Here is an 88,038-nt window from a genome sequence, read left to right on the forward strand (position 1 = left end):
CGGCGTTTGGCAGATGGCTGGTGACGCTTTCGGCGTTGAGGCGTTTGGCCTCCTCGGCATACCATTCGACAAAAGAGGCGGCGTAGTCGATCTCGCCGCGCGATTCCTTCAGCGGCTTGCCTTGTTCTAGCGTCATCAGCAGGGCCAGGTCATTTTTGGCGGCGACGATCAGATCGAACCATTTTCGCAAGATTTTCGACCGTTCCTGCGGCAGCAATGCGCGCCAGGCAGGAAAGGCGCGCGATGCCGCATCGATCGCCAATGTGGTCTGCCGGGCATCGAGCGCGGCAACGAAAGCGACGGTGGATCCGGTGGCCGGATCGGTCACCTCGAAACTCTCCGCGGTCTCGCTCGCCGTCCAGTGGCCAGCGACATAGGCGAGTTCGCGCAGCAGCCGCCGGTCGGCAAGGCGATCAAGCGCTTCATGGCGGTGCGAGCGGGCAAAATGTGCGGACATCATCGGGCTCCCGGTTCGGGTGATGCCGCAAGACTATCTCTGCCGCGCAAACAGAGAGGCTGTTTGCGTGCCTGCACGTAGAGAGATTGTCTCTATTGCACCGAGCGGGCAGACGATCTCTCCGGCCGTACGTCAGACTGTAGCAAACCGTGGAGAGATTGGCTGCACCTCCTCAGCCTCGTCATCCCTGGGCGAAGCAGGAGCGAAGCTCCGTCGCGGAGACCCTGGGATCCATTCCGTGACCTTCGCAGAGGGAATGCAGCGGAGCAGAATTCTGCGCCGTGGCGGCGCCCTGATGTCACGGAATGGATCCTGGGGTCTGCGCCGCGTCACTTCGCTCCTTGCTTCGCCCCAGGATGACGAAGCAACAAATGTCTCGACCAATCTCCTAGACGTGTGGTCCGGCAGATCGACCTCACGACTGCGCCGGCAACAGGTCCGCCACCGGCAGCACACTCTCCTCCTTCACCGTCTTGGTGACGATATAGGTGAAATAGCGGTCGATGCCGATCTCGCGCTCGAGCAGAGTGTCGACCAGCCGCTGATAGGCGTCGATGTCGCGCGCCATCACCTTCAGCAGGTAATCGACGCCGCCGCCGACAGACCAGCAGGCGACGATCTCGGGGATGTCGCGGATGACGCGCTCGAAACGGTCGAAGTCGGCCTGGCGGTGGCTAGCCAGCGTCACCTCCATCAGCACGGTAGCGACCGGCGCGATGGCGCGCATGGCGATCCTGGCATGGTAGCCCGAGACGATGCCGGCCTTTTCCAGCTTGCGCAGCCGCATCCAGCACGGCGTCGGCGACAGGCCGACTTTCTCGGCCAGCGCCAGCTTGGTGATGCGCCCGTCGCGCTGGATGGCGTCGAGGATTTTCATATCGATCGGATCGAGTTTCGCTGCAGCCATGATCGCCCACTTCCAGTGCCGGACACCATGACGGCGCATTATTTCGATTGTCAATTGCACTGATTTCGATCTCTAATAAGTCATGACATTTTGGCGACCAGATCCCGCTCTTATCCGGCGGCCGGCCTATCAATCGCTCGCCGACCAGTTCGCGCGGGCCATCCATGACGGGCGCCTGGCCAACGGTGCGCGATTGCCGACGCACCGGCAGTTGGCTGACGATCTGCAACTTTCCGTGCAGACGGTCAGCCGCGCCTATGAGGAGCTGATCCGCCGCGGGCTGGTGTCCGGCGAGGTCGGCCGCGGCAGCTTCGTGCAGACACAGCGCCGCGAGCCGGAGCCCCCCTATCTGCCGGAGCGGCTGGGCGAGGTCATCGATCTCTCCATCCTGAAGCCGGTCTGCGAACCGATGCATCTGGAGCGGCTGAGGCAGGCGCTGGGCTGGCTCGCCGAAAACCTGCCGTCGAGCTCGGCACTGTCGTTCAGGCCGAACATGGTGTTCCCGCGCCACCGCGCGGTGGGTGTCGAGTGGCTACGCCTCTGTGGCCTCGACGCGTCGCCGCAGAACATCAGCCTGACCAACGGCGCCACCGCAGGGATGACAGTGGCGCTGATGAGCGTGGCGCCGCCCGGCTCGACCGTCGCCACCGAGGCGATCGGTCACCACACGCTGATCCCGCTGGCGCGTTATCTCGGCTTCAATCTCGAGGGTTTGCCGATCGACGACAATGGGCTGATCCCGGAAGCGCTGGACGAGGCCTGCCGGCTGTCGGACATCCGCGCCGTGTTCGTGCAGCCGTCGGTGATCAACCCTACGGCCACCCTGATGGATGCCGGCCGGCGCGAGCAGATCGCGGCGGTGGCGCGCAGGCACGACATCGCCATCATCGAGAACGACGTGCTCGGCCCGCTGGTCGAGGATCGGCCGCCGCCCGTCGCGGCGTTTGCCCCCGAGCGCACGCTGTATGTCACCTCCTTCACTAAAATCGTGGTGCCGGGCCTGCGCATCGGCTATCTCGCGGCGCCCGATCGTTATGTCGCCGCGGTTGCCAACCGCCACCTGGTCTCGAACTGGATGGCGACTCCGATGGTGGCCGAGATCGCCAGCAAATGGGTGACCGACGGCACCGCGATGGAACTCGTTCGATGGCAGCGTATGGCTTTGCGGCGGCGTCTGGACATCGCCGCCGAGGTGCTCGCCGGAGTGGACTATCGGGCTCATCGCGACGGGCTGCATATCTGGCTGCAACTGCCCGATGACCGCGGTGAGGAAAGCTTTGTTTCCCAGGCCCGCCTGCAGGGCGTGGCGATCGCGCCCGGCACGTCGTTTCGCATTTCGCAGATGCCTTGGCATCCAGCCGTACGGATTTCGCTGGGCTCGACCACGGAGGGGGAACTGCGTGCCGGTCTCGGCGTTGTCACCAAGCTTCTGCTCGGCGATCCCGAGCATCTCCTGCTTGCGATCTAGGCGACAAATGGCGCGAAATTGTGCGGAATCCGAAATATTGTCATGATATTATTTTCTTGATTGACATGATTTGCCGCGATCCGCATCGTTAAAGGCAAGCTTCTCCAGCACGGGAAATTCATTGTCGGCTCCCATCATCAAGATCGACGGCATTTCAAAAAGCTTCGGCACCTTCAGGGTGCTGGACGGCCTCTCGATGCAAGTCATGCCCGGCGAGAAGCTGGCACTGATCGGTCCATCGGGTTCGGGCAAGACGACGATCCTGCGCATCCTGATGACGCTAGAGCGTATCGACAGCGGCCACATCCAGGTCGACGGCGAACAGTTGTACCACATGGAGCGTAACGGCCGGCTGCTGACGGCCGATGAACGGCATTTGGCAAAGATGCGCCAGAAGATCGGCATGGTCTTCCAACTGTTCAATCTGTTTCCGCACAAATGCGTCATCGACAATGTGACGCTGGCACCGATGCTGACCAAAGGCGTGCCGCGGGCCGCCGCCGAAAAGCGGGCGATGGAACTGCTCGACATGGTCGGCATGGTCGACAAGGCCAAGGCGATGCCGGCGCAGCTTTCAGGCGGCCAGAAGCAGCGCGTCGCGATTGCGCGGGCGCTGGCGCTGTCGCCGAAAATCATGCTGTTCGACGAGGTCACCTCGGCGCTCGACCCTGAGCTCGTCGACGAGGTGCTCAACGTCATGCGCAAGCTCGCCGCCGAGACCGACATGACCATGCTGCTGGTCACCCACGAGATGGGTTTCGCCCATGACTTCGCCGACCGGGTGCTGTTCTTCGATCGCGGCAGAATAGTCGAGGAGGGCAAGCCCGACGAGATTTTCCGCCATCCCAAACAGGAGCGTACGCAAGGTTTCCTGAAGAAGATCATTGCGGCCGGACATCGGGTCTGACTGCCATGCGAGGCGGCGACGCCTCAAGCAAGCCAAGAAGACAGACAAACAAGGAGTTGGGAACAATGAAGAAATTTGCCATTTTGGCCGGCGTCGCCGGTATTGCGCTGACGGCGGTGCTGGCCGCCTCGACGGCCGGCTCGGCCGACGACAGCAAGCTCGAAGAGCTCAAGGCGCAAGGCTTTGCCCGCGTCGCCATCGCCAACGAGCCGCCCTATACGGCGGTCGCTGCCGACGGCAAGGTTTCGGGTGCGGCGCCTGACGTTGCCCGTGAAATCTTCAAGCGCCTTGGCGTCAACGATATCGTCGCCTCGATCTCGGAATATGGCGCCATGATTCCCGGCCTGCAGGCCGGCCGTTTCGACGTCGTCACTGCCGGCCTGTTCATGAAGCCGGAACGTTGTGCTGCGGTCGCCTATTCGGAACCGGTGCTGTGCGACGCCGAGGCGATGCTGGTGAAGAAGGGCAACCCGAAGGGTTTCAAGAGCTACGAGGACGTCGCGAAGGACGCGAGCGCCACGATCGGCGCGCCGGGTGGCGGCACTGAAGAGAAGCTGGCGCTCACCGCAGGTGTGCCGCGCGAGCGCGTCATCGTCGTGCCGGACGGCCAGAGCGGCCTGAAGATGCTGCAGGACGGCCGCATCGATGCTTATTCGCTGCCCGTGCTGTCGATCAACGACCTGGTCAAGAAAGCCAATGATCCGAACCTCGAAGTCATCGCGCCGGTGGTCGGTGCGCCGGTCTATTGCGACGGCGCGGCCTTCAAGAAGGGCGACGAAGCGCTGCGCGACGCCTATGATGTCGAGCTGGCGAAACTGAAGAAGTCCGGCGAGTTCGCCAAGATCATCGAGCCTTACGGCTTCTCGGCGGCGGCGGCAATGTCGACGAGCCGCGACAAGCTCTGCTCGGCGAAGTAAAAAGTGCCGCTCACCCTAGCCTCTCCCCGTCAAAAACGGGGAGAGGGGGGCGTCAACGCTGGAGCTTCACCCTTCTCCCCGTCCCTATAACGGGGAGAAGGTGCCGGCAGGCGGATGAGGGGCGGCGCCGGCGTTCTGCAATGATCACCAAGCGAGGAAACGCTTAGCCCCAATGACCCAATGGTCCGGCTATTTCGGCCTGATATTGCAAGGAGCGCTTGTCACCATCGAGCTGACGCTGATGGGGTCGGTGCTGGCCTTGGTCATGGCCTTTCTTGCCGGGCTGGGGCGGCTGTCGCGGTTTTTCGTGCTACGCGCGCTGGCCACCGCCTATATCGAGTTCTTCCGCGGCACCTCGATTTTCGTGCAGCTGTTCTGGGCTTATTTCGTGCTGCCTTTTGCCGGCATTTCGTTGACGCCGCTGCAGGCCGGGGTGCTGGCGCTGGGCCTCAATGTCGGCGCCTATGCGGCGGAAGTGGTGCGTGGCGCCATCAAGTCTATCGGCCGCGAACAATATGAGGCCTGCACCGCCCTCAATCTCGGCCGCTGGCAAGCCATGCGCCATATCATCCTGCCGCAGGCGCTTCTGGTGATGCTGCCAACCTTCGGCAACAACGCCATTGAATTGCTCAAGGCCACCGCCGTCGTTTCGCTAATCTCGCTCGCCGACCTGACCTTCCAGGCGCAGGTGGTGCGCTCGCAGACCGGCAATACTCTGGTGCCGTTCAGCACCATCCTCGTCATCTATTTCGTGCTGGCGCTGCTCATCTCCTGGGGCGTGCGGTCGCTGGAACGCCGCATGGCTCGTGGCCTCGACGGGGTGCGCGTATGATGGATCGGGCCTGCTAATGGAATGGGATTGGGATTTTGTCCGGCAGATCCTGCCGACGCTGATCGAGGGGGTGAAGATCACCATCCTGGCGACGCTGCTCGGCTCGGTGCTGGCGGCCATCGTTGGGCTGGGCATCGCGTTGGCGCGCCGGTCGCCGAACAGGGCTCTGTCGCGCACCGTCGGTTTCCTTGCCGAGTTCATCCGTGGCACGCCGCTGTTGGTGCAGCTCTATTTCATCTTCTACGTGCTGCCGGATTTCGGCATCCTGTTGCCGCCGCTGGTGGCGGGCGTCATCGGTCTCGGGCTGCATTACGGAACTTACACGGCCGAGGTCTACCGCGCCGGCATAGACAATGTGCCCCGCGGCCAGTGGGAAGCGGCCAAGGCCTGCAATCTAAACGCCACCCAGACCTGGACGCACATCATCATTCCGCAGGCGATCCCCCCGATGATCCCGGCGCTTGCCAATTATTTCATCGCCATGTTCAAAGAGACGCCGCTGCTGTCGGCGATCACCGTGCTGGAACTGATGAACCAGGCCAAGAGCGTCGCCAATACCTATTATCGGTATATCGAACCGATCACCTTGGTCGGCGCCTTCTTCCTCGCCATCAGCCTGTTCTCGGTGGTGCTGCTGCGCTGGCTGGAACACCGTTATGGGCGGATCGAACGATGAGCGCTGCACCCGATATCCGCCTGCACTCGGCCCGGCCGCCGCTCGATGCGCGTCCGCTGGAAAAGCGGGTCGGCCTGATCATCCTTGCCACCGACCATACGAGCGAACCGGATTTTCACCGCATGGTGGCAAGCGACCGCATCGGCATCTATGTCGCGCGCATCCCCTACGCCAACCCGACGACGCCGGACAATTTGCGCAAGATGCAGCCGTCACTGACGGCGGCCGCGGCCCTGATCCTGCCCGACGAGCCGCTCGATGCGATCTGCTATTCCTGCACCTCAGCTTCCGTCGTGATCGGCGATGCCGAAATCGAGGCGGCGGTGCAGGCCGCGAAACCCGGCGCGCCGGTGGTTACGCCGCCGATGGCCGGCGTGCGCGGCCTGAAGGCGCTGGGCGCCAGGACGATCAGCATTCTTACCCCTTATACGGTCGAGACCAGCCGGCCGATGGCGACCTATTTCAGCGAGCATGGATTCGAGATCGCCAGCTTCACTTGCCTCGGCTTCGAGGACGACCGCGAGATGGCGCGGATTGCGCCGAAATCCTTGGTCGATCTGGCTCGCGAGGCGACGGCCGAACACTCGGACGCGCTGTTTGTCTCCTGCACGGCACTGCGGTCCGCGGCGGCAGTTGTGGGTATGGAAGAGGCCATCGGCCGCCCTGTCGTCACCAGCAACCAGGCGACGGCCTGGAATTGCCTGCGGCTTTGCGGAGATAAGATGTCGCGTCCTGAATTCGGCCGTCTGATGACGCTGCCGCTGAACTGATTGCAGAGCCATGACCACGTCCAGGATAAGCCTCTCCGATATCCGCGCCGCGCGCGAGCGCATCGCAGGCAAGATCGAGCGTACGCCGACCGTTCCTTCCCGGAGTCTTTCCCAGCACTTGGGCGCTCCTGTTTATCTCAAGCTCGAACATCGGCAGACCACCGGCGCCTTCAAGCTGCGCGGTGCCTCGAACGCTATCGCTTCGCTGACAGACGAGGAGAGGGCGCGTGGCGTCGTCGCTGCCTCGACCGGCAACCACGGCCGGGCGCTTGCCTATGCTGCTCGACTGCAAGGCATCCACGCGACGATCTGCATGTCGCGGCTGGTGCCGCAGAACAAGCTGGACGAGATCCGTCGGCTCGGCGCCGAGATCCGCATCGTCGGCAACAGCCAGGACGATGCGCAGCGGGAGGTCGAACGGCTGGTCGCGGAAGAGGGGCTGATCATGCTGCCGCCCTTCGACCATCCTGCCATTGTCGCCGGGCAAGGCACGCTCGGGCTGGAGATCATCGAACAGGTTCCGGACGCCGCCTTGGTGCTGGTGCCGCTTTCCGGCGGTGGGCTGGCGGCTGGCGTCGCTGCTGCCGTGAAGGGCGTCAGCCCGGCGACGAAGGTGATGGGCGTTTCAATGGCGCGCGGTGCGGCGATGAAGGCGAGCCTCGACGCCGGACATTCGGTTTTGGTCGAGGAACTGCCGACGCTGGCCGATTCCCTCGGCGGCGGCATAGGCCTCGACAACCGGCTGACCTTTTCCATGTGCCGCGACCTGCTCGACGATGTGATCCTGCTCAGCGAGGACGAGATCGCCACCGGCATCCGCCATGCCTATGAACAGGAGCGCGAGATCGTCGAAGGCGCCGGCGCGGTCGGCATCGCAGCCGTGCTTGCCGGCAAGGTCAGGGCGAGCGGCCCGACGGTGCTCGTGCTGTCCGGCCGCAACATCGATATGACACTGCACCGCAAGATCATCTGCGGCGAAGCAATTGCGGAGAGCGCAGCATGAGCCGGATGACGATCCTCACCGAAGCTGAATTGCGCAAGATCGTGAAGCTCGATCTTGATGCCATCGCCTGCGTCGAGAACGCGTTCCGGGCGCTCGCCACCTTGCCGGTGGCGATGCCGCCGATCCTGCGGCTGGACATTCCAGAGCATCGCGGCGAGGTCGACGTCAAGACCGCCTATGTACCGGGTATCGACGGTTTTGCGATCAAGATCAGCCCCGGCTTTTTCGATAATCCCAAGCTCGGCCTGCCCAGCGTCAACGGCATGATGGTGCTGCTGTCGGCGAAAACCGGATTGGTCGAGGCGCTGCTGCTCGACAATGGCTATCTCACCGACATCCGCACGGCGGCGGCCGGCGCGGTTGCCGCCAAGCATCTGTCGCGGCCGGGTTCCTCCGTTGCCGCGATCTTCGGCGCCGGTGTTCAGGCCGGACTGCAGCTCGAAGCGCTGATGCTGGTGCGGCCGATCACCGAGGCTCGCATCTGGGCAAGGGATGCCGCCAAGGCCGAGGCCGCGGCCGACGCATTGTCCGAAAGACTGGGCATCGCCGTTCACGCCGAGCCCGACGCGGCAAACGCTGCGGCCGATGCCGACATCATCGTCACCACGACGCCGTCGACCGAGCCGCTGATCAAGGCCGGCTTCGTTTCCGCCGGCCAGCATATCACTGCCATGGGCTCGGATGCCGAGCACAAGAACGAGATCGCGCCGGCGATCCTGCGCATGGCCGATCTCTACGTCGCCGATAGCGCCAAACAGACGCGCCGGCTGGGCGAACTGCACCATGCTATCGCGGCGGGCGTGATGGCGTCCGATGCCGAAATCACCGAGCTTGGCCACATCATCGCCGGCGAAAGGCATGGCCGGCGCTCGGACAGCGACATCACCATTGCCGACCTGACCGGCACCGGCGTGCAGGACACGGCGATCGCCACGCTCGCCCGCGACCGTGCGCGTGCAGCCAAGACCGGTACGATTTTCGAAAGCTGATGCTGGCCGCAAGGCCCAACAAACGAGGACCAAGAACAATGCAGCCCAATTTGAAATTCTCGCGCGGCGAATATGCGGAGCGCCTCGCCAAGACGCGGAAGGTCATGCAGGCCAAGGGCGTCGATCTATTGATCGTCAGCGATCCGTCCAACATGGCCTGGCTGACCGGCTACGACGGCTGGTCGTTCTACGTGCACCAGGCTGTCATCGTGCCGCCGTCGGGCGAGCCGGTGTGGTACGGGCGCGGCCAGGACGCCAACGGCGCCAAGCGCACCGCCTATCTCGCGCACGACAACATCGTCGGCTATGCCGACCACTATGTGCAGTCGACCGAGCGCCATCCGATGGATTTTCTGTCCAGCGTGCTCTCCGATCGCGGCTGGGGCAAGCTCAGCATCGGCGTCGAGATGGACAATTACTGGTTCTCGGCCGCTGCCTTCGCAGCGCTGCAGAGACATCTGCCCAATGCCCGCTTCGTCGACGCCACGGCACTCGTCAACTGGCAGCGCGCAGTGAAGAGCCCGACCGAAATCGACTACATGCGCAAAGCCGCCCGCATCGTCGAGGCAATGCACGAGCGCATTGTCGACAAGATCGAGGTCGGCATGCGCAAATGCGACCTGGTCGCCGAGATCTATGATGCCGGCACGCGCGGCGTCGATGGCATTGGCGGCGACTATCCGGCGATCGTGCCGCTGCTGCCGTCAGGCACTGACGCATCGGCGCCGCATCTGACCTGGGACGACAGGCCGATGAAGTCGGGCGAGGGCACTTTTTTCGAGATTGCCGGCTGCTACAACCGCTACCATTGTCCGCTTTCCCGGACCGTGTTCCTTGGTAAACCGACGCCGGAATTCCTCGATGCAGAAAAGGCGACGCTGGAAGGCATGGAGGCGGGACTTGCCGCCGCCAAGCCCGGCAACACATGCGAGGACATCGCCAACGCCTTCTTCGCGGTGCTGAAGCGGTACGGCATCGTCAAGGACAACCGCACCGGGTACCCGATCGGGCTTTCCTATCCGCCTGACTGGGGCGAGCGCACGATGAGCCTGCGTCCAGGCGACCGCACCGAGTTGAAGCCCGGTATGACCTTCCATTTCATGACCGGCTTGTGGCTTGAGACGATGGGGCTGGAAATCACCGAATCCATCCTGATCACCGAGACGGGCGTCGAGTGCCTGGCGAATGTGCCGCGCAAACTGGTGGTGAAGAATTGAGTCCGATGTCCAGCCTTCGCCCGTCACCGATCACGCCGACCGTCGATTTCGAGCGCGACGGCGTGCAGCACGGTTTCCTGCGCCTGCCTTACAGCCGCGACGATTCCGCCTGGGGGTCGGTGATGATCCCGATCTGCGTCATCCGCAACGGCAAGGGGCCGAGCGCATTGCTCACCGGCGGCAATCATGGCGACGAGTACGAGGGGCCGCTGGCGCTCTATGACCTCGCCCGTACGCTCGACCCGAAGCAAGTCAGCGGCACGATCATCATCGTGCCGGCGATGAACTATCCGGCGTTCCGCGCCGGCACGCGCACCTCGCCGATCGACAAGGGCAATCTCAACCGCAGCTTTCCCGGCCGGCCCGACGGCACGGTGACCGAGAAGATCGCTGATTATTTCCAGCGCGAGCTTCTGCCCCGTACAGACATCGCGCTCGACTTCCACTCCGGCGGCAAGACGCTCGACTTCGTGCCGTTCTGCGCCGCCCACATCCGGCCCGACAAGGTGCTGGAAGCGAAGGGTTTCGCTGCGGTTGAAGCCTTCTCCGCACCATGGTCGATGAAAATGCTGGAGATCGACGCGGTCGGCATGTTCGACACTGCCGCCGAAGAGATGGGCAAGCTGTTCATCACCACAGAGCTTGGCGGCGGCGGGACTTCGCGCGCGGAAACGGTGCGGATCGCACGTCGCGGCGTGCTCAATGTGCTGCGCCATGCCGGCATCGTCGCCGGCGCGGTCGAGATGCAGCCAACCCGCTGGCTCGACATGCCGTCCGGCGATTGCTTCTCGTTCGCCGAGGACGACGGGATGATCGAAACCATGATCGATCTCGGCGAGCCGGTGGCAGAGAACCAGGTGCTGGCACGTATCCATTCCATAGGCCGCACCGGCGGCGCTCCGCAGGAGATCCGGGCCAAAATGTCCGGTCTGTTGGCGGCGCGGCATTTTCCGGGGCTGGTCAAGGCCGGCGACTGCGCTGCCGTGGTCGCCGTGCTGTTCGATTGACGGTTAGGAAGCCGATGTCGGGAACGGCTCGGTCCTGCCTTTGGGGCGATCGCCGATCGCAAAGACGGCGCTCGCCTCGCTGACGATCGAGACATGATCCTTGGCGGCTGTTCCGGCCGCCGCACTGTCGCCGCGCATGATTGCGGTGACGATGGCGTCATGTTCTTGCCAGGACTGGGCCAGCCGCCCGGGCAGCATGAATTGCGCGCGCCGGAACGGCGCCAGGCGGCCGCGGGTCATGACGGTCAGTTCATAAATGTGCTTGCTGTGGGCGCCGCGATAGAGCCGGGTGTGGAATTCGGTGTTGAAAAGCTCATACTCTTCTTCGGCACCGAGCTGCACGAAGCGCGCCGAGGCCTGGTGTTCGGCCTCCAGCGTGCGGCGCTCGCCAGCGGTCATGCGCTCGGCCGAGAACCGCGCGCAGATCGCTTCAAGCTCGGCCATGCTTTCGAACATCGAGGCGAGGTGCTCCTGCGTCACCACGGCGACGGTGGCGCCGCGGTTCGGCCGCCTTTCGACCAGCCCCATGGCGCTGAGCCGGCTGAGCGCTTCCCTGATCGGCGTGCGTGAGACGTCGAAGCGGGCGGCGAGCGAGGCCTCGTCGAGCTTTTCGCCCGGGCGCAGGAAACCGGTGACGATCCGGTCGCTGATCGCCCTCACCATCTGATCGACGGTCGTGCCCGACCTGATCAAATTGCGCTTTCCCGACACGTCTCCTCCGTCCAGTCTTTTCGCTAGAGCCGTAAGCCACTCACCGGCTTCGATTCCTCCGCATCTCTGTATGCCTATGTTTTAGCCTTCATGTCAAATTGGCGATTTTGGAGGCAAAAAGTGTATGCAATTGCTCCGGCTTTGTGCAGTCCACATCGGAACACTCATTGATATTACTGAATAAATCTCATTTCTGAAACTGGCATGCTGATTGCATACACTTCTTTCATTGAGATGTTAACCGGCCCCAAAGGCCCCACAGAGGGAGCATTCAATGTCCAAGAGATTCATGCTTAGCCGCCGCGACCTGCTCAAAACCTCCGCCGCCGGAGCGGCGCTCGGCCTTGCGTCCGCATCGTTTCCGATCAGCAGGGCCTTCGCCGCGACGGCCACCGTCGGCTTCATCTATGTCGGGCCAAAGGACGACTACGGCTACAACCAGGCGCATGCCGAAGGGGCCGCCACGCTGAAGGGGATCGAAGGAATTTCCGTCGTCGAGGAGGAGAACGTGCCGGAGACGGTCGACGTTCAGAAGACGATGGAATCGATGATCAATCTCGACGGTGCGTCGCTGATCTTCCCGACCTCGTTCGGCTATTTCGATCCGCACATGCTCGCCATGTGCGCGAAATTCCCCGACGTGCAGTTCCGCCATTGTGGTGGCATGTGGAACAAGGACAAGCATCCGATGAATGCCGGTTCCTATTTCGGCTATATCGGCATGGGCCAGTATCTGAACGGCGTCGTCGCCGGTCACACCAGCAAAACCAAGAAGCTCGGCTTCGTCGCGGCAAAGCCGATCCCGCAGGTGCTGCTCAACATCAATTCCTTCCTGCTCGGCGCGCGCTCGGTCGACCCGACCATCACCTGCCAGGTGATCTTCACCGGCGAGTGGTCGCTAGCGGTCAAGGAGGCCGAGGCCACCAATGCGCTGGTCGACCAGGGTGCCGACGTCATCACCTGCCATGTCGATAGCCCCAAGGTGGTGGTCGAGACGGCGGCCGGGCGTGGCGCCTTCGTCTGCGGCTATCATGCCAACCAGAGCCCGCTGGCGCCGGAAAAATACCTGACCGGCGCGGAATGGAACTGGGCCAAGGTCTACAAGATGTTCGTCGACGATCTGGTGGCCGGCACGCCGCTGCCCAATTTCACGCGCGGTGGCCTGGCCGACGGCTTCGTCAAGATGAGGCCGCTCGGCCCCGCTGTCGGCGAGGCCGCCCGCAAGCAGTTCGACGGCACGCTGGCCGAAATGATGAAAGGCGGCTTTTCCGTCATCAAGGGTCCGCTGAAGAGCAACAAGGGCGTCGTCGTCGCGACCGAAGGCCAGGCCTTCGCCGAGACCGCGCTCGAACTCGAAAGCATGGACTACCTGGTCGAGGGCGTCGTCGGTTCGACCGCCTGAACCGGATCGGAGACGGGGCCATGGCAGACACTGTCAGCACTGCGGGCGCACCGGCGCTGTTTGGCGCCAGGAATTATCCGGCGGCGCTCGAATGGGCGGCGCGGCAGGCGGAAGCCTTCGTCATACCGCTCGCGGCGCTGATCGTCGGCATGGCGCTGTTCAGCGTGTTCATCGCGCTGGTCGGCAAATCGCCGGTGCAACTCTACGAGACGATGTGGCGCGGCGGCTTCGGCTCGTGGTTCTCGATCCAGAACTCGCTGTCGCGGGCAGCACCGCTTTTATTGGCAGCGCTCTGCGTGGCGCTGCCGGCCCGGCTCGGCCTCGTCGTCATCGGCGGCGAAGGCGCGATCGTGCTGGGCGGCGTTGCCGCCGCCGCCATCGGCGTCGCGGCGAATGGCGCGCCGGCTTTTCTGGTCATCCTGCTGATGGGCGTGGCGGGCGCGGTCGCCGGCGGCATCTGGATCGGTGCCGTCGGCGCACTCCGCCACTACCGCGCCGTCAACGAAACCATCTCCAGCCTGCTGATGGCCTATATCGCCATCGCGCTGATGAACCATCTGGTCGAAGGGCCGCTGCGCGATCCGGCTTCGCTCAACAAACCCTCGACCGAGCCGCTGGCGGATGCCTACCGCATCGGCAACATTCCAGGCATGGACGTGCACTGGGGCCTGGTCGTCGGCATTCTCGCCTGCGTCCTGTCCTGGCTGTTGATCGAAAAGACGCGCTGGGGGTTTGCCGCCCGCATCGCCGGCGGCAATGTCAGGGCAGCTCAGGTGCAAGGGCTTGCCGTCGGGCCGCTGATCGTCGGCTTCACCGGGCTCGCCGGCGGCTTTGCCGGGCTGGCCGGCATGCTGGAGGTCGGCGCCGTGCAAGGCAGCGCCAACGCCTCGCTCGCCGCCGGCTATGGCTATACCGGCATCCTCGTCGCCTTCCTCGCCCGCCACAATCCGCTCGCCATCATCCCGGTCGCTTTCCTGCTCGGCGGTATCGGCGCTTCCGGCGGGCTGATCCAGCGCCGCATGGACCTTCCCGACGCCACCGTGCTGGTGCTGCAAGGCATGCTCTTCGTCGTCATCCTGTTCAGCGAAACCTTTTACGGCCGCTTCAAGGTCTTCAATCCCGATCTGTGGAAGAGGGGCTCCTGATGGACGCGACCGAGATCGGCCTGTGGGGCGTGCCGCTCGCCATTCTCGGCGGCGCCATCCGCGTTTCGACGCCCTTCATCTTCGTCTCGCTCGGCGAAGCCATTACCGAGCGCTCCGGCCGCATCAATCTTGGCCTCGAAGGCACGCTGGTCTTCGGTGCGATGACTGCCTACGCCGTCGCGGTGATGACCGGCTCGCCATGGCTCGGCCTGCTGGCTGCCGCAGGTGCCGGTCTTTGCTTCGGGCTGTTCCACGGCTGGATCTGCAAATTCCGCGGGGTGAACGACATCGCCATCGGCATCGCGCTTATGCTGTTCGGCTCCGGTCTCGCCTTCTTCTTCGGCAAGCCATTCATCCAGCCCTCGGCACCAGACCTGCCGGCCCTCGCCTTCGGTGGCTGGTCGGATATCCCGCAGGTGCAGGCGGCGCTCAACGTCAACGTGCTGTTCCTGATCGGGGCCGCACTTGCGCTGTTCCTGTGGTGGGCCTTCCGCAACACCCGCGCCGGCCTGGTCGTGCGCGTCGTCGGCGACAGCTCCGATGCGGCGCGCGCCATGGGCCTCAATCCGAACACCGTGCGCCTGCTTGCGACAGGCGTCGGCGGTGCGCTCGCCGGCATCGGCGGCGCCTATCTGTCGCTTTATTACCCCGGCAGCTGGACCGAACGCATCTCGTCGGGGCAGGGGCTGATGGCGGTGGCGCTGGTCATCTTCGCGCGCTGGAACCCGCTTGGCTGCTTTGCCGCGGCACTGTTGTTCGGCGGCGCCGGCGCGCTGGGCCCGGCGTTGCAATCGGTCGGGGTGACGCAGGGCTACTATCTCTTCTACGCCGCACCTTACATCCTCACGCTCATTATCATGATCGCCACATCGTCGCCGAACCGCTCGCTTGCCGGCGCGCCGGGCGAGTTGTCGATCACCAAATGACTGGAGTTTTTTCCGATGAACGCCAGAGCCGAGATCACCCAGCGCTACATCGATGCCGACCCCTATCCATGGCCCTATAATGGCGAGCTGCGGCCGGACAATACGGCATTGATCATCATCGACATGCAGACCGATTTCTGCGGGCCGGGCGGCTATGTCGATCATATGGGCTACGATCTTTCGCTAGTGCGGGCGCCGATCGAGCCGATCAAGTCGGTGCTCGCAGCCATGCGGGCCAAGGGCTACACCATCATCCACACGCGCGAGGGCCATCGGCCCGATCTCGCCGACCTGCCGGCCAACAAGCGCTGGCGCTCGCGCCGCATCAATGCCGGCATCGGCGACCCCGGGCCTTGCGGGCGCATCCTGGTGCGCGGCGAACCCGGCTGGGACATCATCCCCGACCTCTATCCGGCGGCTGGCGAGCCGATCATCGACAAGCCGGGCAAGGGCTCGTTCTGCGCCACCGACCTGGAGCTGATCCTGCACCAGCGCGGCATCGAAAACATCGTGCTGACCGGCATCACCACCGATGTCTGCGTCCACACGACGATGCGCGAGGCCAATGATCGCGGCTTTGAATGCGTCATGCTGGAGGATTGCTGCGGCGCGACCGATTACGGCAACCATCTCGCCGCGATCAAGATGATCAAGATGCAGGGCGGCGTGTTCGGCGCGGTGTCGAATTCGGTATCCTTCGTCGCGCAGCTGCCGTGAGGACACGATCTTGAGCGGAAGCATCGGCAAGAAAGCCGTCGGCGTCGAGACCATCGGCATGACCATGCGCTTCGGCGCCTTCACCGCGCTGGACGATGTCTCGATCAAGGTGCCGGCGGGATCGTTCCATGCGCTGCTCGGCGAAAACGGCGCCGGCAAGTCGACGCTGGTCAAATGCATGATGGGTTTTTACCATCCGACCGCCGGCGACATGCTGGTCGATGGCCGCGAGGTCGCGATCGCCAGTCCGAAGGATGCCTCGGCATTGGGGCTCGGCATGGTCTACCAGCATTTCACGCTCGTCCCGTCGCTGACCGGCGCGGAGAACCTGGTCATTTCGCGCGAGAAGGTGCCCGGCGTCATCGACTGGCGCAAGGAGCGCGCCGCACTTGCGCAATTCATGCAGCGGATGCCGTTCAAGCTGCCGCTCGACGTCAAGGTGGCGGAACTTGCGGCCGGCGAGAAGCAGAAGCTCGAAATCATCAAGCAGCTCTATCTCGGCCGCAGTTTCCTGGTGCTCGACGAGCCGACTTCGGTGCTCACTCCCGGCGAGGCACACGAAGTGCTTGGCCTGGTGCGCGACATGACCAGGACCGGCGACCTCACCGTGCTGATGATCTCGCATAAATTCCACGAGGTGACGGCCTTTGCCGACGATATCACCGTGCTGCGCAAGGGCAGGCTGACCGGAACCGGAAAGGTCTCCGAACTTTCCCACAAGCAGATGGCGGCGATGATGATCGGCGACCAACCGATCGCCGCACTCGACAGCCGCGCCCCGGTGCCGGCCGGCGCCAGACAGGTGCTGACGGTAAAGTCGCTGAAGGCGCCCGACCGCACCGGTTTGAAAACCATCGACATCGGCGAACTCGATGTGAAGTCGGGTGAGATCGTCGGCATTGCCGGCATCTCCGGCAACGGCCAGAAGGAGTTTCTCGAAGTCCTTGCCGGACAACGGGCGCGCAATGGCGGCGACGTTCTGGTGAAAGGCTCGCCCTATGGCGCCAGCCGCAGCGAGGCGCGCACGCTCAATGTCCGCTTCATTCCGGAGGAGCCGTTGCGCAATGCCTGCGCACCGAAGATGACGGTGGCGGAAAACATGGCCTTCCGGACCTTCGACCTCAACGAGGCCGGCAAGCCGGTCAACTGGATCAGGATGAGTGCGATCAGGGACTACGCGGCCCGTCTGGTCCAACAGTTCAAGGTCAAGACGGCATCGCTTGCTTCGCCGATTTCGTCGCTCTCGGGCGGCAATGTGCAGCGCGCGGTGCTGGCGCGGGAACTGACCGGCGAGGTCGATTTGCTCATCGTGTCGAACCCCTGCTTCGGCCTCGACTTCTCCGCCGTCGCCGAAATACGCGCCCGCATCATGAAGGCGCGCAATGCCGGCGCCGCGGTGCTCCTTATGTCGGAGGACCTTGATGAGCTGCTCGAGCTCTCGGACCGCATCTTCGTCATGTCGGACGGCGCGCTGGTCTACGAGACGCCGATCGCGCAGGCGAGCGTGCAGACGATCGGCGAGCACATGGCGGGACATCACTGATGGCGGAGATCGAGGCGCTGCCGTTTCCGTTCGCCTTCAAGCCTGAGGCGATGGCGCTGGTCGTCATCGACATGCAGCGCGATTTCGCTGAACCCGGCGGCTTCGGCGCCAGCCTCGGCAACGACGTCAGCCGGGTGGTGGCGATTGTGCCGACGGTGAAGAGATTGATCGAGGGGTTCCGCACCGCCGGCCTGCCGGTGATCCACACGATGGAGTGCCACAAGGCAGACCTTTCGGATCTGCCGCCGGCCAAGCGCAATCGCGGCAATCCGTCGATCCGGATCGGCGATGTCGGGCCGATGGGTCGCGTGCTGATCGTCGGCGAGCCGGGAACGGCGATCCTCGATGAACTTGCGCCACTGCTTGGCGAGATCGTCATCGAAAAGCCGGGCAAGGGCGCGTTCTATGCCACCAGCTTCGGCGATGACCTGAAGCGGCTCGGCGCACAGCAACTGGTCTTTGCCGGAGTGACGACGGAGGTCTGCGTGCAGACGACGATGCGCGAGGCCAACGACCGCGGCTATGAATGCCTGCTGGCCGAGGATGCTACCGAGAGTTATTTTGCCGAGTTCAAGGCGGCCGCCCTGGCGATGATCAGGGCACAGGGCGCCATCGTCGGCTGGACGGCGACGACAGACCAGGTGCTCGAGGGGATTGCCAATGCCTAATCTTGCCTTTGCCGGCCTCTTCAATGGTGGCTGGCGCGATCTGCCGTTCGAGCCTTTCCGCGATGGCATTACGGCGCATTGGCTGCTCAAGGGCGGACCGACGGAACCGTCGGTCGCGATCCTGAACTATCGGCCCGGCGCCGGCGTGCCGCGCCATCGCCATGCCGGGCTGGAAACGATCATCGTGCTGGAAGGCACGCAGAGCGACGAGAACGGCGATCATGCCGCGGGCAGCGTGATCCTGAACCTGGTCGGAACCGAGCATTCGGTGTGGACGAAGGATGGCTGCGTCGTACTCATCCAGTGGAACCTGCCGGTAGTCATTCTGGACGAGGCCAAATGAGCGACATCCGCTTCGATATAGCGAGCTTGCACGCCGCCTATCAGGCCGGCGTCGGCATCTGCGAGGTGATCGATACGATCAATGCGCGGCTCGCGACAGCCGACGATCCGGGCATCTTCATCCATCTGGCGAGCAGGGCGGAGATGTTGGTCGAGGCGGAAAAGCTCGGCCCGTTCGATCCAGCGGCAAAGCCGCTGTGGGGCGTACCGTTCGCGGTCAAGGACAACATCGATGTTGCCGGCATGCCGACCACGGCGGCTTGTGCGGAATATGCCTACTTGCCGGCGAAAGACGCCACCGTCGTCGCGCGGCTCAAGGCCGCCGGCGCGCTGGTCGTCGGCAAGACCAACCTCGACCAGTTCGCCACCGGCCTGGTCGGTGTGCGCACGCCCTATCCGATCCCGAGGAATGCGATCGACCCGAAACTGGTGCCTGGCGGCTCCTCATGCGGCTCGGCCGTGGCGACGGCGCGCGGCATCGTCTCCTTCGCGCTCGGCACCGACACCGCCGGTTCGGGGCGCATACCCGCCGGCCTCAACAACATCGTCGGGCTGAAGCCGAGCGTCGGCGCGCTGTCAGCCGCCGGCGTCGTGCCGGCCTGCCGGACGCTCGACTGCGTCTCGGTTTTCGCGCTCACCGTCGATGACGCCTATCACGTGTTCGAGGCGGCGGCGGCAAAGGACGACGCCGATCCCTATTCGCGTGACCTCTGCATTCAGGCTCTTGCCGCGCGCCCGCCGGTGCTGACGGTTGGCGTGCCGGCCAGGGCGGACTGGACCTTCTTCGGCGACCAGGCGATGCAGGCGTGTTTCGAGGCCGCTCTTGCCTCTCTGGAGACGCTGGGCTGCCGGCTGGTCGAAATCCCGTTCGGTGATTTCTACGCCACCGCCAACCTGCTCTACGAAGGCGCCTGGGTGGCCGAGCGTTATGCCGCGATCAGGGACTTCATGGATGCCAACGAGGCCGCCATGCATCCGGTGACGCGGCAGATCATCGGCGGCGCACGAACACTTTCAGCCGCGGACGCTTTCAACGGGCTCTATGCCTTGCAAGGCTACAACGCCAGACTGGCGCCGGTCATCGCCTCGGTCGACCTATTCTGTGTGCCGACCGCGCCGACGCATTATACGGTTGAAGCGGTGTTGGCAGACCCCATCGTCACCAACAGCCGGCTCGGCACCTACACCAATTTCGTCAATCTGCTCGACATGTGCGGCATTTCGGTACCGAGCGGAACTCGTAGCGACGGTTTGCCGATGAGCGTCACCTTGCTTGCCGCGGCTGGCAAGGACCACCTGACGGCATCGCTCGCCCGCGACATCCATGCGGCAAGCGGCCTTTCGCTTGGTGCTACCGGCTGGCCGCAGCCGCAGCGCGGCGATGTTCAGGCGGGCGTGGATGAAGGCACGATCGAGCTGGCCGTGGTCGGCGCGCATCTGTCGGGGATGGCGCTGAACGGCCAGCTGCAGCAGCTCGGCGCGATGTTCGCCCGGGCTGCAAGAACGGCGCCGCTCTACCGGCTTTACGCGCTTGCCGGCCAGTCGGTGCCGAGACCGGGGCTCGAACGGATCTGCAACGGCAAGGGGACAGCGATCGAGGTTGAAGTCTGGCGGCTCTCGCCGCAAGCCTTCGGCCGTTTTGTTGCCGCGATCCCGCCGCCGCTCGGCATCGGCACGCTACTGCTCGATGACGGAACTTCGCCGAAAGGCTTCCTCGTCGAAAGTGCCGGCCTCACCGATGCAAAGGAGATTTCGCATTTCGGCGGCTGGCGCAATTTCATGGCGGGTCAGCTGCAGCGAAGCTGACGCTATCACTCGACCTTTTGCCTGAACTTCGAATGGCAGCTCGAGCAATCCTGCAAGATGAGATGCAGGAGGTGCTCCGCCGGCAATTTAGTGGGATCGGCTTCCGCGAGTGATGGTCGCTTGCCAAGCAGGCTGCCACCGCCCATTGCCAGGCCGGAACCCATTCTCATGTCGTCGGTGATGCGCGGCGGCGCCCGCTCGGCGTCGGAGGCCAGGGCGCTGGCCAGCGTTCCGATGTGGCGAGCCAGCGCTTCGAACTCCGCGCGGGCGGGGTCGATATCCGGCTTGGCGCCTGAAGGCGCACCCAATGTCGCGCCGGGGAATCCGGCAATCAGGGCAGGGCCGGTGCGGGCGCGGATGGTCTCGGCCGCCGCCTTGAAGGCTGCGGCGTCGTACGCCTGCTTGCCGTCGAACATCCCAGCGATCGCCTTTGCCGCCGCGGCCATTTCCTTCATCGAGGCCTGGCGAGCCTCGATGATCGCATCACGGCTCGAATGGGCGGCGGCGAGCACGACAGAGGCGCAGGCAAGCGACAGCACCGTTACAGCGGCTGCGAGCCTCACTGGGCGACGCCTTGTCCTGCCAGCTCGTCGATGATCGGGCAATCCGGCCGCTCGTCGCCGTGGCAGTGACTGACCAGATGGTGGAGCAAGCCGCGCAATCCGACCAGTTCGGCGATCTTCCTGTCGATCTCCACCAGCTTGGCGCTCGCGATGGCCTTCACGTCGGCGCTATCACGTTCCCTGTCTTGATACAGCGAGAGCAACTGGCGGCATTCGTCGACCGAAAACCCCAGGCTTCGCGAGCGCTGCAGGAAGCGCAGCCGGTGAATATCGGCCGTCGAGTAATCGCGATAGCCATTGTCTGTCCGAGCCGGATGCAAGAGCCCGATATCCTCGTAGTAACGGATCGTCTTGGCCGGCAGGCCGGATTTTTCGGATGCGATACCGATGTTCATGGTGGAAATCTCCTTTGTCGGAGGAAATAGACCTTCCAGTAGATGGAAGGTCAACATGATGTGGCGATTTTGGATGCCCGACGCAACCGCCCGCCCGCTCCAACCGTTTGCCTGCCAACAGCGCAGACTAAACCTTCGGGAAGAAATCAGTTTTCGGAAACGTTTATCGAACAGCGCTCAAAACCCGGTGTTCGACACCGGGTGCCGATGAGCAAGGACCCTCCGGCGGCACGTTACACCGTGCACACGCCGAGGAGACAGAATATGCCCGTCAACGCCTATATCAACCGGATCGCGACGGCGGTGCCGGAGCACGAGGTTCATCAATTCTACCTGCGTTTCGCGGCCTCCATGCTCGCAGCCGATCGCCGGAGGATCTTCGAACGCATGGCCGATCTTGCCGGCATCGAGCACCGCTATTCCTGCTTTGCGCCGGCGTCCGACCCCGAAGGACAAACTGCCGACCTGGCCGGGACCTTCATCCGGGGCGCGTTTCCCGGAACGGCCATGAGAATGGCGATGTTCGACGATGCCGCACCTGTTCTGGCGCAAAAGGGCATCGACGGATTGCAGCTTGGCGACGACGCTTCCCGCATCACCCATTTGATCGTCACCACCTGCACCGGCTTTTCGGCGCCGGGCATCGATCTGGAGCTGATTGCGCGTTGCGGGCTGCCCGATAGTGTCGAACGCACGATGATCGGGTTCATGGGGTGCTACGCGGCGATCAACGGCCTCAAGCTGGCCCGTCACATCGTCCGCTCGGACCCGCAGGCCAAGATCCTGCTGGTCAATATCGAGCTCTGCACGATGCATCTGCGCGAAACCACCGAACTGGAAAAACTGCTGTCGTTCTGCCTCTGGGGCGACGGCTGCGCGGCCACGCTCATTACCGCCGAGCCGGCCGGCATCGAGCTCGATAGCTTTCACTGTCTGGTGGCGAGGGAGCGGCGGGATCTGATGCGCTGGAATATTCGCGACCACGGCTTCGAAATGGTTCTTTCCGGCCAGGTGCCGGCAGCGATTCATGAGGCGTTGCGGAACAGCCAGGCCGCCATGCTCGGCGGCCGGCCGACCGAGGCAATCGACCTTTGGGCCGTGCATCCGGGTGGACGTTCGGTGCTCGACGCCGTCGAAAGGGCCCTGGAACTGGAGCCCACCGCGCTGGAACCATCGCGCGAGGTGTTGCGCCAGTATGGGAACATGTCGTCGGCGACCGTCATGTTCGTGATGAAGGAGATGTTGAAGGCGCCACCCGGCCTGCTCGGCTGCGGCATGTCGTTCGGACCCGGGCTGACGGCCGAAACCATGCTCTTTCGAACGGTGTCATGAGCGGCCTGGAGCACCGGCAGCTCGCGCCGGAAATCCTCGACGGACTTGCGGCCGAAGATCCGCGAGCGCTGGCCGCGCGCCGCGACCTTCGGCGCATCAATATGCTGATGTTTCAGGTGCCGATCATGACGTCGTTGCTCAGGAGGTTCGTGCCAACGCCGCCACGCCGCATCCTGGAGATCGGCGCCGGCGACGGCTCCTTCATGCTGGCGGTGGCGCGGCGCATGGCCACGCATTGGCCCGGGGTCGAACTGGTAATGCTCGACCGCGTCGGCCTCGTCACCGCGCAATTGCGCGGTGATTTTGACAGGCTGGGATGGAAGGCCGAAGGCGTCACCGCCGATGTCTTCGACTGGGCAGGAAAGATCGAGGGTGCGCCGTTCGACGCCGTCACCGTCAATCTGTTCCTGCATCACCTCGACAATGCGCAGCTCGTGCGTCTGTTTTCGCTGATCAGGCCGAAAGCCCCGTTGCTCATCGCGACAGAGCCGCTGCGGGCGAAACTGCCGCTGGCCGCGACCCGTCTTCTGCCGGCAATCGGCGCCAACGACGTCACACGAAACGACGCGGCGCAAAGCGTGCGTGCCGGCTTTCGCGGCAGCGAGCTTTCCCGTCTCTGGCTTGCGGCCAACGGCAAACCGGTCGAGGAGCGGCGCGCCGGCCTGTTTTCCCACATCTTCGTCGGCGCCAGTGCCAGTGTCGAGTCATGACGCGATTGTCGAGTCATGACGCGATTGTCATTGGTGCCGGCCCGGCGGGCACCTCCGTCGCGCTCACGCTGGCCCGGCGCGGATGGGCCGTGGCAATTGTGGAAAAAAGCGCATTTCCGCGCCGCAAGGTCTGCGGCGAATACATCTCGGCAAGCAATCTTGCGCTTCTCGACCGGCTCGAGATCGGCGATGCCTGGCGTACCAATGCCGGCCCCGAAATCCGCCGCGTCGGCTTGTTTTCCGGCGAGACCTGCGTCGAGGCGGCAATGCCACGTGCAGGAGCTGGGCCTCGTGGGAAAGACAGCTTCGGCCGGGCGCTCGGCCGGGACATTCTCGACTCTCTGCTTTTGCAAGCGGCGCGATCGGCGGGTGTCGAAATCTTTCAACCCTGCCGCGCCGTCGCCATCGAGCCGGACGGTGAGATGCAAAGGGTGCGAATTCAGGCCGGGGATGAAGCGGCGATGTTGCGTGCGCCGGTGATTGTCGCCGCTCACGGCTCCTGGGAACCGGGACCATTGCCCAGCCAGCTCGGAAAGGCCAATCGCCCGTCGGACCTGCTCGGCTTCAAGGCGCATTTCACCGGGTCGTCCCTGGCGCCGGATTTGATGCCTCTGCTGGCCTTCCCCGGCGGCTATGGCGGCATGGTTTCGGCGGATCATGGCCGGTTGTCGATCTCGTGCTGCATCCGGCGCGATATGCTCGCGCGGCTGCGTAAACAATATGGCCCCAAACAACGGAGCCACGTGTCGGCCGCCGATGCGGTCTCCCGGCATCTCCTGAATTCATGCCGGGGCGTGCGGGACGCCCTGGAACCGGCTCTCCTCGACGGTCCGTGGCTTGCCGCAGGTCCGATCCGGCCGGGAATTCGCTCGTGCTACGAAGGGGACATCTTCCGCGTCGGCAATGCAGCCGGAGAGTCTCATCCTGTCATCGCCGAGGGCATCTCGATGGCGCTTCAGTCCGGCTGGCTGCTGGCTTGCGAACTCGAATGCGCGCCAAGTGGCCGAGCAGGGCGCGAGGCTGCCGCCAGACGCTACGAGGCGGCCTGGAAAAGACTGTTTTCGACCCGGGTCTACGCCGCCGCGGCCGTTGCCGGAATTGCCCTTCGCCCCGGCAGCGCCACCTTGATGGCGGCGATCGTCCGGAATTTCCCGCAGGCACTGACGCTGGGCGCGCAACTGAGCGGCAAGACCAAGCCGGTTCCAGGCTTCGTCTAGGCGACATAGCGGTCCCATGAGCCGTAGTGCTCCTTGCTTCGGAGCCCCCGAGGCAGGCTGAGGCCGATCACAACTAGCCCTGCAACGGCATTGTTCAATGTCGAACCTCTGGTCGCGCCGTCGAGCAGCCAGGGCGCTGCGATCAGCCATAACCCGAACGGCAGGTTGAGGAAACGCAACGGCCGTGCCACCTCGGCCATGGCGCAGACCGCGATCGTGATGATCATGGCGCCCGAGAGGTGATCACTGTTTGCAATGGCGCCGGCTGTGCCGAAGACCAGCCGCGAGACCATCAGCCAACCGCCGACGATACAGCATGCGACCAGCGTCCATGGAAACGTGACACCGCGAATGGCTGCGGCGGACTGTGCGGCAAGCGCGGCGGAAAAGCCGGGATCGTTCTTGTCCGCCTCGCCGTTCGGCTCCGGCCCGCCTTGGAAAAAGGTGCGCCAGAACGGACGGTCTGCCCGCACGCTGCGCAGCATGTACTGGCCCATGGCGACCACCTCGTCCAGCGTCAGCGGGATCATGACCAGCATGGCCGCCGCCGCGATGAGGCACAGTGTGCAATAGGTGCCGATCATGATCGGCTGGATGATGATGAAGAAGATCGAGACGCCGCCGAGCGGCACCACCAGGATGAAGAAGAAGGTCACCATCCAGGGCATGGTGCGCCAGCGGGTCGCCGTGCCCATCGCGCCCATCAGGGTTTCGATCATATAGGCCACGGCGCCAAGCCTGGCATCAGCGACTGGCCAGGCTTGAGAAACGTCGGATGTGATGATGAATTCCGTGCCGTTCCTGCCGTCTCCGCCGGAGAAGAACGGCTCCCAGACAGCACCCACATGGCCGAGCTGGTAGGCAGTGAGATAGCGGGCGATGAGGAAACCGAAGAAACCGAGCGCGATGATCGGCAGGCGCTGCAGCCAGGATGACGGCGAGTAGGTCCAGCCAGGCGGAACGGTGCTCTCGTCGATCATCCCTTCGTGGCTCATGCCCGGCATCATCGGGACGAGCACCGAGAAAGCGATGGCCAGCGCGCCGACGATCGTGTCGTTCATGGTGGCGGCGGCGCTCGGCGTCCAGAAGAACAGCGGCGCGAACAGCAGCCACAGGCCGGCGATCGTCGTGCCCCATTGCGCCCAGGAAAAACGCGGCGACAGTGCGAGCCCGCCAAACAGCATCAGCAGCAAGCCCGAGACAATGTCGCTCCAGCCGGTGAGCGCGTTGCGCAGCACCGGTTCCCACAGTCCACGCTCTTGCGTGACGTCACGCACAGTGCCGGCCGCCGCCGGATCGAACAGCGCGAACTGAAGCGGGCTGGTGAGGAGCCACACGCCAAGCGTGATGACTAGGAAATGAGCCCAGAGCATCTGCTTGCCCATCCCCGCCATCTCGGCCATGTGTCCGGGTTTCATCTTGTCGTGTTTGGCCTCGAACGCCTTGTCTTTCTCTCGCGCTTTTGTTCCGCTGCCGGCCACCTTGGCGGCGTTGAGCTTGTTGGCCCGATACCAGCCGGCGGGATCTGCCTTGAGCGCGTCGACGATCCGCGGCAACGTCTCGCGCAGGGAATGCCGGGGCTGCCAGCCGAGGACATTGCGGGCACGGCTGATATCGATCGCGTAGTGGTCGTCGGCGATATCGACCATCCAGGGACGAACGAATGATTCTTCGCCCAGCACGTCCTGTTGGACCCAGGCACCCGCCTTGGCGAGCGCCTTCGGCACCTCCCGTGTCTCCCAGTTCTCGCCACGGATCAACCGACCAATCTCGGCTTGAAGTTCGCCGTAGCCCATGACCTCAGGCTCGCCGAGAAGCAGCGCCAGCTCCGTGGGAAGTTTCTTCCGCCGATCTATAAGGCGCGCCACCGCATCGGTGAGGTCTTCCAGATGCAGAAACGACTGCCCTGTGCGCAGGTCACCCGGATATACATGCCCGGTCGGATCCTCTTCGTAGATACGCGCAATCTGATTGGCGAGGAATGCGTTACGGCCGAGATCATCATAGACGCCGGCCGGCCTGGCATAGACGACAGGGATCGCCCCGTGCTGCTCATGGATCAGGCGCTCGGTCTCGATCTTCGAGGTGCGGTAGGGTAGGTTCGATTCGAGCGGCCAATCCTCATCGATGATGTCGCCCGGTCGGCCACCCTTGTGCGCCAGCATCGAACTCATGAAGACAAACTGCTCGACCTCAAATTGTTTCAGGGCGCGCAGGAGCTTCTCGGTGCCGCCAACCGTAATCTCTTCGTAGAGCGGGTTCCGTTCGCCTGTGAGATCGAAATAGGCCGCAAGATGGATCACCGAGGCGAGGCGGGCGCCATAGGCCGTCCGCACGCGCGCCAAACCGGCTGCCACGGCGTCCTCCGATGTCAGGTCGATGCAGACGCACTCCGCGGCCGGCGGCGGCTGACGCGTCGCCGCCCGGTCGAGGCCGACGAGAGCAAACCGGTCGGCGAAGCTGTTGACCAGAGCCGAGCCGATGAAGCCGGTGCTGCCGGTAACAATAACCGTGTCTTTGCGCTTCGCCATCCAGACCTCATAGCCGGCGATTTGCCACTCCTGAGAGGGCCGAAGGCGACAGACGTTAAGAGCCGAGGGGCCGGACCAGTTCCGACGCCGACCCGATGACGCTGCTGCTTCCGATGACGACTACAACTTTCCGCCCTTTTTGCTCTTTTGACCCCGACTGCCTATGCCGTCAGGTTCGCAAATATTTGACCAGCGCCGCGATCGCGAGCACGAGGGTGACAAGCACCAGGACCCAAATGAGCGCCATGCCGCCCATCATCCACATTGAACCGTCCATCATCATCACAATCATCCCTCCCGCCGCCGCTGCCACCGGCGATTGCGAGGGGAACTAGTTCGCCATGTACGCCCGTCAAGGCGAACTCGATCAGCCCACGAAGGCAGTGGCTTGCCGGTCAATCAAGGCACGTTCAACGCTATCGACGAACGAGTTCATAATAGGCTTCTGTCAGAACATGCTGACCGCGCGGTAACTCCGAAAGGGCAAGGCTTTAATCCAGCGCCTCCAGTGCCCGCAGCAAGTGTTCCGCGACATCTGATCTGCCTTGCCGATATGCCTCTCTAACAGGGCCAGTAGCTGCCTTTCGAAATTCATGGTTCGGTCCGCAATTGGACGACCTCCGGAAGTTAGCAATGAGCCTAACGGTTCCAGCCACCGGGAGGTCAAGCGCTCCTTTCAAGAAGGTAGAACAGGTTGAGAGCGCTTGTTGAACCGCAGCCGAGTTGTCGCCGGCTCTACTCTCCTCCGCCGCAACCGTCTGAGAGATCCCAGACGTCGACGACCTGCTTGCCGGTGAAACCGTGCTCGCGGATCAGGAACTTCGCCAGCCCGCCATACACTTTCCAGCGCCAGCATTGGCAGCAGCATGGGCCTTTCTCGTTGGAATTGGCCATCGCATAGTCGTAGGCCTGCTGCTCTTCGCCGGAGAGTTTCACATCGTAGTAGGGCATCATCTTCTGTGCGATGCCGGCCGGAATATCGTACGGATCGCTTGGGATCATCGCGATCTCGCGGTACCTGGCCAGGCCGCTCACCTGCTCGGCATAGCGCTTCGTCTCCATTGGGCTGCAGCACGAGCCCGTGATCCGCGACATCGCCGGCATGGTCGCGATCGATTCCGTGAACTTGGTCGAACACGTGCTGTTGCCGTTCTGGCTGAGATATCTGAAACGGCGTGCCAGATCGGGATCCTCAGCGGCGATCGCCAAATCCGGCCCCTTGAGCAGGCTCACGACCGCAGCGGCGCCAAAGGCGCTCCCCAGAACAACCGTCCGTCGGTTTGGGCAAAATATTCGGCTCATTTGCTGGTCCTCGCCTGCTCGATCAGTTTCTTCATCGTTGCGAGGTCGGTCGCGCCGGGGAAAATCTGCTCGCCAACGACGAAGCTTGGCGTTCCGCTGATCTTCAGCGCCTGGGCCAGTTGCGTATTCCGGTCGATCGACGCCTGGATATCGGGCTGCTGCATGTCGGTCTTCAGTTTAGCCACATCGAGACCGACGTCGGCAGCCACCTTCAGTACGACCGCTTCGGTCACCCGCGTCTTCACCGCATACAAGGCCTTGTGGAACGCCATGTATTTGCCCTGGCGCACGGCGGCGAGAGCCGCCTTGGAAGCAAATACGGAATCCGTGCTGAGGATCGGGAATTCCTTGTAGACGATCTTGAGCTGCGGATCGTCGGCCATTGCTTGCGCCATGATCGGCGCAACCTGCCGGCAATAGGGGCAGTTGTAGTCGAAGAACTCGACCATGGTGACGTCGCCTTCGGCGTTGCCGCCGACCGGGCTCGCCGGGTCCCGGAAAATCTCGTCCGCCTTGTCCGTCAAAGCGGCTTTCGCCTCTTTTGCGGCAGCCTCGCGCTGGCGGGCGTCGAGGCTCTGCAGCGACTGCACGAGCACCTCGGGATGCGCAAGAATGTAGTCGTGAATGCGCTGGTCGAACTGGTCCTGGGACATCTCGCCCGCGGCGATCGCCTGATTGTGGAGACCGAGCGCGAGCCAGATCGTCGCGCCGGCCAGCATGACGGCACGGGCCATTTTGCCGACGGCTCCGCTCAATGGATTGGACTTGTGGGTCACAGGGTTCTCCTTCCCTCTGTTTCGCCGGACCGCCGGCACGTGCAAATGATGCCTCAGAACATGCCCTTGATTTTCGCCCACCATCCCGTTTCCTGCTCATGGTGCGGGCGCTCGACATTGTTGGTAAGCGCATTGACGAATGTGACGAGATTGACCGATGCGAAATCCAGGCCATGGAAATTCGCCCGCCAGCCGCCCTCCTTGTCGATCACATGGGTGATGGTGCCGTGCATCTGATAACCATCATCCGTCAGCGTGAACTTGTGGCCGAAGGCCTCCGCCAGTCTGCGGGTCGCATCCTCCGGCTGATCCTCCATCGTGGTCAGGAACAGCCAATTGACGGGATCGAGCCCGTGCGCCGGCCCGTATTTGCTGAGCACGTCCGGCGTGTCCCTGGTCGGGTCGGTGGTGATGGTCACAAAGCTGACCCGGTCCTTCATCGGCGTGCCGTTCACCATTTTCTGGATCTCGGCGATCTTCTCGGCATGAAGAGGGCACACATCCGGGCACGACGTGTAGATGAAGTGGAGGACGACCACCTTGCCGCGCAGATCGGCCGTCCGCACGACACGCCCGTCGGCGGTGCGCAGCGTGAAATCAGGCGCCGGCTTGTCGATCGGCTGGAAATATTTCTCGTCGGCCTCAAGCGTGGCGTCGATTTCGTCGAGCGAGTGGGCTTGCGCCTGATACGAAAAGCCCGCGGTCAGCGCCGCAATGGCAATTACGTTTAGCAGCAAGCACCTCCATTCGTTCAAAGCCGATGCAACGCAGCGAGCCTTTAGCCCGAACATATCTGTCCCTTTCTCACTTGGCGGCGATGCGGCTGCGGATGAAGTCGACCATGTCGGGGACGTCCCATTCGGCCGGCCCAATCAGCCGGCCGATCTCCTTGCCGTCGCGGTCGACCAGCAGGGTTGCCGGAAGGCCGACGGTGCCGATGGCGAACATGGCCCTGCCCGAGACGTCGATGTTGAGGGCGAGGTGCTTGATGCCGATGTCGGCGAAGAACTTCTTCACAATCTCAGGACCGGCGCGGTCCATGGACAACGCGACGACCTCGAAATCCGGACCGCCGAGTTTGGCCTGTAGGCGATCGAGCGTCGGCATCTCCTTGCGGCAGGGCGCGCACCATGTCGCCCAGACGTTAAGCAGCACGACCTTGCCGTGGAAATCCGCAAGCATTTTCGGCTTGCCATTGCCATCCTCGAAGCTGATTTCCGGCACGGGGACGGGCGCCTCGTGAACGGCAAAGTTCTGCGGCGGCTCAGCGGCTGATACCGGCCACGAAAACGCCAGCAGCATGCCAACCAGGACCATAGCTAGTTTGCTCACAATGTCCTCACTCGGTCGCGTAGACGGTGGGCGCCTTGCCGTCCTTGGTGAAGGCGTAGACGACGAAGGGGCCTTGCTTCTCGCCACCCATGCCTGGGGCGCCGGCCGGCATGCCGGCGAGCGTTATGCCGGTGATGGCAGGGCGCTCGGTCAAAAGCTTCTTGACGATCTCGACCGGCACCAGGCCATCGACGATATAGCCGTCGACCATCAGCGTGTGGCAGCCTTCGAGGTCGGCCGGCACACCGGCATCGCTGCTGATCTGGGAGAGATTGTTGACCGGCTTTATGTCGACCTTGAAGCCGTTGTGCTCGAGATAGTTGGCGTAGGACTCGCAGCAGCTGCATTGCGGGTTCTTGTACATGACGGCGTTGATCGTTGCGGCGAAGGCGGGCAGCGGCGTTGCGATCAGCAGGGACAGTGCGGCAAGGCGGTGGGTCAGTTTCATTGCAGTTCTCCTTGGTTGGATAAAACGTTTCAGGTCACGCGGAACGCCGTCATCAGGCCGGCCATCTGGTGATCGGCGACATGGCAGTGCAGCATCCAGTCGCCCGGATTGTCGGCGACGAAGGCGCATTCGATCGTATCCTTGGGGGCGAGCAGCACCGTGTCCTGCCATTGCCGGTGCGGCACCGGCGAGCCGTTGCGCGAGATGACCGACAGGCTGAAGCCGTGGACATGCATCGGGTGCCACCAGGCGGTTTCGTTGCGCATGGTGAGATGGCAGGTCACACCGCGTTTCAGCGTGAACTGCGGCGCCATGCCGGCATGGCCGTCGCCGGTCATCGACATGCCGTTGATCGCCCAGGCCGCACCGCCGTTCATGCCCATCATCCCCATGCCCATCATGCCGCCGACGCCCTTGAGCTTGCCGCCGCCCATCATGCCGCCCTGCAGGACGATCTCCTGGCGCTCGGCGCCAGCGAGGTCGGGCTGGGGCAAGGGGTTGCGCGGCAGGCCGACAGGCGTGTCGAGCGGATGGGTTCTCAGCGGCGGCGCTGCGTCATAGGCCAGCGTGGTCAGCGTATAGGCGAGGCCGTCGTAGAAATCGTCGATCACCGCGTGGCGGCTGCCGGGGTGGCCCTGCATGTCGAGCACGATGTCGATGCGCATGGCGGGCGCCAGCACCAGGCGACCGCCCTCCGGTTCATGCGGATCGCAGGGCTGGCCGTCGATGGCGACGACGACCGGACGGTGGCCTTCGAAGCGCAGCGCCATCATGCGGGCAAGCGAGGCATTGGCGAGCCGCAGCCTGACGCGCTCGCCGGCCTGCACGCTCCGATCGCCTGGCCCCGTGCCGTTGACGGTGACGACATTGCCGACGCGGCCCGACATCGACGCATCCATGGCACTGCCGAAGCCGCCGGCGATCTGCCCATCGGCCGCAAGCCGCCAGTCCTGCAGCAGCCACAGAATGTCACGGTCGACGGCGACCGGCTCGACCTCCTCGACGACCAGTGCGCCGGCAAGGCCACGGCCGAGCTGGACCAGGCTGTTGGCGTGCGGGTGATACCAGAAGGTGCCGGCATCGGGCGGGGTGAATTCATAGATGAAATTTTCACCTGGCCTGATCGGCTTCTGCGTCAGGCCGGGCACGCCATCCATGGCGTTCGGCAGCCGGATGCCATGCCAGTGAACCGTGGTGTCTTCGTCCAGTCCGTTCTCGACGATGATCCGAGCGGGCTGCCCCTGGCGCAAGCGCAGTGTCGGGCCGGGGATCGTGCCATCATAGGCCCATACCGGAGTGCGCGGACCATCAGGGCCGGCGAACCGTGCCTGGCTCGGCGCCACCCTGATCCGGTATTCGCCCGTGGCCATCGCCAGCGTAGGGCGGATCGGCGCGGCGGCAATGCTTGCTGCCGCAAGCAGGAATTTGCGGCGCGTTATGAACGGATTTGAAACGGAATTCACTTTTGTGACCCTTGCGGTAACCGACGGCGAACGTCGCGACGTCGATTGAATTGCTACCGCGCCCGCTGCGCAGTACGCGCAACCGGGCGATCAAACGCCGCTAATCAGCCGTGGAACGGCAGAAACGGCGTCAGACGAGAGCGCTGGGTCTTGGAGGGAATGGCTCGGGCAGCAGACTTCGCCCGTGCAGGAACGGGGCGGGACGCGCCGACGGCAGCTCGGGCTGCGGCAGTCCCGTCACGGGGAGAGCCTCCGGCAGCACCGCCAGAACCGGTGCGACACAGGTCGGCGCACATTGCATCGGTTTGTCATTGCCGGCCGAGCCCTTGAGGCAAGCGTTGCAGTCACCGTCCCTGGCATCGGCCATCTTGGCCATGTCGGCGTCGGTGGTGCCGGTATCTGCGGCCATGGTCATGCGGCCGTCGACTCCCATCCTGGCCGACATCACAGCAGCCTGAGCGGCGGACAGGCTGAACCCGGCGGTCACGATGACCGCGAGAAGCATGACCAGAAGGTGTTTTGGTGACAGGCGTGCCATCATCCGCTCAGGTTGACCGTAAAATGCGGCTTTTGCAAGCTCCGGATGCCGCGACATCGGGGCTGACGCGAGCTCTGCTCTGGCAAATCAATGGTGAGGATGCTCGCATTTATCGTGATCCGCCAGCACTTCGATGACACGGCATTCGCAGACTTTTCCGTGCCGGCAGCCTTCGACCATATGCTCCAGCTCGGCTTTCAACGCTGTAAGGCTGCGTATCCGCTGAACCACGTCGGCCAGACGCGCCTGGGCAATGGCGTCGGCGGTCGCACAAGGCTGGCTGGGATTATCCTGCAGCGTCAGCAGCGCCCTGATGGCTTCGATCCCGAACCCCAACTCGCGCGCGTGCCTGATGAAGGCGAGCCGGCGCAAGTCTGCCGCTTCATACTGCCGGCGATTGGCTTCGCTGCGGGCAGCGGCAGGAAGCAACTCTATCTGCTCATAGTAGCGGATGGTTGGAACCTTCACGCCGCTGTGTCGGGCCGCTTCACCGATGGTCACACCTGCTGGCATTTCGCTTGCTCCTCTAGTCGCTAGAGGATGTAGCGTCGCGCTCGAAGATACAAGAGGTTCACCATGGCTGCGACCAAACAACAGACCCGCTACCGCGTGGAAGGCATGGATTGCGCCGGTTGCGCCAGCAAAATCGGTACGGCCGTGCGGCGGATGCCTGGTGTTCAGGACATCAACGTATCCGTTTCGGCGGGCACTCTGACGGTCACTCATACTCCCGAAAGCAATCTCGGCGCGATCGAGAGGAAGGTCACCGGCCTCGGCTACGCCGTCGCTCCGCTGACCTCCAAGCCTGGGACGCCGGCGTCCGATCAATCCGACAACCATGCCGACGGAAGGCGCAATCACGACGAGAACGTAGCGGGGTTACATGATAACGATGATGCGCCGGCGTCGGAGCTATGGTGGGACAGCGCCAAGGGCCGCCTGGCCATCGCCAGCGGGGTCGCCTTGGCCGTGGCTTTCGCGATTGATTACGCCTGGCCTGCGACCGGCCCGTGGGCCTTCATCGCCGCAATGCTGCTCGGCCTGGCTCCGATCGCGCGCCGAGCGGCCATGGCCGCAGCGGCAGGCATTCCGTTCACAATCGAAATGCTGATGACTGTGGCGGCGGCCGGGGCCGTCATCATCGGTGCCGGCGAGGAAGCGGCGACGGTGGTCTTCTTGTTCCTGATCGGCGAGTTGCTCGAAGGGGTTGCGGCCGGCAAGGCACGGTCCAGTATTCAAGCGCTCACGACCCTCGTTCCCAAAACCGCGTTCGTCGAGAAAGACGGCCAGACCCGCGAGGTGCCGGCCGAAAGCCTGGCTGTGGGCGCCATCATCCTCGTGCGGCCGGGCGACCGGATTCCGGCTGACGGCGAGATCACCGAAGGCGGGAGCGCCATCGATGAATCACCCGTCTCCGGTGAAAGCGTGCCGGTGCGCAAGGACGTCGGCGACACGGTCTTTGCCGGCACTATCAACGGCGACGGCGTGCTGCGCGTCAAGGTGACGGCGACCGCCGCAGACAACACGATTGCACGCGTGATCAAGCTGGTCGAGGAGGCGCAGGAAAACAAGGCGCCGACCGAGCGCTTCATCGATCGCTTTTCGCGCTGGTACATGCCCGGCGTTGTCGCCGTCGCGGCGCTCGTGGCCGCCACACCGCCGCTGCTCTTGGGCGGCGATTGGAACGAATGGATATACAAGGGGCTGGCGCTGCTGCTCATCGGCTGCCCGTGCGCGCTGGTCATTTCAGTTCCGGCGGCGATCGCGGCGTCGCTTTCGGCCGGAGCCCGGCGCGGCCTGCTGATGAAAGGTGGGGCGGTGCTGGAAGGGCTCGCGACCATCACCGCCGTGGCGCTCGACAAGACCGGCACGCTGACGCTCGGCAAGCCGCAGGTCACCGATGTCGTTACGGTGGGTGCCAGTGAACGCGACATCCTTTCGCTCGCGGCAGCGCTTGAGATCGGCTCGAGCCATCCCCTCGCTTTGGCCATCCTCCAAAGGGCCAAAGCCGGCAACATTCCCGTGCCGCCTGCCGCCGAAGCCAAAGCGATCGGCGGTAAAGGGGTTATCGGTCGTGTCGGCGGCAAGAACCTGTTTCTGGGATCGCCAGTCGCGGCGGGCGAGATAAACCCGCTGCCAGCAAACCAGGCGGCGCGCATCGTGGCATTGAACGATGAAGGCAAGTCAGTGGCGGTGCTGCTTGTAGACAACGCGCTGGCCGGCTTCATTGCCATGCGCGACGAACCCCGGCCGGATGCTTTCGCCGGGCTAAAGGCGCTGACCAATGCAGGCATCAGGACAGTCATGCTAACCGGCGACAATAAGCGCACGGCGGCTGCCATCGGCAAACAGCTCGGCATCGAGGTGCGCGCCGAACTGCTCCCGGAGGACAAGCAGGGCATCCTCGGCGAGTTGAAGGGGCAGGGGCTTAGGGTAGCCAAGGTCGGCGATGGCATCAACGATGCGCCGGCACTTGCCGCGGCCGATGTCGGCATTGCCATGGGCGGCGGCACCGATGTGGCCCTTGAAACGGCTGACGCAGCGGTGCTGCATGGACGCGTCGGCGACGTTGCGGCCATGATCAGGCTGTCCCACGCAACCATGGCCAACATCAAGCAGAACGTCACCATTGCGTTGGGCCTGAAGGCAGTGTTCCTGGTGACGACGATCGCCGGCATCACCGGCCTCTGGCCCGCCATTCTCGCGGACACCGGGGCGACGGTGCTGGTGACGGCCAATTCCATGCGGCTGTTGCGTTGGAAAAGCAGCTGGTAAGAGCGACAACGGCATCATGCCAAGGGCAGACCATGCAGCAAGCCATCACGTCGGACGGCCTTCGCCGGGTGGTGCTTGTCGTCGCACTGCTGAACCTGGGTTATTTCGGCATTGAATTCGCCGTCGCGCTGGCGATCGGCTCGGTGTCGCTGTTCGCCGACAGCGTCGATTTTCTGGAAGATGCCTCGGTCAATCTCCTCATACTGCTCGCCATGGGATGGTCGCTGCGTGCCCGCTCGCGGGTCGGCATGGCGCTGGCGCTTATCCTGCTGGTGCCGGGCCTGGCGACGCTGTGGACCGCGTGGGAAAAGTTCAACATGCCGGTGCCGCCGCAGCCAACGGCTCTGACGCTGGCGGGGTTGGGCGCTCTCGCGGTCAATCTGTCATGCGCCTACATGTTGGCGCGCTACCGCCATCACAGCGGCAGTCTTACCAGGGCGGCATTCCTCTCGGCCCGCAACGATGCGGTCGCCAATGTTGCGATCATACTGGCCGGATTGGTGACGGCCTTCCTGTGGCGCTCGGCGTGGCCGGATCTGATCGTCGGCCTGGGAATCGCGGCACTGAATGCAGACGCGGCGCGCGAGGTCTGGGAGGCAGCTCGGGAAGAGCACCGGGCCATTTCGTGAACTCCAAAACGCTCAGCGCGCTGCCGATTGCCACTCCGCCAATGCAGCAGTCAGCCGGAAACCTGCGCGATCTCTAATATAATCGCACCCTTTCAAAGCGGGCGGAGGGAGAACCGCTCATAAGTAAAAATCGGAGGAAAACCATGAACAGCATGAGCCTCACCACATTTGGACGAAGTCGACCGGGTCGAAGCGGTGAAACGATGAACCGCTCAAGGCCACGCACGTCATCAAAAGGCCCGCGTCCCTGATGGAGGACGCGGGCCCGATTTTCGGCGGCATGCCCTAGGCAGGTATCAAGACGGCGATGCGGTGGATGCCGACCACCTTGCTGGTGTTGGCTGCCTCGTCGGTCTTGCCCTTGGAGCAGGTGTACACGTCACCTTCCTTGAGCTTGAATTCCTTGTCCGCCTTCTTGATCGTGAATTCACCGGCAGCAATGGTGCAGACCATGTCGTTGTCCATCACCATTTGAGGGGCGGCTGCTCCGGGCTGAAAGACTATATCGACAATTGAGATGCTCTTGTAAGCGGGGATATCGGAATTGCCGGTGCCGACCTCGACCAATCTGACGCCGGGGGCTATCTCCTTGCCTTCCTTCGGGCCGTATTTCTTGACCTTTGCAGCAGCCGCCAGCGTGAACAAAGGCGTTACCGCTGCCGCCGTCACGCCAAGCGCGATTGCAGACCTGCGATTTATGGTTTTCATCGCATCCTCCCATTTTATGTTTGGCCACGCACCAATGCGCATGACCACAATATATTAACACATATGCAGATAATTGCAGCACGGCGTTTCGGAGCTTCCGGGAGCGAACCGCCTCCCGGTCGAATGCGACCGAATAGCAAACAATTCCATGCTATGCTGACGAGCCATCAAACGGACGGCGGGGGATAGCAATGTTGGAAACGGACAAGGTATTCGCCGGCTCAATTCCGGAAAACTACGACCGCTATATGGTGCCGTTGATTTTCGAGCCGTTCGCCGCAGATCTTGCACGACGGGCAGCGTCCTTGTCGCCAAGCGCCGTTTTGGAAACCGCCGCGGGCACCGGGGTTGTCACCCGCGCATTGGCGCCAAAACTGTCGCCCGGTGCAAGCTATGTCGTAACCGACCTCAACCAGCCGATGCTCGACTACGCCGCTTCGCGGCAAGCTCCCGACGATCGCATCAAATGGCGTCAGGCGGATGCTCTGGCGCTACCGTTTGAAAATGCGGCCTTCGATCTCGTTTGTTGTCAGTTCGGCGCGATGTTCTTTCCCAACCGCTCATCTGCCTATCGCGAAGCCCGGCGAGTCCTGAAGCCCGGAGGACATTTTCTATTCAGCGTATGGGATCGCATCGAAGAGAATGTATTTGCGGACGATGTGACGAATGCCCTGGCGAGGATTTTTCCGAACGATCCGCCGCGCTTTCTGGCACGCACGCCGCATGGCTACCACGATACGGCACTGATCCGTAGCGAGCTGGAGGACGCAGGTTTTTCCGGTGCGGTGATCGAGACGAGAGCCGAACAAAGCCGTGCCTCCTCGCCGCGCCTTCCGGCCGTTGCTTATTGCCAGGGCACTCTCCTTCGCAATGAAATCGAGGCCAGAGAGGCGGGAAAACTGGACGCTGCAACCGACTATGCCGCAGCCGCCATTGCAGACAGGCATGGCAGCGGCAAGGTTGCCGCCAAAATCCAGGCTCACATAGTGGTGGCTGTGGCCTAGGTGTTGGATATCCCGCTCCGGCACTTGGCGACATTCAGCTGCTGCGCGGCAAACATCTTGCCGCTGTCCCGAATTCTCAGACGTTAATCGTTCATTCGCCGAGTGGCAGGTCGACAAGTGCCCGCTCGATAATCGCCGGTCTGATCGATCGCCGGGGCTTGATGGCGGCGGCTGCCGGCCGCAAGATTCTGGTCGGCCCGGCTTCACTTTCGCAGCCATGGCCGACTCCGCCCAGCAAGGTCTAGTCATTTCGCTTTCTTGACTCGGCCGACAAAAACGGGCAGCAAAGTCATCATTGGAGGGCAGTTTTGCCAACTATGCAGGTTTTGGAGGGCGTTTTTCGGTGTGACCGTCGCCCAATCGGCGGTCGGTAGAGGGATTGGTTAACCAACTTTGTCCATCTTTTGAATCAATCGGCAACAGACGCAAAGCGTGCTGGGGGCACCAGGCGAACTGTGAATGTCACGGCTGCGAAATCCGCTAGCCGGCATCGGCCGATTGAGAGTGGTTGAATGACGTTTGTAAGTGCGAAAACCCGGGGTGACAGTCCTGCAACTGGATTGACTTCGATGAGGCCCGGCCTACGCTGGGTCGCGGTTCCGGCCGTCGGCGCAGCCATTGCTTTATGGTCGGTGGCGACTTTGGCCGGCCTTTATTCAGTGGGAACCTCGCTCAGCGCCGCTTCCAACGGTCTCCCGCAAAGCCTGCTCGCGCCGCGCACCATCGCGCTTGCCGATCCTCGCCGCAGCCTTGCAAAGGCGCAGGCCCCGACATGGGCCGCGGCCAACGCGGCGCTGTCGGCCAAGCTGCTGCAGCACGGGTGCGATGCCAACTGCCTGCGGTCGGCGTCGAACTTCGTCCACCAGGGAAAATCGGCCCGCCTCAAGCGCAACACCGTGCCGCTTGTCGCCGATGCGTCGCGGCAATCGAGCTTCGACGACGTGGTGGCCAAAGCAGGGCTGTCGCCGCAAAAGCTTGCCGCCGCCTTTGCCCGTGCCGGCTCACCCGTCATGCTCGCAAGCCTGCCGGCCGACGCCCGGTTCGCCGAGCCGGTACGCATACCCGACCCGAACGGCCCGGCGTCGGTGCGCTTCGGGCCGGCGGTGGCGGAGATCGAACGCTCGTCGCGCCTGGCGCTGGCGCTGGCGAATACATTGCCGGAGCAGATGATCGATGTGCTCCCGGCCGCCATCGCGGCAAGCGAGCCCGCAGCCTCACAAGAGCTGCAAGAACCTGAGGTCCAGCTAGCCTCGCTGCCGCCGCAGGACGACATGTCCGACAGCATTCCGCTGCCGACGCTGCGTCCGCGGGCGGACATCGATAAGCCGGCCGAGGCGCCGCGGGCTCAAGCGTCAAGAGATCAGGCGCCAAAAGACCAGGCGCCAAAGGCCCAGGCGCAAAAGGATCAGGCATTGAAAACGGAGCCGCCCAAGGCGCAGGCCTCCAGGACCGCCAAGGCGAGCAAGGTGCAGACGGCCGACGCCCCGCCGGTCGAGACGCCCGGCAGCCTGTCGCCTCGCAATTCGTCACAAGCGGCAGTGCCGGCCGTGTCGGGCAAGCCGGGCAAACGGTCGAAGACGCAGGGCGGCGATATGCTGGCCTATGCCAAGCCCGACATGTCTTCCGGCGGTCTCGGCGGAGCCTTCAGGAACCTGTTCACCACGCCTAACCTGGGCAGCGGCGTCGCCGTCTACGACATCTCGGCCAAGACCGTCTACATGCCCGACGGCTCGCGGCTGGAGGCACATTCGGGACTGGGCGCGATGGTCGACCAGCCACGCTACGTCCACAAGAAGAATGTCGGCCCGACGCCGCCGGACACCTACAATCTGACGATGCGCGAATCGCGCTTCCACGGTGTCGAGGCGATCCGTCTGACGCCGGCCAGCGGCAGCAACAAATATGGCCGCGACGGCCTGCTCGCCCACACCTACATGCTGCGCGGCGGCCGCGCCGAATCGAATGGCTGCGTCGTCTTCAAGGACTATGCCCGCTTCCTCGCCGCCTACAAGAAAGGCAAGATCAAGCGCCTTGTCGTCGTGCCGCGCCTGTCGAAGCCGCTGACACGCGTCGCCCAAGAGGGGCGAGGGGCGTAGATTGCTCGCGGCAGCCCTTCATGGCTTCGTCATCCCAGGGCGGAGCGAACGCGAAGCGGAGCGCAGACCCTGGGATCCATGCCGTTACGTCAGCCGAAGAATGCAACGACGCAGATTGAAAGCCGTTCTGTAGCGATCCCTTTCACCTCCTGTCCTTCCCGCATCAAAAAGTCCCGCCCGTTGCAGCGCGGAGAGGTCACGGCATGGATCCCAGGGTCTTCGCGACGTCGCTTCGCGCCTGCTCCGCCCTGGGATGACGAAGCTGGGGAGGTTTGGCCAATCTCGAAGGTTTTCATTCCCGGCCGAGGATATTATGACTGACCCGTAAGGGCGGCTCCAGCTTCAAACAATCGCGAGGACATCATGACAATACACGCTGTCGTCTGGGGCGAGAATATTCATGAGCGGACCAACGAGGTGGTCGCGGGCATCTATCCCGAGGGCATGCATGCGACGATCGCCAATGCACTGAAGCTCGACCCGGAGATTTCGGTGTCGTGGGCGACGCTGGAGCAGAAGGAGCATGGGCTGCCGGCCGACCGTCTGGCCGAGACCGATGTCTTGCTGTGGTGGGGGCACAAGGACCATGGCGCCGTCGCCGACGAAGTGGTCGAGCGCGTGGCGCGCCGCGTCTGGGAAGGCATGGGGCTGATCGTTCTCCATTCCGGCCATTTCTCGAAAATCTTCAAGAAGCTGATGGGCACGCCCTGCACGCTGAAATGGCGCGAGGCGGGCGAGCGCGAACGGCTTTGGGTGACCAGCCCCAACCACCCTATTGCTGCCGGGATCGGCGAGTATTTCGAGCTCGAGAACGAGGAGATGTATGGCGAGCAGTTCGCCGTGCCGGAGCCGCTGGAGACCGTCTTCATCTCGTGGTTCCAGGGCGGCGAAGTGTTCCGGTCGGGGCTGACCTATCGCCGCGGCGCCGGTAACATCTTCTATTTCAGGCCCGGCCACGAGACCTATCCGACCTATCACGACGCCAACGTCCACAAGGTGCTGCGCAATGCGGTGAGATGGGCGCACAACCCGCAAGGCTCCAATCCGGCCATCCTCGATGCGCCGAACGTGCCGGTGGAAAAGGCGCTCGAGCCGATCGTCGAGCGCGGCGGAAAACTTCATTCCGCGGGCGAAGCCGGCTTTCGCTAGACCAAATCCATGATCGAACAAGAAGATAAAGCCCTGTCCTAAGGATAAGAATCATGCGCCTCTTGATACTCGGCACCGGTTGGATGGCGGAGGAGCACGCCAGGCAGTTCGGCAAGATCGAGGGCGTCGAACTGATCGGCGCCGTCGATCTCGACCGTACGCGTGTCGACAAATTTTCGGACATCTACGGTATCCCCAACCGGTTCGCGTCGCTGGACGAGGCGCTGGCGTGGGGCAAGTTCGACGCGGTGGCGAACGTGACGCCCGATCGCATCCACCATCCGACCACCATGATGCTGATCGCGGCGGGCAAGCCGGTGCTGTGCGAGAAACCGCTGGCCGAAAACTTCGAGAAGGCCAGTGAGATGGCCGATGCCGCCGAGCGGGCCGGCATCATCAACATGGTCAACCTGACCTATCGCAACGTCGCGCCGCTGCAGAGGGCGCGCGCCATGGTGCTGGCCGGCGAGATCGGCACGGTCAGGCATGTCGAGGCGTCCTATCTGCAGAGCTGGCTGATATCCAAATTCTGGGGCGACTGGCGCACCGATCCGAAATGGCTGTGGCGGCTGTCGCGCGGCCACGGCTCAAATGGCGTGCTGGGCGACGTCGGCATCCACATTCTCGATTTCGCCAGCTATGGCGCGGCGCTCGACATCGACCATGTGTTCTGCCGCCTGAGATCCTTCGACAAGGCGCCCGGCAACCGGATCGGCGAATACGAGCTCGACGCCAACGACAGTTTCACCATGGCGCTCGATTTCAGCAATGGCGCCTTCGGCGTCGTCCATGCCAGCCGCTGGGCAACCGGCCATCTGAACGAACTCCGCCTGCGCATCTACGGCGACAAGGGCGGCATCGAAGTCGTGCACAATCTGACCGGCTCGGAGCTGAAGGCCTGCATCGGCGAGGATGTCGAGAACGCCAAATGGCAAGTTCTGGACGCCGGAACGGTACCGACCAACTACCAGCGCTTCGTCGATGCGGTCCGCAACGGCGTCCAGGCCGAACCGTCATTCCGCCATGCGGCCGAATTGCAGAAGGTGCTCGACCTCGCAGTCGTGTCGGATGAGAAGCGGGCCGAATTGAGCACCGATACGCAGTGATATCGTTCAGGGAATCGTGAGAGGAGCCAGCCATGATCACGCGGCGCGCCGAATGTTCCTGCGGTCAGCTGTCAGCCACCTGCTCGGGCGAGCCGGTACGCGTCTCGCTCTGCCATTGCTTGGCCTGCAAGCGACGCACCGGCAGCGCGTTCAGCTTCAACGCGCGGTTTTTGGACGGTGACGTTTCTGTCCAGGGCCGCTCTGCGGAGTTCACGCGCATTGGCGACGAGGGCGGCCGCGTCATCTACAGCTTCTGCCCGATTGCGGCACCACCGTCCATTACCGGATCGACACTCAGCCCGGTCTGACCGCCATCCCGGTGGGCGCTTTCGCGGACCCTGCGTTCCCGCCGCCCTTCCTGTCCTTCTACCACGAGAACCGGCGCTGCCAGTGGGTCGAGGTCCGAACCGAACCTTTGGCGACGTTCGGCTGAAGCCGCCGGCCACAGCCGGCTGACGTTTTAGGTCAAAACCCAATCATTCTGAACGACCGAGTTCGACCCGGTCCGACCGTACAAGGCATTTCAGGCGACGAAGTCGATCCATCACCGTGCGTGGCTCGATCGCGCCAAAACAAGGCATTGTGCGTCGGCTGAGCACGCTCCATCACACTTGCGCTCAACGGGGCACGACAAGTGCCGACGGTCCAATTGATCGCTGATAGTTAATACGTGCTGGCCATGCTAGAATTTAGCGTCCCCGACGCGGTTAAAATCGGGGAATTGCGACCGGTTGACGGCGCGGGAGGTCGACGGACAAACCACGAACAGACCACAGGGAGGAAGCAATGTTTCGGACACCAGTTCATCTTGCATTCTTGACAGCGTCGATTGTTGCCCTGCCATCTTACGCGGCCATGGCCGATGACACACAGATCGCACGCGGCGAATATCTGGTTACGATTGCCGGCTGCAGCGACTGTCACACATCCGGTTACTTCTTCGGGAAGCCCGACATGTCGCACTTCCTTGGCGGTTCAGATGTGGGCTTCGAGATTCCTGGCCTTGGTGTCTTTGTCGGCCGTAATATCACGCCTGACAAGGAGACCGGTATCGGAAGCTGGACCCCGGAGCAGATCGTCACCGCGATCCAGACCGGCGAACGGCCGGACGGCCGCATCCTGGCGCCGATCATGCCTTGGCGCGATTTTGCGCATCTCACCGCGGATGACGCCATGGCGATCGCGGCATTCCTCCAAAGTGTGAAGCCGGTCAGCCACCAGGTTCCCGGCCCGTTCAAACCCGGGGAAGCGGTGTCGACCTTCATGATGCGGATTATGCCGCCGGGGGAAACCGCAGCCGCTGCAACGAAGTAGGGCGGCTTTGATCGGAATGAGATTTTTCGCCGAATAATGGGTGAATGTCCGCCTTGGAGATGGTGAGGCCGATGCTGGAACGGCAGAAATGGGTCGATCGAGCCGTTGCGCGAGGGGAGCTTTGAGAAGCGCCATGAATGTCGCGATATTGGCGCTACCTACTCGTTCCCGTCGACGAGACGAATGGCAGCATTCCACCCTTCCCGGTCCTCGGCGGCGGACGCGATGAACGGCTCGATTGAGCCCGAAACCAACTTCTGTCACATCGGTAATCTGGCGCCACCTCCTCGGCAAGATATGTGCTATTCTGAGACTATGCCCGCGCCCTCCGACCGATCACCCGACAAGTTGCCGGAAGACGGTGCAGTTGCATCGGATCCGTATGCGGAGCTAGCCAATCGCGGCGATTGGTCCAGGCTTCACCGCGAACTGTCAGACAGAGACCGCTGCAGTGAACTTGACGGCGCCGAGCTCCAGCGCCTCGGGGAAGCCGCCTACATGCTTGGGCGCGAGGAGGAATTCGTTCGGGACTACGAGAGGGCCTTCGAAGAGCATCTCCGGAACGGACGCGAACGATCCGCAGCGCGTTGCGGCTTCTGGATCGGGCTCACCCTGATGTTTCGCGGTGAATTCGCCCAAGGCAGCGGATGGCTGACCCGCGCCAACCGGCTGGTCGAGGACCATACGCAGGAATGTGCAGAACACGGTTACCTTCAGCTCCCAATGGTCGAACAACGCCTCGCCGCCGACAGTCCGGACGAAGCATTCGCGCACGCAACACGTGCCGCGGAGATCGGACAGCGCTGCGAAGATCCGGACCTCTTGGCTATCGCGCGCCATCTTCAGGGCCGGATATTGATCCTGCGCGGCGACTATGTGCGCGGCTTCGAACTGCTGGACGAGGCGATGGTTTCGGTCACCTCGGGCCGGCTCTCACCGATCGTTACCGGGCTGGTCTACTGTAGCGTGATCGAGATCTGTCAGAAATTTCATGCCACGGGTCGTGCGAGGGAATGGACATCGGCGCTGGTCGGATGGTGCGCGGGACAGCCCGACATCGTTGCCTTCACCGGCAGATGCCTGATCCACCGAGCCGAAATCCTGATCCTCGACGGCCACTGGGACGAGGCCGGCCGCGAGGCCGGTGTCGCCAGCATCCGCCTTCAGCAGGGGCCCTCGAAGCACCACGCGGGTCCGGCATTCTACCAGAAGGGCGAGGTATTTCGCCTCCGCGGCCAATGGGACGAGGCCGATGCCGCCTATCGCGCAGCGAGCAGGCTCGGGTTCGATCCGCAGCCGGGGCTGGCGCTTATGCGATTGCAGCAGGGGCACGAGCAGCCGGCCCTTTCGGCGATCCGCCGCGCACTGCAGTCCGTCGACGACATGCCGGGCAAACTCCGCCTCTTGCCGGCTGCGGTGGAAATCACTCTCGCTGTCGGTTCGGCCGATGACGCTTGGGAGCTGTGCGAAACACTGCACGACTGCGCGCGCCAATATTCCGCGGATGCAGTCCGCGCCGCAGCCGCCGAGGCTACCGCGCGGGTGCTGATCCATGCTGGTCGAGCCGCGGAGGCATTGGCCCATATCCGGCGCGCGGTAGCGATCCTCTGGGAGCTTCGGGCGCCCTATCATCTTGCCCGGATGCGAGTGCTGACAGCGCGGGCCTGTCTCGCAACCGGCGATACTGAAGCGGCGCGGACCGAACTGGACGAAGCGATAAGACTTTTCCGCGAGCTCGGCGCGCGCCCCGACGAGGCCGTTGCCGGCAAGCTGCGGGTCACCATGACGGCGATAGGCAGCGAAGTTCTCACCCCCAGACAGACGCAGGTTCTGCGCCTGATCGCGTCAGGCCTGACCAACCCGGAAGTTGCCGGCGAGCTCGGTCTGAGCCAGCGGACGGTAGACCGTCACGTTAGCGATATCCTGACGCGGCTGAACGTGCGCACGCGCGCGGCAGCCACGGCCTATGCGGTCGAGCACGCCCTGATCGGCATGGACGTGTTTGGGTAATCCTACCCAAGCCAAAATTTCTCGTTGCGTGGGTACTTACGCCGAAGCGGGCAACCGTGGCGCGGGTCTAAACCTCATGGCGTGGTAAAGGCCGCAGGAGGTTTTCCCGATGCAAACGAATAATAACAACATGAGCGGGCCGGGCGGTGTCTGGCTCGCCACCGGAACGCTGCTGCTGGCGGCTGCGCTCGTCTTTCACGGGCCACCGGACGCGGATTTGTCTGTTCAGATGCAGAATATCGCCGAGGGCCATGGGCGATGGGCTACGGTCCATTGGACGGCGGCAGCGGCGCTGTTCCTGATCGCCGGCGCTTCGTTCCTGAACCTGGCGCTCAACCCCCGGGTCCGGCATTCGCCGATGCTGAGTTCTGCCTGGATGGTGATGGCTCTCGGCGCCCTGACCACGTTCTCCACCGCAGTCGCCGAGGCATCGGTGGTCGCGGTCGCGGCGGACCGGGGTGACACCAGCGCCTTCATGACCTGGTGGGCGTTTTCCGGCGGCATGGGTAACGGATTCTGGGCGCTCGCCCTGGCGACAGCGCTTGTCGCGTATCACGACGCCCGCGATGACGTCGGGATACTGCCCCGATGGGCCGCGATCGTCGGCTCGGCGTTCGGTATCCTTTCGGCAACCGGGTGGACACTCGGTGAGCAGCTCGGGATCGGCATCGGAGGTCCGATCTGGCTGATTTCCTCGCTTCTCATGTGCCTGTGGCTCGCGTGGTACGGGCTGTCCTCAAGGAGCCTCCGGTCGGGCAAGCCACAGCGCAAAGCGCCTGATCCAGCATCATCGTAAGACAGGAGGAAAAAATGTCCCTTCAAACGAAGGAAATCGAAGCGACGATCCACGACGTCCACGAATTCTTCACCGACTGGGTGACGGGCCGATGCCGTGGCGACGGTGCGACGTTCAAGAAGAACGCGCTCGACCGGATCAGCGAAGATCTGGTCGCCATCATGCCAGGCGGCAGGGCGTTCGGGAAAAAAGACTTCGCAGGTTACATGAAGAGCATCTACGGATCGAATCCGGCCTTCCGTATCAAGATACGCGACATCCGGATCAGCCATCAAAGCGCCGACCTGGCGGTCGTGAACTACCACGAATGGCAACGCGACGCGAAGGACTCCGATCAACCGAACAATGGCCGGGTCACGACGATGGTGGTCCGCGATCGCGGCTACAGCCGGGGGCCCGAGATCTTGCAAGTTCATGAAACTTGGCTCCCAGCCGATGTCGTTCAGTCCGCGGATTTCGCGTTCTGAGAAGCGTCGGTCCGAAACGGGCAGAGAAAGGAATTGCGCTGGCGGGACCATCGGCTCTGCCGGCGCCATCGAGCCGGAACTGTGCTTCTTTCAGCCCGTCGGCTGGGTCGAGATCAGCGCCGACCCTCTGGCGACGTTTGGCTGAAGACGCCGGCCACGGCCGGCTGACGTTTTAGGTCAAAACCCAATCATTCTGAACGACCGAGTTGAACCCTCTGCAGACCTCTCGGCATGCTGTGTAAACCACGTCCGTTAGTTGATATTGAGGGCCAGGGACTCGGCCGCTATATTGAAAGCGTGATGCGCTTTCTCTAATTCGCAAGTTGCTTCTTCCGCCTGCCTGCTCGCTATTAACAATATTCTTGTCCGATTTTTTCGTTTGGGAGGCCGGCATGTCAGGATTGTAATCAATCAATTAGAGCGCCTAAAGACGGCGAAAGGGGAAGAGCTTTTGACTGCGGATCGGTTAGAGGATGGAAAGATTGCTAACGTAGCTCCACCGCCTATCCCGAGTGACAAGCGCATTAAGATTGAGCGTGGCGACAGAGCTGTGACCAAGGTCACGGTGCGCGAGTCCTAAGGTCGATTTCCACTCATCTCGGTCGCAGCCGGCAGTCAGCTAATTGAGTTGTTAGCCCTAATGCCGCAGGATCTTGCTCAGGAAGGCGCGGCTGCGGTCGGTCTTCGGGTTGGAGAAGAACTCGTCCGGGGTGCCGCTCTCGACAATGGCGCCGGCGTCCATGAACACAACGCGCTGGGCGACCTTGCGGGCAAAGCCCATTTCGTGCGTCACCACCATCATGGTCATGCCTTCCTCGGCCACCGCGACCATGACGTCGAGCACTTCGGAGATCATCTCGGGATCGAGGGCCGAGGTCGGCTCGTCGAACAGCATGATCTTGGGGCGCATGCCGAGGCAGCGGGCGATCGCCACGCGCTGCTGCTGGCCACCAGACAGCTGCGCCGGATAGGCGTTCACCTTGTCGGCGAGGCCGACCTTGGCGAGCAATTCGCGCCCGGCCTTCTCGGCTTCAGCGCGCGGGATCTTGCGGACATGGATCGGCGCCAGGGTGACGTTCTCGAGCGCCGTCTTGTGCGGGTAGAGGTTGAACGACTGGAAGACGAAGCCGATCTCGGTGCGCAGCCGCGTCATGTTGGTGGCGGGGTCGCCGAGGCGCTGGCCGTCGACCGTCAGGTCGCCGTCGCGGATCGTCTCCAGCCCATTGATGCAGCGGATCAAGGTGCTCTTGCCCGAGCCGCTCGGGCCGCAGACGACGACCACTTCGCGAGGCTCGACGCTCAGCGTGATATCCCTGAGCACGTTGAGCTGGCCGAACCATTTGTTGACGCCGCGAAATTCGATCATGCCGGTGCCATTTTTGCTGGGGTTCGACATCACAATTGCACCTCGCCATGCGCCGCGCCGATACGTTGCTCCAGCCGGCGGGCCAGCATGATCAGGGGGTAGCAGACGATGAAGTAACCGAGCCCGACGAGGAAGAAGACCAGCAGCCCATTGGGTACACGCTGCACCACCAGCCAGCCGACGCGGGTGAGGTCGGTGAGGCCGATGGCCGAGACGACCGAGGAATCCTTGATCAGCAGCACACATTGCCCGACCAGCGGCGGCAGCACGATGCGCATCGCCTGCGGCAGCACCACCTGGCGCATGCGCTGCCAGCGCGACAGGCCGGACGCAAGTGCTGCCTCGACCTGGCCGGTCGGCACCGAGCGGATGCCGGCGACGACGATCTCGCAGATGAAGCAGGCGGCCAGGTTGGTCAGCGCGATGATGCCGGCGGTGAAGGCGTCGAGCTCGATGCCGAGTTCCGGCAGGATGAAGAAGATCAGGAAGATCTGCACCAGGAACGGCGTGCCGCGGATCAGGTCGACCCAGGCACCGATCGCGCCGCTGATCAGCCGGTTGCCGCCGGTGCGCAGGATGCCGAGGCCGAAGCCGAGCAGCGTGCCCAGCACCAGGCTGATCAGCGACAGCACCACGGTCATGCCGAGGCCGCGCAGCGCCAGGGGATAGCTGCCGGCGACGCTTTGCAGCTGCTGCCAGATCATGTCCGTGCCCCCGCCAGGCCGAGCCAGCGCCCGGAGAGCGCCGCCAGACCCTTCAGCCCGTAATAGAGCAGCAGGTAGAAGGCGGCGATGGTGATGAAACCCTCGGCCGGCATGAAGCGGTCGGAGGCGAGCAATTGTCCGGCGCGCGTCAATTCGGCGACCGAGATCAGCGACAGTAGGGCGGAATCCTTGACCAGCACGATCGCCTGGCCGAGCAGCGGCGGGATCGTCACCTTGAACGCCTGCGGCAGGATGACGAGGCGCATGCGCTGGACATAGGTCATGCCCGAAGCGACGCCGGCCTCCACCTGGCCGCGCGGGATCGACAGGATGCCGGCGCGGATGATCTCGGCGACGTAGGCGCCGCTGTTCAGCGACAGGGCTAAGATGCCGACGACGAGCTCGGGCAGGACGAAGCCGAGCCGCGGCAGGCCGAAATAGAGGAAATAAAGCTGCGCCAGCAGCGGCGTGGCGCGCACCGCGTCGATATAGGCCTTGGCCGGGACGCGGAACAGCCGGCCGCGCTGCAGGTTCATGGCGGCGAGCACGATGCCGACGGCGAGCGCGCCGGCAAAGGAGAGGACAGACAGCCACACGGTCGTGACGAGGCCCTGCCCGAACAGGGGCAGATATTCGACGATGGTGCGGAAGCTGAAGTTTTCGAGCATGGTGGGGCGGTGAATGTGAATAGTGAATGGTGAATAGTGAATAGTGAATAGTGAGTAGTGAGTAGTGAGTAGTGAGTAGTGAGTAAGGCGTACGCGAGTAGCGAGTAGCGAGTAGCGAGTAGCGAGTAGCTCTTCTCTGCTCCCTATTCCCTACTCACTATTCACCATTCACCATTCACCATTCACTCTACTCAGTGATCCTTCTTCCAGGCGTCGGAATTCACCCAGTAATCGAGGTTCTTCTGCAGGCGGCCGTCGAGGCTGACCTGGTCGAGGAACAGGTTCATCCAGACCAGCAGGTCCTGCTCGTCATAGCGCGTGGCGAAGGCCAGCGGCTCCTTCGACAGCATGTCCGGCATGATGATGAAGCTGCCGGCCGGGTAAGCGGTTGACTGGCCCTTGACCGCCGAGACGTCGTTGACGCCGCAATCGGCCTGGCCGTTGTTGACGGCGTCGAGCAGCAGCGGGCCGCCGCCCTTGTAGCTCTTGATATCGGCATCGGGGAAGGCGGCCTTGGCTTCCTTCTCGCCGGTGGCGCCGAGTAGCACCGCGATCTTGGTGCCCTTGGCCTTGCAGTCCTCGGTGGACTTGAAGGCGGTCCCAGCCTTGGTGAAGACTGTGCTGCCCGTGTACATGTAAGGCTTGGTGAAGGCGACCTTCATTCCACGCGCCAGTGTCGGGGTCATGTCGGCGACCAGAAGATCGGCCTTGCCCGACAGCAGCGCCGGGATCAGGCCGTCCCAGTCGAAGTCGAGGAAGGTGATCTTGACGCCCATTTCCTTGGCCATCAGTTCGGCGAGTTCGACCGAACTGCCGGTGCGTTCGCCGGCGGCACCCACCAGCGAGAAGGGCGGGCCTTGCGTCTGCACCGCAACGCGCAACTCACCGCGCTTGGTAATCTCGTCGAGCGTTCCCGCACTGGCGGCAGCGGTAAGGCCGGCGAGCGCAAGTCCGGCGATGAAAAGCTTGGCAATGTTCATTTGGGCATTCCTCCTTGTTGTCGTTTGTTGTTCCACTTGTCGTTTCACCCCCTTGGGGTGCCTTTTGAGCGGCGGCGCCGTTGCCGGCGGCAACCACCGTTCGAAAATCTTCAATCCCAGCTCACCGTTTCGGCGACATTGATGCCGCGCTTGGCCAGCTCATCGAGGAAGCGGCCATCCGGCACATGCAGCAGCGGGTTGAGCAGGCCGGGCGCGGCGATCTCGCGCCGTGCCAGCATCTGCGCCACGATGCTGGCGGGATAGCCGACGCCAAGGCTCATGCCGAACAGGCCGGAGGCGAGGTCGCGCTCGATGACCAGCTCTGAGGTCACCGTCTTGCGGCGGCCGCCTTCGCTGCCGACAAAGACGTTGCGCATGACGCAAAGGTCCTTTTCGTCCGCGCCATATTGCAGTTGCGGGCCAAGCAGCCGGCCGAGGAATTCGCGTGGGCTGACGCCGGTGCCGGGCACCTTGTCCTCGGACAGGAAGCCGAGCTGCTTCAGCGGCGCCCAGAACGCCGACCAGCCGGGCCAGCGCAGCGAATAGCGGCCGGAGCGCTGCAGTCCCTTGGCGGCGGCGAGCATGCCGGCATAATGCGGCGCGTCGCCATTGGGGAAGGCTTCCAGCCTGCCCAGCCCCGCCACCTCGATCTCGTGGATGAAACGATTGTCGTGCTGGCGGGCGGCCGGCACATCGACCCGCTTGCCGTCCTCGACCAGCACGCTGTCGCGATTCTGGCTGGCCAGAACCATGTCGAAATTCCAGCTCACCTTGTAGCGCAGCGGCTCGACCACCGCTTTCGGCTCGGGAATGCCGCCGCAGTAGGAATCGATCGCGGTGATGGTGTCGAACTGGCTTGCGGCGCGCGCGTAGAGCACAAGGTCGATGCCGGGGTCGAGCCCGCATTCGGTCACGATCGAAACGCCGGCCTTTTCGGCCTCGGGCGCGAGGTCGCCGATGGCCTTGCCGTAATTGGTGGTGACCAGCGGCGTGCGCGTGGCGATCGCCGCCTGCACCGCCTCGCGCATCAGCGGTTGCGGCAACAGGTCGATGACCGCGTCGACGTCCTTCATCACATCGGCCAATGCTGGGCCGATCGCGCCCTCCGGCACGACGAAACGCACCCGGGCAAGGTCGGTCAGGCCGCCAAGTCGCGCAGCGCCGTCGGTTGCGGTGTCGAGGCAGACCACTTGCTCGACGCCGTCGCTGGCAACGAGGTCGGCGATCGCCGCCCGGCCTTGCAGGCCGAGGCCGCCGAGAACCGCGATCTTCATGCCATTTCCTTCCGCGTCTCGTCCGACCAGCAGCCTTCCGGCAGGCTGACCCATTTGTTGCAGGACGCCATGACGACGAAGGTTTCGCTGCGCACGACCTCGCCCGGCTCGCCGGCGCCGGGGATCAACTCGCTGGTGACGCGGTAGAGATCGGCGACATCGCCGGCCACGGTCACGTCGACGATGATGTCGAAGCGCCCGGTGACGACGGCGGCCGAGTTCACGAAAGGCAGTTCGGAGATGCGCTGCGCCAGTTCTCGTGCCCGGCCGCGCCCTTGCGCATTGATGCCGACGATCGCCGAGATCAGTTCGGGGCGTTCGGTCAGGTTGAGCAGCCCGACGATCTTGAGCAGGTTGCGGTCGAGCAGGTTGCGCAGCCGCATGCGCACCGTCGGCACCGAGATCGCCATCTTCTCGGCGAGGCGGTTGACGCCAAGCTGCGCATCTTGCGACAGCAGCTTGACCAGTCGCCGGTCGGTCTGATCGAGATGTTCCCGCAAACGCTCAGGCTTTCATAAATGGAAAGAAACGATCGTATTTTCTTTCTTATATGAAAATACCTTATGAGAGATTTTTAACAACGGCAAGAGCCATGTCATCCGCCGTGCCGCTGTGCCTATCGGCAGTTTCGTCGATGTCGCCACATTTTGTTCTTGCTTTGTGCCGGCAGCTATGCTACTAATTTGGGTATGGTGCTGATTCACACCGACGACCCGCCCGCCGAGGCGGTTTTTTTGTGTTCAGGATACCTTTGGAGGTTCAGCGCCGCCGGTTTGAGGCTGGCGGGACAGCGCCGTTCGGGACGCGCTGTATTCGAGGGTGCGCAAGAGGTGCAACGCACCTCCATAGCACGCCGACCAAGTTGGTGGGGGCGCAGCCGCAACTCATTGTGCCTTCACCTGATGGGCGGAACGGCTCATCCGCAATATGGCCAAAAGCGGCTTTTCAATAAAACTGTAGCTGGCCAGGCAGACGGCAATGCAGGCGGTGACAATAACCGCGCCTGCAAGCCATGGTGACAGATTGGCGCTTGCAACGACAGGAGCGGTCGCAAGCAGCACGATAGGATGCGTCAGATAGAGAGAGTAGGAGGCATCGCCCAACCTTGCCAGCAGGCGAGGAGCAAAAAGCCGGAAGTAGCTTTCCAGGCTGATGCAACCGGCGACAAGGATCAAGGCCGGGATTCCCTGAGCAAGGGTTCGCGGCAAGTTGAAGCCAAGTACCATCACCAGCATGGACACGATGGCGAACACGAGCGCCGAGACACCCAGGACGGTAGGCAAACGCGCCAGTCTGCCGACCAGGTGGCCGAGCGCCATGCCGGCAAGGAACTCAAACAGGATTGGCGTGGTATAGAAAAACAGCACAGTGTCGGCGGCGGGTTTGAAGACGATGCGCGCCGCTACGGCGGTTGCAAAGACAACGCCGACCATGGCCATTTGCGTCAGCGTGCCGAAACGCATAGTCGCCGCGAACAGAATGTAAAACAGGATTTCCAGATTGAGCGTCCAACCCACGCCAAGCACCGGTTGGACATAGCCTGTGACCGTATCGAGATAGGCTATGAAAAGCAGGCTATTGGTTATCTGCTCAAGAAACACTGCACGACCGGCAAACAACCAAAGTGCGGCGACCATAAGGAAGGTCATAACCCAATAGAACGGAACGACGCGCGTGAAGCGCTGCATCAAAAAAGCACGGTGGTCGGCGCGTCTGTTCTCTGTCGAGAGAACCATTACAAAACCACTAATGACGAAAAACAGGTCGACGCCGCTGTTTAGAACGGGAATACGCAGATCGAGCATGCCCAGCGCGGCCGGAAGATGATAGATAACAACCATGAGAGCTGCCAGCCCCCGCAGTACCTGTATCGATGTATACTGTTGAATCCGACGCGGCGCAGCGTGATCATTCTGTGGAATGATGTTCATCAAAAAATGGTCCCCGGTGCAGGAGAGCATTAACATACGTGATCGTTGATGTGCCGATTAATTGTTGGTTTAATTAACACGTAAAGTTTTAGATAAGTTTTATTGATATAGCGTGCCGCCACACTTATGCTCGGCCGACTTTGGCCTGCCTCGTTGCCAAACTTGGCATCTCCCCAGTGAAGAGGAGATTGGCCGTTCCCGCGCTAACGGCTGGACTCGAAGATAGCGACGGCTGCCGCTGTCAGCGCAGCGTTACTAGATGCTACTGTTCCATCAGGGAGCTCCTTGCCGTCTTCCAGTCCGACGCGCGTCGACCAACGGCGTTCCGCCGCCCGGTGCACGAAAGGCCAGACCGTGGCGTCGGCGCCGTGCAGCAGGATTGCCCGGCGCATTCCGGCGCCGTCGAGCACGGCAGCGATATCGTCGCTGATCTCCAGCGCAGCGTCCGGCTCCTGCTCGGAGATTTCGATCAGGATCCGCAGCACGCGTTTGCCATGGTCGAGGCTCACCAGGCGTTCGGCGTCGGCGACGGAGGCAAGCCCCGCCTCGATGCCAATGCCGCGCTGGCGCAGACGCTCCATGATAGCGGGCGCGGCGTCTTCGCTGAGATTGACCGAGGCATAGTCGGGCAGTTCGCTCCAAGCGGCGATCGCGGCCAGCGTGCGCGCATCGTCATTCTCGATCCAGGCCCCTGTCGACACGCCGATCAGCGTTCCAGGGCAGGCGCGGCGGAGCGCCAGCACCGTCCGATCCATCGCCGCCGGAGCCAGGCTTTCGCGACCGTCCAGCCCGCGGGCATGAACATGCAGTTCGGCGGCACCGGCGGCGACGCAGGTGGCACCGTCGCGCGCCATGGCTTCGGGATCAAGCGGCAGTCGCGGGTGGAAATCGGCGCTGCGCGCGCCATTGATGCAGGTCTGGACGATCATGCCGGGGGCAGTCCGGTTACGGTTGCTGCCAGTCTAGCGCGGGCCAGTGAAAACCGGAATCGCGCTGGCGAAGGCTCCTGACATATGGACGCCGGCCGGCTTGGATCAGTCTGGCAGAATGCACCTCTATCGTGTTCGGATCAGTCTTCTTAGCAAACGAACATCCGTCGGGCAGAGTTACGGCGAAACACCCAACTCGCGTAACGCAGCGTTGGCGGCACGGTATTCGATAAAATTCTTTGGACAATGGCTGATGGTATGCCTGTAAAGCCATAGGGCCTGATCGCGTTGCCCTTTGAGCCGGCTGAGTTCCGCGCCGTAGAAACCGATCTCGCAAAACTTGCCGTGTTTCTTGGCTGGGTCCGGGTCATCGGCGTCGTTCAATGTCGCGGTGGGCGTCTTTTCGCCAAGCAGCATTCGAACCACAGGCGCTGGCCACTTCGTCATGTCGAGCTTGGAAGCTGCCTCCCGCAAATGGCTCGCCGCGCCGTTGCGTCGCTCAACAATATCCAGCCACATGGCAAAATAGGCGTAGTCGGGCTCGAGAGCGGCCGCCTTTTCAAAGTCAGCCTGCGCCTTGGCCAGCGAGCCGGAATAGAAATAAAGAACACCCCTGTTTGAGTAGCTGTACGGATAATTCGGATCGAGCAGGATCGCCTGATCGAAGTCAGCAATGGCGCGACCATCGCCGGCCTTTCCCATCCAGGCAATGCCACGGTTGTGGTAAATTCTTGCATTTTTCGGATCGAGACCAATCGCCCGGTCGTATTCGGCGATGGCCCGATCGTACTCACCTCGCTTGTTCCAGAGAAAGCCTCGGTTGCTGTAGGCGATGGCAAGTGTTGGGTCGATATCGATTGCGCGACTGTAGTCCGCGAAGGCGCGAATATCGTTCCCCTTTGCCACCCAGGCCAAGCCCCGATTATTATATGCGAGGGCTTGTTTCGGGTCGAGCTTGATTACCTGGTCGTAGTCGGCGATGGCGCGATCATTGTCTCCCTTGCTAGCCCAGGCGATACCTCGATTGAAGTACGCTTTGGGGTCTTTCGGATCGAGGCTGATCGCTTTGTCGTAGTCGGCGATGGCGTGGTCATTGTCGCTCTTGCCTGACCAGGCCACCCCTCTGTTGAACCAGATGCTCTCATCGTTCGGATCGAGGCTGATGACTTGGTTGTAGTCGGCGATGGCGCCGTCAAAATCGCCGGCCATCAGCCGGGCGTTGCCGCGCCGGTAGTAGGCATGCGCGTTTTTCGGATCGAGGCTGATCACCTTGTCATAGTCGGCCAGCGCGCGCTCCTCTTCGCCCCTGCCGGTCAACGCATCGGCTCGGCCATTCAGGGAACCGGCGTCGTTCGGGTTGAGCCTGATGGCCCGATCGAAGTCGGCTATCGCGCGGTCGTCGTCGCCTTTGCGTGACCAGATCAGCCCGCGATTGTGGTAATTTCTGCCGTCTCCCGGATTGAGGCTGATTGCCCTGTCATAGTCGGCCAAAGCCCGGTCGTCCTCGCCCTTGAAGGTCCACGCGACGCCGCGGTTGTAGTAGGCATCGCCATATTTCGGGTCCAGGCTGATCGCCTTGTCCAGATCGGCGATGCCCTTGTCGTAGCCGCCCTTGAAGACCCAGCTGATGCCCCGGTTGTAGTAGCCGCTGGCGACGGTCGGTGCGATGCCGATGAACGCGCTGTAGTCGGCGATCGCGCGGTCATAGTCGCCTCGTTCCGTCAGGGCATTGCCGCGCTTAAAATAGGCAATACCGCGGTTTTCGACGGGCTCTGTCGCATCCTCGATCATGCGCGTGCAGGCGGGAATCCGCACCGCCGGATCGACCTCATCGTCGCTGACGCAGTCGCTGCTGGCGGACAAGGCCGGGAGCGCCGAGACCAGCATGACGACGAGGCAAACGAGGAATTGCCGGACTGCCCCGTCCCTTTGTCGAACCCGTCCGATCAAATCACCCCCCATCGCGGCAAGCCCCGCTGCATTGTATTCAACGAAATCCCCGAGACAATCGCTAACGAGTTCACCCGGCAAGAAACGGGTGGTCCGCGCGCGCCGTTTCACCCATCTCAATGACAGAGAAGCCACAGGAGGCGAAGCCATGACCATCCATTCGATAGGCGCGAAAGCGGCGGTGAAATCGGCGGAGGTGCGCGTTGCCGGATATGACTGGCGGAAGCTGGCCGATGAGCTGAGCGGCTATGGCTGCGCGGTGATGGAAAAGCTGCTGACGCCGCAGGAGTGCCGGCAGATTGCCGAACTTTATTCGGACGAGAGCCATTTCCGCAGCCATGTCCATATGGCGCGGCATGGCTTCGGCAAAGGCGAGTACCGCTATTTCCGCTATCCCTTGCCCGACTTGATCGGCGGCTTGCGCACCGCGCTCTATCCGCGCCTGGCCGCGGTCGCCAACGACTGGAACGAGCGCATGGGTATTGCGCAGCGCTATCCCGACGAACACGCCGCGTTCCTCGAGCAATGCCACGAGCAGGGCCAGACGCGGCCGACGCCGCTCCTGCTGCAATATGTTCCCGGCGACTTCAACTGCCTGCACCAGGATCTCTACGGCGATCTTGCCTTCCCGCTGCAGGTGGCGATCCTGTTGTCGGAACCAGGTAAGGATTTCACCGGCGGCGAGTTCGTGCTGACCGAGCAGCGTCCGCGCATGCAGAGCCGCGCCGAGGTGGTGCCGCTGCGCCAGGGCGATGCGGTCGCTTTCGCGGTCCACAATCGACCGGTCCAGGGCAGCAAGGGCAATTACCGCGTCAATCTCAGGCACGGCGTCAGCCGGCTTCGCTCCGGCATGCGCCACACTGTCGGCATCATCTTCCACGACGCCAAATAGCCGAGCCGCTCGGTCGAGGCCCGGCGGCGATTACCGGGAAAAATCGCTGCGCACGATGCCGTGGCGCTGGAGCTTGTCGTAGAAGGTCTTGCGCGGAATCCCCAACGCTTCGATCGTGCGCCTGACGTCGCCGTCGTTGCTGCCAAGCGTCTCGCGGATGATGTCGGCCTCGTAGCGCTCCAGCCGCTCCGGCAGCTTCATGGCGGCGTTCGATTCGGTCAGGGCAGGGGGTTGTGCTTCGGCGCCTTCCTCCAACCCAAGCACGAACCGCTCGGCGAAATGCGCCAGTTCGCGCACATTGCCCGGCCAGTCATGGTCGCTCAGATGGCGATGCACCGAAGCCGGCACTGCCGGCACCTGGCGGTGGAAACGGGCGGCGGCGCGCTCGGCGAAGTAGAAGAACAGCAGGGCGACGTCGTCGCGGCGTTCGCGCAGTGGCGGGATCGAGATCGTCACCACGTTGAGCCGGTAGTAGAGGTCCTCGCGGAAGGCGCCGCGCTGGCGCGGATCGCCGAGATCGACCTTGGCGGCGGCGACGACGCGCAGATCCACCGGCCGCACCTCGTTGGTGCCGAGCGGGGTGACCTCGCGCATCTCCAGCACGCGCAGCATCTGCACCTGTGTCGAGACCGGCATGCTTTCGATCTCGTCGAGGAACAGTGTGCCGCCGCTGGCGTGCTCGATGCGGCCGATCCGTTTCTTCTGCGCGCCGGTGAAGGCGCCGGCCTCATGGCCGAACAACTCGCTCTCGATGACGGTCTCCGGCAGCGTGCCGCAATTCAGCGCGACGAAATTGCCCTTCGCGCGGCGGCTCCAGCGATGCAGAAGGCTTGCCACCACCTCCTTGCCAGAGCCGGTCTCGCCGGTCACCAGCACATCGACGTCGGTGTCGGCGATCTGGCGTAGTGTGCGGCGCAGCCTGTCCATCGCCGGCGTCTGGCCGATCAGCGGCAGGCCGTCCTGCGCCTCTCCGGCCGCCTCGCGCAAGGCGCGGTTCTCCATCACCAGGCGGCGCTTTTCCGCTGCGCGGCGCACGCTCTGTACCAGCCGGTCGGCGGCGAAGGGCTTTGTGATGAAGTCGTAGGCGCCGTCCTTGATCGCCTTGACGGCCATGGCGATGTCGCCGTGGCCGGTGACGAGGATGACGGGAATGTCGGCATCCAGCCGCAGGATGCGATTGAAAAGCTGCAAGCCGTCGATCTGAGGCATGCGGATATCCGACACCACGACGCCGGTAAAACCGGCGTCGAGCCCGGCCAGCGCCTCGGCCGCCACCGCAAAGGCGGAGACCGAGAAGCCGGCAAGCTCCAGCGTCTGCACGGTGGCCTTGAGGAGATCGCGGTCGTCGTCGATCAGGATCACCGGCGCGGCATTATCGTTCGTCATGATGGCTTACGCTGCTGTCTGGAGATGAATGGTGAAGCGGGTGCCGCTGTCGTCGCTTGAGACCTCGATGCGGCCGCCATAATCGGCGACGATGTCCTTCGAGATGACGAGGCCAAGGCCAAGGCCTTTTTCCTTGGAGGTGTTGAATGGCGTGAACAGCGATTTGAGGATCGCGGGTGGAATGCCGGGTCCGTTATCGGACACGCCGACCGTCACGCCGTCCGCGGTCTCCTCGACCGACACCTGCACATGAGCGTCGTCGCGGCCGTCGAGTGCTTCGAGCGCGTTCTGGAAGAGGTTGATCAGCACCTGTTCTAGCCGCACCCGATTGCCCATGACCTTGAGGCTCGGCGGCGGCAGGTCGATGGCCAATGCGTCGAGCCGGCCGGCAAAGCGGCTTCTCAACAGCATGACGGCGCCCTCGACGACGCCGCGCAATTCGACAGGCTCGGCGGCGGTGCGGCCCTTGCGGGCAAATGCCTTCAACTCCTCGGTGATTGAGCCGATGCGTTCGGTAAGGGCTGCGATAGCGCCGAGGTTTTCCTCGGCCGGCCCGGTCTGCTTGCGGTCGAGGAAGGTGCGGGCATTGTCGGCATAGGCGCGTATGGTGGCGACCGGCTGGTTGATCTCATGGGCGACACCGGCCGCGACCTGGCCGAGGATGGCGAGGCGGTTGGCCTGGACCAGATCCTGCTGCACCACCTGGAGTTTTGCCTCCGTGTTGCGGTGGCCGGTGATCTCGGCCTGCAACCGGTCGCGGGCTTGGCTTAGATCCTCGGTGCGTTCGACGACGCGGCGTTCGAGTTCGGTGCGGGCCGCCTGTTCAGCGGCAATCCGCATCTGCGCCGACTGCCGGCGCCACAACAGATACGCGGCAAGGCCGAGCAGCGGGACGACGACGCCGAGCGCAAGAAGCCGCATTTCGCGGACGGCGGCGGCGATCGGCGCTTCGACCGGGACAAGATAGTCGAGCCGCCAGGGGGTCGAAGGAACCGTCGTGGAAAGGCTGAGATACTCCGCGTCGCTGCCGCCGGGTGTCACCGCGTGGACGATCGACACATCCGGGCTGAGCGCCCGCGGGTGCTTGATCGGCAACGGCACAAGCGGCGCGTCGCCGAACTGTTGGCTGTCGCGGATCGCGGCTTGCTTAGGTGCGGCCAGCGGTGCGGTTGTCATGAAACGCCAGGACGGCACGCTGGTGATCAGCACGACGCCATTCTCGTCGCTGACATAGGCCGGGCGGTTTGCCTCGCGCCAGTCGGCTTCGAGCTGGTCGAACTCCATCTTGACGACGACGACGCCGAGCGGTGCGTCTGTGTCGCCGACGCGCCGCGAAATGTAGAGGCCAGGGCGCTTGCTGACATTGCCGAGCGCAAAATACTCGGCGGTTCCAGCCTGCATCGCGCCGGAGAAATAATCGCGGAAACGGTAGTCATTGCCGACGAAGCTGATCGGCTCGCGCCAGTTGCTGGAGGCGATCGCCAGTCCATCGGTGCCGACGACATAGAGTACCGACGCCTTGGTGCCGGAGACCAGCCCCTCGAGCTTGCGGTTCAGCACATCGATTGCCGCGGCATTTTTCTGCGTCAGCGCGTCACGCACTTGCTGGTCTGCGGACAATAGCAGGGGCAGGGCACGCGGGCTTTCGAGCACGGCGCGCAGCAGCGCGACCTTCAGATTGGCGTCGGTACGCCCCTGCGCCGCCAGGGTCTCGACCTCGGCGGTGCGGCCGTAGAGGCCGGCGCCGTAGAGCGCTGCGGTGACGATCAGCAGGGCGACGGCCGCAAACAGCAGCCAGGCTCGGCGCGCCCGCCTGGCGAGTTGCTCGGGCGTCGAAGACAAGGCACCGGCGGGGCGTTGCAGCATCGCCCATTTGTGCATGAACTCGCACAAAACACAATTCGACCTATGCGGAGAGTCGCACTTGACCATGCGTCCGGCAGTGCGGACGTTTGCGAATGCTCAATAAAATCAATGCTGAAGCACTCTTCTGCGTATCTGGCACGGCTGTTGCAAACACGAATTCAGCAGTCGCGAGGCTGCTGGTCTCAAAACAACTGCCCCGGGGAGTCGAGCTTTCGATCGGGGCGCCATGGAGGACGTCATGCAGACAGCAATCGCTGCCGCCGAGCCGCGCGGCAAACTTCCCTTATACCGGCATCTTTATGTGCAGGTGCTCGCGGCGATCGCCGCCGGCGTGCTGCTCGGCCATTTCTATCCCGAAACCGGCGAGGCGATGAAGCCGTTCGGCGACGCCTTCATCAAGCTGGTGAAGATGGTGATCGCGCCGGTGATCTTCCTGACCGTGGCGACCGGCATCGCCGGTGTTTCCGACCTGCAGAAGGTCGGCCGCGTCGCCGGCAAGGCGATGATCTATTTCCTGGTGTTCTCGACGCTGGCGCTGGTCGTCGGCCTGGTCGTCTCCAATGTCGTCCAGCCCGGCGCCGGCATGCACATCAATCCAGCGACGCTCGATACCGCCAAGGTGGCGGCGTATGCCGAGAAGGCGCACGACACAACCATCGTCGGGTTCCTGATGAACATCATCCCTGACACCATCACCGGCGCCTTCGCGCAGGGCGACATTTTGCAGGTGCTGTTCTTCTCGGTGCTGTTCGGCGTCGCCCTGGCGTTGGTCGGCGATCGCGGCCGTCCGGTTGTCGATTTCCTGCAGGCGCTGACCACGCCGATCTTCCGCCTCGTCGCCATCCTGATGAAGGCCGCACCGATCGGCGCGTTTGGCGCCATGGCCTTCACGATCGGCAAATACGGCATCGGCTCGATCGCCAATCTCGCCATGCTGATCGGCACGTTCTACTTGACCGCGCTGCTGTTCGTGCTGGTGGTGCTCGGCGCGGTTGCCCGCTACAACGGCTTCTCGATCCTGGCGCTGATCCGCTACATCAAGGAAGAGCTGCTGCTGGTGCTTGGCACCTCGTCCTCGGAAGCGGCATTGCCGGGCCTCATGGCCAAGATGGAGCGCGCCGGCTGCAACCGCTCGGTGGTCGGCCTGGTCATCCCGACCGGCTATTCCTTCAATCTGGACGGCACCAACATCTATATGACGCTGGCGGCGCTGTTCATCGCGCAGGCGACCGACACGCCGCTCACCTACGGCGACCAGATCCTGCTGCTCGCCGTCGCCATGCTGAGCTCCAAGGGGGCCGCCGGCATCACCGGCGCCGGCTTCATCACCCTGGCGGCGACGCTTTCGGTCGTCCCCACCGTGCCGGTCGCCGGCATGGCGCTGATCCTCGGCGTCGACCGCTTCATGTCGGAATGCCGGGCGCTGACCAACTTCATCGGCAATGCGGTGGCGACAGTGGTGGTGGCACGCTGGGAGGGAGAACTCGACCAGACGAAGTTTGCCGCCGCCATGGCCGGCGACTTGCCGGAGGAAGTCGACCTGTCGCTGCCGGGTTTGCAGGCCGCCTGACCGTCTAGGCCACATGACCACAAGGCCCCGGAGGCGGTTCGCCGGCTTCGGGGCAACAGCGGCGGCGGTCGCGGCATGCCGCCTGAAACGCAACCTGAAGTGGCGCTATTTTCGATGCGGGGCTTGTTCCAGCCGCATTTGCAGGCCAGTATCCGCCGTGCCTTCATGGCACCGTCCGCTTCGCTCCCGACCTGATCGCGAGGCGAGACATTTCCGTCGGGCTCGGTTTGCAACATCATCCTTGCCGAACCGTCGGAGCTTTTGCTGCCGACCGCGTTCTGACTATGGCGGCAGCCCTCGAAGGCAATGGCGGCCTCACTGCGAAGTCGCAAGCGAAACGTGACCCGTCTCCTGGTGGAAAGCGCAAGCTTTTCTGAGGGGAACTCGTCGCGCCTGAAGAGGGGCACTTGAAGAGGGGCAGGCCCATGAGGGCCTTTGCCGAACCAAAGCAAGATGCGAGGTCAAACGCGATGCAGCCTGTCATTCCGGTATCCATCATCATCCCGAACTACAACTATGCGCGGTTCCTCAAACGCAGCATCGACAGCGCCCTCGAGCAGGACTACGCGGATGTCGAAGTCGTCGTCGTCGACGATGCATCGCAGGACAATTCCACGACAATCATGGAATCCTATCGCGACGAGATCCTCGCATGCCCGCGGGCGCAAAATGGCGGACACGCGGCGGCGTTCAACACCGGCTTCGCGGCGAGCTCGGGCAAGATCGTCCTGTTCCTCGACGCCGACGATTATCTTTATCCAACCGCCGTCTCCACCATTGTCGAAACCTGGGACGAGGCAACCGCTCAGGTCCAGTCCAGACTGCATATCGTCGACGAGGGGCAACGCATCAAGGATGTCTTTCCGCCGCCCGAATTGCCTTTCGACAGCGGTGACGTCATGCCGAAACTCCTGCACAAGGGCCGCTATCAGACGACAGTGACCAGCGGGCTGGCCTTTGACCGCGCAACGCTCGAATCGATCATGCCGATACCGGAGCCGGAATTCCGCCAGGGCGCCGACGGCTATCTGGCAACGCTGGCGCCGATGTACGGGCATGTCCAATCGATCGACGAATGCCTCGGCGCCTACCGGATCCACGGCGCCAACCATTCAGTCTTCGGTGAAAAGCTCGCCGAGCGGGCACGCTGGCGGGTAACCCACGATTTCCGCCGCATGCAGGCGCTGTCGGACCAGGCCTCGGGGATCGGCCTGACCATCGTGCCGTCGGATGCTGTCCGCCACGATCCGGTCCACCTGGAAGAGCGGCTGGCGTCGCTCTGCGCCGACAGCGGCCGACACCCCGTGGCCGATGATTCCCGGCTGGCGCTCGGGGCGGCCGGCGCCGTCGCCAGCCTCGAAATGACCGCATCCTTGCGGCGGCGCGCCATCCTTGCCGCCTGGTTCCTGTCGGTCGGGCTGTTGCCGCGGAAAATGGCGACGGCAGTGCTGTCGTGGAAGCTCGACGCATCGTCGAGGCCGGCATTTTTGAGCCGCCTGTCCAAGACTATTCGCCACGCCATGGGATAGCGGATAATGCCGTGACATAGGTCCGCCAGGTATTCGGCTGGCCCGGCTCAGCATCCAGCGGGCGTAGCTATTGCCTCCGATTGGCTGGACCATTCTGTAAATCATTTGCTTACACCTGCTTGACCCGCGTCAGCAATATGCTTACATGTTGCATGATCAAGTCGTTCAAGCACAAGGCGCTGGCGGACCTCTTTCAAACCGGAAAGACCGGAAAGATAGACGCCAAGATGCATAAGCGCATCCTTGTCCGTCTTGACCGCTTGGAAGTCTCGGAAAGGCCTGATGACATGGACCTGCCCGGCTTCGACTTCCACGCTTTGGAGGGCTTTAACCCGACCCGCTACACGGTGCATGTCAACGGGCCGTGGTGCATCACATTCGAATTCGACGCCAATGATGCTGCCCGCGTCGATTTCGAACAGTACCATTGAGACGGCTTAGATTGGAGAATCGATTATGAGCGTGTATGAGCCGATGCGTCCGATGGAGCGCTGCCCATCCCACCCTGGGGCGCTACTCGACGACATTATCCCGGCAACCGGAAAGACCAAGGTGGAAATCGCCAATCTGCTCGGAATCTCGCGCCAGCAGCTTTATGACATCATCCGCGAAAAGAAGCCGGTGTCGCCGGCTGTCGCTGCCCGTCTTGGAAAGATGTTCGGCGACGGCGCCGCGATCTGGCTCAGGATGCAGGCTGCCTATGATGCCTGGCATGCGGAGCGCGAGGTCGACGTCAGCGCCGTTCCAAGGTTGCATGCTGCCTGAGATGCAATAAATCCGCCGAACCACCGAGCTCTCAAAAATCGATCACGGTCCTGCCTGCCTGGACCGGTTCTCCGGTTCGACGGCGCGCTCGACCAGGACATGCGCCTCCCGCGCGGCCTCGACGAATGCGTTCCTGGCGGCTTCGGTCCAGCGGTCGTCGCTCATGGCGCGGCGGCATGTGCGCAGTGCCACCCCGTGTTTGGCGCTGCCGGTGTCACGCCAGTGGGCTTCCAGCAACGCGACAGCCTGCCGTGCGTTGGAAATGTTGCGGATATCTCCCACGATGCCGACCGCAACCGCAACCGGCTTGGCAAACCATCCTTGGTTCATGGCGGGGCCTTCGACCTGTTGAACCATCTATAACGAAAATCGTAGCCCAAGGTTTCATTCGCGCCAGTCACCACGGCGTGAGGCGGCGTCTACTGCGCCGCGCGCAGCCTGACCACGACGCTTCGCGCCACAAGCACCAGCACGGTGATGACGATCAGGATCACCGAGAGCGCTGCGATCGCCGGGTCGATGTTGTCGCGCAGGCCCATCCACATTAGCCGCGGCAGCGTGATGGCGTTGACCGAGGTGATGAACAGGGTGACGCCGATCTCTTCCCAGGACAGCACGAAGGACAGCAGTGCTGCGGTGACGATGCCGAACTTGATGTTGGGCATGATGATGCGGGTGGCGCGCTCCCACACGGTCGCGCCGAGGCCGCGGGCTGCGAGGTCGATGCGGCGGTCGAGCTGGCTAAGCGACACCAGGATCAGCACCGTGGCGAAGGGCACCGTCATCACCGCATGCGCCATGGCGACACCCAGCCAGGTGTCATAGCCGAAGAACGACGAGAACCCCGAGATCGAGGTCAGCAGGAAATAGAGCGTGATTGCCGAGACCACCGGCGGCACCACCATTGGCAGCAGCACGAAGCCGACGAGAGCGGCGGTGAAGCGCGGCTGGAACATCCAGACGCCGAGGCTGAAGCACAGTGCCAGCACCGTGGAAAAGGCGCTGCTGACTATGCCGATCCTGATCGAGAGCAGGATCGAATTGATCCAGCGCGGATCCTCGATCAGCGCCTGGTAATGGCGCAGCGACAGTTCGCCCGACGGCATCGCCAGCATGCGGCTCGGCGTCAGCGATACCGGGATGACGGCGAGCAGCGGCAACAGCAGGAATAGCGCGACCAGGGCGGCGAGGATCAGCGAGACGGGACCGGGGCGGTAGGTCGGCATCGCGCTACACCAACTGCTTCGGCCTGATATAGCGGAAAAGCAGCGCCATCAGCGCGCCGACGAATAACACCAGCACCACGCTGATCGCCGCGCCCAGGCCCCAGTCTGGGCTCTGGAAGATGCGGAGATAGATCAGCTCGGCGATCATCACGCTGCGGCCGCCGCCGAGAATCGCCGGCGTGACGAAGAAGCCGAGCGAAAAGACGAAGACGATCAGCGCCGAGCCGATGATGCCGGAGCGGGTCATCGGCACGAATACCGACCAGAAGGTGCGCATGCGGCTGGAGCCGAGGCCGCGCGCCGCCAGCAGCACACGGTCGTCGAGGCTTCGCATCGAAGAGGCCAGTGGAAACACCGCGAAGGGGATGAGGAAATGCGTCATGCCGACGATAACGCCGAACTCGTTGCGCACCAGCGCCAGCGGCTCCGAGATGAAGCCGACCGCCTGCAGCCAGGTGTTGATCAGGCCGCGATTGGACAAAAGCGCCACCCAGCCGAAGGCGCGCGTCAGCACCGAGATCCAGAACGGCACCAGGATGCAGAACTCGGCCACGACGCGCTGCACCGGCGTGCCGCGTACCCAGACAACGGTGATGGCGTAGGCGGCGGCAACCGAAACGATCGTCACGATCGCGGCGATACGCAGCGTGCGGATGAAGACCGACTGCACCAACTGATCCGTGAGCAGCGCATTGTACTGCCCCAGCCCCGGCGTGGGCAGGGTGAAGCTCCATTTAACCACGCCAAGGAATGGCCAGGCGTAAGCCAGCACAAGAAAGAGGAGCAGCGGCGCCATCAACAGCGCCGCGCCCATCCTGTCGGAGAGGTATGCTCTCATCCGGTTATCCCGGCTTGTCAGGCGGAGATGATCTTCGTGTATTCGTCGAGTGCCGCCCCGTAGTTCTTGGCGTACCAATCCATGTCGAGCGGAATCTGCTTCTTCATGTTCTCGGGATCGACCGGATTGATACGCCTCTTGTCGGCGGGGATCAGCGCATCGGTGGCCGGGTTGGCCGGACCCTGGCCGAGCTTGTCGAACATGATGAGTTCCTTCTCCGGGTCCTGGGTGCTGGCGATGAACTTCATCGCCGCGTCCTTGCCGCCGGGATTGCCCTTGAGCACGGCGAGCGCGCCGGGCGAGATCAGGCCCTGGTCCCAGATGAACTTGATCTTGCCGCCGGAATCCTGCTCGATGAGCGAAGCCCGCGTCGACCAGACGATCGCCATCGAGGCCTCGCCATTGAGCAGCACGCTCTGGCTTTCGGCGCCGCCACCCCAATAGGCGACGACGTTTTCCTTGAAGGCGGCGATCTTGTCATGCGCGCGCTTGAGGTCGAGCGGGTAGAGCGAGGCCGGCGCGATGCCGTCGGCGAGCAGTGCCGCTTCCCAGCTCGACACGCCCCATTTGTAGAGCGAGCGCTTGCCGGGGAATTTTGCCACGTCAAAGAAGTCGGCCATGCCGGTCGGTGCCTGGCTGCCGTATTTCTCGGCATCGTAGGCGATGACGTAGGAGAAGAAATAGGTCGAGGCAGCGTACTCCCAGCCGAATCCCGGCCGCATCTTCTTCTTGTCGACGACCGCATAGTCGATCGGCTCCAGCATGCCTTGGGCGCCGAGCGTGATGGCCGAGAACGGATCGACGTCGACCAGATCCCAGGTCGGCGCGCCGCTCTTGAACTGCGCCGCGATCGCGCCTTCGGTCGGGCCGGAGCCGTCCATCTTGACGGTGATGCCGGTCTCCTTGGTGAAGGCCTGGCCATAAGCCGCATCGTAGGCGGTGATGGCGTCGCCGCCCCAGTTGACCAGCACCAGTTCCTTCGCCGCGGCAACGGCGCCGGTCGAGCGCAGCAGCATCGGCGTGCCGGCCAGCACCAATGCGGCCAGCTGCGTGAACTGCCGGCGCGAGATCTCGCCGCGCACTGCCCTGGCGGATAGCGCCTCGATGGAATTTTTCTTGGTTTGGTTTGTCATGTCAGTTCCCCTTTTGTCGTTGGTATTTCCTGAATGTCAGCTTGGCGAATTCGCCACGCCGATCGTCATTGCTCTCCATCCGGAAGGAGGAAGCCTTTCTCCGCGGGCCAGGTCAGCCAGACGGAATTGCCCTTGCTGAGGGCAGAGGCGGCGACCTCGTTCGGCACCGAGACCGTCACCTTGGCGCCTTGCCGCGTCGTCAGATCGAGCCGCGTCGCAGCGCCGAGATAGGTCGAGGCGACGGCAGTCGCGGCAATGCCGTTCTCGCCTGCCGCGGCTTCGCGGGCGATCGACATGTATTCCGGCCGGATCGCCAGGATGGCATCGCCACGGACCTTCTCGGCCCTGCAGCGCATGCTGATCGCGCGGTCTTCGCAGAGGCCCGTCGAGCCATTGTCGGCCGGGCGCACGCCCTTCAGCGGCAGCATGTTGATCTCGCCCAGGAACTCGGCGACGAAGCGGTTGTCCGGCCGGTCGTAGACCTCGTCCGGCGCGCCGACCTGCAGCAATTTGCCATGGTTGAAGATGGCGACGCGAGATGACAACGCCAACGCCTCGCTCTGGTCATGGGTGACGAAGACGAAGGTGGTGCCAGTCTCCTGGTGCAACCGCTTCATCTCGGCCTGCATCTGGCCGCGCAGGCCCTTGTCGAGTGCCGAAAACGGCTCATCGAGCAAAAGTACGCCCGGCTCGAACACCAGCGCCCGCGCCAGCGCCACGCGTTGCTGCTGGCCGCCGGACAATTGCGACGGCAGTTTCTTCTCGTGGCCCTTGAGCCCGACGCGCTCGATCATTTCGCCGACGCGGCGTTTGATCTCGGCCGCCGGTTTCTTGCGCACCTTGAGCGGGAAGGCGATGTTGGCCTCGACGCTCATATGCGGGAACAGCGCATAGCCCTGGAACACCATGCCGGCGGCACGCTGCTCGGCCGGCCGCTCGGTGATGTCGACGCCGTCGCTGTAAAGGCGACCGTCGGTCGGCTGAATGAAGCCGGCAAGGATCATCAGGAAGGTGGTCTTGCCGGAACCGGAGGGGCCGAGCAAGGTGAGGAATTCGCCACGGCCGATATCGAGCGTCAGATCGTCCAGCGCACGGAACGAGCCGAAGCTCTTGCCGATCCCGATTGCCTTGATCTCTGCGGCCCGGCCGGGTTGCTGCATCCTGCCCTTTCCTTAGCGTAGGCGAAATCGTAGGCAGGGCGGCGGCTCACCGCAACCGAATAGTTTTCGCCTGATCGGCAAATTTGATTCATCTATGCGCCAATCTCCCCCCTCGAGGGGGAAATGTCGCCGAAGGCGACAGAGGGGGTCGCTTCGCTTGAAGTGCCAACCTCCTCTGCAGCAGCAGGCCGAGCCCAGTTGGACCGACCCCCTCTGGCCGCTTCGCGGCCATCTCCCCCTCGAGGGGGGAGATTAACGCTGGTTCTCCGACAGCTTCGATCTCAGCCACCGCCCAAACGCCTCCAGCACCGGATGCGCCGCCTTGGCGTGCTCGGAAACCAGAAAATACGAGCGCGGTGAATTGATCGCTATGTCGAAGGGGCGGACCAGCCGGCCTTCGCTCAGTGCCCGGCCGCTGGTCAGCTCGTCGCCCATGGCGATGCCCTGGCCGGCGATCGCCGCCGAAAAGACCAGGTTCATGTCGGAAAAGAAGATGCCGCCTTCCGGGTCGGGGTTCTCGACCTTGGACAGCGCCAGCCAGCGCGCCCAGTCCTCGGTATCGCCGAGATGCAGGAGATTGGCGCGCAGCACGTCGGCCGGCTTGGAGAAGCCGCCGATCTTGTTGAGCAGCGTCGGGCTGCACAGCGGCGTAAAGGAGATCCCGCACAACAGCTCGACCGCGCGGTTCGGCCAATTGCCGACGCCGAAGGCGATGAAGGCATCGGCCTCGGCATTGCTCACGTCGTCGAGACGGCGCGGCGTCAGGATGCGCAGCGCGACATCGGGGTACATCTGCCGGAACTCGCCGATATGGGTGCACAGGAACAGGGAGGCGAAACCCGGCGTACAACTGACACTGAATGAGCCGCCGATGCCGGTGCCGGCATGGCGTGTCACCGCGTCGCCCAGCACCGTCAGCGCCTTGCGCACGTCGCTGGCATAGCGTTGGCCGCGTGGCGTCAGCGCCACGCCCTTGCCGATGCGTTCGAGCAGATCGAAGCCGAGATCGCGTTCGAGCAGGCGCAACTGATGACTGACGGCACTGCGGGTCAGATGCAGTTCGTCAGCGGCGCGCCAGACGCTGCCGTGGCGGGCAAAACTGTCGAGGGCGCGCAGCGCCTGCGTCGAGGGAATTCTCAAGAGGTGAACCGAATTTGCATGAGCCGGGAAAACATATCACTTTTTGGCGGGGCGCTTCACTGCTTTCTTTCCGCCATGGAGAAACCGGTGACCTCGGCGCAAGCGACCGCGCTTGCCTGTCTGGACGACATCCAGCCGTCGCTGTCGGCGTGGACGCGGACCATCTTCGATTTCGGCGAGACCGCCTGGCGCGAATACCAGTCGGCGGCCTGGTATGTGGAGCAGTTGAAGCACGAAGGGTTTTCGGTCGAGGAAGGATCGGGCGGCATGCCGACCGCCTTCTGCGCCCACTGGACCAACGGGACCGGCCCGACGATCGGCATGTATGCCGAGTACGACGCGGTACCTGGCAATTGCCAGGATGCGGCGACGGTGAAGCGACCGCGCCCGGGGCTGGGCGAACAGGCCGGCGGCCACACCGATCCGCATTCCGGCCTCGGCATTGCCAGCCTCGGCGGGCTGCTGGCGACCAAGGCTGCGATGCAGCGCCACGGCATATCAGGCACGCTGCGCTTCACCGGCGAGCCGGCGGAGAAGGTGAGGGGATCGAAGCCGATCCATGCCGCGAAGGGCTATTACGATGGGCTGGCGGGCATGATCTCCTTCCATCCTTTTTACATGCTGCCGCTGTGCAACACGGCGCGCTGGGACACGCATTGCGGTGCGGCCTATGCGATGATCTACCGCTTTGTGTGCGACGAACCCGAAAATTGGGTTCGCGCAAGCGATGCAGCACCCATCCCGCAGGCGCATTCGGCAGTCAGGGCGCCCGGCGCCAACGACGCGCTCATGATGATGTATATGGCGTCCAAGGCGCTGCGCGATTCCATGCTGCCGCACCAGGGCGGCTGGTCGATCAGCGAGGCGATCCTGACGGCGGGCCAGGCGACCGCCGACAATCTGCCGGCCGGGCTGGCTGAGATCCAGTACATGATCCGCGTGCCGACGCTTGCCATGGCGGAGCAGGTCACCGCCATGCTCGACCGCAATGCGGAAGCCGCAGCCAGGATGAGCGGCTGCCGCTATGAGCGGCACTGGGTGTCGAAGTCGCGGCCGGGGCTTGCCAACCACGCAATGGCCGGCATTGCCTTCGACGGGCTGGCGGCGGTCGGGCCGCCGTGCTGGGACGAGACGGCCAAGGCGATCGCCCGCGAAATCCAGGTCAATGCCGGGGGCGAGGCGACCGAGGAACCATTCATCGACGAACTGGAGCGGCTGATTGCACCACAGGCGGCCGAGACGCTACTGCGCCACGACCTGCCGCCTTGGCAGCTCAATTCCACCTCCGACGATTACACCGACATGTCGTGGCATACACCGACGGCACGATTCTACGTCGCCCGGCCGGCGCTGCGATCCGAGAACGGCCACGCGTTTCCGTCCTGGGCGATGAATGCGCTGGGCGGCATTTCTGCCACCATCGACCCGATGGTCATCTGCGCCGCAAAGACGGTCGCGCTGGCAGCACTTCGCCTGTTGGAAGACGAGGCTGCGCGCGACGCGGCGATGGATGAATTCGTCACCCGCACCGGCGGCGGCATCGGCGGCTCGAACTGGATCGCGCCGCTCTGCGACTACGATCCGCCGATTGGATTTCGCTGGCCGGAATACATCACCACCCCGCGCGGGCGGGATTGGTGGATACCAAGCAACCAAGCCGCATGATCAACCAAGCCGCCCTTCACGAGGAGAAACCCCATGACCGTCCATGACCGCATCGTCACCGAGCCGTTTTCGCTGCAGCGCCGCAACCCGGCCGGCGGCACCAAGCCGCTGACCGCCTGGGGTTTCGCCAACGAAACCGATGTTCTGACCGACGTGCTGCTCGGCTCGCCGAATTTCCTGCGCCATCTCTCGACCAGCTCGCTGTCGCGCAAGCATCTGCGCGAAGCGCCATGCAACGTCCAGATCGCGCAAGCGCAGCACAAGGATCTGGTCGCCGCCTATGAGCATTTCGGTGTCAACATCCACTGGCACGAGCCGACGCCGGAACTGCCGATGCAGGTCTACTCGCGCGATTCCAGCGTCATGACGCCGTATGGCGCCATCATCACCGCCATGGCCCAGTGGTGGCGGCGCGGCGAGAACTACGCGGCGATCCGCACCTATGAGAAGCTCGGCATCCCGATCTACGACATGGTCACCGCGGGCACGTTCGAGGGCGGCGACTTCAACGTCATCGAGGACGGCGTCGTGCTGATCGGCTGCGGTGGCGCCCGCACGCAGGAGGAGGGCGCGCGCCAAGTGCAGGCCTGGTTCGACAAGGATGGCTGGGAGACCCGCATCGCCTTCATCGACGAATATTATGTCCATATCGACCTGATGGTGGTGCCGATCGCTGAAAAACTGACCGCCGTCTGCCTCGCCTGCACGGAGCCGGGCATCGTCGATTGGCTGAAGGGCAAGGGCCACGAAATCATCGACGTGCCGTTCCAGGATACCATGGCGCTCGGCTGCAACTTCATGTCGCTGGGCAAGGATCGGGTAATCGCGCCGACCTCGAGCCAGACGCTGATCGGTCAGCTCAAGGCGCGCGGCTTCGAGGTGGCGGCCATCGACATGAGCGAGATCTCGAAGACCGGCGGCGGCATTCACTGCATGGCGCAGGCGCTGAAGCGCGAGCCGGCCTGAGGGGCCGGCCTTTAGCCCGGCCGCTTGCGCGAAAGCGCCATTGTCAGCACCGTCGATCCCGCATGGCGCGCGGTACGCGCCTACAGCACGATGAGCTTTCCCTTGCGCAAACGCCGGGCGCAACGATAGACGAGGTCGGCGGCGACCATGTCTTCCATCGCAATGCCCATCGCCTTGTAGGTGGTGATCTGTTGATCCGAAACGCGGCCCGGCGCGCGGTCGAGCAGCATGGCGCCAAGCTCGGTGCCGAAATCCGGGTCGAAGCCGGCAAGCTCGCAAGATCCGACCGGGGTCGGTTTGAATGCATCCTTGGTTTCGACAAAAAGACTGGATCTGCCGATGAGCTCGATCGGCATTTCACCGCCGGGCGGCGCCACCCCGACCGAGGAGACATGCGTGCCCGGCTGGACCCAGCCTGCGTCGATCACCGGCTGGTAGGAGTGGGTCGCCAGGCACACCACGTCGGAACTGCGCACTGCCGTCTCGAGGTCGGCGACCGCCACCACCGACGGATGCAGCCGGGCAAGTGCTGCCGCATCGTCGAAGCTCTTCGAAGCGACACGGATTTCGGCAAAATCGCGCACCAGCGGCAACAGATGCAGGTGCTGGTTGGCCTGCACGCCGGCGCCGACCACTGTCGCTATCCTGGCATCCCGGCGCGCAAGCGCGCGCACCGACAGCACGGCGGAGCCGGAGGTTCGCACCGCGGTTATGAAGGTGCCGTCCATGATGCAGACCGGCAGGCCGGACAGCGGATCGAACAGGCTGATGGTGGCGAGGTGGCTGGGCAGGCCGATTGCCAGGTTGCCTTCGAAGACATTGACGATCTTGACGGTCAGGTTCATGCCCTCCATCCAGGCCGGCATGGCGAGGCTGTAGCCGGCCCCGGGGATGTCGAGTTGTGGTCGGGGTGGATTGACGACCTTGCCTTGTGACAGCGCCTTGAAGCCGTCTTCCAGAACATCGAGAAGCTGGCTGAGGTCGATGCATGCCATCACGTCGGCTTCGCTCAGCACCAGGATCTCGGTCGTTCCCTTGCTGATTTCCGCCGCACTCCTGCCGGCTGGGCTGAACGCTTGTTTGGTCATCCTGCACTCCTGTGGTCGTCGAAATCGGCTCACCGCGTTTGCTTAGGTGAGAGAGGGAAGCGCAGGTTATTGCGACGTTTTATGTGATGAAATACGTTGTTTTTGGCATCTCTGCGTGAAATAAGCACAAAAATCTCTGAGATAGCGTGGATTGTGGAATGGAGGATCTCGACCAGATAGACCGCAGCCTGCTCAGGCTGCTCCAGGAAGACGGCCGTCGGACGACGCTTGATCTTGCCGGGCGCGTCGGGTTGTCGCCGACCGGAACCAGCCAGCGGGTGAAGCGCCTGTTCCGCGACGGGTTCATCACCGCGGTCAGGGCCATGCTCGATCCGCGCAAGGTCGGCCGGGGAACGCTGGTGTTCATCGAGGTCCGGCTTGACCACACGGCGCCTCATGTCTTTGACCGCTTCGCCGAAGCCGTGGCGAAAGCTCCGGAGGTTCTGGAGTGCCACATGGTGGTTGGCGGTTTCGATTATCTGGTCAAGGCGCGGATCGCCGATATGGCGGTGTTCCAGGATTTCCTGCAGCGGGTCATCCTGCCACTGCCCGGCGTGCGCGAAACGCACACTTTCGCCTCCATCGCCGATGTCAAGCCGAACGCCCTGTTGCCGGTGTGATCAGGTGGAGGGGAGGACGCTGCTCAGGGCGACCTGTATCGCGACGTCGCGATTATCGCTCCCCTGGCGCGCCTTCCGGTGCAGAGACGCCGGAGACCCGGCTTTAGCTTTGCTGGGTCAGCAGGTTTGCGTCGCGCGCGAGCCGCCACTCACCATCCGCCTCCTTGCGCAGGAGCGTCAGCGCATATCCCGATCGATGGACCGGCTCGCCATTCGGCGGGGTCGCGGTCATATCGATGCGGCTGCGGATGAAGGCCCAATTGCCGAGAAGCTGTAGTTCCACGATATCGCTCGTGCCGTCGATATGAACGCCGGCCGTCTCCCGCGCGGCTGCCGCGAAGATCTCCTTGTCGAAGGGTTCCCGGCCGGGAACCATGAAGATCGCGTCGTCCGTCATCAAGCTGAGGACGGTCGCGATGTCTCCACGCTTGCTCGCATCCATCCACGTCTCGACCAGCTTTCGGATTGCTTTTTCGTCGCCCGTCATCCGTTACCTCCCTGGCATCTCGCCGTCATCGATGGCGCACGGCGCTCCTCCCTCGCTACTACATAGGGCTTAGATCGCTCTCGTCATCGATTGCAGTGCGTCGCGCCGCGGGTAGCACGGTCCGCGAGCCGGCAGGTTCGCGCCCTCCATGCCTATCGCCAGCCACCGGAGGCGGTGATGCGCTCGCCGGTCAGCCATGACGCTTCGTCGGAGGCGAGGAACACCGCGACGCGGGCGACGTCGTCGGGCAGGCCGAAGCGACCGAGCGGCGTCATGGCTATAATCTGCTTCTCGAATTCGCTGCCGACGATGCCGATGCGCGCGAGGCCCTCGGTATCGATGCCGCCGGGCGCGATGGCGTTGACGCGGATGTTGCGTGCGCCGAGCTCCCGCGACATCGACAGCGTGATCGTGTCCACCGCACCTTTGGTCGCGGCATAGACGAGCGAGTTCGGCTGCGGATTGCGGCTGGCGACCGAGCTTATGTTGATGATGCTGCCGCCGCCCGCGCCAAAATGGTTCACTGCTGCTTGCGTGGTCAGAATGATGCCCAACACATTGGTGTCGAACTCGCGGTGAAACTCGGCCTCGGTAACCGCTTCCAGCGGCTCGAATGCGAAGACTCCGGCATTGTTGACCAGTATGTCGAGCCCGCCAAACTCCAATTTCGCCGCCTCGAACAGGCGGCGCACATCAGCCGCTTGCGACACGTCGCCCTGGACGGCGACGGCGCGGCCGCCACGGTCCTCGATCTCGGCGACGACGCGGTCGGCGCCTTCCCGTGACGAGGCGTAGTTGACGACCACCGCGGCGCCGGCCGTGGCAAGACTCTTGGCGATGGCGGCGCCGATACCCTTGGAGGCGCCGGTGACGATGGCGACCTTGCCGTTCAGCTTGCTCATCAAATCTCTCCTTTGTTGACGATGAGCGGTATTTAATCATGATCGAAACGCGTATTAGGATCATCATGATCCATTCTTTCATGCCTGGAATTCCGGAATGACCACCATCCTCGAAAAGACCGCCGGTCTCGTCGCCTTCGTCCGAACCGTCGATGCCGGCTCTTTCCATGCCGCCAGCCGGCTGGTCGGCTCCAGCCCGTCGGCGGTGTCGAAAAGCGTGGCGCGGCTCGAGCGCCGGCTCGGCGTCAGGCTGATCCAGCGCTCGACGCGTCGGCTCGGGCTCACCAGCGAAGGCCTCGCCTACTACGAGCGCGTGGCGCCACTGCTAAGGGCGCTGGACGATGCCGAAGACATCGTCCAGATGGCCGATACGGCGCGCGGCCTGCTGCGCGTTACAGCGCCGGTCGAAATCGGTCGCGGCCTGATCGCGGCATGGGCGCAAGCGTTCCTTGCGCAGCATGGCGAAGTGAAGGTCGAGCTCAGCGTCACCGACCGTCACGCCGATCTGATCCGCGAAGGCTATGATGTTGCCGTGCGCATGGGGGCGCTGTCGGACACGGGGCTGGTTGCCCGCAAGATCGCCAATCTGCCGATCGTGCTGGTGGCCTCACCGGCCTATGTCGAGCGGCGCGGCCGTCCGGCATCGGTCGAGGATTTACGGGATCATGAATTCGTCCGCCACCAGATGGCTGGCCGGCCTTATCCGGTCACGTTTGCCGACGGTACGATGATCGTGCCGGATGGGCGGCTCGATACCGATGACGGCGGCGCCATCCGCAATGCAGCACTTGCCGGCGCCGGCATCGCGCATCTGATGCGGTTTGCCGTGCAGAACGATCTCGACACGGGTCGCCTGGTCCGCATCCTGCCCGAGGTGGCGATGCCAACCATGCCGGTGCACATCGTCCATGCGTACGGGCGACAGCTGCCGGTCCGGGCGCGGCTGTTCGTCGATTTCCTTGCAGGCCAAATGGCTGCGCTGACGCGATAGGGCAGACGCATGGTCTATGACGCAAACACCCAGCTTTTGCCGGAGACCAACCGTGCCGGCCGTTTGCGCAAGCGAATCACCCTTACCCGAAGCTAGAACGTGATCTTCACTGAATCGGCGCTGCGGTTGGCCGCGCCGTGGTGGACGGCCTCGATGTTGTTGCCGTCGGGGTCGAGCAGGAAGGCGGCGTAATAGCCGGGATGGTAGGATCGTTCGCCGGGCGCGCCATTGTCGGTGCCGCCGCCGTCGAGGCCGGCCCTGTAGAATGCGTCGACCATGGCGCGGTCCTTTGCCTGGAAGGCCAGGTGGTGGCGCCCGGTCAGCTTTCCCAGGGCCGCCGGGCTGTCGGGGCTGGAAATGAACAGCTCGTCGGCCCAGAAATAATCATTGCCGGCGCCACCGATCGGTATGCCGAGCACGTTGAGAACCGCCTCGTAGAAACGACGGCTGGCCTTGAGATCCCTGACCACCAACTGGAGGTGGTCGATGAGACGGCCGCGATGAAGTTCCTGATTTGCCATGCTTGACAGCTCCTGATCGCCGGTTGGAAATCTAGCTTCGAATGGTGCGCGGTCAATCCAGAAAGCCGTGGAATGGCGCCATCACGCCGACTGGATAAAAAATGCAACCGGATTGTCGGATTCAAGACATGTCCAACGTCCTTCGTACGCAAGCGGCTCGGCGGAGCTCGAAAAAGGTCGTGCCGTATCAACGCTTCCGGCATGGGAGAAAAGTGAAATGAGCCTTCCCTATCGTTGGGTTATCGTCGCGGCTGGCGCGCTGATGACCTGTGTCGCCCTCGGGGCGATGTTCTCGCTGGCGATCTTCCTCGAACCGATGGCGCTCGACACACAATGGTCGCGCGCCGGCATATCGAGCGCGATGACGCTGAACTTCCTGGTAATGGGTCTCGGCGGCTTCGCCTGGGGCGCCATTTACGACCGCTTCGGCGCCCGCATCGTCGTCATGACCGGCGCCGTGCTGCTCGGCCTGGCGCTGGTCCTCGCCAGCCGCACCGGTTCGCTGCTCGTTTTCCAGTTGGCCTACGGCGTGCTCGTCGGCCTCGCGGCAAGTGCCTTCTTCGCGCCGATGATCGCGCTGACCTCCGCCTGGTTCGATACGAACCGCAGCCTTGCCGTCTCGCTGGTCTCGGCCGGCATGGGCGTGGCGCCAATGACCATCTCGCCGTTCGCCCGCTGGCTGATTTCGGCCTACGACTGGCGCACCGCGATGTTCGACATCGGCATAACCGCGTGGGTGCTGCTACTGCCGGCCGCGCTTCTGGTGCGCCAGCCGCCCCAACCCGCTGCCGACAGCGCTACCCCAAGCGTTGCCGCCGAGGGTGCCGGCATGACGGTTCCGCAGGCGCTGCGCTCGCCGCAATTCATCGTGTTGGGACTGACCTTCTTTGCCTGCTGCGCGGCGCATTCCGGGCCGATCTTCCACATGGTGAGCTATGCGATGCTGTGCGGCATAGCGCCGATGGCGGCGGTCAGCATCTACAGCATCGAGGGCCTGGCAGGGCTGGGTGGCCGGCTGCTTTACGGCGTGCTTGCCGATCGGCTGGGCGTCAAGCCGGTGCTGATCACCGGGCTGGCCATACAGGCCGTGGTCATCGCAGCCTATCTTGCGGTCAGCGAGCTTGGTCAATTCTACACGCTCGCCGTCATCTTCGGCGCCACCTATGGCGGCGTCATGCCGCTCTATGCGGTGCTGGCGCGGGAATATTTCGGCCAGCGCATCCTCGGTACGGTGTTCGGTGCAGTAACCATGCTGTCCAGCCTCGGCATGGCTTTCGGCCCGCTCGCCGGCGGCATGGTGTTCGATGCCTATGCCAGCTATTCCTGGCTGTTCATCGGCTCGGCCCTTGTCGGGCTTGGCGCGATGGCGATTGCGATCGCCTTCCCGCCGCTGCCGCGCAGGGAGTTGCAACCGGCTTAAAGCAGGATCGGCGGAAAAGGGCGGCCGCTTGGATGGCAAGCGGCCGCGATCCAAAAATAGCTGGCAGTGTTTGTTCGGCATTATGAAACGCGAATTGCTATGCCCGCAGAGGCACCACCTCGGCGCCGTCAAGCGTGTAGCGCGCATAGCGGAAATCGCGAATTCTCGCCAATCTGTCGCCGGCCCATTCCAGCAGGATAAAGTATTTTAGCCCTCCGGCCGAGTCGTCCGGATCGATCACAAGAATGGCTGGCTGCCGATCCACCAGGCCTGGAAGCAGCCGCCAATCGTGGATACCCGCGTAATTATGGAAGTACCGGCCCACTTTCGTGCGGCCGCTCGCCCGGAGCCGGTTGACGAGGTCAAGCCGGACGTCCTCGGCCAGCATGTCGCGGATCGCATCGAAGTCGCGGGCGTTGAACCGCTCCACGTAGGCTGCCAGACGCGCCCGCTCGGGCTCGGCCAACACCGGCACAGGCCGATCGTCAGGCTCGCCGGAGACTTCGCGCAGGCGCAAACGGCCGCGATGCAGTGCGGCTTTCACCGCCGGAACGCTGCTGTCGATAATGTTGCCGATCTCTTCGATCGTATAGCCGAGCACATCCATGAGGATGACGCTGCTACGCTGCGCCGCGGGCAGGCGCATGAAAGTCTGCAGGCTTGCGGCTGCAGTGTGTCGACCCTCGGCCGACATACCGGGGTCAGGGATCATATCGATATCCTCAACGACATGCGCGGCATCCAACCTGGCACGACGGCGTAGGTGGTCGAGCGCGGCATTGTGCGCGATGCGAAACAGCCAGCCCTCGACATTGGCTATCGGCCCGGTCCCGGGGAACGCCTCGAGCGCCTTGACCGTAGCTTCCTGGACGACATCCTCGGCATCGATCACCGAACCGGTCATGCGGGCACAATAGCGGTGCAGTTTCGGCCGCAATTCGCCGAGCAGCCGGTCAAATGGCTCCCGTCCTTCTGGGGTGCCGGTTGCGGATCCGGTCATCGCACAAGGATCAATTTCATGCGTATCTCCCAGGCAGGGCGCCCGTCATCAGGCGCAGCGTCTTATAGACGCTCGACGATGGCAAAAGGATTCGGTCGAAAAAACTTTCTCTAGCTGGAATCCTTTGATGGTTCCTACGCGTCTCTGGATCACGGGCCCGTAACCTGGCGGGCCCTTTGTTCAAGCCGGAGGCGCCATAGTCATGAGCAAGCAAAGTGCGGGATCAACGAAGGTCTGGGTTCTCGCCCTCACGTCGATAGGCTCCTTGATGGTCGTTCTCGATGCGATGGTTGTGGCGACGGCATTGAGCACGATGCGGGTCGAGCTCGATGCCTCGCTGGAGACGCTGCAATGGACGATGAACGCCTATAATTTGAGTTTTGCCGTCCTGCTCATGACCGGGGCTGCGCTCGGTGACCGGTTCGGCCGCCGCCGTACGCTCGTTGCCGGATTGGCGTTGTTCGTCGCAGCGTCGGTTGCCTGCGCGCTCGCCGGCAATGCCGGATTGCTGATTGCGGCCCGTGCGATCCAGGGCGCAGGTGCCGCAATGGTCATGCCGCTGGCCATGGCGCTGCTGAGCGTCGCTTTTCCCCCGGAGGAGCGAGGCAAGGCGCTGGGTATCTTCAGCAGCATCACCGGCCTGGCCCTGATCATCGGCCCGATGGCGGGCGGTGCGATTTCCGAAGGGCTCTCCTGGCACTGGATCTTCTGGCTCAATGTCCCGGTCGGTATCGTTCTCATTCCGCTGGTGCTGCGTCGGATTCCGGAGAGTCACGGGCCGGGCACGGCAATCGATGTCCTCGGCGTCGTCCTGGTAACCGCGGCGGCATTTGGAGTGGTCTGGGGTCTGATGCGCGGCAACATTGTGGGCTGGAGCAGCTCTGAAGTGCTGACGGCGCTGACGGCCGGGCTGCTTTTCGCCATCGCGTTCGTCCTTTGGCAGCTGCGTACCCGTGAGCCCATGCTGCCTTTGCGGTTCTTTCGGGCGCGCGTATTCTCCTCGGGCGTAGGGGCGAACTTCCTGCTTTGCGCCGCCATGTATGGCCTCGTGTTCCTGTTGCCGCAGTTTCTGCAGTTTGCCCAGAGCCGTGAGCCGCTCGGCGCCGGCATGGGATTGCTGCCTTGGACCGCGACGCTTTTCGTGGTCGCACCGATCTCCGGCAGCCTGATCAACCGCGTCGGCGAGCGCTGGCTTGTCGTGGCCGGACTGATCCTGCAAGCGGCTGGAATGGCCTGGCTGGCGCAGATCGCCGCACCTGATCTGCCCTACGTCCAGCTAGTCGCCCCACTGATCATTACCGGTGCCGGCGTGTCGATGGCAATGCCTGCCGCGCAGAACGCGGTTCTCAATGCGGTCGCCCTGCCGGAGGTCGGCAAGGCTGCCGGCACGTTCAACACATTCCGCTTCCTCGGCGGCGTATCCGGGATCGCGATCGCCGGTGCGGTGTTCGCCGGCACTGGAAGCTTCTCGTCCACCGACGCGTTCAGCGATGGCTTCACCTCGGCAATCGACGTCTCCGCTCTGCTCTCGCTCGCCGGCGCGCTCGTCGGATTGGGGCTCCCGGAGCGTCGCGCAGTGGTGCTCGCGAATGCCAGCAAGGAGGCGTAACTCGGAGGCGGGAAGCTTGCGCTTGCTCCCACTGTTGTCGCGTTAACAGCAGCCGCGCCAGCGCAGCAAAAAGGTCGCCGAGCGTCGGTTGCCGGCCGGTCCTGTGGGGGGCATCTGTGTCCAGATCCAGATCTTGCGCGCCCGTGATGGCGGCGAACATGCTGCATCGCAGCACCCTGCCGCCGATATCGGCGGGCCAAGGGAGTGCGAGAAAATCGTCAAGAATGGATAATTCAGGCTGTTTCCTGCGGTTTTTTGGCTTTTATTAGCCGCGCCTCACGTTCCTGTTTCAAATGTGTCAACTTTTTGTGTTGCGTTGCACAATGATGGCCCTATTCTGCGCAAGGGGGGCGCTTCCGATTGGAAATGCGCCGTGAACGACGCCGCCATGTTGACCGATTGGCAGTTTCGCCGTCCCGCCGGCGTACGCCGCTAATGGGAAATGCGCGCGACACCCAATTGGACGCGCTGAGGGCCATCGCCGTGACGATGGTGCTGTACTCCCATTTCTTCGCGGCTGGAGGGTCCTCGTTCTGGGGCCATATCGGCGTGCGTCTGTTCTTCGTGCTGAGCGGCTTTCTGATCACCCGCCTGCTCCTCGAAGCCCGCTCGACCGCCGAATTCGAAACCGGACCGGCGCTGAGATCCTTCTATATCAGGCGGGCGCTGCGGATATTCCCGCCCTATTTCGCCGTGCTGGGTTTCGTCTGGCTGGTGGACCTGGAGCAGTCTAGAGGATCACTGGTCTGGCATGCGTTCTATCTGTCGAATTTCTGGTACGCGGCGCAGAATGAATGGACGCCCTGGCTGCTCTGCCATTTCTGGAGCCTGAGCATCGAGGAGCAGTTCTATATCGTCTGGCCGCTGATCGTCCTGCTGGCGCCGCGCCGGCGCCTGGAATCGATCTGCATCGGCGTTATCGTGCTGTCGCTGGCCTATCGGTTTTATTGGCCGATCGCTGGAACGCCGGGTTTGGCACGCGACCTGCTGCCGCCGGCGTCGATGGACGCATTGGCGTCAGGCGCGCTGCTTGCCGCCTACCGGTCAAGAACAGCCGGCTTGCCGCAATGGCTTCGAAATGGCTGGCCGGGGCTCGCTGTGGCGTTTTTCGTTCTGCAGTGGTTTGCGCCGGCGCCGGCAAATCCGGTGCAGGAATGGGGCCTCTGGCTGCTGTTGCAGATACTGCCTCTCGTACCGCTGGTGGTCATCGTTGCAAGCTGTTCGACAGGGGTTGGCGGCTATATCGGAAAACTTCTCGAACTGCCGCCGCTGCTTGGCCTTGGCCGCATCAGCTACGGCGTCTATCTCTACCATCCGATAGTGCTGGCGCTGGTCGTCAAATCGCAGCCGTGGATCCCGCTCAACGTCTCGGAACAAGGGCCGGGACGGTTCCTGGTCGCGGGAACTGCGACGCTCATGCTGGCCTCGGTCTCGTGGCTGCTTTTCGAGAAGCCGCTCAACAGCCTCAAACGCCACTTCCCCTATGTTGCTCGAAAGGGCCGCGGCGCCATCCCGGCAGGCATCGACGTGGGCAATGCCGGATGGCTCGCGGCGGGAGCATATCCGGGCAGGCCGCTCGATGGCGCATCACGCTTCCCCCGCAAGCTGCAGCGAACCGATCGGAGCTGATCATGGCTGCTCCCTTGGTGTCCGTCGTGCTGCCGATCTACAATGCCGGACCTTATCTCGCCGCTGCGCTGGGCAGCATCCTGCGGCAGGATTACGAGCGTCTGGAGGTCATCGCCATCGATGACGGCTCGACCGACAACTCGCTGCAGATCCTGCAGAAATACCGCCAGGCCGACAGCCGCATCTCGATCATCTCACGCGAAAACCGCGGCCTGATCGCAACTTTGAACGAAGGCCTGGCCGTGGCGCGCGGCGATCTGGTCGCCAGGATGGACGCCGACGACATCGCCTATCCCCAGCGCCTGTCGCGGCAGGTCGCGCTGTTCAACCAGCAGCCTGACCTCGCTCTATGCGGCGCGGGTTTCGATACCTTGCTCGGCAACCGCGTCGTCAGGGGTTCGCCCGATCCGATATTCCAGGACAATCCGCTGCGTATATTGTCGATGTTCTTCACGATCTTCATGCATTCCACCGTGGTATACAACAGGAATGTCATAGAAGAAGATGTTCTATATTACGATACCAGCTACAAGCATGCCGAGGATTTCGACCTGTTCAGGCGGCTGACCGACCGCTACCCGGCGGCCATGAGCCCCGAAAGCCTGATCGCCTATCGTATCCATGACGACAGCGTGACCAACAGGCACAAGCGCGAAATGCGCAGGACGCATTTGAAGATCGTCGCCGAGAACCTTGAGCGCGAAGGGCTCGTACAAGAGACGCAGGACCTCCGCGGCATCGGTGAAGTCCTGTCGATGGACACGGTTCGCCGTGCCGCCGAATGGATCCTTTCGCTTGAAGAAAGGATTGCCGCGCTGCCGGCCGAGACGAGGCCGAGCTACCAGGCTGGCACGCTGAACCTGTTCTATTTCCTCTATCAGCTGATATCGGGGGAAAGACAGCCGCTGCTGATGCACGAATTCCTGACGCGGACGGCGAAATGGAAACTCATCCGGCGGCGCGAGCAGTACGTGTTTCGCACCGGTGCCTTCGCGCCGCGTTTCAGTCTCGCCTCGATGTCGGTCACCAGGCAGGTGGATGCCCTGTCGCGGTATCTGCAATCCGTGCCGGCCGCGGCGGTTTTGCCTTCGAACCAGTTGAGCTAGCAGCGCATGTTCGTCAAATCCCATCAGCTCCAGCAGCGCGGCCGCTCGACGGTGCCGGCGGCCATGTCGCCCCGGCCGCAGCACGGGCCGGCACCGGAGGTCAGCTTCATTGTCTGCACACGCGACCGCGTCAACGTGCTCGAGCCTTGCATAAAGTCGATCCAGGCCGCGTGCCGCGCCTACGCTGCCTTCTCTGCCGAACTGGTGGTTGTCGACAACGGTTCCACCGACTGCACAGCAGAGCGGCTGGCCAGCATCGCCGAACTTTCGGACATTCCGTTCACGGCTATTCGCGAACCGCGACCTGGACTGGCGGCCGCGCGCAATGCCGGGCTCGAGCGCGCGCGGGGCCGCGTGCTGGTCTTCGTCGATGACGATTGCGCGGTCCACAAGGATTATCTGCGCGATCTGCAGCGGCACTATGCGGCCGGCGAACGGGTCATCCGCGGCGGCCGCGTCGAGATCGGCGATCCCCGCGACCTGCCGTTCACGATCAAGCGGTCGTCGGTGCGCGCGCGGCTTACCCCAGACGTCCATCCCGGCGGCTTCGTGCTTGGCTGCAACATGACGATGCACCGCGATGTTGCAGCCCGCATCGGCCGTTTCGACGAACGGTTCGGCGCCGGCGGCCCGCTGCGCTCCGCCGAGGATACGGACTATCTCGTGCGGGCGGTGCTGCTCGGCATTCCGGTCGAATATGTGCCCGACATGACCATCTATCACCATCACGGCCGGCGCGACCGCAAGGCCATCGAAAAGCTGCACCGCGACTACAGCATGGGCAATGGCGGGCTTTGCCTGAAACATATCCGCCACGCGCCGTGGCTGCTTCGCCATTTCTACTGGTCTATGAGGGCGGCCTTACGCGAACTGAGGAAAGGCCCTCTGTTCGACCGCGAACTCAAGCTGTCGCACTGGCCGATCGTCGGCATGAATTTGCTCGGCGCGGCCAAGTTCGCGGTGCTTTTGCTGGCGAAATCGCCGCAACCGGCGCAAATGCGACAGGAGCAACAGGCAAATGCCGAGGCGAGGTGATCCGCCACCATGCGATTGATGCCGCCCAGCCTGCCGATGCTGCGCCGCGCGCTCGGAAGAAAGCAGTTGCGCCTGCTTCCTGCCGTGGTGGTGCTCGGGCTGCTCAGCGCCGCGCTTGAAGGTTTTGGTATCGGCCTGATCATTCCGTTGCTGAACATAATCATGGGGCAACAGGGGCAGACCGGCATGGCTGGCTTCTCCGCCGTCTTCCAGCATGTCGGATCGAGCTTGAGCGAGCGCGACCGGCTGATCGTCATTTCGGTCGCCATCCTCGGCTCGATCGTGCTGAAGAACCTGTTCGCCTTTGCCAACACGCTGCTGACCACCTTCATCTACGGCAAGGCAAGCCATTCGATCCGCAGCGCGCTGTCGGAGCAGCTGCTGCGGGTGGGCTACCCGTTCTTCCTGCAGCAAAGCCCCGGACGGCTGCTCAACATCATCTCCAACGAATCCTGGCGGGCCTCGGATGCCATCCAGATCACGCTGGGAGCAATCGTCAACGCGTCGGCCGCAATCATCCTCCTGACCTTCCTGCTGCTCCTGTCGTGGCAGATGACGCTGCTGGTGACGCTCGGGCTGGCGCTGGTCCAGGTCGCGCACGCCGTGCTGTCGGCCAATCTGAAGGCGCCGAGCCGCAGCGTCGCCTCCCGCAACAGCCAGCTCGCATCGCAGATGCTGCATCTGGTGCATGCCGGGCGGCTGATCCGCATTTTTGGCCAGGAGCAACGCGAGAAAGCGGCTTTCGACCAGGCATCCGACGCGGTGCGCCGGGCGGCCTTCGTGCTTTTAACCCGCCAGGGAGCGTTGCCGCCGCTGACCGAGGTTCTGCACGCCATGCTGTTCCTGGCGGTGGTGATCGGCGCCTGGTTCGCCAATGTTTCCTTCCCGCTGATCGTCGCCTTCGTCATCCTGCTCTACCGGCTGCAGCCCTACATGCGGTCGCTGCAAATGGCCTGGAGCCAGCTGCAGGGCCTGAGCGGATCGCTGGAAGAGGTGACGTGGATGCTGGACCCGTCCGACAAGCCCCAGCCGCCGCAAGGCAGCGCAGCGTTCCCCGGGCTCAGCCAAGGCATCAAGTTCGAGGACGTCACCTTTACCTATTCCGGCTCGGAGCAGCGCGCGGTGGTGCTGCATGCGGCGAGTTTCGATATCGGTAGCGGCCGCTCGACCGCGCTGATCGGCCGGTCGGGCGCCGGCAAGACGACGATCGTCAACCTTTTGTGCCGCTTCGTCGAACCGGATAGCGGCAGGATTCTCGTTGATGGATCGCCTCTGGACCGCATCGACCCCAGCCAATGGCGAAAGCACATCGCGCTCGCCAGCCAGGAGCTGGAGCTGGTCGACGGCACGATTTTCGACAACATCATCTACGGCCAGGACGCGGCCTCGGCCGATGACGCCGAGCGCGCGGCAAAACTGGCCGAAGCGCATGGCTTCATCGAGCAACTGCCGCAGGGTTACTGGACGGTCGTCGGCTATCGTGGCGTCAATCTCTCGGCGGGACAGCGGCAGCGGATCGCGCTGGCCAGGGCCCTGGTGCGCGATCCCGATATCCTCATCCTCGACGAAGCCACCAATGCGGTGGACGGCCTGTCGGAAGCGGCAATCGTCGAGACGCTCAAGTCGCGCGCCGGCCGTCGCACCACCATCGTCATCAGCCATCATCGCAGCACCATCTCGTTCTGCGACGACGTCGTGATCCTGAGCCACGGCCGCGTGAAAAAGCAGGCACCCTTCGCCGCCCTGGCGACGCTCAGCATGGACGAGCTTTACCAGCACGAGGCGCTGGAAGGCTGAGGGCGACCCCGCTGCATGCGCGCGCTGGGAGGTCGTCTCGGATGTCAAGCCAGGTCAAGCATCTCAGGGGCGAGGAAGACCTCCGCCATACGTCTCTACGGGATTTCTGGGATGATGAGTGATCCCGAGCTTACCCGCTTTCCATCTGGAGCGTACCGAACCAAGGGTCCGCCTGCCAAATCCAGCAATGGCAGGCGGACCCTAATCAGCGCATGAAGGGACTGATTCTGCGCCGATGTCTCCTCGAGGAGGTGACGCCATCAACTGAAGACGGGCGCAGTTGTTCCCGACGCCGGCCGTACACAAGACCATTGCGCAGGCAGGTCAGACTTAGGTCCCTGTAAACGCGCATCGCTGGCTGGAGTGAACATCGGATCGGCTCGGTGGTAGCGAAACTTCGGCCGGAGATAGATGCAGCCATTGGGTTCCGGGGCATGACCGGCTCGGCGCTGATGATGGGCGGCGATCGATCCCCGCACGACTGATGCCGAGGGGCGCTTGCAGTCCTGCGGAATACGCATCCACCGGCGCCAGTGAAGTTGTCCAAGCGGTACGGGCTCAGCGGTCGTCAAGCTGTTGCTAATATGCAGCACAGGCAGCGCTCTATGAACGGGGTCGCTTGGAACCGCTACCTCCGACCAACCGTTAGTGTCACAATGACAAACCAAAAAGTGAGGCTGATGATGGACCCGATGCAAAACAACACGTTGGAGATCTGGTGTCTTGCGGCCGTTCCGCAGATAGTGTGCTGAAGGTTCTGCAAAAAGTTTTGGAGAGAGAACGGCGCTTGCTCTGAGGGGCGAGCGGCCATGGCACGGTGGTGA

Annotated in this window: 86 protein-coding genes (1 of these 86 cut by a window edge); 47 read left to right on the plus strand and 39 right to left on the minus strand. The window is 63.4% G+C overall.

The window, feature by feature from the left end:
- Positions 1-457: the 5' end (the start) of an NAD-dependent succinate-semialdehyde dehydrogenase gene (locus NKI52_RS21480; RefSeq protein ID WP_352569062.1), read on the minus strand. 1,037 nt of this gene lie to the left of the window's left edge; 457 of the gene's 1,494 nt are visible here — the first part of the coding sequence; it begins with the start codon at positions 455-457; its stop codon lies off the left edge, out of view.
- Between the two features lie 415 nt (positions 458-872).
- A complete protein-coding gene (locus tag NKI52_RS21485) occupies positions 873-1,364 on the minus strand; it encodes an Lrp/AsnC family transcriptional regulator (protein ID WP_352569063.1) in 492 nt (163 codons plus the stop codon).
- Between the two features lie 82 nt (positions 1,365-1,446).
- Between NKI52_RS21485 and ehuR the strand changes: the two genes are divergently transcribed.
- From ehuR to doeB, 10 genes are all read left to right on the plus strand, one after another.
- Positions 1,447-2,832 carry a MocR-like ectoine utilization transcription factor EhuR gene (gene ehuR, locus NKI52_RS21490; RefSeq protein ID WP_352569064.1) on the plus strand — a complete coding sequence of 462 codons (1,386 nt, stop codon included), beginning with the start codon at positions 1,447-1,449 and terminating at the stop codon, positions 2,830-2,832.
- 121 nt (positions 2,833-2,953) lie between these two features.
- Positions 2,954-3,739 (plus strand): ectoine/hydroxyectoine ABC transporter ATP-binding protein EhuA, encoded by a 786-nt coding sequence (gene ehuA / locus NKI52_RS21495; RefSeq protein WP_352699431.1) that lies wholly within the window; start codon positions 2,954-2,956, stop codon positions 3,737-3,739.
- A gap of 65 nt (positions 3,740-3,804) precedes the next feature.
- Positions 3,805-4,656, plus strand: a complete 852-nt coding sequence (ehuB, locus tag NKI52_RS21500) for an ectoine/hydroxyectoine ABC transporter substrate-binding protein EhuB (protein ID WP_023677200.1) — start codon at positions 3,805-3,807, stop codon at positions 4,654-4,656.
- 172 nt (positions 4,657-4,828) lie between these two features.
- Positions 4,829-5,488, plus strand: a complete 660-nt coding sequence (gene ehuC / locus NKI52_RS21505; protein ID WP_254819481.1) for an ectoine/hydroxyectoine ABC transporter permease subunit EhuC — start codon at positions 4,829-4,831, stop codon at positions 5,486-5,488.
- Between the two features lie 16 nt (positions 5,489-5,504).
- Entirely contained in the window at positions 5,505-6,164 is a 660-nt protein-coding gene (ehuD, locus tag NKI52_RS21510; protein WP_023677202.1) for an ectoine/hydroxyectoine ABC transporter permease subunit EhuD, read from the plus strand.
- The gene (gene eutA, locus NKI52_RS21515) at positions 6,161-6,934 is read left to right on the plus strand and encodes an ectoine utilization protein EutA (protein ID WP_352455380.1); all 774 of its coding nucleotides are present in this window, start codon (positions 6,161-6,163) and stop codon (positions 6,932-6,934) included. The genes ehuD and eutA overlap by 4 nt, the downstream gene beginning before the upstream one ends.
- A gap of 10 nt (positions 6,935-6,944) precedes the next feature.
- Positions 6,945-7,937 carry a hydroxyectoine utilization dehydratase EutB gene (gene eutB, locus NKI52_RS21520; RefSeq protein WP_352455381.1) on the plus strand — a complete coding sequence of 331 codons (993 nt, stop codon included), beginning with the start codon at positions 6,945-6,947 and terminating at the stop codon, positions 7,935-7,937.
- The gene (locus tag NKI52_RS21525; protein ID WP_352699434.1) at positions 7,934-8,926 is read left to right on the plus strand and encodes a cyclodeaminase; all 993 of its coding nucleotides are present in this window, start codon (positions 7,934-7,936) and stop codon (positions 8,924-8,926) included. The genes eutB and NKI52_RS21525 overlap by 4 nt, the downstream gene beginning before the upstream one ends.
- 38 nt (positions 8,927-8,964) lie before the next feature.
- Positions 8,965-10,143: an ectoine hydrolase DoeA gene (gene doeA / locus NKI52_RS21530; RefSeq protein ID WP_352699436.1), complete on the plus strand. Its 1,179-nt coding sequence runs from the start codon at positions 8,965-8,967 to the stop codon at positions 10,141-10,143.
- A gap of 5 nt (positions 10,144-10,148) precedes the next feature.
- On the plus strand, positions 10,149-11,150 hold the full coding sequence (doeB, locus tag NKI52_RS21535; protein WP_352699438.1) for a N(2)-acetyl-L-2,4-diaminobutanoate deacetylase DoeB: 1,002 nt from the start codon (positions 10,149-10,151) through the stop codon (positions 11,148-11,150).
- Between the two features lie 3 nt (positions 11,151-11,153).
- On the opposite strand, the gene NKI52_RS21540 is transcribed toward doeB, so the two are convergent.
- Positions 11,154-11,813: a GntR family transcriptional regulator gene (locus NKI52_RS21540; RefSeq protein ID WP_023677208.1), complete on the minus strand. Its 660-nt coding sequence runs from the start codon at positions 11,811-11,813 to the stop codon at positions 11,154-11,156.
- Positions 11,814-12,135: 322 nt separating this feature from the next.
- Here NKI52_RS21540 and NKI52_RS21545 point away from each other — a divergent pair, with 322 nt between their 5' ends.
- The 8 genes from NKI52_RS21545 to atzF are packed head-to-tail and all read left to right on the plus strand — an operon-like array spanning position 12,136 to position 20,410.
- A complete protein-coding gene (locus tag NKI52_RS21545; protein WP_352699440.1) occupies positions 12,136-13,263 on the plus strand; it encodes a BMP family ABC transporter substrate-binding protein in 1,128 nt (375 codons plus the stop codon).
- A gap of 20 nt (positions 13,264-13,283) precedes the next feature.
- The gene (locus NKI52_RS21550; RefSeq protein ID WP_352699442.1) at positions 13,284-14,408 is read left to right on the plus strand and encodes an ABC transporter permease; all 1,125 of its coding nucleotides are present in this window, start codon (positions 13,284-13,286) and stop codon (positions 14,406-14,408) included.
- Positions 14,408-15,334, plus strand: coding sequence for an ABC transporter permease (locus NKI52_RS21555; RefSeq protein WP_352452344.1), 927 nt, complete (start codon positions 14,408-14,410; stop codon positions 15,332-15,334). Before NKI52_RS21550 ends, NKI52_RS21555 begins: the two co-directional genes overlap by 1 nt.
- Positions 15,335-15,349: 15 nt before the next feature.
- Entirely contained in the window at positions 15,350-16,051 is a 702-nt protein-coding gene (biuH, locus tag NKI52_RS21560; RefSeq protein WP_352452343.1) for a biuret amidohydrolase, read from the plus strand.
- Between the two features lie 10 nt (positions 16,052-16,061).
- On the plus strand, positions 16,062-17,594 hold the full coding sequence (locus tag NKI52_RS21565) for an ABC transporter ATP-binding protein (protein ID WP_352452342.1): 1,533 nt from the start codon (positions 16,062-16,064) through the stop codon (positions 17,592-17,594).
- Positions 17,594-18,262, plus strand: a complete 669-nt coding sequence (locus NKI52_RS21570; protein WP_352699444.1) for a cysteine hydrolase family protein — start codon at positions 17,594-17,596, stop codon at positions 18,260-18,262. Before NKI52_RS21565 ends, NKI52_RS21570 begins: the two co-directional genes overlap by 1 nt.
- Positions 18,255-18,605, plus strand: a complete 351-nt coding sequence (locus tag NKI52_RS21575) for a cupin domain-containing protein (RefSeq protein WP_352699446.1) — start codon at positions 18,255-18,257, stop codon at positions 18,603-18,605. Before NKI52_RS21570 ends, NKI52_RS21575 begins: the two co-directional genes overlap by 8 nt.
- A complete protein-coding gene (atzF, locus tag NKI52_RS21580) occupies positions 18,602-20,410 on the plus strand; it encodes an allophanate hydrolase (RefSeq protein WP_352699448.1) in 1,809 nt (602 codons plus the stop codon). Before NKI52_RS21575 ends, atzF begins: the two co-directional genes overlap by 4 nt.
- 5 nt (positions 20,411-20,415) lie before the next feature.
- On the opposite strand, the gene NKI52_RS21585 is transcribed toward atzF, so the two are convergent.
- A complete protein-coding gene (locus NKI52_RS21585) occupies positions 20,416-20,973 on the minus strand; it encodes a cytochrome c (RefSeq protein WP_352699450.1) in 558 nt (185 codons plus the stop codon).
- Complete coding sequence (gene cueR, locus NKI52_RS21590; protein WP_352699452.1) at positions 20,970-21,368, minus strand: Cu(I)-responsive transcriptional regulator; 399 nt, start codon at positions 21,366-21,368, stop codon at positions 20,970-20,972. Before cueR ends, NKI52_RS21585 begins: the two co-directional genes overlap by 4 nt.
- A gap of 264 nt (positions 21,369-21,632) precedes the next feature.
- Here cueR and NKI52_RS21595 point away from each other — a divergent pair, with 264 nt between their 5' ends.
- Genes NKI52_RS21595 through NKI52_RS21605 form a run of 3 tightly spaced genes read left to right on the plus strand, consistent with a single transcriptional unit; the run spans position 21,633 to position 24,627 of the window.
- Positions 21,633-22,700, plus strand: coding sequence for a type III polyketide synthase (locus tag NKI52_RS21595; protein WP_023677219.1), 1,068 nt, complete (start codon positions 21,633-21,635; stop codon positions 22,698-22,700).
- Positions 22,697-23,410 (plus strand): methyltransferase domain-containing protein, encoded by a 714-nt coding sequence (locus tag NKI52_RS21600; protein WP_352635969.1) that lies wholly within the window; start codon positions 22,697-22,699, stop codon positions 23,408-23,410. The genes NKI52_RS21595 and NKI52_RS21600 overlap by 4 nt, the downstream gene beginning before the upstream one ends.
- Positions 23,407-24,627, plus strand: coding sequence for an NAD(P)/FAD-dependent oxidoreductase (locus NKI52_RS21605; protein WP_352699454.1), 1,221 nt, complete (start codon positions 23,407-23,409; stop codon positions 24,625-24,627). The genes NKI52_RS21600 and NKI52_RS21605 overlap by 4 nt, the downstream gene beginning before the upstream one ends.
- On the opposite strand, the gene NKI52_RS21610 is transcribed toward NKI52_RS21605, so the two are convergent.
- From NKI52_RS21610 to NKI52_RS21655, 10 genes are all read right to left on the minus strand, one after another.
- Positions 24,624-27,158, minus strand: coding sequence for an NAD-dependent epimerase/dehydratase family protein (locus NKI52_RS21610; protein WP_352699456.1), 2,535 nt, complete (start codon positions 27,156-27,158; stop codon positions 24,624-24,626). The two genes, NKI52_RS21605 and NKI52_RS21610, sit on opposite strands and share 4 nt — an antisense overlap.
- A gap of 169 nt (positions 27,159-27,327) precedes the next feature.
- On the minus strand, positions 27,328-27,450 hold the full coding sequence (locus NKI52_RS21615) for a hypothetical protein (protein WP_023677223.1): 123 nt from the start codon (positions 27,448-27,450) through the stop codon (positions 27,328-27,330).
- A 443-nt stretch (positions 27,451-27,893) separates the two neighbouring features.
- Positions 27,894-28,460, minus strand: coding sequence for a hypothetical protein (locus NKI52_RS21620; RefSeq protein ID WP_352569087.1), 567 nt, complete (start codon positions 28,458-28,460; stop codon positions 27,894-27,896).
- A complete protein-coding gene (locus NKI52_RS21625) occupies positions 28,457-29,236 on the minus strand; it encodes a DsbA family protein (RefSeq protein WP_031211922.1) in 780 nt (259 codons plus the stop codon). Before NKI52_RS21625 ends, NKI52_RS21620 begins: the two co-directional genes overlap by 4 nt.
- Before the next feature lie 53 nt (positions 29,237-29,289).
- Positions 29,290-29,973 (minus strand): SCO family protein, encoded by a 684-nt coding sequence (locus NKI52_RS21630; RefSeq protein ID WP_352699458.1) that lies wholly within the window; start codon positions 29,971-29,973, stop codon positions 29,290-29,292.
- Between the two features lie 67 nt (positions 29,974-30,040).
- On the minus strand, positions 30,041-30,568 hold the full coding sequence (locus NKI52_RS21635) for a TlpA family protein disulfide reductase (protein WP_156937355.1): 528 nt from the start codon (positions 30,566-30,568) through the stop codon (positions 30,041-30,043).
- 7 nt (positions 30,569-30,575) lie between these two features.
- Entirely contained in the window at positions 30,576-31,016 is a 441-nt protein-coding gene (locus NKI52_RS21640; protein WP_023677230.1) for a DUF411 domain-containing protein, read from the minus strand.
- A 29-nt stretch (positions 31,017-31,045) separates the two neighbouring features.
- Positions 31,046-32,479, minus strand: coding sequence for a multicopper oxidase family protein (locus NKI52_RS21645; RefSeq protein ID WP_352699460.1), 1,434 nt, complete (start codon positions 32,477-32,479; stop codon positions 31,046-31,048).
- 130 nt (positions 32,480-32,609) lie between these two features.
- Positions 32,610-33,017 carry a hypothetical protein gene (locus NKI52_RS21650; protein WP_352645559.1) on the minus strand — a complete coding sequence of 136 codons (408 nt, stop codon included), beginning with the start codon at positions 33,015-33,017 and terminating at the stop codon, positions 32,610-32,612.
- A gap of 87 nt (positions 33,018-33,104) precedes the next feature.
- Positions 33,105-33,530 (minus strand): MerR family transcriptional regulator, encoded by a 426-nt coding sequence (locus NKI52_RS21655; protein WP_352645557.1) that lies wholly within the window; start codon positions 33,528-33,530, stop codon positions 33,105-33,107.
- 63 nt (positions 33,531-33,593) lie between these two features.
- Here NKI52_RS21655 and NKI52_RS21660 point away from each other — a divergent pair, with 63 nt between their 5' ends.
- Both NKI52_RS21660 and NKI52_RS21665 read left to right on the plus strand, forming a co-directional pair.
- The gene (locus tag NKI52_RS21660) at positions 33,594-35,792 is read left to right on the plus strand and encodes a heavy metal translocating P-type ATPase (protein WP_352699462.1); all 2,199 of its coding nucleotides are present in this window, start codon (positions 33,594-33,596) and stop codon (positions 35,790-35,792) included.
- Positions 35,793-35,824: 32 nt separating this feature from the next.
- The gene (locus NKI52_RS21665; protein WP_352645553.1) at positions 35,825-36,421 is read left to right on the plus strand and encodes a cation efflux transmembrane domain-containing protein; all 597 of its coding nucleotides are present in this window, start codon (positions 35,825-35,827) and stop codon (positions 36,419-36,421) included.
- A gap of 285 nt (positions 36,422-36,706) precedes the next feature.
- Here NKI52_RS21665 and NKI52_RS21670 read toward each other — a convergent pair whose 3' ends face one another.
- On the minus strand, positions 36,707-37,129 hold the full coding sequence (locus NKI52_RS21670; protein ID WP_031211929.1) for a cupin domain-containing protein: 423 nt from the start codon (positions 37,127-37,129) through the stop codon (positions 36,707-36,709).
- A gap of 191 nt (positions 37,130-37,320) precedes the next feature.
- Here NKI52_RS21670 and NKI52_RS21675 point away from each other — a divergent pair, with 191 nt between their 5' ends.
- The 9 genes from NKI52_RS21675 to NKI52_RS21715 all read left to right on the plus strand — a co-directional run bounded on the left by NKI52_RS21675 (position 37,321) and on the right by NKI52_RS21715 (position 47,071).
- Positions 37,321-38,133, plus strand: coding sequence for a class I SAM-dependent methyltransferase (locus NKI52_RS21675; RefSeq protein ID WP_352699464.1), 813 nt, complete (start codon positions 37,321-37,323; stop codon positions 38,131-38,133).
- A gap of 569 nt (positions 38,134-38,702) precedes the next feature.
- A complete protein-coding gene (locus NKI52_RS21680) occupies positions 38,703-40,229 on the plus strand; it encodes a DUF2778 domain-containing protein (RefSeq protein ID WP_352699466.1) in 1,527 nt (508 codons plus the stop codon).
- A gap of 363 nt (positions 40,230-40,592) precedes the next feature.
- Positions 40,593-41,378, plus strand: coding sequence for a ThuA domain-containing protein (locus NKI52_RS21685; RefSeq protein WP_352569096.1), 786 nt, complete (start codon positions 40,593-40,595; stop codon positions 41,376-41,378).
- Between the two features lie 53 nt (positions 41,379-41,431).
- The gene (locus NKI52_RS21690; RefSeq protein ID WP_352569097.1) at positions 41,432-42,484 is read left to right on the plus strand and encodes a Gfo/Idh/MocA family protein; all 1,053 of its coding nucleotides are present in this window, start codon (positions 41,432-41,434) and stop codon (positions 42,482-42,484) included.
- Between the two features lie 32 nt (positions 42,485-42,516).
- A complete protein-coding gene (locus NKI52_RS21695; RefSeq protein WP_352569098.1) occupies positions 42,517-42,792 on the plus strand; it encodes a GFA family protein in 276 nt (91 codons plus the stop codon).
- Positions 42,793-43,270: 478 nt separating this feature from the next.
- Positions 43,271-43,798: a c-type cytochrome gene (locus tag NKI52_RS21700; RefSeq protein ID WP_031211934.1), complete on the plus strand. Its 528-nt coding sequence runs from the start codon at positions 43,271-43,273 to the stop codon at positions 43,796-43,798.
- Positions 43,799-43,903: 105 nt separating this feature from the next.
- A complete protein-coding gene (locus tag NKI52_RS21705; RefSeq protein ID WP_352699468.1) occupies positions 43,904-45,808 on the plus strand; it encodes a LuxR C-terminal-related transcriptional regulator in 1,905 nt (634 codons plus the stop codon).
- A 109-nt stretch (positions 45,809-45,917) separates the two neighbouring features.
- Positions 45,918-46,604, plus strand: a complete 687-nt coding sequence (locus NKI52_RS21710) for a hypothetical protein (protein WP_352569100.1) — start codon at positions 45,918-45,920, stop codon at positions 46,602-46,604.
- A 14-nt stretch (positions 46,605-46,618) separates the two neighbouring features.
- A complete protein-coding gene (locus tag NKI52_RS21715) occupies positions 46,619-47,071 on the plus strand; it encodes a nuclear transport factor 2 family protein (RefSeq protein ID WP_352699470.1) in 453 nt (150 codons plus the stop codon).
- Between the two features lie 637 nt (positions 47,072-47,708).
- Here NKI52_RS21715 and NKI52_RS21720 read toward each other — a convergent pair.
- The 9 genes from NKI52_RS21720 to NKI52_RS21760 form a co-directional block, all read right to left on the minus strand.
- Entirely contained in the window at positions 47,709-48,437 is a 729-nt protein-coding gene (locus NKI52_RS21720; RefSeq protein WP_352744094.1) for an amino acid ABC transporter ATP-binding protein, read from the minus strand.
- Positions 48,438-48,466: 29 nt separating this feature from the next.
- Positions 48,467-49,141, minus strand: a complete 675-nt coding sequence (locus NKI52_RS21725) for an amino acid ABC transporter permease (RefSeq protein WP_352699472.1) — start codon at positions 49,139-49,141, stop codon at positions 48,467-48,469.
- Positions 49,138-49,809, minus strand: a complete 672-nt coding sequence (locus tag NKI52_RS21730) for an amino acid ABC transporter permease (RefSeq protein ID WP_023720609.1) — start codon at positions 49,807-49,809, stop codon at positions 49,138-49,140. Before NKI52_RS21730 ends, NKI52_RS21725 begins: the two co-directional genes overlap by 4 nt.
- A gap of 191 nt (positions 49,810-50,000) precedes the next feature.
- On the minus strand, positions 50,001-50,789 hold the full coding sequence (locus tag NKI52_RS21735; protein ID WP_352587204.1) for an ABC transporter substrate-binding protein: 789 nt from the start codon (positions 50,787-50,789) through the stop codon (positions 50,001-50,003).
- A 110-nt stretch (positions 50,790-50,899) separates the two neighbouring features.
- A complete protein-coding gene (locus NKI52_RS21740; RefSeq protein WP_352699474.1) occupies positions 50,900-52,063 on the minus strand; it encodes a saccharopine dehydrogenase family protein in 1,164 nt (387 codons plus the stop codon).
- Positions 52,060-52,563: an Lrp/AsnC family transcriptional regulator gene (locus NKI52_RS21745; RefSeq protein ID WP_023677254.1), complete on the minus strand. Its 504-nt coding sequence runs from the start codon at positions 52,561-52,563 to the stop codon at positions 52,060-52,062. The genes NKI52_RS21740 and NKI52_RS21745 overlap by 4 nt, the downstream gene beginning before the upstream one ends.
- Positions 52,564-52,947: 384 nt before the next feature.
- Positions 52,948-53,994, minus strand: coding sequence for an acyltransferase family protein (locus tag NKI52_RS21750; protein ID WP_352699476.1), 1,047 nt, complete (start codon positions 53,992-53,994; stop codon positions 52,948-52,950).
- Between the two features lie 203 nt (positions 53,995-54,197).
- Positions 54,198-54,923 (minus strand): 3-keto-5-aminohexanoate cleavage protein, encoded by a 726-nt coding sequence (locus tag NKI52_RS21755; RefSeq protein ID WP_352699478.1) that lies wholly within the window; start codon positions 54,921-54,923, stop codon positions 54,198-54,200.
- Between the two features lie 177 nt (positions 54,924-55,100).
- On the minus strand, positions 55,101-56,984 hold the full coding sequence (locus NKI52_RS21760) for a tetratricopeptide repeat protein (RefSeq protein ID WP_352699479.1): 1,884 nt from the start codon (positions 56,982-56,984) through the stop codon (positions 55,101-55,103).
- Positions 56,985-57,021: 37 nt separating this feature from the next.
- Between NKI52_RS21760 and NKI52_RS21765 the strand changes: the two genes are divergently transcribed.
- Positions 57,022-57,765: a 2OG-Fe(II) oxygenase gene (locus NKI52_RS21765; RefSeq protein WP_352699481.1), complete on the plus strand. Its 744-nt coding sequence runs from the start codon at positions 57,022-57,024 to the stop codon at positions 57,763-57,765.
- A gap of 30 nt (positions 57,766-57,795) precedes the next feature.
- Here the strand turns inward: NKI52_RS21765 and NKI52_RS21770 are convergent, their stop codons facing one another.
- On the minus strand, positions 57,796-59,151 hold the full coding sequence (locus NKI52_RS21770) for a sigma-54-dependent transcriptional regulator (protein ID WP_352569113.1): 1,356 nt from the start codon (positions 59,149-59,151) through the stop codon (positions 57,796-57,798).
- Positions 59,152-59,157: 6 nt separating this feature from the next.
- Complete coding sequence (locus tag NKI52_RS21775; RefSeq protein ID WP_352699483.1) at positions 59,158-61,017, minus strand: sensor histidine kinase; 1,860 nt, start codon at positions 61,015-61,017, stop codon at positions 59,158-59,160.
- Positions 61,018-61,255: 238 nt separating this feature from the next.
- Here NKI52_RS21775 and NKI52_RS21780 point away from each other — a divergent pair, with 238 nt between their 5' ends.
- From NKI52_RS21780 to NKI52_RS21795, 4 genes are all read left to right on the plus strand, one after another.
- Positions 61,256-62,587: a dicarboxylate/amino acid:cation symporter gene (locus tag NKI52_RS21780; protein WP_031211944.1), complete on the plus strand. Its 1,332-nt coding sequence runs from the start codon at positions 61,256-61,258 to the stop codon at positions 62,585-62,587.
- A 470-nt stretch (positions 62,588-63,057) separates the two neighbouring features.
- Positions 63,058-64,116 carry a glycosyltransferase family 2 protein gene (locus NKI52_RS21785; protein ID WP_023677263.1) on the plus strand — a complete coding sequence of 353 codons (1,059 nt, stop codon included), beginning with the start codon at positions 63,058-63,060 and terminating at the stop codon, positions 64,114-64,116.
- A 152-nt stretch (positions 64,117-64,268) separates the two neighbouring features.
- Positions 64,269-64,547, plus strand: coding sequence for a type II toxin-antitoxin system RelE/ParE family toxin (locus NKI52_RS21790; RefSeq protein ID WP_023677264.1), 279 nt, complete (start codon positions 64,269-64,271; stop codon positions 64,545-64,547).
- A gap of 25 nt (positions 64,548-64,572) precedes the next feature.
- Positions 64,573-64,881 carry a HigA family addiction module antitoxin gene (locus tag NKI52_RS21795; protein WP_023677265.1) on the plus strand — a complete coding sequence of 103 codons (309 nt, stop codon included), beginning with the start codon at positions 64,573-64,575 and terminating at the stop codon, positions 64,879-64,881.
- A gap of 42 nt (positions 64,882-64,923) precedes the next feature.
- Here NKI52_RS21795 and NKI52_RS21800 read toward each other — a convergent pair whose 3' ends face one another.
- The 6 genes from NKI52_RS21800 to NKI52_RS21825 form a co-directional block, all read right to left on the minus strand.
- Positions 64,924-65,211, minus strand: a complete 288-nt coding sequence (locus tag NKI52_RS21800; RefSeq protein WP_031211945.1) for a DUF982 domain-containing protein — start codon at positions 65,209-65,211, stop codon at positions 64,924-64,926.
- Positions 65,212-65,300: 89 nt separating this feature from the next.
- Positions 65,301-66,107, minus strand: coding sequence for an ABC transporter permease (locus NKI52_RS21805; RefSeq protein ID WP_352569115.1), 807 nt, complete (start codon positions 66,105-66,107; stop codon positions 65,301-65,303).
- A gap of 4 nt (positions 66,108-66,111) precedes the next feature.
- Entirely contained in the window at positions 66,112-66,945 is an 834-nt protein-coding gene (locus NKI52_RS21810) for an ABC transporter permease (RefSeq protein ID WP_031194462.1), read from the minus strand.
- Between the two features lie 17 nt (positions 66,946-66,962).
- Positions 66,963-68,078, minus strand: a complete 1,116-nt coding sequence (locus NKI52_RS21815; protein ID WP_352569116.1) for an ABC transporter substrate-binding protein — start codon at positions 68,076-68,078, stop codon at positions 66,963-66,965.
- Positions 68,079-68,143: 65 nt separating this feature from the next.
- Positions 68,144-69,238 carry an ABC transporter ATP-binding protein gene (locus NKI52_RS21820; RefSeq protein ID WP_352455434.1) on the minus strand — a complete coding sequence of 365 codons (1,095 nt, stop codon included), beginning with the start codon at positions 69,236-69,238 and terminating at the stop codon, positions 68,144-68,146.
- Positions 69,239-69,490: 252 nt separating this feature from the next.
- Entirely contained in the window at positions 69,491-70,378 is an 888-nt protein-coding gene (locus tag NKI52_RS21825; protein WP_023677271.1) for a LysR substrate-binding domain-containing protein, read from the minus strand.
- A 75-nt stretch (positions 70,379-70,453) separates the two neighbouring features.
- On the opposite strand from NKI52_RS21825, the gene NKI52_RS21830 reads away from it, so the two are divergent.
- Both NKI52_RS21830 and NKI52_RS21835 read left to right on the plus strand, forming a co-directional pair.
- Positions 70,454-72,043 (plus strand): zinc-binding metallopeptidase family protein, encoded by a 1,590-nt coding sequence (locus NKI52_RS21830; protein WP_352699500.1) that lies wholly within the window; start codon positions 70,454-70,456, stop codon positions 72,041-72,043.
- 33 nt (positions 72,044-72,076) lie between these two features.
- A complete protein-coding gene (locus tag NKI52_RS21835; RefSeq protein WP_352455436.1) occupies positions 72,077-73,009 on the plus strand; it encodes a dimethylarginine dimethylaminohydrolase family protein in 933 nt (310 codons plus the stop codon).
- A gap of 80 nt (positions 73,010-73,089) precedes the next feature.
- On the opposite strand, the gene NKI52_RS21840 is transcribed toward NKI52_RS21835, so the two are convergent.
- Positions 73,090-74,097, minus strand: coding sequence for an ornithine cyclodeaminase family protein (locus NKI52_RS21840; protein WP_352569118.1), 1,008 nt, complete (start codon positions 74,095-74,097; stop codon positions 73,090-73,092).
- Between the two features lie 158 nt (positions 74,098-74,255).
- On the opposite strand from NKI52_RS21840, the gene NKI52_RS21845 reads away from it, so the two are divergent.
- Positions 74,256-74,717, plus strand: a complete 462-nt coding sequence (locus NKI52_RS21845; protein ID WP_352587169.1) for an Lrp/AsnC family transcriptional regulator — start codon at positions 74,256-74,258, stop codon at positions 74,715-74,717.
- A 103-nt stretch (positions 74,718-74,820) separates the two neighbouring features.
- Here the strand turns inward: NKI52_RS21845 and NKI52_RS21850 are convergent, their stop codons facing one another.
- Together NKI52_RS21850 and NKI52_RS21855 are read right to left on the minus strand one after the other, a co-directional pair.
- On the minus strand, positions 74,821-75,204 hold the full coding sequence (locus NKI52_RS21850) for a YybH family protein (RefSeq protein ID WP_352699485.1): 384 nt from the start codon (positions 75,202-75,204) through the stop codon (positions 74,821-74,823).
- A gap of 152 nt (positions 75,205-75,356) precedes the next feature.
- Positions 75,357-76,106 (minus strand): SDR family NAD(P)-dependent oxidoreductase, encoded by a 750-nt coding sequence (locus tag NKI52_RS21855; RefSeq protein ID WP_023677277.1) that lies wholly within the window; start codon positions 76,104-76,106, stop codon positions 75,357-75,359.
- Positions 76,107-76,203: 97 nt separating this feature from the next.
- Here NKI52_RS21855 and NKI52_RS21860 point away from each other — a divergent pair, with 97 nt between their 5' ends.
- Positions 76,204-77,097: a LysR family transcriptional regulator gene (locus NKI52_RS21860; protein ID WP_023677278.1), complete on the plus strand. Its 894-nt coding sequence runs from the start codon at positions 76,204-76,206 to the stop codon at positions 77,095-77,097.
- A 92-nt stretch (positions 77,098-77,189) separates the two neighbouring features.
- Here the strand turns inward: NKI52_RS21860 and NKI52_RS21865 are convergent, their stop codons facing one another.
- A complete protein-coding gene (locus tag NKI52_RS21865) occupies positions 77,190-77,618 on the minus strand; it encodes a VOC family protein (RefSeq protein WP_352699487.1) in 429 nt (142 codons plus the stop codon).
- Between the two features lie 217 nt (positions 77,619-77,835).
- Here NKI52_RS21865 and NKI52_RS21870 point away from each other — a divergent pair, with 217 nt between their 5' ends.
- On the plus strand, positions 77,836-79,038 hold the full coding sequence (locus NKI52_RS21870) for an MFS transporter (protein WP_352569124.1): 1,203 nt from the start codon (positions 77,836-77,838) through the stop codon (positions 79,036-79,038).
- A gap of 97 nt (positions 79,039-79,135) precedes the next feature.
- On the opposite strand, the gene NKI52_RS21875 is transcribed toward NKI52_RS21870, so the two are convergent.
- Positions 79,136-80,038: a sigma-70 family RNA polymerase sigma factor gene (locus NKI52_RS21875; protein ID WP_352690803.1), complete on the minus strand. Its 903-nt coding sequence runs from the start codon at positions 80,036-80,038 to the stop codon at positions 79,136-79,138.
- Between the two features lie 202 nt (positions 80,039-80,240).
- On the opposite strand from NKI52_RS21875, the gene NKI52_RS21880 reads away from it, so the two are divergent.
- The 5 genes from NKI52_RS21880 to NKI52_RS21900 all read left to right on the plus strand — a co-directional run bounded on the left by NKI52_RS21880 (position 80,241) and on the right by NKI52_RS21900 (position 87,214).
- Complete coding sequence (locus tag NKI52_RS21880; protein WP_352699489.1) at positions 80,241-81,647, plus strand: DHA2 family efflux MFS transporter permease subunit; 1,407 nt, start codon at positions 80,241-80,243, stop codon at positions 81,645-81,647.
- Positions 81,648-82,082: 435 nt separating this feature from the next.
- Positions 82,083-83,276 (plus strand): acyltransferase family protein, encoded by a 1,194-nt coding sequence (locus NKI52_RS21885; protein WP_352621374.1) that lies wholly within the window; start codon positions 82,083-82,085, stop codon positions 83,274-83,276.
- Between the two features lie 2 nt (positions 83,277-83,278).
- Positions 83,279-84,382, plus strand: a complete 1,104-nt coding sequence (locus NKI52_RS21890) for a glycosyltransferase family 2 protein (RefSeq protein ID WP_352587150.1) — start codon at positions 83,279-83,281, stop codon at positions 84,380-84,382.
- Positions 84,383-84,388: 6 nt separating this feature from the next.
- Complete coding sequence (locus NKI52_RS21895) at positions 84,389-85,417, plus strand: glycosyltransferase family 2 protein (protein ID WP_502897785.1); 1,029 nt, start codon at positions 84,389-84,391, stop codon at positions 85,415-85,417.
- A 9-nt stretch (positions 85,418-85,426) separates the two neighbouring features.
- Positions 85,427-87,214 carry an ABC transporter ATP-binding protein gene (locus NKI52_RS21900; RefSeq protein WP_352645515.1) on the plus strand — a complete coding sequence of 596 codons (1,788 nt, stop codon included), beginning with the start codon at positions 85,427-85,429 and terminating at the stop codon, positions 87,212-87,214.
- Positions 87,215-87,842: 628 nt separating this feature from the next.
- Here the strand turns inward: NKI52_RS21900 and NKI52_RS21905 are convergent.
- Positions 87,843-88,038 (minus strand): hypothetical protein (locus NKI52_RS21905; protein ID WP_352699491.1); only part of this gene is annotated, 196 nt, incomplete at its 5' end.

The sequence above is a fragment of the Mesorhizobium sp. M0590 genome (assembly GCF_040320905.1).
In the GTDB taxonomy this organism is placed as follows: Bacteria; Pseudomonadota; Alphaproteobacteria; order Rhizobiales; family Rhizobiaceae; genus Mesorhizobium.

Excerpts from the sequence above, each read along its gene's own strand:
- NKI52_RS21485 (WP_352569063.1), bottom strand. The coding sequence starts at position 1,364 with ATGGCTGCAGCGAAACTCGATCCGATCGATATGAAAATCCTCGACGCC.
- ehuR (WP_352569064.1), top strand. The coding sequence starts at position 1,447 with ATGACATTTTGGCGACCAGATCCCGCTCTTATCCGGCGGCCGGCCTAT.
- ehuB (WP_023677200.1), top strand. The coding sequence starts at position 3,805 with ATGAAGAAATTTGCCATTTTGGCCGGCGTCGCCGGTATTGCGCTGACG.
- ehuC (WP_254819481.1), top strand. The coding sequence starts at position 4,829 with ATGACCCAATGGTCCGGCTATTTCGGCCTGATATTGCAAGGAGCGCTT.
- ehuD (WP_023677202.1), top strand. The coding sequence starts at position 5,505 with ATGGAATGGGATTGGGATTTTGTCCGGCAGATCCTGCCGACGCTGATC.
- eutA (WP_352455380.1), top strand. The coding sequence starts at position 6,161 with ATGAGCGCTGCACCCGATATCCGCCTGCACTCGGCCCGGCCGCCGCTC.
- eutB (WP_352455381.1), top strand. The coding sequence starts at position 6,945 with ATGACCACGTCCAGGATAAGCCTCTCCGATATCCGCGCCGCGCGCGAG.
- NKI52_RS21525 (WP_352699434.1), top strand. The coding sequence starts at position 7,934 with ATGAGCCGGATGACGATCCTCACCGAAGCTGAATTGCGCAAGATCGTG.
- doeA (WP_352699436.1), top strand. The coding sequence starts at position 8,965 with ATGCAGCCCAATTTGAAATTCTCGCGCGGCGAATATGCGGAGCGCCTC.
- doeB (WP_352699438.1), top strand. The coding sequence starts at position 10,149 with ATGTCCAGCCTTCGCCCGTCACCGATCACGCCGACCGTCGATTTCGAG.
- NKI52_RS21540 (WP_023677208.1), bottom strand. The coding sequence starts at position 11,813 with ATGGTGAGGGCGATCAGCGACCGGATCGTCACCGGTTTCCTGCGCCCG.
- NKI52_RS21545 (WP_352699440.1), top strand. The coding sequence starts at position 12,136 with ATGTCCAAGAGATTCATGCTTAGCCGCCGCGACCTGCTCAAAACCTCC.
- NKI52_RS21550 (WP_352699442.1), top strand. The coding sequence starts at position 13,284 with ATGGCAGACACTGTCAGCACTGCGGGCGCACCGGCGCTGTTTGGCGCC.
- NKI52_RS21555 (WP_352452344.1), top strand. The coding sequence starts at position 14,408 with ATGGACGCGACCGAGATCGGCCTGTGGGGCGTGCCGCTCGCCATTCTC.
- biuH (WP_352452343.1), top strand. The coding sequence starts at position 15,350 with ATGAACGCCAGAGCCGAGATCACCCAGCGCTACATCGATGCCGACCCC.
- NKI52_RS21570 (WP_352699444.1), top strand. The coding sequence starts at position 17,594 with ATGGCGGAGATCGAGGCGCTGCCGTTTCCGTTCGCCTTCAAGCCTGAG.
- NKI52_RS21575 (WP_352699446.1), top strand. The coding sequence starts at position 18,255 with ATGCCTAATCTTGCCTTTGCCGGCCTCTTCAATGGTGGCTGGCGCGAT.
- atzF (WP_352699448.1), top strand. The coding sequence starts at position 18,602 with ATGAGCGACATCCGCTTCGATATAGCGAGCTTGCACGCCGCCTATCAG.
- cueR (WP_352699452.1), bottom strand. The coding sequence starts at position 21,368 with ATGAACATCGGTATCGCATCCGAAAAATCCGGCCTGCCGGCCAAGACG.
- NKI52_RS21595 (WP_023677219.1), top strand. The coding sequence starts at position 21,633 with ATGCCCGTCAACGCCTATATCAACCGGATCGCGACGGCGGTGCCGGAG.
- NKI52_RS21600 (WP_352635969.1), top strand. The coding sequence starts at position 22,697 with ATGAGCGGCCTGGAGCACCGGCAGCTCGCGCCGGAAATCCTCGACGGA.
- NKI52_RS21605 (WP_352699454.1), top strand. The coding sequence starts at position 23,407 with ATGACGCGATTGTCGAGTCATGACGCGATTGTCATTGGTGCCGGCCCG.
- NKI52_RS21610 (WP_352699456.1), bottom strand. The coding sequence starts at position 27,158 with ATGGCGAAGCGCAAAGACACGGTTATTGTTACCGGCAGCACCGGCTTC.
- NKI52_RS21615 (WP_023677223.1), bottom strand. The coding sequence starts at position 27,450 with ATGATTGTGATGATGATGGACGGTTCAATGTGGATGATGGGCGGCATG.
- NKI52_RS21620 (WP_352569087.1), bottom strand. The coding sequence starts at position 28,460 with ATGAGCCGAATATTTTGCCCAAACCGACGGACGGTTGTTCTGGGGAGC.
- NKI52_RS21640 (WP_023677230.1), bottom strand. The coding sequence starts at position 31,016 with ATGAAACTGACCCACCGCCTTGCCGCACTGTCCCTGCTGATCGCAACG.
- NKI52_RS21650 (WP_352645559.1), bottom strand. The coding sequence starts at position 33,017 with ATGGCACGCCTGTCACCAAAACACCTTCTGGTCATGCTTCTCGCGGTC.
- NKI52_RS21655 (WP_352645557.1), bottom strand. The coding sequence starts at position 33,530 with ATGCCAGCAGGTGTGACCATCGGTGAAGCGGCCCGACACAGCGGCGTG.
- NKI52_RS21660 (WP_352699462.1), top strand. The coding sequence starts at position 33,594 with ATGGCTGCGACCAAACAACAGACCCGCTACCGCGTGGAAGGCATGGAT.
- NKI52_RS21665 (WP_352645553.1), top strand. The coding sequence starts at position 35,825 with ATGCAGCAAGCCATCACGTCGGACGGCCTTCGCCGGGTGGTGCTTGTC.
- NKI52_RS21670 (WP_031211929.1), bottom strand. The coding sequence starts at position 37,129 with ATGAAAACCATAAATCGCAGGTCTGCAATCGCGCTTGGCGTGACGGCG.
- NKI52_RS21675 (WP_352699464.1), top strand. The coding sequence starts at position 37,321 with ATGTTGGAAACGGACAAGGTATTCGCCGGCTCAATTCCGGAAAACTAC.
- NKI52_RS21680 (WP_352699466.1), top strand. The coding sequence starts at position 38,703 with ATGAGGCCCGGCCTACGCTGGGTCGCGGTTCCGGCCGTCGGCGCAGCC.
- NKI52_RS21685 (WP_352569096.1), top strand. The coding sequence starts at position 40,593 with ATGACAATACACGCTGTCGTCTGGGGCGAGAATATTCATGAGCGGACC.
- NKI52_RS21690 (WP_352569097.1), top strand. The coding sequence starts at position 41,432 with ATGCGCCTCTTGATACTCGGCACCGGTTGGATGGCGGAGGAGCACGCC.
- NKI52_RS21695 (WP_352569098.1), top strand. The coding sequence starts at position 42,517 with ATGATCACGCGGCGCGCCGAATGTTCCTGCGGTCAGCTGTCAGCCACC.
- NKI52_RS21700 (WP_031211934.1), top strand. The coding sequence starts at position 43,271 with ATGTTTCGGACACCAGTTCATCTTGCATTCTTGACAGCGTCGATTGTT.
- NKI52_RS21710 (WP_352569100.1), top strand. The coding sequence starts at position 45,918 with ATGCAAACGAATAATAACAACATGAGCGGGCCGGGCGGTGTCTGGCTC.
- NKI52_RS21715 (WP_352699470.1), top strand. The coding sequence starts at position 46,619 with ATGTCCCTTCAAACGAAGGAAATCGAAGCGACGATCCACGACGTCCAC.
- NKI52_RS21720 (WP_352744094.1), bottom strand. The coding sequence starts at position 48,437 with ATGATCGAATTTCGCGGCGTCAACAAATGGTTCGGCCAGCTCAACGTG.
- NKI52_RS21725 (WP_352699472.1), bottom strand. The coding sequence starts at position 49,141 with ATGATCTGGCAGCAGCTGCAAAGCGTCGCCGGCAGCTATCCCCTGGCG.
- NKI52_RS21730 (WP_023720609.1), bottom strand. The coding sequence starts at position 49,809 with ATGCTCGAAAACTTCAGCTTCCGCACCATCGTCGAATATCTGCCCCTG.
- NKI52_RS21735 (WP_352587204.1), bottom strand. The coding sequence starts at position 50,789 with ATGAACATTGCCAAGCTTTTCATCGCCGGACTTGCGCTCGCCGGCCTT.
- NKI52_RS21740 (WP_352699474.1), bottom strand. The coding sequence starts at position 52,063 with ATGAAGATCGCGGTTCTCGGCGGCCTCGGCCTGCAAGGCCGGGCGGCG.
- NKI52_RS21750 (WP_352699476.1), bottom strand. The coding sequence starts at position 53,994 with ATGAACATCATTCCACAGAATGATCACGCTGCGCCGCGTCGGATTCAA.
- NKI52_RS21755 (WP_352699478.1), bottom strand. The coding sequence starts at position 54,923 with ATGATCGTCCAGACCTGCATCAATGGCGCGCGCAGCGCCGATTTCCAC.
- NKI52_RS21765 (WP_352699481.1), top strand. The coding sequence starts at position 57,022 with ATGACCATCCATTCGATAGGCGCGAAAGCGGCGGTGAAATCGGCGGAG.
- NKI52_RS21770 (WP_352569113.1), bottom strand. The coding sequence starts at position 59,151 with ATGACGAACGATAATGCCGCGCCGGTGATCCTGATCGACGACGACCGC.
- NKI52_RS21775 (WP_352699483.1), bottom strand. The coding sequence starts at position 61,017 with ATGCTGCAACGCCCCGCCGGTGCCTTGTCTTCGACGCCCGAGCAACTC.
- NKI52_RS21780 (WP_031211944.1), top strand. The coding sequence starts at position 61,256 with ATGCAGACAGCAATCGCTGCCGCCGAGCCGCGCGGCAAACTTCCCTTA.
- NKI52_RS21785 (WP_023677263.1), top strand. The coding sequence starts at position 63,058 with ATGCAGCCTGTCATTCCGGTATCCATCATCATCCCGAACTACAACTAT.
- NKI52_RS21790 (WP_023677264.1), top strand. The coding sequence starts at position 64,269 with ATGATCAAGTCGTTCAAGCACAAGGCGCTGGCGGACCTCTTTCAAACC.
- NKI52_RS21795 (WP_023677265.1), top strand. The coding sequence starts at position 64,573 with ATGAGCGTGTATGAGCCGATGCGTCCGATGGAGCGCTGCCCATCCCAC.
- NKI52_RS21800 (WP_031211945.1), bottom strand. The coding sequence starts at position 65,211 with ATGAACCAAGGATGGTTTGCCAAGCCGGTTGCGGTTGCGGTCGGCATC.
- NKI52_RS21805 (WP_352569115.1), bottom strand. The coding sequence starts at position 66,107 with ATGCCGACCTACCGCCCCGGTCCCGTCTCGCTGATCCTCGCCGCCCTG.
- NKI52_RS21810 (WP_031194462.1), bottom strand. The coding sequence starts at position 66,945 with ATGAGAGCATACCTCTCCGACAGGATGGGCGCGGCGCTGTTGATGGCG.
- NKI52_RS21815 (WP_352569116.1), bottom strand. The coding sequence starts at position 68,078 with ATGACAAACCAAACCAAGAAAAATTCCATCGAGGCGCTATCCGCCAGG.
- NKI52_RS21820 (WP_352455434.1), bottom strand. The coding sequence starts at position 69,238 with ATGCAGCAACCCGGCCGGGCCGCAGAGATCAAGGCAATCGGGATCGGC.
- NKI52_RS21830 (WP_352699500.1), top strand. The coding sequence starts at position 70,454 with ATGGAGAAACCGGTGACCTCGGCGCAAGCGACCGCGCTTGCCTGTCTG.
- NKI52_RS21835 (WP_352455436.1), top strand. The coding sequence starts at position 72,077 with ATGACCGTCCATGACCGCATCGTCACCGAGCCGTTTTCGCTGCAGCGC.
- NKI52_RS21840 (WP_352569118.1), bottom strand. The coding sequence starts at position 74,097 with ATGACCAAACAAGCGTTCAGCCCAGCCGGCAGGAGTGCGGCGGAAATC.
- NKI52_RS21845 (WP_352587169.1), top strand. The coding sequence starts at position 74,256 with ATGGAGGATCTCGACCAGATAGACCGCAGCCTGCTCAGGCTGCTCCAG.
- NKI52_RS21850 (WP_352699485.1), bottom strand. The coding sequence starts at position 75,204 with ATGACGGGCGACGAAAAAGCAATCCGAAAGCTGGTCGAGACGTGGATG.
- NKI52_RS21855 (WP_023677277.1), bottom strand. The coding sequence starts at position 76,106 with ATGAGCAAGCTGAACGGCAAGGTCGCCATCGTCACCGGCGCCTCCAAG.
- NKI52_RS21860 (WP_023677278.1), top strand. The coding sequence starts at position 76,204 with ATGACCACCATCCTCGAAAAGACCGCCGGTCTCGTCGCCTTCGTCCGA.
- NKI52_RS21865 (WP_352699487.1), bottom strand. The coding sequence starts at position 77,618 with ATGGCAAATCAGGAACTTCATCGCGGCCGTCTCATCGACCACCTCCAG.
- NKI52_RS21870 (WP_352569124.1), top strand. The coding sequence starts at position 77,836 with ATGAGCCTTCCCTATCGTTGGGTTATCGTCGCGGCTGGCGCGCTGATG.
- NKI52_RS21875 (WP_352690803.1), bottom strand. The coding sequence starts at position 80,038 with ATGACCGGATCCGCAACCGGCACCCCAGAAGGACGGGAGCCATTTGAC.
- NKI52_RS21880 (WP_352699489.1), top strand. The coding sequence starts at position 80,241 with ATGAGCAAGCAAAGTGCGGGATCAACGAAGGTCTGGGTTCTCGCCCTC.
- NKI52_RS21885 (WP_352621374.1), top strand. The coding sequence starts at position 82,083 with ATGGGAAATGCGCGCGACACCCAATTGGACGCGCTGAGGGCCATCGCC.
- NKI52_RS21890 (WP_352587150.1), top strand. The coding sequence starts at position 83,279 with ATGGCTGCTCCCTTGGTGTCCGTCGTGCTGCCGATCTACAATGCCGGA.
- NKI52_RS21895 (WP_502897785.1), top strand. The coding sequence starts at position 84,389 with ATGTTCGTCAAATCCCATCAGCTCCAGCAGCGCGGCCGCTCGACGGTG.
- NKI52_RS21900 (WP_352645515.1), top strand. The coding sequence starts at position 85,427 with ATGCGATTGATGCCGCCCAGCCTGCCGATGCTGCGCCGCGCGCTCGGA.